General features: G+C 65.2%; 101 protein-coding genes, 2 tRNA genes and 1 pseudogene (1 of these 104 cut by a window edge). 74 read left to right on the top strand and 30 right to left on the bottom strand.

Features of this window, described 5'->3' with window-relative positions; genetic code table 11:
• Nucleotides 1-90: 90 nt before the first annotated feature.
• The 4 genes from BRADO_RS19585 (at nt 91) to BRADO_RS19570 (ending at nt 5442) form a co-directional block, all read left to right on the top strand.
• A complete protein-coding gene (locus BRADO_RS19585) occupies nt 91-723 on the top strand; it encodes an ATP-dependent Clp protease proteolytic subunit (RefSeq protein ID WP_006611023.1) in 633 nt (210 codons plus the stop codon).
• A gap of 443 nt (nt 724-1166) precedes the next feature.
• Nucleotides 1167-2441: an ATP-dependent Clp protease ATP-binding subunit ClpX gene (gene clpX / locus BRADO_RS19580; RefSeq protein ID WP_011927074.1), complete on the top strand. Its 1275-nt coding sequence runs from the start codon at nt 1167-1169 to the stop codon at nt 2439-2441.
• Nucleotides 2442-2768: 327 nt separating this feature from the next.
• A complete protein-coding gene (lon, locus tag BRADO_RS19575; RefSeq protein ID WP_011927073.1) occupies nt 2769-5192 on the top strand; it encodes an endopeptidase La in 2424 nt (807 codons plus the stop codon).
• Between the two features lie 173 nt (nt 5193-5365).
• Nucleotides 5366-5442 (top strand) — tRNA-Val (locus BRADO_RS19570).
• A gap of 35 nt (nt 5443-5477) precedes the next feature.
• Here the strand turns inward: BRADO_RS19570 and BRADO_RS19565 are convergent.
• Entirely contained in the window at nt 5478-5687 is a 210-nt protein-coding gene (locus tag BRADO_RS19565) for a hypothetical protein (RefSeq protein WP_011927072.1), read from the bottom strand.
• A gap of 142 nt (nt 5688-5829) precedes the next feature.
• Here BRADO_RS19565 and BRADO_RS19560 point away from each other — a divergent pair, with 142 nt between their 5' ends.
• On the top strand, nt 5830-6315 hold the full coding sequence (locus tag BRADO_RS19560) for a Crp/Fnr family transcriptional regulator (protein WP_011927071.1): 486 nt from the start codon (nt 5830-5832) through the stop codon (nt 6313-6315).
• On the opposite strand, the gene BRADO_RS19555 is transcribed toward BRADO_RS19560, so the two are convergent.
• Nucleotides 6254-7081, bottom strand: coding sequence for a metallophosphoesterase (locus tag BRADO_RS19555; RefSeq protein ID WP_011927070.1), 828 nt, complete (start codon nt 7079-7081; stop codon nt 6254-6256). The two genes, BRADO_RS19560 and BRADO_RS19555, sit on opposite strands and share 62 nt — an antisense overlap.
• Before the next feature lie 97 nt (nt 7082-7178).
• Entirely contained in the window at nt 7179-7484 is a 306-nt protein-coding gene (locus BRADO_RS19550; RefSeq protein ID WP_244422849.1) for a hypothetical protein, read from the bottom strand.
• Between the two features lie 26 nt (nt 7485-7510).
• Between BRADO_RS19550 and BRADO_RS19545 the strand changes: the two genes are divergently transcribed.
• Together BRADO_RS19545 and BRADO_RS19540 are read left to right on the top strand one after the other, a co-directional pair.
• Nucleotides 7511-8188: a hypothetical protein gene (locus tag BRADO_RS19545; RefSeq protein ID WP_244422848.1), complete on the top strand. Its 678-nt coding sequence runs from the start codon at nt 7511-7513 to the stop codon at nt 8186-8188.
• An 85-nt stretch (nt 8189-8273) separates the two neighbouring features.
• Nucleotides 8274-9131, top strand: a complete 858-nt coding sequence (locus BRADO_RS19540) for a class I SAM-dependent methyltransferase (protein WP_011927067.1) — start codon at nt 8274-8276, stop codon at nt 9129-9131.
• A gap of 19 nt (nt 9132-9150) precedes the next feature.
• Here the strand turns inward: BRADO_RS19540 and pepT are convergent, their stop codons facing one another.
• A complete protein-coding gene (pepT, locus tag BRADO_RS19535; RefSeq protein WP_011927066.1) occupies nt 9151-10407 on the bottom strand; it encodes a peptidase T in 1257 nt (418 codons plus the stop codon).
• Nucleotides 10408-10886: 479 nt separating this feature from the next.
• Between pepT and BRADO_RS19530 the strand changes: the two genes are divergently transcribed.
• A tRNA-Asp gene (locus BRADO_RS19530) sits at nt 10887-10963 on the top strand.
• Nucleotides 10964-11149: 186 nt separating this feature from the next.
• Here BRADO_RS19530 and BRADO_RS19525 read toward each other — a convergent pair.
• Nucleotides 11150-11350 (bottom strand): hypothetical protein, encoded by a 201-nt coding sequence (locus BRADO_RS19525; RefSeq protein ID WP_011927065.1) that lies wholly within the window; start codon nt 11348-11350, stop codon nt 11150-11152.
• Nucleotides 11351-11964: 614 nt separating this feature from the next.
• On the opposite strand from BRADO_RS19525, the gene BRADO_RS19520 reads away from it, so the two are divergent.
• From BRADO_RS19520 to mtnK, 21 genes are all read left to right on the top strand, one after another.
• Nucleotides 11965-12330: an NADH-quinone oxidoreductase subunit A gene (locus tag BRADO_RS19520; protein ID WP_008964559.1), complete on the top strand. Its 366-nt coding sequence runs from the start codon at nt 11965-11967 to the stop codon at nt 12328-12330.
• Nucleotides 12327-12908 (top strand): NADH-quinone oxidoreductase subunit B family protein, encoded by a 582-nt coding sequence (locus BRADO_RS19515; protein ID WP_011927063.1) that lies wholly within the window; start codon nt 12327-12329, stop codon nt 12906-12908. The genes BRADO_RS19520 and BRADO_RS19515 overlap by 4 nt, the downstream gene beginning before the upstream one ends.
• 11 nt (nt 12909-12919) lie before the next feature.
• Nucleotides 12920-13525 carry an NADH-quinone oxidoreductase subunit C gene (locus tag BRADO_RS19510; protein ID WP_011927062.1) on the top strand — a complete coding sequence of 202 codons (606 nt, stop codon included), beginning with the start codon at nt 12920-12922 and terminating at the stop codon, nt 13523-13525.
• Between the two features lie 14 nt (nt 13526-13539).
• Complete coding sequence (locus BRADO_RS19505) at nt 13540-14736, top strand: NADH-quinone oxidoreductase subunit D (protein ID WP_011927061.1); 1197 nt, start codon at nt 13540-13542, stop codon at nt 14734-14736.
• Nucleotides 14736-15695, top strand: a complete 960-nt coding sequence (locus BRADO_RS19500; RefSeq protein WP_011927060.1) for an FkbM family methyltransferase — start codon at nt 14736-14738, stop codon at nt 15693-15695. Before BRADO_RS19505 ends, BRADO_RS19500 begins: the two co-directional genes overlap by 1 nt.
• 14 nt (nt 15696-15709) lie before the next feature.
• On the top strand, nt 15710-16321 hold the full coding sequence (gene nuoE / locus BRADO_RS19495) for an NADH-quinone oxidoreductase subunit NuoE (protein WP_011927059.1): 612 nt from the start codon (nt 15710-15712) through the stop codon (nt 16319-16321).
• Nucleotides 16318-16533 (top strand): hypothetical protein, encoded by a 216-nt coding sequence (locus BRADO_RS19490; protein WP_011927058.1) that lies wholly within the window; start codon nt 16318-16320, stop codon nt 16531-16533. The genes nuoE and BRADO_RS19490 overlap by 4 nt, the downstream gene beginning before the upstream one ends.
• Before the next feature lie 19 nt (nt 16534-16552).
• Entirely contained in the window at nt 16553-17878 is a 1326-nt protein-coding gene (gene nuoF, locus BRADO_RS19485; RefSeq protein ID WP_011927057.1) for an NADH-quinone oxidoreductase subunit NuoF, read from the top strand.
• A 97-nt stretch (nt 17879-17975) separates the two neighbouring features.
• On the top strand, nt 17976-20045 hold the full coding sequence (nuoG, locus tag BRADO_RS19480; protein ID WP_011927056.1) for an NADH-quinone oxidoreductase subunit NuoG: 2070 nt from the start codon (nt 17976-17978) through the stop codon (nt 20043-20045).
• 10 nt (nt 20046-20055) lie between these two features.
• On the top strand, nt 20056-21126 hold the full coding sequence (gene nuoH, locus BRADO_RS19475; RefSeq protein WP_011927055.1) for an NADH-quinone oxidoreductase subunit NuoH: 1071 nt from the start codon (nt 20056-20058) through the stop codon (nt 21124-21126).
• A gap of 7 nt (nt 21127-21133) precedes the next feature.
• Nucleotides 21134-21622 (top strand): NADH-quinone oxidoreductase subunit NuoI, encoded by a 489-nt coding sequence (gene nuoI, locus BRADO_RS19470; protein ID WP_008964550.1) that lies wholly within the window; start codon nt 21134-21136, stop codon nt 21620-21622.
• A 9-nt stretch (nt 21623-21631) separates the two neighbouring features.
• Nucleotides 21632-22270, top strand: coding sequence for an NADH-quinone oxidoreductase subunit J (locus BRADO_RS19465; protein ID WP_011927054.1), 639 nt, complete (start codon nt 21632-21634; stop codon nt 22268-22270).
• Complete coding sequence (gene nuoK, locus BRADO_RS19460) at nt 22267-22575, top strand: NADH-quinone oxidoreductase subunit NuoK (protein WP_006611001.1); 309 nt, start codon at nt 22267-22269, stop codon at nt 22573-22575. The genes BRADO_RS19465 and nuoK overlap by 4 nt, the downstream gene beginning before the upstream one ends.
• 65 nt (nt 22576-22640) lie before the next feature.
• Nucleotides 22641-24734, top strand: a complete 2094-nt coding sequence (gene nuoL / locus BRADO_RS19455) for an NADH-quinone oxidoreductase subunit L (protein WP_011927053.1) — start codon at nt 22641-22643, stop codon at nt 24732-24734.
• The gene (locus tag BRADO_RS19450) at nt 24731-26239 is read left to right on the top strand and encodes an NADH-quinone oxidoreductase subunit M (protein WP_011927052.1); all 1509 of its coding nucleotides are present in this window, start codon (nt 24731-24733) and stop codon (nt 26237-26239) included. Before nuoL ends, BRADO_RS19450 begins: the two co-directional genes overlap by 4 nt.
• A gap of 29 nt (nt 26240-26268) precedes the next feature.
• A complete protein-coding gene (gene nuoN, locus BRADO_RS19445; protein WP_011927051.1) occupies nt 26269-27696 on the top strand; it encodes an NADH-quinone oxidoreductase subunit NuoN in 1428 nt (475 codons plus the stop codon).
• Nucleotides 27697-28506 (top strand): biotin--[acetyl-CoA-carboxylase] ligase, encoded by an 810-nt coding sequence (locus tag BRADO_RS19440; protein WP_011927050.1) that lies wholly within the window; start codon nt 27697-27699, stop codon nt 28504-28506. It begins immediately after the preceding gene.
• A complete protein-coding gene (locus BRADO_RS19435; RefSeq protein ID WP_011927049.1) occupies nt 28507-30177 on the top strand; it encodes a ribonuclease J in 1671 nt (556 codons plus the stop codon).
• Between the two features lie 47 nt (nt 30178-30224).
• Complete coding sequence (mce, locus tag BRADO_RS19430) at nt 30225-30629, top strand: methylmalonyl-CoA epimerase (protein WP_011927048.1); 405 nt, start codon at nt 30225-30227, stop codon at nt 30627-30629.
• 12 nt (nt 30630-30641) lie between these two features.
• Nucleotides 30642-30917, top strand: coding sequence for a DUF1467 family protein (locus BRADO_RS19425; RefSeq protein WP_011927047.1), 276 nt, complete (start codon nt 30642-30644; stop codon nt 30915-30917).
• Between the two features lie 199 nt (nt 30918-31116).
• Entirely contained in the window at nt 31117-32418 is a 1302-nt protein-coding gene (gene mtnK, locus BRADO_RS19420; RefSeq protein ID WP_011927046.1) for an S-methyl-5-thioribose kinase, read from the top strand.
• Nucleotides 32419-32721: 303 nt separating this feature from the next.
• Here mtnK and BRADO_RS19415 read toward each other — a convergent pair whose 3' ends face one another.
• The 3 genes from BRADO_RS19415 to BRADO_RS19405 are packed head-to-tail and all read right to left on the bottom strand — an operon-like array spanning nt 32722 to nt 36321.
• Complete coding sequence (locus tag BRADO_RS19415; protein ID WP_011927045.1) at nt 32722-33759, bottom strand: ABC transporter permease; 1038 nt, start codon at nt 33757-33759, stop codon at nt 32722-32724.
• Between the two features lie 10 nt (nt 33760-33769).
• Complete coding sequence (locus BRADO_RS19410) at nt 33770-35275, bottom strand: sugar ABC transporter ATP-binding protein (RefSeq protein WP_011927044.1); 1506 nt, start codon at nt 35273-35275, stop codon at nt 33770-33772.
• 11 nt (nt 35276-35286) lie between these two features.
• Entirely contained in the window at nt 35287-36321 is a 1035-nt protein-coding gene (locus BRADO_RS19405; RefSeq protein ID WP_011927043.1) for a sugar ABC transporter substrate-binding protein, read from the bottom strand.
• Between the two features lie 61 nt (nt 36322-36382).
• On the opposite strand from BRADO_RS19405, the gene BRADO_RS19400 reads away from it, so the two are divergent.
• The 11 genes from BRADO_RS19400 to BRADO_RS19350 all read left to right on the top strand — a co-directional run bounded on the left by BRADO_RS19400 (nt 36383) and on the right by BRADO_RS19350 (nt 48462).
• The gene (locus BRADO_RS19400) at nt 36383-37432 is read left to right on the top strand and encodes a metallophosphoesterase (RefSeq protein WP_244422847.1); all 1050 of its coding nucleotides are present in this window, start codon (nt 36383-36385) and stop codon (nt 37430-37432) included.
• Nucleotides 37433-37806: 374 nt separating this feature from the next.
• Nucleotides 37807-38280 (top strand): DUF2946 domain-containing protein, encoded by a 474-nt coding sequence (locus tag BRADO_RS19395; RefSeq protein WP_371259341.1) that lies wholly within the window; start codon nt 37807-37809, stop codon nt 38278-38280.
• Between the two features lie 133 nt (nt 38281-38413).
• Nucleotides 38414-38920, top strand: coding sequence for a copper chaperone PCu(A)C (locus tag BRADO_RS19390; RefSeq protein WP_011927040.1), 507 nt, complete (start codon nt 38414-38416; stop codon nt 38918-38920).
• A 15-nt stretch (nt 38921-38935) separates the two neighbouring features.
• On the top strand, nt 38936-39721 hold the full coding sequence (locus BRADO_RS19385) for a DJ-1/PfpI family protein (RefSeq protein WP_011927039.1): 786 nt from the start codon (nt 38936-38938) through the stop codon (nt 39719-39721).
• On the top strand, nt 39718-40161 hold the full coding sequence (locus BRADO_RS19380; RefSeq protein ID WP_011927038.1) for a DUF2946 family protein: 444 nt from the start codon (nt 39718-39720) through the stop codon (nt 40159-40161). The genes BRADO_RS19385 and BRADO_RS19380 overlap by 4 nt, the downstream gene beginning before the upstream one ends.
• Nucleotides 40162-40247: 86 nt before the next feature.
• Nucleotides 40248-42722 carry a TonB-dependent receptor gene (locus tag BRADO_RS19375; RefSeq protein WP_011927037.1) on the top strand — a complete coding sequence of 825 codons (2475 nt, stop codon included), beginning with the start codon at nt 40248-40250 and terminating at the stop codon, nt 42720-42722.
• Nucleotides 42723-42729: 7 nt separating this feature from the next.
• Nucleotides 42730-43263 (top strand): DUF1775 domain-containing protein, encoded by a 534-nt coding sequence (locus BRADO_RS19370; RefSeq protein WP_011927036.1) that lies wholly within the window; start codon nt 42730-42732, stop codon nt 43261-43263.
• 41 nt (nt 43264-43304) lie between these two features.
• Nucleotides 43305-44831, top strand: coding sequence for a copper resistance CopC/CopD family protein (locus tag BRADO_RS19365; protein ID WP_244422846.1), 1527 nt, complete (start codon nt 43305-43307; stop codon nt 44829-44831).
• A gap of 211 nt (nt 44832-45042) precedes the next feature.
• Nucleotides 45043-46377, top strand: a complete 1335-nt coding sequence (gene proS / locus BRADO_RS19360) for a proline--tRNA ligase (protein ID WP_011927034.1) — start codon at nt 45043-45045, stop codon at nt 46375-46377.
• 95 nt (nt 46378-46472) lie between these two features.
• On the top strand, nt 46473-47753 hold the full coding sequence (locus tag BRADO_RS19355) for a lipoprotein-releasing ABC transporter permease subunit (protein WP_011927033.1): 1281 nt from the start codon (nt 46473-46475) through the stop codon (nt 47751-47753).
• A gap of 7 nt (nt 47754-47760) precedes the next feature.
• Complete coding sequence (locus BRADO_RS19350; protein WP_011927032.1) at nt 47761-48462, top strand: ABC transporter ATP-binding protein; 702 nt, start codon at nt 47761-47763, stop codon at nt 48460-48462.
• A 12-nt stretch (nt 48463-48474) separates the two neighbouring features.
• Here the strand turns inward: BRADO_RS19350 and BRADO_RS19345 are convergent, their stop codons facing one another.
• Nucleotides 48475-49554 carry a zinc-binding alcohol dehydrogenase family protein gene (locus BRADO_RS19345; protein WP_041757607.1) on the bottom strand — a complete coding sequence of 360 codons (1080 nt, stop codon included), beginning with the start codon at nt 49552-49554 and terminating at the stop codon, nt 48475-48477.
• Between the two features lie 125 nt (nt 49555-49679).
• Between BRADO_RS19345 and BRADO_RS19340 the strand changes: the two genes are divergently transcribed.
• Both BRADO_RS19340 and BRADO_RS19335 read left to right on the top strand, forming a co-directional pair.
• Nucleotides 49680-50450, top strand: a complete 771-nt coding sequence (locus BRADO_RS19340) for a helix-turn-helix transcriptional regulator (protein WP_011927030.1) — start codon at nt 49680-49682, stop codon at nt 50448-50450.
• Nucleotides 50451-50903: 453 nt separating this feature from the next.
• On the top strand, nt 50904-51683 hold the full coding sequence (locus BRADO_RS19335; protein WP_011927029.1) for an outer membrane protein: 780 nt from the start codon (nt 50904-50906) through the stop codon (nt 51681-51683).
• 127 nt (nt 51684-51810) lie between these two features.
• Here BRADO_RS19335 and BRADO_RS19330 read toward each other — a convergent pair whose 3' ends face one another.
• Nucleotides 51811-52113 carry a DUF3551 domain-containing protein gene (locus BRADO_RS19330; RefSeq protein WP_011927028.1) on the bottom strand — a complete coding sequence of 101 codons (303 nt, stop codon included), beginning with the start codon at nt 52111-52113 and terminating at the stop codon, nt 51811-51813.
• A gap of 265 nt (nt 52114-52378) precedes the next feature.
• On the opposite strand from BRADO_RS19330, the gene BRADO_RS19325 reads away from it, so the two are divergent.
• From BRADO_RS19325 to lpxB, 20 genes are all read left to right on the top strand, one after another.
• Nucleotides 52379-53092: an outer membrane protein gene (locus tag BRADO_RS19325; protein WP_011927027.1), complete on the top strand. Its 714-nt coding sequence runs from the start codon at nt 52379-52381 to the stop codon at nt 53090-53092.
• Nucleotides 53093-53587: 495 nt separating this feature from the next.
• Nucleotides 53588-57112, top strand: a complete 3525-nt coding sequence (gene dnaE / locus BRADO_RS19320; RefSeq protein ID WP_011927025.1) for a DNA polymerase III subunit alpha — start codon at nt 53588-53590, stop codon at nt 57110-57112.
• Between the two features lie 179 nt (nt 57113-57291).
• Nucleotides 57292-59592, top strand: coding sequence for a caspase domain-containing protein (locus BRADO_RS19315; RefSeq protein ID WP_011927024.1), 2301 nt, complete (start codon nt 57292-57294; stop codon nt 59590-59592).
• A gap of 129 nt (nt 59593-59721) precedes the next feature.
• The gene (locus BRADO_RS19310; RefSeq protein WP_011927023.1) at nt 59722-61062 is read left to right on the top strand and encodes a S1C family serine protease; all 1341 of its coding nucleotides are present in this window, start codon (nt 59722-59724) and stop codon (nt 61060-61062) included.
• Entirely contained in the window at nt 61059-62018 is a 960-nt protein-coding gene (locus BRADO_RS19305) for an FHA domain-containing protein (RefSeq protein ID WP_011927022.1), read from the top strand. Before BRADO_RS19310 ends, BRADO_RS19305 begins: the two co-directional genes overlap by 4 nt.
• A gap of 237 nt (nt 62019-62255) precedes the next feature.
• Nucleotides 62256-62639: a hypothetical protein gene (locus BRADO_RS19300; protein ID WP_011927021.1), complete on the top strand. Its 384-nt coding sequence runs from the start codon at nt 62256-62258 to the stop codon at nt 62637-62639.
• A 155-nt stretch (nt 62640-62794) separates the two neighbouring features.
• On the top strand, nt 62795-63784 hold the full coding sequence (locus tag BRADO_RS19295) for a 30S ribosomal protein S2 (RefSeq protein ID WP_011927020.1): 990 nt from the start codon (nt 62795-62797) through the stop codon (nt 63782-63784).
• 123 nt (nt 63785-63907) lie between these two features.
• Nucleotides 63908-64831, top strand: coding sequence for a translation elongation factor Ts (tsf, locus tag BRADO_RS19290; RefSeq protein WP_011927019.1), 924 nt, complete (start codon nt 63908-63910; stop codon nt 64829-64831).
• 74 nt (nt 64832-64905) lie between these two features.
• On the top strand, nt 64906-65622 hold the full coding sequence (gene pyrH / locus BRADO_RS19285; protein WP_011927018.1) for a UMP kinase: 717 nt from the start codon (nt 64906-64908) through the stop codon (nt 65620-65622).
• Between the two features lie 163 nt (nt 65623-65785).
• Nucleotides 65786-66349 (top strand): ribosome recycling factor, encoded by a 564-nt coding sequence (gene frr, locus BRADO_RS19280; RefSeq protein WP_011927017.1) that lies wholly within the window; start codon nt 65786-65788, stop codon nt 66347-66349.
• 12 nt (nt 66350-66361) lie between these two features.
• Entirely contained in the window at nt 66362-67120 is a 759-nt protein-coding gene (locus BRADO_RS19275; RefSeq protein ID WP_011927016.1) for an isoprenyl transferase, read from the top strand.
• Nucleotides 67117-67974 carry a phosphatidate cytidylyltransferase gene (locus BRADO_RS19270; protein WP_011927015.1) on the top strand — a complete coding sequence of 286 codons (858 nt, stop codon included), beginning with the start codon at nt 67117-67119 and terminating at the stop codon, nt 67972-67974. Before BRADO_RS19275 ends, BRADO_RS19270 begins: the two co-directional genes overlap by 4 nt.
• A 40-nt stretch (nt 67975-68014) precedes the next feature.
• On the top strand, nt 68015-69238 hold the full coding sequence (gene dxr / locus BRADO_RS19265) for a 1-deoxy-D-xylulose-5-phosphate reductoisomerase (RefSeq protein ID WP_011927014.1): 1224 nt from the start codon (nt 68015-68017) through the stop codon (nt 69236-69238).
• A gap of 39 nt (nt 69239-69277) precedes the next feature.
• Nucleotides 69278-70429, top strand: coding sequence for an RIP metalloprotease RseP (gene rseP, locus BRADO_RS19260; RefSeq protein ID WP_011927013.1), 1152 nt, complete (start codon nt 69278-69280; stop codon nt 70427-70429).
• A gap of 172 nt (nt 70430-70601) precedes the next feature.
• Nucleotides 70602-73163 carry an outer membrane protein assembly factor BamA gene (gene bamA, locus BRADO_RS19255; protein ID WP_011927012.1) on the top strand — a complete coding sequence of 854 codons (2562 nt, stop codon included), beginning with the start codon at nt 70602-70604 and terminating at the stop codon, nt 73161-73163.
• 112 nt (nt 73164-73275) lie between these two features.
• On the top strand, nt 73276-74343 hold the full coding sequence (gene lpxD, locus BRADO_RS19250; RefSeq protein ID WP_011927011.1) for a UDP-3-O-(3-hydroxymyristoyl)glucosamine N-acyltransferase: 1068 nt from the start codon (nt 73276-73278) through the stop codon (nt 74341-74343).
• On the top strand, nt 74343-74801 hold the full coding sequence (gene fabZ, locus BRADO_RS19245) for a 3-hydroxyacyl-ACP dehydratase FabZ (protein ID WP_006611100.1): 459 nt from the start codon (nt 74343-74345) through the stop codon (nt 74799-74801). Before lpxD ends, fabZ begins: the two co-directional genes overlap by 1 nt.
• Before the next feature lie 29 nt (nt 74802-74830).
• On the top strand, nt 74831-75643 hold the full coding sequence (gene lpxA, locus BRADO_RS19240; protein WP_011927010.1) for an acyl-ACP--UDP-N-acetylglucosamine O-acyltransferase: 813 nt from the start codon (nt 74831-74833) through the stop codon (nt 75641-75643).
• 5 nt (nt 75644-75648) lie between these two features.
• The gene (locus tag BRADO_RS19235; protein ID WP_011927009.1) at nt 75649-76506 is read left to right on the top strand and encodes an LpxI family protein; all 858 of its coding nucleotides are present in this window, start codon (nt 75649-75651) and stop codon (nt 76504-76506) included.
• Entirely contained in the window at nt 76503-77699 is a 1197-nt protein-coding gene (gene lpxB, locus BRADO_RS19230; RefSeq protein ID WP_011927008.1) for a lipid-A-disaccharide synthase, read from the top strand. Before BRADO_RS19235 ends, lpxB begins: the two co-directional genes overlap by 4 nt.
• Before the next feature lie 357 nt (nt 77700-78056).
• Here lpxB and gltA read toward each other — a convergent pair whose 3' ends face one another.
• Nucleotides 78057-79361, bottom strand: coding sequence for a citrate synthase (gene gltA, locus BRADO_RS19225; RefSeq protein WP_011927007.1), 1305 nt, complete (start codon nt 79359-79361; stop codon nt 78057-78059).
• 332 nt (nt 79362-79693) lie between these two features.
• The gene (gene gltX / locus BRADO_RS19220; protein WP_011927006.1) at nt 79694-81130 is read right to left on the bottom strand and encodes a glutamate--tRNA ligase; all 1437 of its coding nucleotides are present in this window, start codon (nt 81128-81130) and stop codon (nt 79694-79696) included.
• A gap of 136 nt (nt 81131-81266) precedes the next feature.
• Between gltX and BRADO_RS19215 the strand changes: the two genes are divergently transcribed.
• Nucleotides 81267-82955: a glutamine--tRNA ligase/YqeY domain fusion protein gene (locus BRADO_RS19215; RefSeq protein WP_041756727.1), complete on the top strand. Its 1689-nt coding sequence runs from the start codon at nt 81267-81269 to the stop codon at nt 82953-82955.
• 16 nt (nt 82956-82971) lie between these two features.
• Here BRADO_RS19215 and BRADO_RS19210 read toward each other — a convergent pair whose 3' ends face one another.
• Nucleotides 82972-83184, bottom strand: a complete 213-nt coding sequence (locus BRADO_RS19210; RefSeq protein WP_011927004.1) for a hypothetical protein — start codon at nt 83182-83184, stop codon at nt 82972-82974.
• A 143-nt stretch (nt 83185-83327) separates the two neighbouring features.
• Between BRADO_RS19210 and BRADO_RS19205 the strand changes: the two genes are divergently transcribed.
• Nucleotides 83328-85619 (top strand): ComEC/Rec2 family competence protein, encoded by a 2292-nt coding sequence (locus BRADO_RS19205; RefSeq protein ID WP_041756726.1) that lies wholly within the window; start codon nt 83328-83330, stop codon nt 85617-85619.
• A gap of 171 nt (nt 85620-85790) precedes the next feature.
• Here the strand turns inward: BRADO_RS19205 and BRADO_RS19200 are convergent, their stop codons facing one another.
• The 8 genes and pseudogenes from BRADO_RS19200 to BRADO_RS19160 all read right to left on the bottom strand — a co-directional run bounded on the left by BRADO_RS19200 (nt 85791) and on the right by BRADO_RS19160 (nt 93518).
• Nucleotides 85791-86231 (bottom strand): hypothetical protein, encoded by a 441-nt coding sequence (locus tag BRADO_RS19200; RefSeq protein WP_011927002.1) that lies wholly within the window; start codon nt 86229-86231, stop codon nt 85791-85793.
• 300 nt (nt 86232-86531) lie between these two features.
• On the bottom strand, nt 86532-87230 hold the full coding sequence (gene lexA, locus BRADO_RS19195; RefSeq protein WP_008960206.1) for a transcriptional repressor LexA: 699 nt from the start codon (nt 87228-87230) through the stop codon (nt 86532-86534).
• Between the two features lie 220 nt (nt 87231-87450).
• The gene (gene glp, locus BRADO_RS19190) at nt 87451-88656 is read right to left on the bottom strand and encodes a gephyrin-like molybdotransferase Glp (protein WP_011927001.1); all 1206 of its coding nucleotides are present in this window, start codon (nt 88654-88656) and stop codon (nt 87451-87453) included.
• 128 nt (nt 88657-88784) lie between these two features.
• Nucleotides 88785-89597: an alpha/beta fold hydrolase gene (locus tag BRADO_RS19185; protein WP_011927000.1), complete on the bottom strand. Its 813-nt coding sequence runs from the start codon at nt 89595-89597 to the stop codon at nt 88785-88787.
• A pseudogene (locus BRADO_RS19180) lies at nt 89590-89897 on the bottom strand (TfoX/Sxy family protein). The gene BRADO_RS19185 and the pseudogene BRADO_RS19180 overlap by 8 nt, the downstream one beginning before the upstream one ends.
• Before the next feature lie 163 nt (nt 89898-90060).
• On the bottom strand, nt 90061-90729 hold the full coding sequence (locus tag BRADO_RS19175) for a hypothetical protein (RefSeq protein ID WP_011926998.1): 669 nt from the start codon (nt 90727-90729) through the stop codon (nt 90061-90063).
• 977 nt (nt 90730-91706) lie between these two features.
• Nucleotides 91707-92336: an HAD family phosphatase gene (locus BRADO_RS19165; RefSeq protein WP_011926997.1), complete on the bottom strand. Its 630-nt coding sequence runs from the start codon at nt 92334-92336 to the stop codon at nt 91707-91709.
• A gap of 45 nt (nt 92337-92381) precedes the next feature.
• Nucleotides 92382-93518 (bottom strand): alpha-hydroxy acid oxidase, encoded by a 1137-nt coding sequence (locus BRADO_RS19160; RefSeq protein WP_011926996.1) that lies wholly within the window; start codon nt 93516-93518, stop codon nt 92382-92384.
• A gap of 401 nt (nt 93519-93919) precedes the next feature.
• Here BRADO_RS19160 and BRADO_RS19155 point away from each other — a divergent pair, with 401 nt between their 5' ends.
• Nucleotides 93920-95254, top strand: coding sequence for a S41 family peptidase (locus BRADO_RS19155; RefSeq protein WP_011926995.1), 1335 nt, complete (start codon nt 93920-93922; stop codon nt 95252-95254).
• Between the two features lie 235 nt (nt 95255-95489).
• Here BRADO_RS19155 and BRADO_RS19150 read toward each other — a convergent pair whose 3' ends face one another.
• From BRADO_RS19150 to BRADO_RS19130, 5 genes are all read right to left on the bottom strand, one after another.
• A complete protein-coding gene (locus BRADO_RS19150) occupies nt 95490-98201 on the bottom strand; it encodes an EAL domain-containing protein (RefSeq protein WP_011926994.1) in 2712 nt (903 codons plus the stop codon).
• A 150-nt stretch (nt 98202-98351) separates the two neighbouring features.
• Nucleotides 98352-98843 (bottom strand): cyclic pyranopterin monophosphate synthase MoaC, encoded by a 492-nt coding sequence (moaC, locus tag BRADO_RS19145; RefSeq protein WP_041756724.1) that lies wholly within the window; start codon nt 98841-98843, stop codon nt 98352-98354.
• 2 nt (nt 98844-98845) lie between these two features.
• Nucleotides 98846-99664, bottom strand: coding sequence for an indole-3-glycerol phosphate synthase TrpC (gene trpC, locus BRADO_RS19140; protein ID WP_011926992.1), 819 nt, complete (start codon nt 99662-99664; stop codon nt 98846-98848).
• Nucleotides 99665-99679: 15 nt separating this feature from the next.
• Nucleotides 99680-100693: an anthranilate phosphoribosyltransferase gene (gene trpD / locus BRADO_RS19135; protein ID WP_041756722.1), complete on the bottom strand. Its 1014-nt coding sequence runs from the start codon at nt 100691-100693 to the stop codon at nt 99680-99682.
• A 21-nt stretch (nt 100694-100714) separates the two neighbouring features.
• Nucleotides 100715-102625 carry a peptidylprolyl isomerase gene (locus BRADO_RS19130; protein WP_011926990.1) on the bottom strand — a complete coding sequence of 637 codons (1911 nt, stop codon included), beginning with the start codon at nt 102623-102625 and terminating at the stop codon, nt 100715-100717.
• A gap of 223 nt (nt 102626-102848) precedes the next feature.
• Between BRADO_RS19130 and tpiA the strand changes: the two genes are divergently transcribed.
• A complete protein-coding gene (gene tpiA / locus BRADO_RS19125) occupies nt 102849-103604 on the top strand; it encodes a triose-phosphate isomerase (protein ID WP_011926989.1) in 756 nt (251 codons plus the stop codon).
• A gap of 31 nt (nt 103605-103635) precedes the next feature.
• Here the strand turns inward: tpiA and BRADO_RS19120 are convergent, their stop codons facing one another.
• On the bottom strand, nt 103636-104163 hold the full coding sequence (locus BRADO_RS19120; RefSeq protein WP_011926988.1) for a GNAT family N-acetyltransferase: 528 nt from the start codon (nt 104161-104163) through the stop codon (nt 103636-103638).
• 2 nt (nt 104164-104165) lie between these two features.
• Nucleotides 104166-104732, bottom strand: coding sequence for an XRE family transcriptional regulator (locus BRADO_RS19115; RefSeq protein ID WP_011926987.1), 567 nt, complete (start codon nt 104730-104732; stop codon nt 104166-104168).
• Nucleotides 104733-104940: 208 nt separating this feature from the next.
• Here BRADO_RS19115 and secG point away from each other — a divergent pair, with 208 nt between their 5' ends.
• From secG to BRADO_RS19085, 7 genes are all read left to right on the top strand, one after another.
• Nucleotides 104941-105324, top strand: coding sequence for a preprotein translocase subunit SecG (gene secG / locus BRADO_RS19110; protein ID WP_011926986.1), 384 nt, complete (start codon nt 104941-104943; stop codon nt 105322-105324).
• 167 nt (nt 105325-105491) lie between these two features.
• Complete coding sequence (locus BRADO_RS19105) at nt 105492-107123, top strand: CTP synthase (RefSeq protein WP_011926985.1); 1632 nt, start codon at nt 105492-105494, stop codon at nt 107121-107123.
• Between the two features lie 192 nt (nt 107124-107315).
• Entirely contained in the window at nt 107316-107642 is a 327-nt protein-coding gene (locus tag BRADO_RS19100; RefSeq protein ID WP_011926984.1) for an NIPSNAP family protein, read from the top strand.
• A gap of 120 nt (nt 107643-107762) precedes the next feature.
• On the top strand, nt 107763-108626 hold the full coding sequence (kdsA, locus tag BRADO_RS19095) for a 3-deoxy-8-phosphooctulonate synthase (RefSeq protein ID WP_011926983.1): 864 nt from the start codon (nt 107763-107765) through the stop codon (nt 108624-108626).
• Nucleotides 108626-109846, top strand: coding sequence for an MFS transporter (locus BRADO_RS19090; protein ID WP_011926982.1), 1221 nt, complete (start codon nt 108626-108628; stop codon nt 109844-109846). The genes kdsA and BRADO_RS19090 overlap by 1 nt, the downstream gene beginning before the upstream one ends.
• 2090 nt (nt 109847-111936) lie before the next feature.
• Nucleotides 111937-112338, top strand: coding sequence for a transposase (locus BRADO_RS34165; RefSeq protein ID WP_011927137.1), 402 nt, complete (start codon nt 111937-111939; stop codon nt 112336-112338).
• Nucleotides 112335-113192 carry an IS3 family transposase gene (locus tag BRADO_RS19085; protein ID WP_011926979.1) on the top strand — a complete coding sequence of 286 codons (858 nt, stop codon included), beginning with the start codon at nt 112335-112337 and terminating at the stop codon, nt 113190-113192. The genes BRADO_RS34165 and BRADO_RS19085 overlap by 4 nt, the downstream gene beginning before the upstream one ends.
• A gap of 104 nt (nt 113193-113296) precedes the next feature.
• Here BRADO_RS19085 and BRADO_RS35085 read toward each other — a convergent pair whose 3' ends face one another.
• Entirely contained in the window at nt 113297-113602 is a 306-nt protein-coding gene (locus BRADO_RS35085; protein WP_157872588.1) for a hypothetical protein, read from the bottom strand.
• A 28-nt stretch (nt 113603-113630) separates the two neighbouring features.
• Entirely contained in the window at nt 113631-114107 is a 477-nt protein-coding gene (queF, locus tag BRADO_RS19080) for a preQ(1) synthase (protein WP_011926977.1), read from the bottom strand.
• A gap of 181 nt (nt 114108-114288) precedes the next feature.
• Between queF and eno the strand changes: the two genes are divergently transcribed.
• Nucleotides 114289-115343: the 5' portion of a phosphopyruvate hydratase gene (eno, locus tag BRADO_RS19075; protein ID WP_011926976.1), read on the top strand. Its footprint extends 229 nt past the window's final position; the window shows 1055 of its 1284 coding nt (coding positions 1-1055); it begins with the start codon at nt 114289-114291; the stop codon falls past the right edge of the window.

Raw genomic sequence — 115343 nt, 5'->3', positions numbered from 1 at the left:
ACGGGGCCACTGTCCGTCGCTGCTCGCTGAACGAGCCTCACCTGCGGCGGCCAGTCGTCTTCAACTGCTGGTCCAACCCTTGGGTGATTCATGCGCGATCCCGTTGAAACCTATATGAACCTTGTGCCCATGGTGGTCGAACAGACCAACCGCGGTGAGCGCGCCTACGACATCTTCTCGCGCCTCCTGAAGGAGCGCATCATCTTCGTGACCGGCCCGGTCGAAGACGGCATGGCGACGCTGATCGTCGCGCAGCTGCTCTTCCTCGAGGCCGAGAACCCGAAGAAGGAGATCGCGATGTACATCAACTCGCCGGGCGGCGTGGTGACGTCGGGTCTCGCGATCTACGACACGATGCAGTTCATCCGTCCGGCGGTGTCGACGCTGTGCACCGGCCAAGCCGCCTCGATGGGCTCGCTGCTGCTCTGCGCCGGCCACAAGGACATGCGCTTCTCGCTGCCGAACTCGCGCATCATGGTGCATCAGCCGTCCGGCGGCTTCCAGGGCCAGGCGACCGATATCATGCTGCACGCCCAGGAGATCCTGAGCCTCAAGAAGCGGCTCAACGAGATCTACGTGAAGCATACCGGCCAGCCGTACAAGGCGATCGAGGATGCGCTGGAACGCGACAAATTCCTGACGGCGGAAGCCGCCCAGGAGTTCGGGCTCATCGACAAGGTGCTCGACAAGCGGCCGGAAGACCCGGCGGCGATGGGCAAGTGAGCCGTAGCTGAGTAAGGCGAGGTCCGTGCGACGGGCCTCGGTGCATCACGGCATCGCCTTTGCCGGCTCCGGCCGGCGAAGGTACTAAGGTGGGGTCCCAAAAGGGCCGCAACCCTGCCGTGCAACCGGCAAACAGGCGTGGCAAACTCGCAACGTCCAGCCGATTTCGCGTGTTCTTGCCGTGTCAAGCCCTAAAATCACGGTAATGTCACGGTCTAGGGTCTGTCCTCCGATTAGCGAATTCTTGATAGTCGGATGACAGCATGATTGGCTAGAGTGCCCAGTTATGGATCGTGGGGGATTCGCGTGAGCCGTGGGTGCACGGCGAGTCAAGAACAAGGTCTTAATTTTGGTACGAATTTTGCTCTTTCATCAATTCGGTCCGGCCCGAGCCGGGTCGGAACGAACGAGCGGACAAGAGCGAACCGCGGACGGAGATAGGAATGAGTAAGGTCGGAAACGGCGACGCGAAGAATACGCTTTATTGCTCGTTCTGCGGCAAGAGCCAGCACGAAGTCCGCAAACTGATCGCAGGTCCAACCGTCTTCATCTGCGACGAGTGCGTCGAACTCTGCATGGATATCATCCGCGAGGAGAACAAGTCCTCGCTGGTCAAGTCGCGCGACGGCATTCCGACGCCGAAGGAAATCTGCAAGGTCCTCGACGATTACGTGATCGGCCAGAACCATGCGAAGAAGGTGCTCTCGGTCGCCGTTCACAACCACTACAAGCGGCTCAATCACCAGACCAAGCACTCGGACGTCGAGCTCGCGAAGTCGAACATCCTGCTGATCGGTCCGACCGGTTCGGGCAAGACGCTGCTCGCGCAGACGCTCGCCCGCATCCTCGACGTGCCGTTCACGATGGCCGACGCCACGACCCTGACCGAGGCCGGCTATGTCGGTGAGGACGTCGAGAACATCATCCTGAAGCTGCTGCAGGCGGCCGACTACAATGTCGAGCGCGCGCAGCGTGGCATTGTCTACATCGACGAGATCGACAAGATCAGTCGGAAGTCCGACAATCCGTCGATCACGCGCGACGTCTCGGGCGAGGGCGTGCAGCAGGCGCTGCTGAAGATCATGGAAGGCACGGTTGCGTCGGTTCCGCCGCAGGGCGGCCGCAAGCATCCGCAGCAGGAGTTCCTGCAGGTCGACACCACCAACATCCTGTTCATCTGCGGTGGTGCGTTCTCCGGCCTCGAGAAGATCATCTCGGCGCGCGGCCGGTCGACCTCGATCGGCTTCGCCGCCCAAGTGCTGGCGCCGGAAGACCGCCGCACCGGCGAGATCTTCCGTCACGTCGAGCCTGAGGATCTGCTCAAGTACGGCCTGATCCCCGAGTTCGTCGGCCGTCTGCCGGTCGTGGCGACACTCGAGGACCTCGACGAGAACTCGCTGAAGAAGATCCTCACCGAGCCGAAGAACGCGTTGGTGAAGCAGTATCAGCGCCTGTTCGAGATGGAGAACATCGAGCTCACCTTCGCCGACGAGGCGCTGGGTGCGGTGTCGCGCAAGGCCATCGAGCGCAAGACCGGTGCCCGTGGTCTGCGGTCGATCCTCGAGAGCATCCTGCTCGAGACGATGTTCGACCTGCCGGGTCTCGAAGGCGTCGAGGAAGTGGTCATCTCGCGCGAGGTGGTCGAAGGCACGGCCCGTCCGCTCTACATCTACGCCGATCGCTCCGATCGCGCGGTGGAAAGCAGCGCCAGCGCGTGATCCGCGCTGGCACGATCGACAGACGACTCGATTTATCAGTTCAGCGACCGCTGCGGACGTTCAGTCCGCGGCGTCGCAGTGTTTCAGTATCCCGCCGCGTGAAGCCGTATTTGGCGGGCGTTTACCGATACTTGACACCCCCCGGGTCGATAGCCACCTAATGTCGCGTGGCGATACAAATCTCAATCCCGGGATTCGCCTCATCAAACGATCCGAAACAAGCGGGCGATATCGACGCGTCAGTGAAGTCCGGATCAGATCGCACCTTGTGGCGGTTGCGCACGATGGCGGACTGCGTGCAAGGGGGCTAAACAAAAGGAACAGGCCATGACGACCCCCAAACCCCGGCCGACCATCGTCTACGGCGAGAGCCACGCCTATCCGGTGCTGCCGCTCCGCGACATCGTCGTCTTCCCGCACAACATCGTTCCGCTGTTCGTCGGCCGCGAGAAATCGATCCGCGCCCTCGAAGAGGTGATGAAGAACGACGCGCTCGTGATGCTGGCGACGCAGAAGAACGCGTCCGATGATGATCCAGCTCCGGATGCGATCTACGAGACCGGGACGCTCGCCAGCGTGCTGCAACTCCTCAAGCTGCCCGACGGCACCGTGAAGGTGCTGGTCGAGGGCCTGGAGCGCGCGCGCGTCGAGAAGTACACCGATCGCGCCGACTACTACGAAGCGACTGCCGTTGCGCTCGAGGACACCGACGCCAAGTCGGTGGAAGCCGAGGCGCTGGGCCGCTCCGTCGTGTCGGACTTCGAGAGCTATGTGAAGCTGAACAAGAAGATCTCGGCGGAGGTCGTCGGCGTCGTTCAGTCGATCACCGATTTCGGCAAGCTGGCCGACACGGTCGCCTCGCATCTTGCCGTCAAGATCGCCGATCGCCAGGGCATCCTGGAGACGCTGTCCGTCACCACGCGCCTGGAGAAGGTGCTGGGCCTGATGGAGAGTGAGATCTCGGTCTTGCAGGTCGAGAAGCGCATCCGCTCGCGCGTGAAGCGCCAGATGGAGAAGACCCAGCGCGAGTACTACCTGAATGAGCAGATGAAGGCCATTCAGAAGGAGTTGGGCGACGAGGACGGCCGCGACGAGCTCGCCGATCTGGAAGAGCGCATCAACAAGACCAAGCTCTCCAAGGAAGCGCGCGAGAAGGCCCAGCACGAGCTGAAGAAGCTGCGCCAGATGTCGCCGATGTCCGCGGAAGCGACCGTCGTGCGCAACTACCTGGATTGGCTGCTGTCGATTCCGTGGAACAAGAAGTCCAAGGTGAAGAAGGATCTGGAGGCCGCGCAGGCGGTCCTGGATGCGGATCACTATGGTCTGGAGAAGGTCAAGGACCGCATCGTCGAGTATCTCGCGGTGCAGTCGCGCGCCAACAAGCTGACCGGCCCGATCCTGTGCCTGGTCGGACCTCCCGGCGTCGGCAAGACCTCGCTCGGCAAGTCGATCGCGAAGGCGACGGGGCGCGAATTCGTTCGCGTGTCGCTCGGCGGCGTGCGCGACGAGGCGGAGATCCGCGGCCATCGCCGGACCTATATCGGTTCGATGCCCGGCAAGATCATCCAGTCGATGCGCAAGGCCAAGACCTCGAACCCGCTCTTCCTGCTGGACGAGATCGACAAGATGGGCTCGGACTTCCGGGGTGACCCGTCGTCGGCGCTGCTGGAGGTCCTCGACCCCGAGCAGAACACGACGTTCAACGATCACTATCTGGAGGTCGACTACGATCTGTCGAACGTCATGTTCATCACGACCGCGAATACGTTGAATATTCCCGGACCGCTGATGGACCGCATGGAGATCATCCGCATCGCGGGCTACACCGAGACCGAGAAGGTCGAGATCGCCCGCAAGCACCTGATCCCCAGCGCGATCTCCAAGCACGGCCTGGACTCGAAAGAGTGGTCGATCGACGACGACGCGCTGCTGCTCGTGATCCGGCGCTACACCCGCGAGGCGGGCGTGCGTAACCTGGAGCGTGAGATTTCCACACTGGCCCGCAAGGCCGTGAAGGAGCTCATGATGTCCAAGAAGAAGTCGGTGAAGATCACCGAGAAGACCGTTGAGGAATTCTTGGGTGTTCCGAAGTACCGCTTCGGCGAGATCGAGAGCGACGACCAGGTTGGCATCGTGACGGGCTTGGCCTGGACCGATGTCGGCGGCGAGCTGCTGACGATCGAAGGCGTCATGATGCCTGGCAAGGGCAAGATGACGGTGACGGGCAATCTGCGCGACGTCATGAAGGAGTCGATCTCGGCGGCGGCCTCGTTCGTCCGCTCCAGGGCGATCAACTACGGCATCGAGCCGCCGTTGTTCGACCGGCGCGACATCCACGTCCACGTGCCGGAGGGGGCGACCCCGAAGGACGGCCCCTCGGCCGGCGTGGCCATGGCGACGACCATCATCTCGGTGATGACCGGCATTCCGGTTCGTCACGACGTCGCGATGACCGGCGAGATCACCTTGCGTGGTCGCGTGCTGCCGATCGGCGGTCTGAAGGAGAAGCTCTTGGCGGCCGCTCGCGGCGGCATCAAGACGGTGCTGATCCCCGAGGACAACGCCAAGGATCTCACGGAGATTTCCGATGCGATCAAGGGCGGCATGGAGATCATCCCGGTCTCCCGTCTCGACGACGTCGTCGCCCGGGCCCTGGTCCGCAAGCCCGTGCCGATCGTCTGGGAGGAGGACACCAAGGTGCCCGTGAAGGCCGATGGCGACGAAGCCGCCGGCGGCCTGACCGCCCACTGAAGGCTGAAGTGATCCAGGGAAGCGGCGCCCGAAAGGGCGCCGTTTTCGTTTGCGGGGTGACCCTCGCTTGCCCGGGCGCCCGAAGGTCGCGCCCGCCAGCTGGGTTTCCCATGCTGCCGTGCGGTTCCGGCGTTGATTGCGCGTCGGGCAGGGGGTAAAGAAGCGCGTCGTGAGGGCGGCTAGCTCAGCTGGTTAGAGCATCTCGTTTACACCGAGAGGGTCGGGAGTTCGAATCTCTCGCCGCCTACCATCCGGCAAGGCCGATGTCAGCCGCATGAACGGCGGCTATTCAGCCGCGCGTTTCTCCAGGCTGACCGCGATCCGCTCCAGCAGCGTGTTCATGCGCTGGGTTTCCGCGATCTGCCGCTCATAGTGATCGTGCAGTTGCGTCGACATCTTCGTGACGTTCATTCGTTTGCTGAAAGCGAACCAGATCGCGATCAGGATCAGAAACGGCAGCCACGAAATCAGCAGATCGACCCATTGGTTCTTCATGCTTGCTGTTCAACCCCACTTGTTGTCGATTCCTGCAGGCTGACGTTTTGCCTGCAGCATTGCTGCCAGCCGCCGCAAATTCGTGTGGCGATTGGCTGGGCTTCCGTTACCTTGCTGCGTGGACCGAGGTCGAGGCAAATACATGACCGACTTTCTGCGCCATTGTACCGGCGGCGCTGAGCAGACGATCGAGGCGGGTGTTGTCCTCCTGGAAGAGGGCGGCAATACCGGGCATCTGTACATCCTGATCGAGGGGCGGCTGGAGGTCATCAAGGCCGGCGCCACCGTGGCGATCGTCTCCGAGCCGGGCGCGCTGTTCGGCGAGATGTCGCTGCTGCTTGCGCAGCCGCATACAGCGACGGTGCGGGCGCTGGCCGACTGCCGGATCTACGATATTCCAGATGCGCCGCGCTTCCTGGCCGAAAATCCCGAGGCCACGCTGGCGATCGCGCGCATGCTGGCGCAACGGCTCAACGTCGCCAACACCTACCTCGCCGACCTCAAGCGGCAATATGCCGGCCACGGCACGCATCTTTCCATGGTCGGCGACGTGCTGCAAAGCATGATCAACCTGCCGCCGCAGCAGGTCGCGCCAGGAACGGATCTGGAATCCGATCCACGGCTCTGAGCCAATCCGGCGCTTCCCTCACCGGCTGCGCCGGGCGCTGCAGCGGTGCTGCCATATCGATCCATTCGCCTTGCCCGGCCGCCAACCAGAACGCGCGCTGCTCGTCGGTGTCGATCACCATGTAGGTCGGCGGCCGGCCGGGCTGCCGTCCGGTGTTGAACACCCAGGTTTCACCGACGCGATCGAACCAGGAGCCGCCCTTGATGAAGGGCGACTGGTGAACATGGCCTGATATCACCATCGCCGGCCGGTGCCGCGCGATGAAGCCTTCGAGTTCAGTGTCGCCGAAGAAGCGCTTGCCGCCCCAGCTCACAGGCGAATTTGCCGGCGGCGCATGGTGCACCCAGATCCAATGCGCCGGTCGTCGCGCCGCGGCGGCGTCGAGCTGGCGCTCGATCGCGGCCTTGACCTGCGGACCATCCCACCACGGGCAGACCGAGAACAGAGTCTCGCCGATCAGGATGTCATCGCCGTCGGCCGCAATGCCGAGCTCACGCACCGTTGTGATCCAGGCCGCGATCTTCTCGCCCTCGGCGTTGCGCTCCTCGAGATCATGGTTGCCGGAGCAGATCATCACGCGGGTCTTGGCGGCCAGCAGCGCGAGATATTTCTTCACCACGACGATCTGGGCGCGAATGTCCACGATCGAGGCGAGGTCGAGGGCGTCGCCGGCGAAGACGACGAGTTCGAACTGATCGGCCGCGGCGACCAGCCAGTCCAGCTGCGGCAGCGTGTAGTGAAGATCGGCGACAATGAGACAGCGCATGAAGACCCCGATGGTCTTGCATGCAAATCAGAGACGGTCGGGTCTTTCAAGACATGCCGGGCTTTCGCGCGACATCGCCTGCAGCAGGACGCCGCCGTTAACGCGGCTGCTGTCGCGTCGGATAGCGCGGCTGCGTCGGCCTGGTCTGGTAGGATGGGTAGCCGGGACTGTCGGGTTGCGTGATCGGCCGCGACGGCGCGGTCGGCTGGTTGAGCGGATCCGAGAACAGCGGGTTCTGCCGGGCCGGCACCGGCTTGCCTCTCTGTCCGCCGGCTGCCTCTGCGCTGCCGGTGACCGCGCAGGACAGCGCCGCCGCTGAGATCAACAGCCGGATATGACGTGACGCATGACGTGAATCCCTTGCCGTCGCGATGACCGGCCGCGTGAAGCGGGAATGCCGCATCCGAACGGTGGTTCCAGGTTGCTGATATGGAAGCGACGCCGCGCTCCGCAACGCGTGGTTTGACGCAGTTGGCGGTGGACCTTAAGTTGCCGCCGATCATCCCATCCACTGCAGCAGATCATGCCATGGTCCGCGAGGCCCCCACGTCCATGATGGTGTCGTTCGTTCGCACCGGACACCGGCGCTACGCGGTGCGCGCGGTTCTGGGCGACGGCCGCATCCTCGAGATGAATCCTGCGCCCGGCTTCGATCCGTGGATGCCGCATGATCTGCAGCATTTTCTGGTCGAGAAGCATCTGGGCATCGCGGGCGCCGTGTTCGGACGGCTGGCTGCAGGCGGCACCGCCGGCACTTTCCATGCCGTCGCACAAGCAGGCTCGTCGCGCGAAGCAAGACGGCTGCGCCGCAAGCATGCGGCCAAGGATGCGCGCCTGATGCCGGAGCAGACGGACGACTATCTCCGCTCGGAACGGGCGACCTATGTGTGCTGGCAGGACTGGCTTCAGCACGCCGACGATCCGCAACTGCGGGCCCGTGGGGCGGAGATGGCGGCGACGGCGCGAAGCATCCTGGACGGGATGCTGCCGGCGGAACGGGCGGCCTACACGCCCGCGCGCTGCGCCGCGATCCGGCAGGACTTTGCGCGGCTGAGCGCGCGCTGGGCTGCCCTTGCGGTCGGCGAGAGCCTGTCCGAACGGTGGTGAGCAGGCGTCGTCGCGCCTTCGTGCCTTGACAGGCGCGCCGCGTCCGGGCGCGATGCGGGCCCCGATTGAAATGGATCGATCCATCATGCAACTGCCCGCAGGCCACGACCGCAACGCCGATCAGATCGCCTATTGGAACGGGCCCGGTGGCCAGCGCTGGTCGGATCGCCAGGAGGCGCAGGACGTGCTGCTCGCGCCGGTGTCGCAGATCCTGATCGACCGCATCGCGGCCAGGCCGGGCGATCGCATCCTCGACATCGGCTGCGGCTGTGGCGGCCTGTCGATCGCGCTGGGCGGGCAGGTGGCGCCCAACGGAGCCGTGCTCGGCGTGGACATCTCGGCGCCGATGCTGGCGCGGGCTCGCGAGATGGCGCCGGCCGGGCTTCCGGTCGAGTTCGTGCTGGCCGATGCGACCGTGCATCCGTTTCCCAAGGCCAGCTTCGATCTGCTGGTCTCGCGCTTCGGCGTCATGTTCTTCGCCGATCCCGTGACGTCGTTCGCCAACATGCGCGGCGCGCTGAAGCCGGGGGGCCGTGTCGTGTTCGCCTGCTGGCGCGAGCCCAAGGCCAATTCCTGGATGATCGCGCCCTTGCAGGCGGTGTATCGCCACGTCCCGAAGCTGCCGGAGATGGGCCCGGAGGATCCCGGCCCGTTCGCCTTCGCGTCGGAAGCGCGGGTGACGCGCATCCTGACCGGGGCGGGCTTCACCGACGTCGCGCTGGAGGCTCACGCATTGTCGTTCGACATCGCGCGGGGGCAGGGGCTCGAGGCCGCCGTGCAATCCGCGTTCGAGATCGGTCCCGCCAGCCGCGCGTTGGAGGGCCATCCCGCCGAGACGCGTGAAGCCGCGCGGCAGTCGGTCCGCGAACTGCTGGCGCAATATCAGAATGGCGGCAGCGTCACGCTGCCCGGCTCGATCTGGCTGGTGACGGCGCGCGCCTGAGGCCCGCGCCGGACCGGTGTCAGGAGCGCTCCTCCCAGATCATCGCGAGATGCACGATGGTCTGCACCGCCTTCTCCATGTCACGGACGCTGACCCATTCCAGGCGCGAGTGGAAGGCGTGCTCGCCGGCGAAGATGTTGGGGCAGGGCAGCCCCATGAAGGACAGTCGCGAGCCGTCGGTGCCGCCGCGGATCGAGGTCCGCACCGGCGTCAGCCCCGCGCGGCGGATGGCGTCCTCGGCGTAGGTCACGATCTCCGGATGGTGGTCGATGACCTCCTTCATGTTGCGGTACTGCGTCTTGACCTGCATCTCGTAGCTGGAGCGCGGGTAGTCCTGCATCACCTCCTTGACGATGTCCTCGAGCAGCGCCTCCTTCTGGCGCAGGCCCTGCTCGCTGAAGTCGCGGACGATGAAGTCCAGCCGGGCCTCTTCGAGCGCGCCGGAGATGCCGACCGGATGCAGGAAGCCTTCCTTGCCCTCGGTCGTCTCCGGCGAGCAGGTGTCCTTCGGCAGGCGATCGATGATCGCCGAGGCGATCTTGATGGCGTGCTCCATCTTGCCCTTGGCAAAGCCGGGATGCGCGCTGACGCCATTGATGATGATCGTCGCGCCGTCCGCCGAGAAGGTCTCGTCCTCGATATTGCCCGCGGTCTCGCCGTCCATGGTGTAGCCGAAATCGGCGCCGAGCTTCTGCAGGTCGACCTTGTCGACGCCGCGCCCGATCTCCTCGTCGGGGGTGAACAGGATCTTGATCGTGCCGTGCTTGATTTCTGGATGATTCACGAGGAACTGCGCCGCGTCCATGATCTCGGCGATGCCGGCCTTGTTATCGGCGCCCAGCAGGGTGGTGCCGTCAGATGTGACGATGTCGCAGCCGATCTGGTCGGCCAGAGCCGGATGCTCGGCCGGGCGGATCACCTGGCTCGGATCACCAGGCAGCACGATGTCGCCGCCCTGATAGTTGCGCACGATCTGCGGCTTCACGTCGGTCCCGGAGCAGTCAGGCGAGGTGTCCATGTGCGAACAGAAGCAGATGACCGGAACGGCTTTCGCGGTCGTCGCTGGGATCGTCGCATAGACATAGCCGTGCTCGTCCATATGCGCGTCCGGCAAGCCCATGGCTTGCAGTTCGGCGGCAAGCAGCCGCCCTAGGTTCTTCTGCTTGAGGGTGGAGGGACAGGTGGGGGACGTCGGGTCAGACTGGGTATCGATCACGACGTAGCGAAGAAAGCGCTCAGTCACGGAGTGCGTATAGCTGGGCAGCAGGTCTGACATGAGCACCCCGAGGAGAATGGAGGATTATATTACCATACGTCTGACATATACTAGTATATCAGATTGGCATGCCACACGCCAAGGTTAGCGCAAGCCTTAGCGATCTTGCGATTGAACCGTCCAGGGAGCCTCTTTGCCCCCAAAAGCGCCGACGAGTTTGCAGCCTGGCTTCCGGTCTAGCATGGCTGCCTGATGTCGGCCCAGGCTGCCGACCGCTCCGAGCCGGCAAATATCAAGCTTGGCGATTCGGGCGGTCTCCTGCTCGGTACGATGCGAAACGGATGATGCTCTCGAAAAGAACGGTTGGCGCGGACTTTTGGCCCACCTGCCGCGTTTCAAGATTGCGAGCAGCGCCCGTGGGGCGGGCACCAATCCTCCATGGACGGCCGATCAAGACTTCTCACAAATCCGGTTTCATTGTCCTTGACTTCGAAACATCGCCCCTTTAAGTCGCACTCCTCCGCGGATTTCGCGATCACGCGGGAGTAGCTCAGTTGGTTAGAGCGCCGGCCTGTCACGCCGGAGGTCGCGGGTTCGAGCCCCGTCTCTCGCGCCATTTCGATGGCTCAGTACCCCCCAAAAACTCGCTCGCTTCCGAATGACCAGCGCCTTTCTGGCTTGGCTGATGGCTCTCGTCATGGAAGGAAGCCGAGGCTCGCGGTCCCGCGGAGCAGAACCCGCAAAGCAAAAGGCCGCCGAACCGGCGGCCTCAAACTGATGCAAGCCGTGGAACTCGCCTCGCTTAGCGAACCATGGGAGCGTTCGCGCTCGTTACGGCGACGGGGTTGCCGGCCTTGACGACAGCGCGCGAGGCCGTCTGGCTATAGTCGATATTGCTGCGAGCCGCGATGCCGAAGGCGGTGACGGCGATGCCTGCAATCAGAGCCACCACGACGATCTTCAGGTGTGTCGAGCGGTCCGCGGAATGGATCGAGTGGTTCATGTCAGCCTCCCGGCGTCTCAGAGCGCCACTTTGTTGCCCGTATATGTACCGCCGCTTTGTTTCGATCCGGTTTCTTGGCTTCCTCAAAATGGTTTCATTGGTTGCAGGATTGACGGTGGCAATCGGCGGTAAGCCGGCCGATCTTCCCGGGCGTCGGTCAGCGGCTCGGTCCATCGATCCAGCGCCTGTGGCCGCCGGGCTCTAAGCTTGCAACGTCTTGATTCGGCAGCCGCTCGTGACCATTTCATCAGTGAGCAAAGGCGCATCGAGCCCTTTTCCGCTCGCATCATTCGGCTGCTCGATCGCGCTCCGGCATTCCGTCTTCCGCAGCTCCGGCTTACGCACAACGTCGTGCGCGCGTGCGACGTCTCGGTCTCCAGGGCTCGCCGGTGTCGCATGTGACACCGTATTGCTGCGGGTCTGTAATACGAACGTAGCAGCCTTGCCGCGATCGCCGCGCTCAGCTGTGTGTCCGAGATTCCGCAATGTGGGGAGGGATGGCGGCCCTGAGACGGCTTGTCTTGCGCGGCTTGGTGCGCTGCGCTAAGGCTTCGACCAATTCCAATGCAGCGAGTCTGCGGTTTGCACCGAAACCGCAGAGGAAAGTGACGCCGATGACCGGCATCCTCCAGAACTATCTTCCCCTCGTCGTCTTCATAGGTGTCGCAGCCATCATCGGCGTGGTTCTGCTGATCGCGCCCTTCCTGGTCGCCTACCAGCAGCCCGATCCCGAGAAGCTCTCTGCCTACGAATGCGGCTTCAACGCGTTCGATGACGCACGCATGAAGTTCGACGTCCGCTTCTACCTGGTTGCTATCCTTTTCATCATCTTCGACCTCGAAGTCGCCTTCCTGTTCCCCTGGGCAGTCGCATTTGGCAAGCTCGGCGCCGCCGGCTTCTGGTCGATGCTGGTGTTCCTGGCCGTGCTGACGGTCGGGTTTGCCTACGAATGGAAGAAAGGCGCGCTTGAATGGGATTGAGCCCGACTCCGTCCTCCGGTCCGGTGATCGCACCGGCCCCGAAGGGCATTCTCGATCCCGCGACCGGCAGGCCTGTTGGTGCCCACGACCCGTATTTCCTCGAGGTCAAGCACGAGCTGTCGGACAAGGGATTCTTCGTTGCCACCGCTGACGACCTCATCACCTGGGCCCGCACGGGCTCGCTGATGTGGATGACGTTCGGCCTGGCCTGCTGCGCCGTCGAGATGATGCAGGTCTCGATGCCGCGCTACGACGTCGAGCGCTTCGGCTTCGCGCCGCGCGCCTCGCCGCGCCAGTCCGACGTGATGATCGTCGCGGGCACCCTGACCAACAAGATGGCGCCGGCGCTGCGCAAGGTCTACGACCAGATGCCGGAGCCGCGCTACGTCATCTCGATGGGCTCCTGCGCCAATGGCGGCGGCTACTACCACTATTCCTATTCGGTGGTCCGCGGCTGCGATCGCATCGTTCCCATTGACATCTATGTGCCCGGCTGTCCGCCGACCGCGGAAGCGCTGCTGTACGGTGTTCTGCTGCTGCAGAAGAAGATCCGTCGCACCGGCACCATTGAACGCTGAAGGTTTTCGCTATGGACGACGGCAGGCTCGACGCCCTTGGGCAGACGATCGTGAGCGCGCTTCCGGGCGCGGCGCTCGGCCACTCGGTCGCCTTCAATCAGCTCACCGTGACCGTGGATCCTGCCCGGATCGTCGAGGTCGTCAAACATCTTCGTGACGATCCCGGCTGCCGGTTCATCAACTTCACCGACATTACAGCGGTCGACTACCCGGAGCGCGCGAAGCGCTTCGAGGTGGTCTATCACTTCCTGTCGCCGACGCTGAATACCCGCATCCGTCTCAAAGCCGAAGCCGACGAGATGACGCAGGTGCCGTCGATCATCGATGTCTTTCCGGGCGCCGACTGGTTCGAGCGCGAGGCCTACGATCTCTATGGTGTGATCTTTGTCGGTCACCCCGACATGCGCCGGATCCTCACCGATTACGGCTTCGACGGCCATCCGCTGCGCAAGGACTTCCCGACGACCGGCTTCGTCGAGGTGCGCTACGACGACCAGGAGAAGCGGGTGATCTACGAGCCGGTGCGGCTCAACCAGGAATTCCGCAGGTTCGATTTCCTCTCGCCCTGGGAAGGCGCGGACTATCCGCTGCCGGGCGATGAGAAGGCGACGAAGTGAATGGGAGCGAAGGCATGAACGAGCAGAGCCCAGCACTCCGCAACTTCACGATCAATTTCGGTCCGCAGCATCCGGCGGCGCACGGCGTGCTTCGTCTCGTCCTTGAACTCGATGGCGAGGTCGTGGAGCGCGTCGATCCGCATATCGGCCTGTTGCATCGTGGCACCGAGAAGCTGATCGAGACCAAGACCTATCTGCAAGCCATGCCTTACTTCGATCGGCTCGACTATGTCGCGCCGATGAACCAGGAGCATGCGTTCTGCCTGGCTGCCGAGCGGCTGCTCGGCATCGAGGTGCCGCGCCGCGGCCAGTTGATCCGCGTGCTGTACTCCGAGATCGGCCGTCTGCTGTCGCATCTTCTGAACGTGACCACGCAGGCGATGGACGTCGGCGCGCTGACCCCGCCGCTGTGGGGATTCGAGGAGCGCGAGAAGCTGATGGTGTTCTATGAGCGGGCCTCCGGCTCGCGCATGCACGCCAACTACTTCCGCATCGGCGGCGTCCACCAGGACCTGCCGCCGAAGCTGGTCGACGACATCGACGCGTTCTGCGATCCCTTCCTCAAGGTGGTCGACGATCTCGACCAGCTCTTGACCGGCAACCGCATCTTCAAGCAGCGCAACGTCGACATCGGCGTCGTCACGCTCAAGCAGGCCTGGGAGTGGGGCTTCTCCGGCGTCATGGTGCGCGGCTCGGGCGCGGCCTGGGACCTGCGCAAGTCGCAGCCTTACGACGTCTATGCCGAGATGGAGTTCGACATTCCCATCGGCAAGAACGGCGACTGCTACGACCGCTATCTGATCCGCATGGAAGAGATGCGCCAGTCCGTGCGCATCATGAAGCAGTGCATCGCCAAGCTGCGCGCGCCGGACGGGCAGGGGCCGGTGCTGATCACCGACAACAAGATCGCGCCGCCGCGCCGTGGCGAGATGAAGCGCTCGATGGAAGCGCTGATCCATCACTTCAAGCTCTATACCGAGGGCGTTCACGTGCCGGCCGGCGAGATCTATGCCGCCGTCGAGGCGCCGAAGGGCGAGTTCGGCGTCTACCTCGTCGCCGACGGCACCAACAAGCCGTACAAGTGCAAGATCCGCGCGCCGGGCTTCGCCCATCTGCAGGCGATGGACTTCCTGTGCCGCGGCCATCTGCTGGCCGACGTCTCGGCCATCCTCGGCTCGCTCGACATCGTGTTCGGAGAGGTGGATCGCTGATGGGCCATGCGCCGATCCAGTTCGATCGTGCATCCGGAGCGCTCGAAGGAGCGAACCTCTGGGAGCGCACGGCTGCATTGGCGCTGTCCACCGGCTCGAAGATCTCCTCGCACTTCTCGCATCGCGGCTACAACCGCTGCGCCAATCTGCTTCGTCTGGCGCTGCCGGAGCGCAACCTCGCGGTGAAGCTGAATCCGGACGCCGTGTTCGAGTTCCCCTATGGCGACGGCTATTGGAGCAAGCTGCTCAACCGCGCCTATCACTATGAGGACGAGCTTGAGCTCTTGTTCCTCGGCACCGTCGATGTCGATTACACCTTCATCGATGGCGGCGCGAATTACGGCTACTGGTCGGTGCTGGTGTCGAGCGCGCCGTATGGCGCGCACAAGGCGATCGCAATAGAGCCGTCCTCGGCCAACTTCGCCAAGCTCGCCAACAATGCTGATATCAACGGCGGCCGCTTCGAAGTGATGAAGTGCGCGATCGGCGAGCGCCGCGGCGTGGCGCATTTGACCGGGACCAAGCACGAGGCCTTCAGCATCGCCGGCGACGGCGCCGGCGGCGAGCAGGTGCCGGTGATGGCGCTCGACGACCTCATCGACGATGGCAAGGTCGCAGCCTCCGGCAAGTATCTGATCAAGCTCGACGTCGAGGGCGTCGAGATCGAGGCGATCAAGGGTGGGGCGCGGTTGCTCGCGACCGACAGCATGATCCTGTGCGAGGAGCACGGCCAGGACCGCAATCACACGGTGTCGCGCTACATCCTCGACCAGACGCCGATGCAGCTGATGGTCTACGACCCCGCCAGCGGACGTTTCGAGACCGTGACCGAATTGTCGATCCTCGACCGTATCAAGGTGTCCGCGCACGTCGGCTATAACGTGTTCGGAACTGCAAGTGCCTTCTGGCAGAATCGCGTCGCTGCGCTCAATGCAGGTGCCGCGCGCCGCATGCAATGAAAGACTAGAGAGCCATGTCCGTCCGCCGTCTTGCCCCGAAGGAAGTCCAGCCCGCGAGCTTCGCGTTCACGGATGACAACCTTGCCTTCGCCAAGGCTCAGATCGCCAAATACCCGGAAGGCCGCCAGGCGTCGGCGGTGATCGCGATCCTGTGGCGCGCGCAGGAGCAGAACGAGGGCTGGGTCTCGGAAGCCGCGATCCGCGTCGTCGCCGACATGCTGGGCATGCCCTATATCCGCGTGCTGGAGATCGCGACTTTCTACACGATGTTCCAGCTGCAGCCGGTCGGCAAGAAGGCGCATGTCCAGGTCTGCGGAACCACGCCGTGCCGCCTGCGCGGTGCCGAGGAACTGATCGAGGTCTGCAAGCACCGCATCCATCACGATCCGTTCCACCTCTCCAAGGATGGCGACTTCAGCTGGGAAGAGGTGGAGTGCCTGGGCGCCTGTGTGAATGCGCCGATGGTGCAGGTGTGGAAGGATACCTATGAGGACCTGACGCCGGAAAGCTTCGGCAAGGTGCTCGACGGCTTCGCGACCGGCAACCTGCCGACGCCGGGTCCGCAGAACGGCCGCCAGTTCTCGGCGCCGGCGGGCGGACCGACCACGCTGAAGGAGAAGACATGAGCCGCCATCGCACCCGCGTTGCGGCCCTGAGCCAAGAGGGCGCCGCAATGAAGAACTGGCGCTACGTGGCCCTGCACACGGTTGCGGCGGCCGCTTTCATTTTCGTACTGCAGCGGTTCGCGCTGAACGCGACGCTGGAGTCCAGTCTGCTGTGGGCGCTGGTGTTCGGCGGCTGCGCCGCCTTCGTCGCCAACATGCAGTCGAACCGCTGATGTCAGAGGAAGCCGTCTGATGCTCGACGACAAGGACCGCATCTTCACCAATCTCTACGGCCTGCAGGATTGGGGCCTCGAGGGCGCGCGCCGGCGCGGCAGCTGGGATGGCACCAAGGGGCTGATCGACAAGGGCCGCGACTGGATCATCAACGAGATGAAGGCGTCGGGCCTGCGCGGCCGCGGCGGCGCCGGCTTCCCGACCGGCCTGAAATGGTCGTTCATGCCGAAAGAGTCGACCGACGGCCGTCCGAGCTATCTCGTGGTCAACGCCGACGAATCCGAGCCCGGCACCTGCAAGGATCGCGAGATCATGCGGCATGATCCGCATCATCTCGTCGAGGGCTGCCTGCTCGCCAGCTTCGCGATGAACGCGCACACCTGCTACATCTATGTGCGCGGCGAGTTCATCCGCGAGCGCGAGCGGCTGCAAGCGGCGATCGACCAGGCGTATGAAGCGAAGCTGGTCGGCAAGGACAACGTCCACGGCTGGCCGTTCGACATCTATGTCGCGCATGGTGCCGGCGCCTATATCTGCGGCGAAGAGACCGCGCTGCTCGAGAGCCTCGAGGGCAAGAAGGGCCAGCCGCGGCTGAAGCCGCCATTCCCGGCGAATGTTGGCCTCTATGGCTGCCCGACGACCGTCAACAATGTCGAGTCGATCGCGGTGGCGCCGACCATCCTGCGCCGCGGCGCGTCCTGGTTCGCCGGCATCGGCCGTCCGAACAATGTCGGCACCAAGCTGTTCTGCATCTCCGGTCACGTCGAGCGGCCCTGCAACGTCGAAGAGGCGATGGGCATCCCGTTCCGCGAGCTCATCGAGAAGCATTGCGGCGGCATTCGCGGCGGCTGGGACAATCTGAAGGCGGTGATCCCCGGCGGCTCGTCGGTGCGCATGGTGCCGGCCGAGCAGATCATCGACACGCCGATGGATTTCGACAGCCTGTCGAAGCTGCGCTCGGGCCTGGGCACGGCGGCCGTGATCGTGATGGACAAGTCGACCGACCTGATCCGGGCGATTGCGCGCATCTCGTATTTCTACAAGCATGAGAGCTGCGGCCAGTGCACGCCGTGCCGCGAGGGCACCGGCTGGATGTGGCGCGTGCTGACCCGCATGGCCGAGGGCCGCGCCCACAAGCGCGAGATCGACATGCTGCTGGAGGTCACCAAGCAGATCGAGGGACACACGATCTGTGCGCTGGGCGACGCCGCGGCCTGGCCGATCCAGGGCCTGATTACGCATTTCCGTCACGAGATCGAAGCGCGCATCGACCAATATTCGCACAAGGCCGATGTCGACGACGTCGGCGTGCGCGATCCCGCGCACATGGTGGCGGCGGAGTAGGTGGTGGCGGTCCTGTCCGCCAGCGAGGTTTTCCTCCGCGCTTGCGCCCTCACGGCGCGCAGCGCGGTGGTCCGTGGTTTGAGAGAGATGTGAGGCAATGACCAAGATCATCATCGATGGCAAAGAGATCGATGTGCCGCCGGAGTACACGCTGCTGCAGGCGTGCGAGGCGGCGGGCGCCGAGATTCCGCGCTTCTGCTATCACGAGCGGCTGTCGATCGCCGGCAACTGCCGGATGTGCCTCGTCGAGGTGAAGGGCGGACCGAAGCCGGTCGCGAGCTGCGCCTGGGGCGTGCGCGACTGCCGGCCGGGCCCGAAGGGCGAGCCGCCGGAGATCTCGACCCGGTCGCCGATGGTCAAGAAGGCACGCGAAGGCGTGATGGAATTCCTTCTGATCAACCATCCGCTGGACTGCCCGATCTGCGACCAGGGCGGCGAGTGCGACCTGCAGGACCAGGCGATGGGCTATGGTGTCGACACCAGCCGCTACGCCGAGAACAAGCGCGCCGTCGAGGACAAATATCTCGGCGCGCTGGTCAAGACCTCGATGACCCGCTGCATCCAGTGCACGCGTTGCGTCCGCTTCTCCGCGGAAGTGTGCGGCGTGCCGGAAATGGGCGCGACCGGTCGCGGCGAGGACATGGAGATCACGACCTATCTCGAGCAGGCGCTGAGCTCGGAGCTGCAGGGCAATCTGGTCGACATCTGCCCGGTCGGCGCGCTGACCTCAAAACCCTATGCGTTCTCGGCCCGTCCCTGGGAGCTCGGCAAGACGCAGTCGATCGACGTCATGGATGGCTTGGGCTCTGCGATCCGGGTCGACACCCGCGGCCGCGAGGTGATGCGCATCCTGCCGCGCATCAATGACGCCGTGAACGAGGAGTGGATCTCCGACAAGACCCGCCATGTCGTCGACGGCCTGCGCACGCAGCGGCTCGATCGCCCCTACGTCCGCGAGGACGGCAAGCTGCGCCCGGCGTCCTGGCCCGAGGCGTTCAAGGCGATCGCCGCAAAACTGTCGCGCATCGACGGCAAGCGCGTCGGCGCGATCGCCGGCGATCTTGCCGCCGTCGAGGAGATGTTCGCGCTCAAGGATCTGCTCGCCAAGCTCGGCTCGACCAACGTCGCGGTGCAGGGTGGCGACAGCTTCGATGCCAGGCTCGGCCGCGCGTCCTATCTGTTCAATCCGACCATCGCCGGCATCGAGCAGGCCGACGCGATCCTGATCATCGGCGCCAATCCGCGCAAGGAAGCCGCGGTGCTGAACGCCCGCATCCGCAAGCGCTGGCGTTCGGGCCAGCTCAAGGTCGGTCTGGTCGGTCCGAAGGTCGATCTCACTTATGCCTATGAGCACATCGGCGCCGGCACGGACTCGCTGAGCGACGTCGCTGCCGGCAAGCATTCCTTCGCGACCGCATTCCGCAACGCCAAGAACCCGATCGTGCTGGTCGGCGCCGGTGCGGCCGGCCGTCATGACGGCGGCGCAATCCTGGCGCTCGCCGCCAAGATCGCGATGGACGTCAACGCGGTGCGTGACGACTGGAACGGTTTTGCCGTGCTGCACGACACCGCCTCGCGGGTCGGCGCGCTCGACATCGGCTTCAACGGCACCGGGCTCACTGGCGCCCAGATGACCACCTTCGGCACCATGGACGTGATGTTCCTGCTCGGCGCCGACGAGGTCGAGGTGCCCGAAGGCGTGTTCACCGTCTACATCGGCACCCATGGCGACCGCGGCGCGCATCGCGCCGACGTCATCCTGCCCGGGGCGGCCTACACCGAGAAGTCCGGCCTCTACGTCAACACCGAGGGACGGGTGCAGATCGCGGCGCGGGCGTCGTTCCCGCCGGGCGAGGCGCGCGAGGACTGGGCGATCATCCGTGCACTGTCCGATGTGCTCGGCCGCAAGCTCGGCTACGACTCGCTGGCATCGCTGCGCGCCGAGATCGTCAAGGCGGTGCCGCATCTCGGCCGCATCGACCAGATCGAGGCCGGCACAATCGCCGACATCAAGACCCTGGCAGGCAAGGGCGGCAGCCTCGAAAAGGCGCCGTTCAAGCCTCTGATCGATGACTTCTATCTCACCAATCCGATCGCGCGCGCATCGGCGGTCATGGCGGAATGCTCCCGCTTGGCCTCCGGGCAGATGCTGACGGCAGCGGAGTGAGCGTGACCTGATGGCTGATTTCTTCGCAAGCTCGTTCTGGACCGGCTTCCTCTGGCCGCTGATCATCATGATCGCGCAGAGCGTGCTGCTCCTCGTCGTCCTCCTGATCGCGATCGCCTACATCCTGCTCGCCGACCGCAAGATCTGGGCGGCGGTGCAGATCCGCAGAGGCCCTAACGTGGTCGGGCCGTTCGGCCTATTCCAGTCGTTCGCCGACCTCCTGAAGTTCGTACTCAAGGAGCCGATCATTCCGGCCGGCGCCAACAAGGGCGTGTTCCTGTTGGCTCCGCTGGTGTCGTGCGTGCTCGCGCTGGCGGCTTGGGCTGTCATCCCGACGAATCTCGGCTGGGCGATCGCCGACATCAATGTCGGCATCCTCTTCATCTTCGCGATCTCGTCGCTGTCGATCTACGGCATCATCATGGCCGGCTGGTCGTCGAACTCGAAGTATCCGTTCCTGGCGGCGCTACGCTCGGCGGCCCAGATGGTGTCCTACGAGGTCTCGATCGGCTTCGTGATCATCACCGTGTTGCTCTGCGCCGGCACCCTGAACCTCTCGGCTGTCGTCGAGGCGCAGCATGCGCGCGGCCTCGCCAGCCTGATCGGCCTGCCGCAGCTGACGATCCTGAACTGGTATGTCTGGCCGCTGTTCCCGATGTTCGTGGTGTTCTACGTCTCGGCGCTCGCCGAGACCAACCGCCCGCCGTTCGATCTGGTTGAGGCGGAATCGGAGCTCGTCGCCGGCTTCATGGTCGAGTACGGCTCCACGCCGTATCTCCTGTTCATGCTCGGCGAATATGTCGCGATCACCACGATGTGCGCGCTGGCGACGATCCTGTTCTTGGGGGGCTGGCTGCCGCCGATCGACGTGGCGCCGTTTAACTGGGTGCCGGGCGTGATCTGGTTCGCGCTCAAGCTGTTCTTCATGTTCTTCCTGATCGCGATGGCGAAAGCGATCGTGCCGCGCTACCGCTATGACCAGTTGATGCGACTCGGCTGGAAGGTGTTCCTGCCGCTGTCGCTGGTCATGGTGGTCGTTGTCGCGGGCGTGCTGCACTTCGCCGGCATCGCGCCGAAATGAGGCTGTCATGAACATTTCCGCCACTGCACGGTCGCTGCTGCTGCAGGAGTTCGTCTCCGCGTTCTTCCTCGCGATGCGCTACTTCTTCAAGCCCAAGCCGACCCTGAACTACCCGTTCGAGAAGGGCCCGATCTCGCCGCGCTTCCGCGGCGAGCATGCGTTGCGCCGCTATCCCAACGGGGAAGAGCGCTGCATCGCCTGCAAGCTCTGCGAGGCCGTCTGCCCGGCGCAGGCGATCACCATCGAGGCCGGTCCGCGCCGCAACGACGGCACCCGCCGCACGGTGCGCTACGACATCGACATGGTGAAGTGCATCTATTGCGGCCTGTGCCAGGAAGCCTGTCCGGTCGACGCCATCGTCGAGGGCCCGAACTTCGAGTTCGCGACCGAGACCCGCGAGGAGCTCTACTATGACAAGGCCAAGCTGCTCGCGAACGGCGACCGCTGGGAGCGCGAGATCTCCAAAGCCATCGCGCTCGACGCGCCGTACCGCTGAGGCCGTCCGATGATCCTTCCTGCGCTCTTCTTTTATCTCTTCGCGGCGGTCTGCGTGGCCTCCGCCGTGATGGTGATCGTCTCGAAGAACCCCGTTCACTCGGTGCTCTATCTGATCCTCGCCTTCGTCAACGCCTCCGGCCTGTTCGTGCTGATGGGCGCGGAGTTCCTGGCGATGATCCTGATCGTCGTCTATGTCGGCGCGGTCGCGGTGTTGTTCCTGTTCGTGATCATGATGCTCGACGTGGACTTCACCGAGCTGCGCGAGGGCTTCCTGCAGTACATGCCGATCGGTCTCGTGATCGGCGGCATCTTCCTGTTCGAGCTGTTGCTGACCGTGTCCTACTGGGTCATCAACCCGTCGACGCCGAAGGCGATCACGGCGGCGATCCCGACCAACGTCACCAACACCGAGGCGCTCGGCCTCGTGCTCTATACGAAGTACGTCCATTACTTCCAGCTGTCGGGCATGATCCTGCTGGTGGCGATGATCGGCGCGATCGTGCTGACCTTGCGCCACAAGGCGAGCGTCAAGCGCCAGGACATCAACGTCCAGAACGCGCGCACGCCTGACATGGCGATGGCGGTTCGCAAGGTCGCGGTCGGGCAGGGCCTGCAGGACACGGATGCCGCGGAGTGGGTGAAATGACCATCGGACTGGGACATTACCTCGCGGTCGCCGCGATGCTGTTCACGCTCGGCATCCTCGGCATCTTCCTGAACCGCAAGAACATCATCGTCATCCTGATGTCGGTCGAGCTGATCCTGCTCGCGGTCAACATCAACCTGGTGGCGTTCTCGACCTTCCTCGGCGACATCGTCGGGCAGGTGTTCGCGCTGCTGGTGCTGACGGTCGCCGCGGCCGAGGCCGCGATCGGCCTTGCCGTGCTGGTGGTCTACTTCCGCAACCGCGGCTCGATCGCGGTCGAAGACGTCAATCTGATGAAGGGCTAAGGGCGCATGATCCGCAAGAGTGGGGGCCGGTTCGCCGGCAAGGTCATGCGTAAGGGAACGGGCGAATGATCCAGGCCATTGTGTTTCTGCCGCTGCTGGGCGCGATCCTGGCCGGCCTGATCGCGCTGCTTGGCGCCCATGGGCGCCATCCGAGTGGCGACGAGGTCGAGCATCACGACGACGGGCATGGTCACGGCGCCGCCGACGCGCATGCCCATGCGCATGACGACCACGGCCACGATGATCATGGCCACGGCCACGACGATCACCATGTCGCCGAGCCGCCGGCCTCCGGTACCTGGGCCGCGCAGGCGATCACGACCGCGCTGCTGTTCGTCTCGGCCGCGCTGTCCTGGGCGACCTTGGTCAGCGTCGGCTTCATGCACCACGAAGCCGGCGTGAAGGAGCTGCTGCCCTGGATCAATTCCGGCGAGCTGCAGGTCGCCTGGTCGCTGCGTGTCGATACGCTGACGGCCGTGATGCTGGTCGTGGTGACGAGCGTCTCCTCGCTCGTGCATCTCTATTCGATCGGCTACATGGACGAGGATCCGAACCGTCCGCGCTTCTTTGCCTATCTCTCGCTGTTCACCTTCGCGATGCTGATGCTGGTGACCGCGAACAACCTCGTGCAGCTGTTCTTCGGCTGGGAGGGCGTGGGTCTCGCCAGCTACCTGCTGATCGGCTTCTGGTTCCAGAAGCCCTCGGCCAATGCCGCCGCGATCAAGGCCTTCGTCGTCAACCGCGTCGGCGATTTCGGCTTCGCGCTCGGCATCTTCGCGATCTTCCTGCTGACGAAGTCGACCGACTTCGAGACCATCTTCGCCGCCGCGCCGAGCATCGCCGGCAAGACGACGATCAACTTCCTCGGCTGGCACGCCGACGCGCTGACCTTGACCTGTTTGCTGCTGTTCATGGGCGCCATGGGCAAGTCGGCGCAGTTCCTGCTGCACACCTGGCTGCCGGACGCGATGGAAGGTCCGACCCCGGTCTCGGCGCTGATCCATGCGGCGACCATGGTCACCGCCGGCGTCTTCATGGTGGCGCGCCTGTCGCCGCTGTTCGAGCTCGCGCCGAACGCGCAGGCCGTCGTGATGTTCTTCGGCGCCACCACGGCGTTCTTCGCGGCGACCATCGGCCTTGTGCAGAACGACATCAAGCGCATCGTCGCCTATTCGACCTGTTCGCAGCTCGGCTACATGTTCGTGGCAATGGGAGCAGGGGCCTACTCGGTCGGCATGTTCCACCTGTTCACGCACGCCTTCTTCAAGGCGTTGCTGTTCTTGGGTGCGGGCTCGGTGATCTACGCGATGCACCACGAGCAGGACATCCGCAACATGGGCGGCCTGTGGCGCAAGATCCCGTACACCTTCGCGATGATGACGGTCGGCACTCTGGCGCTGACCGGGTTCCCGGGGTTCGCCGGCTTCTTTTCCAAGGACGCGATCATCGAGACCGCCTATGCCGCGCACAATCCTTTCGCGACCTATGCCTACTTCCTGACGATCGTCGCCGCCGGCCTGACCTCGTTCTACTCCTGGCGCCTGGTGTTCAAGACCTTCTTCGGCACGCCGCACGACCAGCATCATTACGACGCGGCTCATGAAAGCCCGATCTGGATGCTGATCCCGCTCGGCGTGCTCGGGGCGGGCTCGGTCCTGGCGGGCGTCCTGTTCAAGGGCTTCTTCGTACATCCGCACGGCGTCGAGGAATTCTTCGGCGAGTCGCTGAAGATGAACCCGCACATCCTCGAAGACATGGAGCACATGCCGTTCTGGCTGGGCCAGTTGCCGCTCGCCATGATGGTCATCGGATTCTTCGTGTCCTTGTTGTTCTACGTCAAGCGTCCGGACATTCCGGAGGAGCTCGCCGCGCAGCAGCCGCTGCTCTACAACTTCCTGCTCAACAAGTGGTACTTCGACGAGCTGTATGATTTCATCTTCGTCCGTCCGGCGAAGTGGCTCGGCCGCTTCCTCTGGAAGAAGGGCGACGGGTTCGTCATCGACGGCTTCGGTCCGGACGGCGTCTCGGCGCGGGTGCTCGACGTCACGCGCAACGTCGTCAAGATCCAGACCGGTTATCTCTATCACTATGCCTTTGCCATGCTGATCGGCGTCGCCGGCCTGATCACCTGGTTCATGTTCATGGGGGGCCAGCAATGACCACCTGGCCAATTCTCTCTGTCGTCACCTTCCTGCCGCTCGTCGGCGCGCTGCTGATCTATCTGGTCCGTGGCGACGACGAGGCCGCCCAGCGCAATGCGCGCTGGATCGCGCTGTGGACCACGCTGATCACCTTCGCGGTGTCGGTGATCCTGGTGCTGCGCTTCGACCCCAACCTGACCGACTTCCAGTTCGTCGAGAAGAAGAACTGGCTGGCGGCCGGCATCAGCTACCACATGGGTGTCGACGGCATCTCGCTGCCATTCGTGATCCTGACCACCGCCTTGATGCCGTTTTGCATCATCGCTAGCTGGAAGTCGGTGAAGAACCGCCTGCGCGAATACATGATGGCGTTCCTGATCCTGGAAACGCTGATGGTCGGCACCTTCTCGGCGCTCGACCTCGTGCTGTTCTACCTGTTCTTCGAGGGCGGCCTGATCCCGATGTTCCTGATCATCGGCGTCTGGGGCGGCCCGCGCCGGGTCTACGCGTCGTTCAAGTTCTTCCTCTACACCTTGCTCGGCTCGGTGCTGATGCTGCTCGCCATCATGGCGCTGTACTGGAACGCCGGCACGACCGACATCCCGACCCTGATGCACACGGCGGTGCCGCGCAGCTTGCAGACCTGGGCCTGGCTTGCCTTCTTCGCCTCCTTCGCGGTGAAGATGCCGATGTGGCCGGTGCACACCTGGCTGCCGGATGCGCACGTCGAGGCGCCGACCGCCGGCTCGGTGATCCTGGCCGCGATCCTGCTGAAGATGGGCGGCTACGGCTTCCTGCGCTTCTCGCTGCCGATGTTCCCGCTGGCCTCGCACGACTTCGCGCCGCTGGTGTGGACGCTGTCGGCGATCGCGATCATCTACACCTCGCTGGTCGCGCTGATGCAGGAGGACATCAAGAAGCTCATCGCCTACTCGTCGGTGGCGCATATGGGCTTCGTGACGATGGGCATCTTCGCCGGCACCATGCAGGGTGTCGCCGGCGGCGTGTTCCAGATGATCTCGCACGGCATCGTCTCGGGCGCGCTGTTCCTTTGCGTCGGCGTCGTCTACGACCGCATGCACACCCGCGAGATCGCGGCCTATGGCGGCCTCGTCAACCGGATGCCGGTCTACGCGCTGGTGTTCATGGTGTTCACCATGGCCAATGTCGGTCTGCCCGGCACCTCCGGCTTCGTCGGCGAGTTCATGACCCTGCTCGGCACCTTCAAGGTGTCGATTCCGACCGCGTTCTTCGCAACCTTCGGCGTCATCCTGTCGGCCGCCTATGCGCTGTGGCTGTATCGCAAGGTGGTGTTCGGCGCGCTGACCAAGCCGTCGCTCGCGAGCATCAAGGATCTCACCTGGCGTGAAGGCATGATCCTGTTTCCGCTGGTGGCGCTGACCATCCTGTTCGGCGTCTATCCGAAGCCGATCCTGGACATGTCGGCGGCCTCGGTGCAGCAGCTCGTCACCAACTACAATACCGCCGTGACGGCCGTGAAGGCCGCCGCGCTGCTCCAATGATGAGACCTTAAGGGGTCGGGACAGAGACGATGATCGAGAATCTTGGGCCTCAGCTTTGGGTGGTGCTGCCGGAGCTGCTGCTGGCCTTGGGGGCCATGGCGCTGTTGATGCTGGGCGCGTTTCGCGGCCAGGGGACGACGGGGATCGTCACCGGCCTCGCGGTCGTGCTGCTGATCGTGGTCGGCATCCTGGTGCTGAGGCAGCCGGCCGGGCAGGCGTTCGGCGGCAGCTTCATCGCCGACAGCTATGCGCGCTTTCTGAAGATCCTGGCGATCATCGGCTCGATCGGCACGCTGGTGATGTCGGCGGAGTTTCTCTCCAAGCCGGACCGCCGCATCTTCGAATATGCGATCCTGGTGCTGCTCTCGACCTTGGGCATGCTGGTCCTGATCTCGGCCGGCGATCTGATCGCGCTCTATCTCGGCCTCGAGCTGATGTCGCTCGCGCTTTACGTCGTCGCCGCCAGCCATCGCGACAACGTCAAGTCGACCGAGGCCGGCCTGAAGTACTTCGTGCTCGGCGCGCTTTCGTCCGGCATGCTCCTCTACGGCGCCTCGCTGGTCTACGGCTTCACCGGCACGGTGAGCTTTGCCGGAATTGCCGCGGCGACCAAGACCGGCAGCGTCGGCGTGATCTTCGGCCTCGTCTTCCTGTTCGCCGGCATGTGCTTCAAGGTCTCGGCCGTGCCGTTCCACATGTGGACGCCGGACGTCTATGAAGGCGCGCCGACGCCGGTGACGGCGTTCTTCGCCTCGGCACCGAAGGTCGCCGCGATCGCCGTGTTCGCGCGCGTCGCGCTCACCGCGTTCCCGGGCATCACCTTCCAGTGGCAGCAGATCATCGTGTTCGTTTCGATCGCCTCGATGGCGCTCGGCTCGTTCGCCGCGATCGGCCAGACCAACATCAAGCGGCTGATGGCCTACTCGTCGATCGGCCACATGGGCTTCGCGCTGGTCGGCCTCGCCGCCGGCACGGTGGAAGGCGCGCAGGGCGTGCTGACCTATATCGCGATCTATGTCGCGATGACGCTGGGCTCATTCGCGGTGATCATGGCGATCAAGCGCAACGGCCAGTCGTTCGAGAAGATCAGCGACTTCGCCGGTCTGTCCCGCACCAACCCGCTGCTGGCCTTCTTCTTCGCAATGCTCTTGTTCTCGCTGGCCGGCGTCCCGCCACTCGCGGGCTTCTTCGCCAAATGGTACGTCTTCGTCGCCGCGATCAAGGGCGGTCTGTTCACGCTGTCGGTGATCGGCGTGCTGACCAGCGTCGTCGGCGCCTACTATTATCTGCTCATCGTCAAGACGATGTATTTCGACCAGCCGCTGCCGACGGTCGATCCGGTCCGGATCGAGCTGCGCACCGTGCTCGCGATCTCCGGCATCTTCAACATCCTGTTCTTCGCCTATCCCGGCCCGCTGGTCAGCGCCGCTGCGGCCGCGGCGAAGTCGCTGTTCTAGATGACGTTGGCGCTCGGAGCCCGTGCCGCTGCCGGCGGCTACGGGCTCGTCGTCTTCGATCAGGCCGGCTCGACCAATGTCGAGGCCTTGGTCGCGGCGCGGAACGGCGCGAAAGCGCCTTGCTGGTTCGTGACCACGGAGCAGACGGCGGGGCGCGGCCGCCGCCATCGACCCTGGATCGCCCCGCGCGGCAACCTGGCGTCCTCCGTGCTCGAAGTGCTCGACGTCATTCCGGCCGTCGCCGCGACGCTCGGATTTGCGGCCTGCCTTGCGATCGAAAACGCTCTGCGCCAGGTCAGCCTCGAGGCTGTGCTGCGGTCCGGTGGCAGCCCGGCACTGGATCTCGCGGTGAAATGGCCGAACGACGTGCTCGCGGGCGGACGCAAGATCGTCGGTATGCTGCTCGAGGCCGAGCAGGTAGCCTCCGGGCTGGCTGTCGTGGCCGGCATCGGCACCAATGTGGTGGCGGCGCCGACCGATACCCCGACACCGGCGGTCTCGCTGCGGGACCTCGGCGTCGAGGTCAGCGCCGAGGACCTGTTCACGGCGCTCTCCGACAATTGGGTCGAATATTTCGGCATCTGGAACGCGGGTCGCGGCTTCGGCGACATCCGAAAGCTGTGGCTTGAGCGGGCAGCAGGGCTCGGTCAGCCCGTCGCGATCAGGTCCGGACATGCTATCATCGAGGGGATTTTCGACACGATCGACGAACAGGGTTGTATGCTGGTGCGGACCGCGGAGGGACGATTGGAGCCGATCACGGCCGGTGATGTTCATTTCGGCTCGGTCGCATCCAAGGGAGCGGTCTAGATGGCACGTCCGGACGAACTGACCTTTGCGCCGCTCGGCGGCGTGGGCGAGATCGGCATGAACCTGTCGATCTACGGCCTCGGCAACCGCCACCAGCGCTCCTGGCTCGCGATCGATCTCGGCGTCTCCTTCGGCGACGAGGAGCATCTGCCGGGCATCGATCTGATCATGCCGGACGTGAGCTTCCTGGAGAAGGAGGGCAAGAACCTCGTCGGCCTGGTGCTGACCCACGCGCATGAAGACCATTTCGGCGCGATCATCGATCTCTGGCCGCGGCTGAAATGCCCGATCTACGCGACCAAGTTCAGCGCGGCGTTGTTCGAGGCGAAGTGCGAAGCCGAGCGGTTGCCGGCCAAGATTCCGGTCAAGGTGATCCCGTCGGGCGGCCGCGTCGATATCGGCCCGTTCAACGTCGAGTTCATCCCGGTCGCGCATTCGATTCCGGAATCGCATGCGCTCGCCATCCACACCGAGGTCGGCACTGTCCTGCACACCGGCGACTGGAAGATCGATCCGACGCCGGTGCTGGGCGCGCCGACCGACGAGAAGCGGCTGCGCGAGCTCGGCGATGCCGGGCTGCTCGCGCTCATCGGCGACTCGACCAACGCTGTGCGCGAGGGACGTTCGCCGTCCGAGGCCGAAGTCGCCAAGAGCATCGCCAAGCTGGTCAAGGAAGCGAAGGGGCGCGTCGCCGTCACTACCTTCGCCTCCAACGTGGCGCGTATTCGCGCCGTCGCCGATGCGGCACGCGAGGCCGAGCGCGAGGTCGTCATCGTCGGCCGCGCCATGGAGCGCGTTGTGCAGGTGGCGCGCGAGACCGGCTATCTCGACGGCGTGCAGAACTTCCGCGGCATGGATCTCTACGGCCACTTTCCGCCGGACAAGGTGCTGGCGCTTTGCACCGGCAGCCAGGGCGAGCCGCGCGCGGCGCTGGCGCGTATCGCCAATGACGATCATCCGCTGGTCACGCTCAACAAGGGCGACACGGTCATCTTCTCCTCGCGCACCATCCCCGGCAATGAGAAGGCCGTCGGCGCGGTGATCAATGGACTGGTGCAGCAGGGCATTGAGATCATCACCGATCGCGATCATCTGGTGCACGTTTCCGGCCATCCGCGCCGCGACGAGCTGCGCGACATGATCGCCTGGACGCGGCCTCAGCTCTTGATCCCCGTCCATGGCGAGGCGCTGCACCTCAACGAGCACGCCAAGCTGGCGCGCGCCTGCGGCGTGCCGAGGGTCATCACCTGCCGCAATGGCGATCTGGTCAAGCTTGGGCCAGGCGACCCCGGCATCATCGACGAACTGCCATCGGGCCGGCTCTACAAGGACGGTACCATCCTCGAGGACTCGAAGTCGCGCGCCGTTGTCGAGCGCCGCAAGATGAGTTTTGCCGGCTGCATCTTCGTGGCCATGGCCGTCACCGAGAAGGGCGAGCTCGCCGACGATCCCGAAGTCGACATGGTCGGCATTCCCGAGAAGACGACGGCGGGCGAGCCGATGGACGACATCGTGTTCGACGCCGTGGTCTCGACCTTCGAAGGCCTGCCGCGGGCGCGCCGGCGTGATCCGGACGCTGCGGCCGAGTCGGTGCGGCGCGCGGTGCGCTCCGCGGTCAACGAGCAGTGGGGCAAGAAACCGATCTGCCTCGTTCACGTATTGGAAGTCTGAGCAAGCAAGGCCGATCGAACGGCCGCGATACAAGAGTGGAGGATGTCATGCTGGGCCGGCTCAATCACGTCGCGATCGCGGTCAAGGACGCGGAGAAGGCTGCGAAGATCTACGGCGCGGCGTTCGGCGCCGAGATCTCCTCGGCGGTCCCGCTGCCGGAGCACGGCGTGATAACCGTGTTCGTCACCTTGCCGAACACCAAGATCGAGTTCATCCAGCCGCTCGGCGAGGCTTCGCCGATCTCCAAGTTTCTCGAGCGCAATGCCGATGGTGGCATCCACCACGTCTGCTACGAGGTGGCCGATATCATCGCCTCGCGCGATACGCTGATCAAGGAAGGCGCCCGCGTGCTCGGCGACGGCCAGCCGAAGATCGGCGCGCATGGCAAGCCCGTGCTGTTCCTGCACCCGAAGGATTTTTCGGGCGCGCTTGTCGAGATCGAGCAGGCCTGAGGCAGCGCGATCATGGCCTATACGATCTCAACCTGGCTCGCGATCTACTTCGTGATGTGGTGGGTGACCTTGTTCGTCACCCTGCCGTTCGGCGTGCGTAGCCAGCACGAGACTGGCGGCGCGTCGCCCGGCACCGATCCCGGCGCGCCGACCATCAGCCTGATGGGCCGCCGCCTGATTTGGACCACGCTGCTCTCGGCCGTGGTTTTCGGCCTTGGGCTTGCGGCCTATCAGGCCGGTTATCTCAACATCGAGCGGCTTTCGAAGCTGATGGGCATGCCGTTCTAGACGACCGTTAATGGATGCCCCGCTTTCGCGGAGCATGCAGCGGTGGAGATGGCGAGAACGCGACACGGGAACAACCGGTTCTAAGGAAACGCTCGTCCCGTCCGCTTGCGTCGCACAACATCCTCTCCGGCCGATGCGCGGACGCGCGTCGGCTTTTTTGCTATAGGAGATGACAACAAGATCGACAGGGAGGTCGCGCGTGACGACATCGGGCGCAGCCGGGCAGGGGACGCCGTCAGGCTATCGCATTCTCAATGAACCCGATTTGCGCGGCACCCTCGCAGCCGTGCCGGCGGTCGCAGCTCAACTCGGCGGGCCGGCCGAGCACTGGTCGATCACCGAGGTCGGCGACGGCAATCTCAATCTCGTTTTCATCGTCAAGGGCACGGCTGGCGGCCTCGCCGTGAAGCAGGCTCTGCCTTATGTGCGCCTGGTCGGCGAAAGCTGGCCGCTGCCGCTGTCACGCGCCCACTACGAGCATCTGGCGCTGGCGCATCAGAACCGTCTCGCGCCCGGCCTCGTACCGGCGATCGTGCATCATGACCCGGCGCTGGCGCTCACGGCGATGGAGCTGCTCGAGCCGCACATCATCATGCGCAAGGGGCTGGTCGCAGGTACGATCTATCCGGCCTTCGTCGATCACATCACGACGTTCATGGCGCGGACGCTGTTCTTCTCGTCGGACCTCGCGCTCTCGGCGGCAGCCAAGAAGGAAGCGATCGCCAGCTTTGCCGGCAATCACGCGCTGTGCAAGATCACCGAGGATCTGATCTTCACCGATCCCTATCGCATCGCCGAGCAGAACCGCTGGACCGCGCCGTGGCTCGACGCGACCGCCGCCGACATCCGCGCCGATCTCGATCTGCATGTCGCGATCTCCCGGCTGAAGCTGAAATTCCTGTCGAGCGCCGAGGCGCTGATCCATGGTGATCTGCACACCGGCTCGATCATGGTCACGGAGCGAGAGACCAAGGTGATCGATCCCGAATTCGCCTTCTATGGCCCGATGGGATTCGATGTCGGCGCGGTGCTGGCCAATCTGCTGATGGCGTATTTCGCGTCCGCCGGTCATGAGCGATCGCACGGCGACAGAGAGGCCTTCGAGAGCTGGGTGCTTGGTACGGCCGGCCAGGTCTGGAGTGGATTCGCGGACAAGTTCCTGGAGTTGTGGCGCAGCGGAGCGACTGGCGATGCCTATCCGCTTTCGCTGTTTCCCGACGAGTCGGGCGCAGCACGGCTAGAGGCGGAGCGACAGGCCTACATGGCCAGGGTGTTTCACGACGCCGTCGGTTTCACGGCAGCCAAGATCATCCGTCGCATTCTGGGGCTCGCGCATAACATCGATTTCGAATTGATCGAGGATCCAAGGCGGCGCGCGATAAGCGAGGCGCGGGCGCTACGACTCGCGCGAAGGCTGATGGTGGAGACAGCGTCCTTCGCGTCGGTCGAAGCGGTGACGACGGCTGCGCGCGACTTGCGCCACTGGCAGCCAGCCTTCTAGGCCGCGTCATTGCGAGGAGCGATCTGGTAGCCCGGATGAGCGGAGCGACATCCGGGTTCTCAGATCATGCGCGTGAGACCCCCCATGTCGCTCCGCTCATGCGGGCTACGGGGTCCGAGCGGATGACTTCATCTCGCTTGGAATGGAAAGCGCTGCGTAGGGTGGGCAAAGGCGCGCCTCAAACGATCGATTGTGCCTCGATCTGTCCTGCGCCGTGCCCACCATCGCGCACCGGGCTCGCGGTTGGACGGTGGGCACGCTGCCGCCTTCGGCGGCTGCTTTGCCCATCCTACGGCATTACGCTCAATCCGCCGCCTTTGCGCGCAGGCGTTGGGCGTAGACGTTGATCACCAATGCCGCCAGCAGGATCAGACCGCGGATCAGGATCTTCAGGAAGCTATCAATGTTGACGTGGTCGAGGCCGTTGTTGAGCACGCCGAGCACGAACAGGCCGACGATGGTATTTCCGATGCCGCCGCGGCCGCCGAACAGGCTGGTGCCGCCGACCACGACCGCGGCGATCGAGTCGAGCAGATAGGTGTCGAACTCGTTCTGCTGCGCGCTGCCGAAATGCGCCACGCCGAGCATGCCGCCGATGCCCGAGCAGACCGCCGAGATCACCATCACGCTGCCTAGGATGAGCTTGACGTTCAGGCCGGAATATTCCGCCGCTTCGCGGTTGCCGCCGACCATGTAGACGTAGCGGCCGAAGCGCGTGTAGGTCAGCACGAGGTGGCCGAGCAGAAGCATCAGCGCGGCGACGACCACGATCCAGGGGATACCGGCGATCGAGCCGGAGCCCAGCGTCGTGATCAAGGGCGGTACCTTGTAGGCGATCTGGCCGCGCACCAGCATGGCCGAGATGCCCGCAGCGATCTGCATCATCGCCAAGGTCATGATGAAGGAGGGGATGCCGATGACGGTCAGGCCAAAGGCGTTGACCACACCGAGCAGTGCGCACAGCGCCAGCGCCAGCAAAATCGCGGCAACGCCCGGCAGCGGGACATTGGCGATATTGACGTAGGACTCCTGCAAGGTGAAGTAGGCGACCGCGATGCCGGTGACGTTGGCGATGGCCGCGATCGACAGGTCGATCTCGGCGCAGAGGATGACGAAGGTCAGGCCGACGGCGATGATGCCGGTGACGGACACCTGCGTCAGGATGTTGCCGACATTGTCGAGCGTCGCGAAGGACGGGCTGGCTATCGCGAAGAACGCCGTAAGGAAGATCAAGGTCAGGAACGGCGCGATGTTGCGCATCTGCGACCGCAGCAGCGACGCGATGCCGCCGGCGCGGCGCGCTTGCGCCTCCGGCATCGGAACTGTGTCGCCATGCGCCATGGACGTCTCCCTACGCCGCCTCGAGCAGACGGTCTTTGCTGATGGTTTCGCCGGCGAATTCGCGCACGACCTCGCCGCGCTTGAGCACGATGACGCGGTCGGCCAGCGACAGCACCGTCTCGGGCTCGGTCGACAACACGATCACGGCGATGCCCTGGTCGCGCAGTTGGCGTACGATCTGGATCACGTCGCTCTTGGCGCCGACATCCATGCCGCGGGTCGGCTCGCACAACACGAGAAGGCGCGGCGGATGGCTGAGCCATTTCGCCAGCGCGACCTTCTGCTGGTTGCCGCCCGAGAGCAGGCCAAGTTCGATCTCCACATCGGCTGGGCGGATCTGCAGCTGCTCGACCTGGCGCTGCGCCAGCGCGCGCTCGCGCGCGGGCTTGAGCAGCAGCGCATCGATCCGGTCGAGGATGCTGATCGAGACGTTCTTGTAGACCGGCTCCTGCAGGAACAGCATGTCGCGCCGGCTCTCCGGCACGAAGGCGATGCCGGCGCGGCGCGCATCGGCCGTGCTCTTGAAGCGGTTTCGTTCGCCTGAAATCCGCAGCTCGCCAGCATCGGGCGCAAGCTTGCCGAACAGGATGCGCGCCAGCTCGAGCTGGCCGCACCCCATGAAGCCGTAGACGCCGAGCACCTCGCCGGCGTGGACGGAGAACGACACGCGCTTCAGATTGCGGGCCAGCGACAGGCCGTCGGCTTCGACCACGACAGGCTTGTCGGCCGCAGGCGCGGGCAGGCTGATGTCATGGGTGTAGCTGTCCTCCAACGCGTCGCGGCCCTTGCCGATCATGGCCTCGATCAGCGCCGCCTTGCTGGTGTCGGCCGCACGCGTCTCCATGATCTTGCGGCCGTTGCGGAACACTGTGACCTCGTCCGAGATCAGCAGGATGTCCTCGATGAAGTGCGAGATGAAGATGATCCCGGTGCCTTGCGCGCGCAGCCGGCGCAGCGCCGCGAACAGCCGCTCGACCTCAGGCGGCGACAGCGCCGAGGTCGGCTCGTCCAGGATGATGATGCGGGCGCCGGAGAACAGCACGCGCGCGATCTCGATCAGCTGCTGCACGCCGATCGGCAGGTCGCCGAGCCGGCTCATGGGATCAGCGTCGATGCCAAGGCGCTTGAGCTGCTCGGCGGCCTCGCGCGCCATGCGGCGCCATTGCACGATGCCGAGCGCGTTGGTCGGCTGATTGCCGAGAAACACGTTCTCGGCCACCGTGAGATCAGGCGCGACGCTGAGCTCCTGATGCACCATCGCGATGCCGGCGGCGCGGGCATCGCGGGCGGAATGGAAATGCACCTCGCGGCCGTCGAGCAGGAAACGTCCGGAAAACCCGGTGTGCACGCCGGCGATGATTTTCATCAGCGTGCTCTTGCCGGCGCCGTTCTCCCCGACGAGACCATGGATCTCGCCGGGACGAAGGGTGAAATCGACGCCGCGCAAGGCGGTGACGCCGCCGAACGACTTGGTGATGTCCTGCAGTTCCAGAAGCGGTGGGCGGCTGTCCAGCATGGGAGGAGACTTCAGATCAGGAAGTGATCCTCCATCCATTGCATGCCCGGAGCATTGGCCTTGGTCACGACCGGACCATCGGTGATCACCTGCTTCGGAATGCCCTGGCCGCTCTTCTCGCCGGCGGTGACTGCAGCGACACCGGCCACGATGGCGCCGCCATGGATGCGGCAGGACGGATTGCGCACGGTCGCGAACATGCGACCTTCGCTGACCGCCTGGATCGCGGGCGGCATGGCGTCGACGCCGCCGATCAGGATGTTGGTGCGGTTGCGCGCCTTCATGATGTTGTAGGCGGCGAGCGCCATGTCGTCATTGTGGAAGAATGCCGCGTCGATCTGCGGATATTTCGTCAGATAGGTCTCCCACAGGCGCGCCGCCTTCGACACGTCCCAATCGGCCGGCTGGGTATCGAGCACCTCGATGTTCGGGAACTGCTTGATGACCGAGTTGAAGCCCTTGGCGCGGCCCTGTGCGCCGGTGTGGCCGAGCGCGCCCTGGGTCATGATGATCTTGCCCTTGCCGCCCATCGCATTCGCGAGCGCCTGGGTGACGGAGGCACCCATGAACTCATTGTCGGGCGCGAGGAAGGAGTGGACGTTGATCTGATCGAGCGGCGCGATCAGCGTGTCCATGTCGATGACAGGGATGCCGGCATCGATCATCTTCTGCACCGGCTGCGTCAGGGTTCCGATGCCGAATGCCTGGATCGCGACGAAATCCCACTTTTGCGACGCCATGTTGTCGATCGCGGCGCGCTGCTTCACCGCATCGAGCTGGCCGTCGAACCAGGTGACCTCGACATTGAGCAGCTTGCCCCACCATTCCGCGGCCTGCTTGCCCTGCGCGCACCATGTCGCCTGCAGGCCGGCATTGGAGAACGCCGCCTTGAGCGGCTTTTCGGAGCGGCCCATTTCGGCGGCGAGCGCCGGATTGATGCCGAAGCCGGCGAGCAGGGCCGCGGCAGAGCCTGCGGCGGTCGCTGCCTGGAGAATGTCGCGCCGGTTCTTGAAGGTTTTGTTGGACGTTTCGTCAGTGCCGGACATGCCGTGCTCCCTGTCCCATTGTTGTCCGGCGGCGTCATTGATCGCGCCGCCAAGAGCTGCAGTGTTTCACAACCTTTTTGATCTCGCTACAGCCGGATGTTGTGCGCTGCATCTGCCGTTTGTCGCGCTGCACGCGGCTTGTCAGAAAACGGTGATGCGCCCGTGTTACGCGGCAGCTGCAAGGCAGCTGTCCTGGATTCGGAGACGAGCTTTGACAAGAACGCGCATCGCCGTCATCGGCGACATCCATCACGGCCGGGACACGCCAACGAAGCGCGGATCGCGCGCGCTCCCGCTGCTGCAGCAGTTTGTCGCAAAGGTCAACGCAGAGAACATCGACACTGTGATCGATCTCGGGGACAGGATCTCCGATGAGGATCCGGAACGCGATCGGCTGCTGCAGAGTGACGTTGCGATGAGCTTTGCCGAACTGCGCGCGAGTCACCACCATGTGAGCGGCAATCATGACGTTGCCATGCTGACGCTCGATGACAACGAAGCGATCTTCGACCTGCCGAGCGGGTCGCGTCAGCGGATCATCGGTCACGTCAGGTGCGTGTTCTGGCAACCGGACGTGCGACTCGCTCCGACGCGCGGCTTTCGCCTGTCTGCGGGCGATCTCGATGCGCTCGCGGATCTGCTTGGGCAGGATGATCGTCCGACCCTGCTCGTCAGTCACGTGCCGCTGTCAGGCCACGCTCAGCACGGCAATTATTATTTCGAAGCCAACCCGGGGCATGCGACCTATGCCGAGCTCGATCAGATTCGCGCCACCATGGCCCATGCGCCGTGTCCGATCGTTGCGCTGGCGGGCCATGTTCATTGGAACACGTTGACGACGGTCGACGGCACGCCGCACATCACGCTACAGTCGCTGACCGAAACCTTCATTTCCGGGGACGCGGCCGAGGCCTTCGGCGTGCTCGACATCGAGGGTGACGAACTGCGCTGGGTGGTGCGGGGTCGCGAGCCGGTGTCGATCGTGCTCCCATGGCCCAAGACGAAATCTCGCTGGCGGTCGCCGTTGCCGCGATTCGTGGACGCCGCTCCGACCGCGCCTGGGCAGGCACGTTCAGCCGGCGTTCATGAGGATGCAGCTACGGTGCGATGAGCTTGAAAGCTCGACAAACAACCTGCCCAGCAAAAAAATAGAGCAGGGCAGCGGGCCCTGCTCGGAAATTGTGTCGACCCTTTGGTATCCCGCAAGTTCAGATTTGATCTTGTTAAGCGGGTTGACGCTGCTTTTTGCGCGCCAGGGCTCCTCCCGAGACTTGGACCACCAGACTTCCGCAAGCGTTAGCCTGAGGCCGAATTCGTAGACGATCTTTTTGCGTTTGTCATCCTTTTCGGCAACGATTGTTCAAATTTCGCGCACTCCAGGAAATGATCGGTAAGTGCTTGCAATTGAGGGGTTTCAGTTTCGATTTTTCCCGCAAAAGGTGCTGAAATACCCTGCGTTTCTGAGCCTGTCGTGATCTCCCGGGATTGTTCTTCATCAAACACCGCTGGCTAAATGTGCTGACTGTGCCCCGCGCGACCTCGACTCGGCGCTTCGGCTCGGGCACAAGTTTCATGTTCATTTGGCGGATCTCCATGCGGCAGCAGCTGCAAGCCTTTATCCCGATCGTGCTGATCGCACTGATGGTGCAGATCCTGGCGCCGATCGGCATTGCCCGGGCCGCAGCAGCCGCCGCAGCCGACCCATTCCGCAGCCTGGAAATCTGCCACAGCCAGTCCGGCTCAGAGCCGTCCGATGACGACTCCCGGGCCAAGCTGGACCAGGGCGTCTGTGCGCTCTGCTGTCTGGCGCAGCCGATGGCGCTCGATGGACCTGAGCTTACGGCCGACGCCGTTCCTCGGCGCGACGCGCGCGACCTGGTCTGGCGCGCATACATCTCTGACGTCCGCGGCAACCGGGCGTCGTCGAACGCGCAGGCGAGAGCCCCGCCTGCATCGTGACGACTCCGCCGTTACGACCTTTGTTTCCCGACGCGTAACACTGCATCCGCTCCGTTTTCGGCCGACGTCGCATCGGCTGAGCCGCGCTGGCCTCACGCCAGTGCGGCACGATCAACATCGAAAGGAATCACCCATGACGCTGTTCAAGCGCTCACTGCTCGCTCTCGCTTTTCTGCTGGCCGGCTCTGCCGCGGCATTCGCTGCCGACATCAAGGCCGGTGACCTCGTCATCTCCCAGCCGTGGAGCCGCGCCACGCCTGGCAGCGCCAAGACCGGGGCAGGCTATCTCACCATCCAGAACACCGGCAGCGCGCCGGACCGGCTCGTCGCCGTGGCCGGAGACATCGCGGGCCGCATCGAGGTGCACGAGATGGCCGTCAACAACGGCGTCATGACGATGCGTCCGCTGGAGAAGGGACTCGAGATCGAGCCGGGCAAGACCGTCGCGTTGGCGCCCGGCGGCTATCATCTGATGCTGATGGAGCTGAAGAGCCCGCTGAAGCAGGGCGACAAGCTGCCGCTCACGCTGGAATTCGAGAAGGCCGGCAAGGTTGCCGTGACGCTCGACGTCCAGGCCGTCGGCGCCAAGGGGCCGGGCGGCGAGGGCGGCGGCATGATGAAGCACGATCACAAGATGTAGGGCAGAGGCACGCGAATGGACCGACGTGTCTTCAACAGCTCGGTTCTGGCAGGCTCGCTCGCGGGCCTGCTGCTGCCGGGCGCGCAGGCCGAGCAGGCGCCGCGTTCCCTGGGCAAGCCCGTCATCGGCCTGCTGGTCTATCCGGGCATGATCCTGCTCGATCTGACGGGGCCGCTCACCGTCTTCAACATCATGCAGGCGGATGTCCGCCTCATCGCTGCGTCGATGACCCCCGTCGCGACGGACGTCGGAATCGCAGTCGCTCCGACCCACAGCTTCGACGCGGCGCCGGCGGAGCTCGACGTACTGTTCGTGCCGGGCGGGCTGAAGGGCACCGTCGACGGCATGAACGATGCCCGGACGCTCGACTTCGTCGCCTCGCGCGGCGAGTTGGCGCGCTTCGTCACCAGCGTCTGCACCGGCTCGCTGCTGCTCGGTGCCGCCGGTCTGCTGAAGGGCTTCAACGCGACCTCGCATTGGTACGTGCGCGATCTCCTGCCGCTGATGGGTGCCAAGATGGTGGCCGATCGCGTCGTGACGGACCGCAACCGCGTCACCGCCGGAGGCGTGACCGCGGGCATCGATTTCGGCCTTGCGCTGGCCGCGAAGCTCACCGGCGAGGACAATGCCAAACGTATTCAGCTGCTGATCGAATATGATCCGCAGCCGCCGTTTGCTGCGGGATCGCCGGAGCGCGCCGGAGCAGACTCGGCCAATGCCGTGCTGACGCAGCGCGGTCCGTTGATCCGGCAGGCCGAGCAGGCTGCGCGGGCCGCCGGCCAGAGGCTCGGCGTGCCATGACCATGGGCGTCGCGATCCCAGCTCATCCACGCACTGGCGCTTGCCGGACGAACGGCAGCGCGGGGCGTCCCTGGATCGCGCGCCTGTTGCCGCTGGCCCTGCTGGCGTTGCTGATCCAGACGCTGGCGCCGGTGGCGGCGTCGGCCCTCACGGCGTCAGCGATCGCACTCGTCGATCCGCTCGACGGCGCCGTGATCTGCCACGCCGAGCCGGATACAGCGCCATCCAACCGCGATGCCGACCGCGCCGCCTGCGGTCTCGACTGCGTGATGTGCTGCGTGCTCCACGCCGCCGCGGCACTCGACGCGCCGCCCGTCACGGCCCATGCCGCCCCGCTGCGCCAGGGGGCGCGCATCGCCTGGAGCGGGCGCGCGTTCGATCTCTTTCACATCCTCACTTACTCGCAGACCCAACCGCGCGGACCTCCCGCGCACGCCTGACGGACACGTCGCCAGCGGCGCAGCCGCGTCGCTTTGCATCTGATCAGGAAGACCGGCCATGGGAGCCGGCATTGGGGAAGTCTCATATGTTTCGTCATCACGCCCTCGGCGGCGTCAGCGTGGTCGCTTTGCAGCTCGCGCTGCTGCAGCCGGCCACGATCGCGCACGCCCAGCCCGCAGGGGAACTGCCATCCGTCACCGTCGACGCCCCGCGCGCCGCGCCCCAACGCCCTGCGCGCAAGCCGGCGGGACAGGCGCGTCGGGCCACGGCGGCCCGCGCATCAAAACCGGCCGCGACGCCGCAGCCGGCAGCGTCACCGGCCTCGACCGCCAACATCGACGGCGGCGGGGTCAAGGGCTCGTTCGAGACGCCCGCGGCCAAGCAGCGCTTCGCGCTGCCGCAGGAGAGCTTCAGCATCACCGCCAAGCAGATCGACGAGACGATCAACCTCAAGGATCCGGAGGACGCGGTCAAATACATGCCGAGCCTGTTCGTCCGCAAACGCAATGACGGCGACAATCAGGCGGTGCTGGCGACGCGGACGTGGGGCCTGAACTCCAGCGCCCGCACGCTGATCTACTATGACGACCTGCTGGTCTCGACGCTGCTCGGCAACAACAACAGCGCAGCCTCGCCGAAATGGAACCTGATCTCGCCAGAGGCGATCGCGCGGGTCGATTTTCTCAACGGTCCGTTCTCGGCCGCCTATCCCGGCAACTCGATCGGCGGCGTCTTGCTGATCACCTCGAAGATGCCGGACAAGCCGTTCGCGACGGTCAAAGAGACCGTCTCGGTGATGCCGTGGAGCCAGTACGGCACCAAGGACACCTATGTCACCAGCCAGACCAGCGCGTCGGCCGGGAATCGTGATGGCAAGCTGTCCTGGCTGGTGAGTGCCAATTACCTCGACAGCTACCAGCAGCCGCTGACTTATACGACGATTTCATCGCTGACTTCGATTCCTACGACGACAACTGGCGCCTTCCCGGCCAGGAGCAAGACTGGGACCGAAGCCGACGTAGTGGGTACCGGTGTACTCGCGCACTCGCAGCAGACCTCCGGCAATCTGCGGCTCGCCTACGATGTTAGCCCGCTGGTGCAGGCAACATATTCGCTCGGCATCTGGAACAATCACCAAGTCTCGACGCCACAGACCTATCTGCGTGATGCCAATGGGCAGCTGACCTTCAACAATATCAGTACATTCGCCAGCGGGCGCTATATCTGGGATCAAACCCAGATGTCGAACGCCATCGCGCTCAAGAGCGACACCAGGGGCACCTTCGACTTCGATCTATCGGCGTCGAGCTACAACTACCTGCAGGATGCCCAGCTCAATCCTTATACGGTGACCGCCACTGGGACCGGGTACTCGCAGAAGGGCAAGATCGCGCGCCTTGATGGCACGAACTGGCAGAACGCCGACGCCAAAGGCATCTGGCGGCCATTCGGCTATGACGGGCCACACGAAGTCTCCTTCGGCCTGCACGGCGACCGGTACCGTTTGGAGAACCCGACCTATGCAACGACAGTCTGGGACCAGGCGACGTCGACCGGCACGGGCCAGCTGTATGCAACCGGTGTCGGCGAGACCCGCACCGGCGCGCTCTGGGTTCAGGATGCCTGGAAGATCCTGCCCGATCTGAAGCTGACGCTAGGCGGACGCCTGGAGACGTGGCGCGCATTGGACGGCTTCAACGTGAACACCATTCAAAGCGCTGCTGGAGCAATCACCCAGTCGCTGGTGACAACCCAGCCGCAGCTTTCTGCGACCAAGTTTTCGCCGAAGGCATCACTCTCTTACGACCTTAACCGCGACTGGAACGTGACCGCCAATTTCGGTGAGGCTTACCGTTTCCCCACCGTGGGAGAGTTGTACCAGAACCTCGCGGTGGGGACTAATATCTTTCTGCCGAACCCGCTACTGAAACCCGAGCATGACTACACCGGGGAGCTGAACCTCGAGCGTCACTGGAGCGACGGCCGCGTTCGGCTCACGCTGTTCCAGGAAAAGACTTTCGATGCGCTGATTTCCCAGTCGACCCTGGTGACCAATAATACAAACGGTCAGCAGGTCACTCAGACGGCTGTGAGTAACGTCGACGCGATCCGCATGCGCGGCGTCGAACTGTCCGCCGACAAGGACAACGTCCTGGTTAATGGCCTCCAGCTATTCGGCAGTGTCACGTATGTCGACTCCAAGATCCTGGCCGATGCGAAATGGAGTGCCGCAACCACCGTGGTCGGCAAGCGCGTGCCCTACGTGCCGGACTGGCGCGCCAAGTTCGGCGCAACCTACCGGCCGAACGAGAGCTGGGCCTATACGGTCGCGGCACGCTACAGTGGCAAGCAATATTCGACGCTGGACAACACCGACATCATTCCGCACGTCTACGGCGCCTTCGACAGCTTCTTCCTCGTCGACATGAAGATCCACTACAATGCGACGAAGAATTTCGCCTTCGATTTCGGCATCGATAACCTTTTCAATCAGCAATACACGCTGTTCCATCCCTTCCCGGGGCGCACCTTCGTGCTCGCGGCCAAATACACGTTCTGAGGTGATCATGAGCATTCCCAGCAGGAAGATGTCGTGGCTCGTATCGGTCGCAGTCCTGGCGACGGCAAACGCGTCAGCCGACGCGCATGTGATCCTGGAGACCAAGGAGGCTGCGATCGGCTCACGCGTTCAGGCCGTTTTCGTCGTGCCGCATGGCTGCGGCGAGGCCGACACGATCAAGCTGCGCGTGCGGATTCCGGAGGGCGTCGTCGCAGTCGTGCCGGAGGCCAAGGCGGGTTGGACGATCGACACCAAGACGGGGGCTTACGCCGCCACCTATGAGGACGACGGGCGAAAACTGTCCGAAGGCGTTCAGGAGATCGTCTGGTCCGGCGGCCGCGTGCCAGCCAAGACCCGCGAGCCGTTCGCGGTCGACGTGACGCTGACGACCGCGCTCAAGCCCGACACCACCTTGTATTTCCCCGTCGTGCAGGAGTGCGAGGCTGATGTGAGGCGGTGGATCGAGATTCCGGCCGAAGGGGCTGATCCGCACAGCTACAAGCAACCGGCGCCGGGCATCCGGCTGCTGCCGAAACCGTGAGGGGCGTGCTCCGGGCGGTTCTCCTCATCCTGGCTCTGGCCGTGGGCCTCACGACCAGAGCCGGCGCGCATGCGGCGCTGGTTTCGTCCGAGCCCGCCGATGGCAGCGTTGCCGAGACTGTGCCGCCGGTGCTCACGCTCCGCTTCGATGAAGCGGTCTCGGTCGGCGCCCTGGTCCTGATCGACGCACGCGGGCAGCGCTGGGACCAGCTTCGCGCCGATGTTACGGGCCCGGCGGTCGTCGTCAGATTGCCGCCCGATCTGCCGCGCGGCAGCCAACTCGTCAGCTATCGAGTGATCTCGGCTGACGGTCATCCTGTCGCTGGAGTTGTGAGCTTTGCGGTGGGCGCGCCCACCCCTGCGAATGCGTTCCTGGAACGGGACCATTGGCGCGACGGGCTGATCTGGTCGGCGCGCCTGGCGCTATACGCTGGTCTGTTCTTTGGCGTCGGCGGCGTGTTCTTTCTCAAATGGGTGGGGCCTGTCGCTTCGGTCCAGCGTATCCTGATCGTCGTGCTCGGAGCCGGACTTGTGGGAGCTGTGCTGTCGGTCGGCGGGCAGGGGCTCGACCTTCTCGACCTTCCGCTCCGCGGCCTGCTCACGCCAAGCCCCTGGGCATCTGCGGCCAACACGAGCCTGATTTTCACCGTGCTGTTCACCGCCTTCGCAATGGCCGCCGCTTTGGCCGCGGCGTGGTTGCGAGAACAGCCGTGGGGCAGGCCGCTCGCGGCCGCCGCCCTGGCGGGGGCCGGCGCGGCCCTGGCGATGAGCGGTCATGCGGCGACGGCGCCGCCGGCATGGCTGAGCCGGACGGCGGTCGGCCTCCATGGCATGGCGGTGACGTTCTGGCTCGGCGCGCTCGTGCCGCTTGCGGCGCTGACGATGACGGCCGATGCCGGTGCGGCAGCGGCGCTGCGCAGGTTTTCCGTGATCGCGATGCCCGTCGTGGGCGTGCTTCTGGTCACCGGTGTGTGGCTTGCCATGGTCGAGCTCGAGTCGCTTCGCGCCCTCGTGGAGACGACCTATGGGCTCTTGCTGTCGAGCAAGCTGGCGCTCGTCGTGCTGCTGCTCGCGCTCGCGGCTTTGAACCGCTACCGCCTCGTCCCCGCCTTCGCATCCGATCCAAAATCTCTGGCGCTCAGCCGCTCGATCCTGCTCGAATGCGCCCTTGGCGTGGCCATCCTCGGCGTCGTGGCGGGCTGGCGGTTCACGCCGCCGCCGCGCAGCCTCGCGCGGGAGGCGCCACTCGGCCTCCATACCCACGGCGATCGCGCCATGTTTCAGGTCCTGATGTTTCCCGGGCGGGTCGGGCCGAACCATGTCCTGCTCCAACTGATGAACCCGGACGGCAGCCGGCTTCAGGCCAAAGAGGTCACGCTGACGCTCCAGATACCGGCCAAGGGCATCGGGCCGATCGAGCGCAAGGCGGTTCGAGAGCCGGATCGTGACTGGCACGCACGAGATGTGCCGCTGCCGTTGTCCGGCCGCTGGCATGTTCGGGTCGACGCGCTGGTAGACGATTTCGACCAGATCAGTCTGGAGGATGAATTCGAGCTCAGGCCACGTTGAGGCCATCCCTGGACAATCCTTGGATCATCGTTTGATGGTCCCCAGTCCGCCGACAGGCTGTTGGCCGGCGTTCATCCTCCGCTTCAGCGAAACCAGTAAAATGATCGGGAATACGGTGGCTTAGCCGCTTTTTCTCAATCCCAGTCTTGTGTTTTGCCGCCTGATCCGGTTTGACTGCGCCAGCCCGAACCGAATCTCGAAGGCCCAACCCATGCGTTTGTCGCGGTTTTTCCTGCCCATTCTGAAAGAAAATCCGAAGGAAGCCGAGATCGTCTCGCACCGGTTGATGCTGCGCGCCGGCATGCTGCGGCAGGAGGCGGCCGGCATCTACGCCTGGCTGCCCCTCGGCTTCAAGGTCCTGAAGAAGATCGAGCAGATCGTGCGCGAGGAGCAGAACCGCGCCGGCGCGCTGGAATTGCTGATGCCGACCCTGCAACTCGCCGACCTCTGGCGCGAGAGCGGCCGCTACGACGCCTATGGTCCTGAGATGCTGCGCATCAGCGACCGTCACAAGCGTGAGTTGCTGTACGGGCCGACCAACGAGGAGATGATCACGGAGATCTTCCGGGCCTACGTGAAGTCTTACCGCAACCTGCCGCTCAATCTCTATCATATCCAATGGAAATTTCGCGACGAGCAGCGTCCGCGCTTCGGCGTGATGCGCGGCCGGGAATTCCTGATGAAGGACGCCTATTCGTTCGATCTCGACGAGGCGGGCGCGCGGCGCGCCTACAACAAGATGTTCGTCGCTTACCTGCGCACGTTTGCGCGGATGGGCCTGAAGGGCATCCCCATGCGTGCCGAGACCGGCCCGATCGGCGGTGATCTCAGTCATGAGTTCATCGTGCTCGCCGAAACCGGCGAGTCCGGTGTGTATTGCGACCGTAACGTGCTCGATCTGCCGATCCCGTCGGCCTCCGTCGATTATGACGGCGACCTCACGCCGATCATCAAGGAATGGACCTCCCTCTACGCGGCGACCGAGGACGTGCACGACGGCGCCCGCTTCGAGGCCGAGGTGCCGGCGGAGCGGCGCGTCCACACCCGCGGCATCGAGGTCGGGCAGATCTTCTACTTCGGCACCAAATATTCCGAGCCCATGAAGGCGCTGGTGGCCGGTCCTGATGGAGCCGAGGTCACTATCCACGGCGGCTCCTACGGCGTGGGCGTGTCGCGTCTTGCCGGCGCCATCATCGAGGCCTGCCATGACGATGCCGGCATCAAATGGCCCGAGGAGGTCGCGCCGTTCCGCGCCGTGATCCTCAATTTGAAACAGGGCGGCTCGGACACCGATGCCGCCTGTGAGCAGCTCTATCGCGATCTGCTCGCCAAGGGCGTCGACGTGCTCTACGACGACACCGAGCAGCGCGCGGGGGGCAAGTTCGCCACCGCCGATCTGATCGGCATTCCCTGGCAAATCATGGTCGGTCCGAAGAGCCTTGCCGAAGGCAAGGTCGAGGTGAAGACCCGCAGCGACGGGGCACGCGAGATGATGTCGCCGGCCGACATCGTGGCGCGGCTTGGCGCTGGAACCGCGGCGAGCTGAGCCGTTCGTTCGATCATCGTATTATCCACCGGGGCAGCCAGCCGGCCGACGGCCAATCCGGCCACAATCGGCCCGAATCATGGGATGATCGCGCAATGGATGACGCCATGACCGAACCCGTGCAGACCGCGCCCTTCGCGCCCTTCGAGTGGATGCTGTCCGGGCGCTATCTGCGTGCCCGGCGCCGCGAGGGTTTCATCTCCGTGATTGCGGGTTTCTCCTTCCTCGGCATCATGCTCGGCGTCGCGACGCTGATCATCGTGATGGCCGTCATGAACGGCTTCCGCAAGGAGCTGCTCGACAAGATCCTCGGCCTCAACGGCCACCTCCTGGTGCAGCCGCTGGAATCGCCGCTGACCGATTGGAAGGATGTTTCCGAGCGGATCTCGCAGGTGCAGGGCATCCGGCTCGCGGCGCCCGTGGTCGACGGCCAGGGCCTGGGCTCGTCGCCGTTCAACGCCTCGGGCGTCTTCATCCGCGGCATCCGCTCGCAGGATCTGACGAACCTGACGTCGATCGCCAAGAACATCAAGCAGGGCACCCTCGAAGGTTTCGACGAGGGCCAGGGCGTCGCCATCGGTCGACGTCTCGCGGATCTGCTCTCGCTGCATGCCGGCGACAGCATCACGCTGGTTGCGCCGAAGGGCGCGGTGACGCCGATGGGCACGACACCGCGCATCAAGCCCTACAAGGTGGCCGCGGTGTTCGAGATCGGCATGTCGGAATATGACTCCAGCTTCGTGTTCATGCCGCTGGCGGAAGCCCAGGCCTATTTCAACCGTAACAACGACGTGACCGCGATCGAAATCTTCACCAGCAATCCCGACAAGGTGGAGCAGTTTCGCAAGACGGTGACGGAGGCGGCCGGCCGGCCGGTGTTCCTGGTCGACTGGCGCCAGCGCAACTCCACCTTCTTCAACGCGCTCCAGGTCGAGCGCAATGTGATGTTCCTGATCCTGACCCTGATCGTGCTGGTGGCGGCGCTGAACATCGTTTCGGGACTGATCATGCTGGTCAAGGACAAGGGCCAGGACATCGCGGTGCTCCGGACGATGGGTGCCTCGCAGGGGGCGATCATGCGAATCTTCCTGATCACCGGGGCCTCGATCGGCGTGGTGGGCACGCTCACCGGCTTCTTCGTTGGCCTCCTGATCTGCCTGAACATCGAGACCATCCGGCTGTTCCTGTCGTGGCTGACCAACACCGACCTGTTCGATCCGACGCTGTACTTCCTGTCGAAGCTGCCGGCCGAGATCGATGCCGGCGAGACCAGCGCGGTCGTCATCATGGCCCTGACCCTGTCCTTTCTGGCCACGCTCTATCCCTCCTGGCGCGCGGCCCGATTAGACCCGGTCGAAGCGCTTCGCTACGAGTGAGGCGCTGATGGAAGAGCAGGGGGCAGAAGACGTCCCGGTCGTTTATCTCCACGAGATCAAGCGCCGGTACATGCAGGGCGAGAAGCAGCTGACCATCCTCGACGGCGCCAAGCTTGCCCTGTGGGCGGGGCAGTCGGTGGCACTGGTCGCGCCCTCGGGCTCTGGCAAGTCGACTTTGCTGCACATCGCGGGCCTGCTGGAGAGCCCCGACGAGGGCGAGGTCTATGTCGGGGGCACCCCGACATCGCAACTCACCGACATCGAGCGCACCCAGATGCGCCGCACCGATATCGGTTTCGTCTACCAGTCGCACCGGCTGCTGCCGGAGTTCACGGCGCTGGAGAACGTGATGCTGCCGCAGATGATCCGTGGCCTCAAGCGCTCGGAGACCGTGAAGCGGGCGAGCGAGATCCTGGCCTATCTCGGGCTCGGCGAGCGCATCAAGCACCGCCCCTCCGAACTCTCCGGCGGCGAGCAGCAGCGCGTTGCGATCGCGCGCGCGGTCGCCAACGCGCCGCGGGCGCTGCTGGCCGACGAGCCGACCGGAAATCTCGATCCAACCACCGCCGACCATGTCTTTCACGCGCTGATGCAGCTCGTGAAAGCAACGCGAGTCGCGATGCTGATCGCGACCCACAACATGGAGCTGGCCGGTCGCATGGACCGCCGCGTCTCCATCGTCGGCGGCAAGGTCGTCGAGCTGGATTGAGCTCGGCCGCAATCAGGGCCTGATCACCGTCATCTTGAAGGGCTCGCGATGCGCAGCAGCGTGAGCCACGGCCTCGTTGGCATGGTCGAGGTCGAAGCAGGTCGGCTCGAACTGCGCGAGGTCGAGTAATCCGCCCCGGATCAGTCCCAGCATCGTCGCCATGGCGGTGGGCGGACACATCCAGACGCCGTGGATCGTGATGCAATCGCGCATGATCCAGGGATAGGGCAGATCGAGCCCGGGGCCGCCGAGCATGCCGACGCCGCCCATCAGCGCCACGCGCCCATAGGGGCGCACGGTCATGATGGCGGATCTGACGACATCGGTCGTGACCGAGGGCGGCATGATGTCGAGCACGCAGTCGATCGGGCCGGGGGCGGCGCGCTTCATGCGCTCGGTGTCCTCGCTCGCGACACCGGATAGCCTGACGGGATGAACGCGTGCGCCGAACCTGCGCGTGAGCTCGGCCAGCATCGCCTCGTTGCGGCCGGGCGCGACGACCGCAGCGGCGCCCATGGCCAGCGCCACGGCGACCGCGGCGCTGCCGAACCGGCCGGTGGCGCCGCTGACCAGCACGGTCTCGCCCGGCTGCAGACGGGCGGCGAGAAAGCCGCCATAGGGCACGAGCAGGGTGCCGAGCGCACACCACCGCGCCGCGTCGTCAGCATCGATCATGCCGATCGGCTTGGCGTTCTCCGTTGGCAGTCGCATGCGCTGCGCAAACGAGCCGTGCCGGAAATACTGCTGAAGCTGCAGCCCACCTGGTCCACGCGCGCTCAGGCCTTGCAGGGTGATGTCGGGAGCAAGCGCGTTGTCACGGGAGCGTACCGTGGGATCGCAGAACACCCAGTCGCCGATCGCGAGATGTGTCGCGTCGGGGCCAACGGCGCTGACCCGGCCGATGCCGCTGGTTCCGGGAATGACTGGCAGCTCGAGCAGATATTTGCGCTCGCCGCTGAACACTTCATTGGCATAGGACAGCACGCCGGCCGCGACGATGTCGACGATGACCTCGCCTGTGCCAAGCACGGGCTCGGCAACCTCTTCTATCTCCAGTGGCGATCCAAAACGCTTCAGCACGGCAGCTTTCATCATCTCTCTCCATTCCGCGGGTAGCGGAAGATGAAAATGCAGAGCTATGCTACGCGCAGGAAGGCCTGGTATTATCCTAGGACTGTCCAGGCCCAGCCTGGAACGTCTGTTGACGAGACTCCATCATGATCGACCCAAGACACGAAGCGCTCGGAAATTTCCTGCGCTCGCGGCGTGAAAAGCTGACGCCGCAAGCGGTCGGTCTCCCGGCCGGCCGGCGGCGTCGCGCCACGGGGCTGCGCCGCGAGGAAGTGGCCGAGCTCGCCGGCATCGGCGTCGACTGGTACATCCGGCTCGAGCAGGGCCGTGCGGTGAAGCCGTCGTCATCGACGATCGACTCTCTGGCGCGCGCCCTGCGCCTCAGCCGAACCGAGCATGCTCATCTGAAGGCGCTGGTGCGCGGACCCGCGCGCAAGCCGTTCGTGCGCGAGCAGGTGCCGGTTGGACTTCGCGATCTCGTGAAAAGCCTGAACCAGCCGGCCTACATCTCGGGACGGCGATGGGATGTGCTGGCCTGGAACGATCAGGCGGATGAGATCTTCGGTTTCTCACGGCTTGCCGACGAGGATCGCAACACGCTGCTGCTGATGCTGTGCACGCCCGGCGTACGCAAGTTGTTTGGCGCGCAATGGAAGGAGCTGGCCCGGCGGATGGTGGCGCAGTTTCGCGCGACCTACGATCTCTGGGCGGGCGATCCCGCCTTTGCCGAGTTGCTCGCGCGGCTGCGGCAGGGCAGCCGCGAGTTCGACGAGTTGTGGGCGGCTCACGACGTCAACGCGCTCGCGGCGGGCGAGAAGCTGCTCGAGCATCCGAAGAAAGGCCGCCTTCGGTTGCGCTACGCGACGTTTCAGGCCAACGACGACCCTGCGCTGAAGCTCGCGATCTACTACACGTGACGAATCGCGCGCGCGGACAATGGTGCGAACAGCGGCTTCGGCGAATAATTAGCAGAGACCATACATTCGTCAGTTTTGCGGATGATGATGCTAGGCATTCGCAAAACAGGATGTCGCGCCCCGAGGATTCCACGACTGAGGCTTTATCGCGCGGGTTCCGTGACCGAGAGCGTTCTCCGCCGCGCTCTCGCCGCCGTTCCATTGTGGCGGACCGTGGACGCAGGTCACGACTCCTCCACATATCTTGTTAGTTGTTAGTTCGTCGCGCCGCGAAGTGCTTCGAAAACAGGCGTTTTCGTCCAATCCCATAAAAGCCGAAAAGAACCGGTTGAGTCCGGCCAAGACCTGATGTCGACGACGCAGATGCAAAGGGCATGAGCACTGCGTCGCGCTGCATGTTTTGGCTACCGAACAGAGGGTTTGGGGACCTTGGGACAGAAGCTACGGAGTTCGATGATGAAAACGCTTTTCGGGGCAGCGGCGGGGCTCGGCGCAATGGCTGCCGCGACGTCTACCTTTGCGGCTGATCTTCCGGTCAAGAAGGGCCCTTACACCAAGGCTCCGCCTGCCGTCATGGCGACCGTGTATGATTGGGGCGGCTTCTATGTCGGCTTCAACGCCGGCGGCGGATCCAGCCGGGATTGCTGGAATCTCGTCTCGAACGCCGGTGTCGCGGTGAATCCGGCGGCGAACCGCGAGGGCTGTTCGGGTGGCGGAGGCGCCGCGGTCGGTGGTCAGATCGGCTACCGTTACCAGATGGCCAACTGGGTGTTCGGCGTCGAAGCGCAGGGCGACTGGGCCAATTTCAAGGGCACCAACCGAAACCTGATCCTTCCCAATGTCAGCGACCGCTCGCGCACCAACGGCTTCGGCCTGTTCACCGGTCAGGTCGGCTACGCCTTCGACAACATTCTCGTCTATTTCAAGGGCGGTGCCGCGGTTGTCGGCGATCGCTACGATACCTTTACCACAGGCACCAATGTCATGCTCGACCGCGCCAACACGACGCGCTGGGGCGGCACTGTCGGCGCCGGTCTCGAATACGGCTTCGCTCCCAACTGGTCGGTCGGCATCGAGTACGACCACATCTTCCTCGGCAACAAGAACCTGAATTTCGTCGCCGCTGCAGGCCAGCCCGCGATGACTCATCGCATCAAGCAGGATGTCGATATCGGCCTCGTCAAGCTGAACTACAAGTTTGGTCCGGGCTTCGGACTCGGCATGATGCACTGACGTTCGCGGGGCAGGGTTCGTCGAGGCTCTGCCTCGACGAACGATCTGCAACCGCATGCTGCCATTTTGTTCAACGAGGCGCATCGAAAAGACCGGACGGCGTCCTGCCGTCCGGTATCAACTCCACTCAATCCTCCTCGAAGACGAACGGCGGACGTGGCTTGATCCGCTGCCGATGCGAATAGGGATAGGGTGTCGCGCGCGGATCATTGCTGACGCCCGCAAAATAAGGGTTGGCGATGCAGGTCAGCAGCCGTCCCGAAGCCGTCGCCTGGCACTGCGCATAGCTGTCGAACGTGCAGTTGCTCAATGCCGGGTACTCATCACCCTGCAGACAGAACGGATGCCTGACGCCGACGGCCTGCGCCGGCGCATGCGCGGTGATCACCATGCCCGCCGCGGCCAGCGCCGCAAAGAAAACGTCACGCATCTACGATCTCCCCTCATCACGTGATGACTACTTCGCTGCATGGCTGGCAAAGGCGTCACGATCGCACGTCGTGTGTAGTCCCTCGTCCCCCCGCATGCAAATCTCCTAAGTTCCATCAACACACTGTGATTGCAGATTAATTTCCGGACATGTCCGGGGCGCCTTCAGAAGCGCTCTGTGACCATGCCGCTACAGCAATTGCGCGAGGGATCGTTAAGAGGTGCGGCTGGCCTGGGGGCCAAATGAGACGAGACTGGACTTTCAGATGAAGAAACTTCTGTTGATGACGACGGCGCTCGTGGTGCTGGCTTCTCCGACGCTGGCCGCGGATCTCGCCGCGCGTCCCTACACGAAGGCGCCGGCACCGATGATGGCCGCGATCTATGATTGGAGCGGCTTCTACATCGGTGCGAACGGTGGCGGCGGCTGGAGCCACAACACCTGGGATCTCGTCGGCGGCGGCCGCGAGGGCTCGCATGATTCGTCGGGGGGCACGATCGGCGGCCAGTTCGGCTATCGCTGGCAGATGGGGCCGGTCGTGTTCGGCGTCGAGGCGCAGGGCAACTGGGCCGACTTCACCGGCGACAATGTCAGCGCGCTGTTCGCGACCCGCAACCGCACCAAGACCGATGCATTCGGCCTGTTCACCGGCCAGGTCGGCTATGCTTTCAACAACGTGCTGCTCTACGCCAAGGGCGGTGCGGCCGTGACCAGCAACAAGTACACGATCACCAATGCGGTCACCGGCGCGTTCCTCGCCTCCAACACCGACAGCCGCTGGGGCGGCGTGGTCGGCGCCGGCCTCGAATACGGCTTCGCGCCGAACTGGTCGGTGGGCGTCGAATACGACCATCTGTTCATGGACCGGCAGACCGTGAGCTTCGGCGCGCTCGGCTCCGACAGCATCAAGCAGGACGTCGATTTGTTCACGGCGCGTCTGAACTATCGCTTCGGCGGCCCGACGATCGCCAAATACTGATCGTCCTATACTGACGTCATGTCCTGATCGCCTGTTCTTCGGATCGGCGAATCGATCAGCCCCGGTGTTCGCGCCGGGGCTTTTTCGTGGATCGACTGGCGCCGATTAACCACGTGCGGAACGGTTCGCCGGATATTCCCAACAGCGTGCTTGACCAGAGAACGAAAAAGGAACATTGTTCTTCATATGTTCTAGCTCAGGGAGGTCCCATGCTGAAGGTTTTCGTCGAAGAAGCCGCCGCACTGGCGTCGATCACGCTGTTTGTCGGGATGATCGCGCTCTGGGCGCAAATCATTCCGCAGCTTTGACTTTTCACAAGGGCGGCCCGGCTGGGGAAAAGCCGGACAGCCGACCGGGGCGCCGGACTCGCGGGCGGCTGATCCGGTATCATGGCGGAGCGAGTCGGTCGGGAACGCAGACCCTGACTTTGGTCATCTCCTCCGCCGGACCGGCGCGCTGCTTTCAAAAAGCCCTCAGGGAAGTTGCAAGGCGAGCATGTCCAGCGCCGGATTCGTCCATCTTCACGTTCACTCCGCCTATTCGCTGCTGAAGGGCTCGATCAAGATCGCCAAGCTCGGCGAACTCGCCAAGGCCGACCGCCAGCCGGCGCTGGCGCTGACCGACACCGACAACATGTTCGGTGCGCTCGAATTCTCCGACAAGATGGCGGGCTACGGCATCCAGCCGATCGCGGGCTGCGAGCTCGCCATCGATTTCGGCGACATGGATCCGAACGCCCGCAATGCCGGCGCGGTCGCGCAGCCCTCGCGTATCGTCCTGCTGGCGGCAAACGAGGAGGGTTATCGGCACCTGATGCGGCTGAACTCGCGGGCGTTCCTCGAGACGCCGACGCATCAGGCGCCGCACATCAAGTTCGACTGGCTGACGGAAGGCGTCGACGGTCTGATCGCGCTGACGGGCGGACCGGACGGGCCGATCTCGCTCGCGCTCCAGCACGACATGGCCGCCTTGGCCGCGCAGCGCTGCGAGCGCTTGGCGGGCCAGTTCGGCGACCGGCTCTACATCGAGCTGCAGCGCCATGGAACGGAGCGCGAGCGCCGCGTCGAGGGTGGGCTGATCGACATCGCCTACGACAAGGGGCTGCCGCTGGTCGCGACCAACGAGCCGTATTTCGCCAGTACCGACGACTACGAGGCGCATGATGCGCTGTTGTGCATCGCCGGCGGCCATCTCATCGCCGACACCGATCGCGTGCAGCTGACGCCGGATCATCGCTTCAAGACCCGCGCCGAGATGGCGGTGCTGTTCGCCGACCTTCCCGAGGCGCTGGCCTCGACGGTCGAGATCGCCGAGCGCTGCTCGTACCGGCCGCGGACGCGAAAGCCGATCCTGCCGTTCTTCACCGTCGGTGCAGGCACCGGTGATACAGTGGATGCGGCCAGCGCCGAGGCCGCCGAGCTGAAGCGGCAGGCCGAGGAGGGTCTGGAGCGGCGCCTCAAGGTGCACGGCATGGCGCCGGGCATGACCGAGGAGGACTATCAGAAGCGGCTCGCCTTCGAGCTCGACGTCATCATGCGCATGAAGTACGCGGGTTACTTCCTGATCGTGTCGGACTTCATCAAATGGGCCAAGGCGCACGGCATTCCCGTGGGTCCGGGCCGCGGCTCGGGTGCCGGCTCGCTGGTCGCCTGGGTGCTGACCATCACCGACCTCGACCCGATGCGCTTCGCGCTGCTGTTCGAGCGCTTCCTCAATCCCGAGCGCGTGTCGATGCCGGACTTCGACATCGACTTCTGCCAGGACCGCCGCGGCGAGGTGATCTCCTACGTCCAGCAGCGCTACGGCCGCGACCAGGTGGCGCAGATCATCACCTTCGGTACGTTGCAGGCGCGCGGCGTGCTGCGCGACGTCGGCCGCGTGCTGCAGATGCCCTATGGCCAGGTCGACAAGCTCACCAAGCTGGTGCCGCAGAATCCGGCCGCACCCGTGACGCTCGCCGCCGCCATCGAGGGCGAGCCGAAGCTGCAGGCGTTCCGCGACGAGGATCCGGTCGTGGCGCGCGCCTTCGATATCGCGATGCGTCTCGAAGGCCTGACGCGCCACGCGTCGACCCACGCCGCGGGCATCGTCATCGGCGACCGGCCGCTCAGCGAGCTCGTGCCGATGTATCGCGATCCGAAATCGGACATGCCGGTCACCCAGTTCAACATGAAGTGGGTCGAGCCGGCCGGCCTCGTCAAGTTCGACTTCCTCGGCCTGAAGACGCTGACCGTGCTCGACGTCGCCGTGAAGCTGTTGAAGCAGCGCGACGTTCATGTCGATCTCGCGACCTTGCCGATCGACGACGCCGCGAGCTACCAGATGCTGGCGCGCGGCGATGTGGTCGGCGTGTTCCAGGTTGAAAGCCAGGGCATGCGGCGGGCGCTGATCGACATGCGCCCTGACCGTTTCGAGGACATCATCGCACTGGTCGCGCTGTATCGCCCCGGCCCGATGGCCAACATCCCGACCTACTGCGCCCGCAAGCATGGCGAGGAGGAGCCGGAATATCTGCATCCGATCCTGGAGCCGATCCTCAAAGAAACGTTCGGCGTCATCATCTACCAGGAGCAGGTGATGCAGGTCGCGCAGCAGATGTCGGGCTATTCGCTCGGCGAAGCCGACCTGCTGCGCCGCGCCATGGGCAAGAAGATCCGCGCCGAGATGGACAAGCAGCGTGTCCGTTTCGTCGAGGGCGCGGTCAAGAACGGCGTGCCGAAGGACCAGGCCGACACCATCTTCGATCTCTTGGCGAAGTTCGCCGACTACGGCTTCAACAAGTCGCACGCCGCCGCCTACGCGCTCGTGTCCTATCACACCGCCTACATGAAGGCGCACTATCCGGTGGAGTTCATCGCGGCGTCGATGACGCTCGATCTCAACAACACGGACAAGCTCTCCGAATTCCGCGCCGAGGCGCAGCGCCTGGGGATCAAGGTCGAGCCGCCCTCGATCAACCGCTCGGGGCCGACCTTCGAGGTCAGCGGCAACACCATCTTCTACGCGCTCGCCGCGCTCAAGGGCGTCGGCCCGCAGGCGATCGAGATGATCGTCGAGGCCCGCAACAAGGGCGGCCCTTTCACCTCGCTCGCCGACTTCGCCTCCCGCGTCAGTCCGCGCGCCATCAACAAGCGCATCATCGAGACCTTGGCCGCGGCCGGCGCCTTCGACTGCCTGGACAAGAACCGCGCCCGCGTGTTCGCCGGCGCCGACGCGATCGTCGCCGCCTGCCAGCGTGCCAACGAGGCGGCGACATCAGGCCAGAACGACATGTTCGGCAACGCCGCCGACGCGCCGGCGATCATCCTGCCGAACATCGAGAACTGGCTGCCGGCCGAGCGCCTCCGCCGCGAATACGATGCGATCGGCTTCTTCCTGTCCGGCCATCCGCTCGACGACTACGCGGCGGCGCTGAAGCGGCTGCGGGTGCAGAGCTGGGCCGAGTTCTCGCGCGCGGTGAAGACCGGCGCGACTGCGGGGAAGGTCGCGGCCACGGTGGTGTCGCGCATGGAGCGCCGCACCAAGACCGGCAACAAGATGGGCATCATGGGCCTGTCGGACCCGACCGGCCATTTCGAAGCCGTGCTGTTCTCCGAAGGCCTCGCGCAATATCGCGACGTGCTCGAGCCCGGTGCCGCGGTGCTGTTGCAGCTCGGTGCCGAGCTGCAGGGCGAGGACGTCCGCGCCCGCGTGCTGCACGCCGAGCCGCTCGACGATGCCGCGGCCAAGACCCAGCGCGGCCTGCGCATCTTCCTGCGCGACACCAAGCCGCTCGACTCCATCGTCAAGCGGCTGCAGGGCGACGGGGCCGCAGCTAACGGCAATGGCGCGGTGGCGAAGGGCCCCGCAACGGCGCCGCCGCCACGGGCTGCGGCTGGCGAGGGCGAGGTGTCACTGGTGATGATGCTCGACCTGGAAACCGAGGTGGAGATGAAGCTGCCCGGCCGCTTCAAGGTTTCGCCACAAATCGCTGGCGCCATCAAGGCAGTGACCGGCGTGGTCGAGGTGCAGCAGCTCTGATCCGGGCCGCCAGTTCCGACGAGGCGGCCTTGGCTTGGCCGTTCGAGAGGAGAAAAGGCGGACGAGGAGGGAACCAAAAAGCTGCGTCCTCGCTGTTCCGGCATGCCTCCGTTCAACCGCGGTTCAGCCTCCCGCGTGCTGTATCCGGGGCAGGTGCCTCGAGAAGGGCTCGAACCGTCATGCGCTTGGCCAATAACAACTCACGATTCATCGTCCGTATCGCGCTCTGCCTGCTCGCGCTGGCCGCTCTCTCGCGTCCTGTCGCGGCGCAGCAGCCCGCAGCTGAGAAGCGCATTGCGCTGGTCATCGGCAACGGTGCCTACGCCAAGGGTGCGCTGGCCACGGCGGCCAACGACGCCGGCCTGATCGCGCAGACCTTGCAGGCCGCCGGCTTCGACGTCGTCGGCGCCCGCGATCTCGATGCCGACACGCTGCGCAAGAGTTTTCGCGATTTCATTCACAAGGCTCAATCGTCCGACGGCAACACGGTGGCGATGGTCTACCTGGCCGGCTATGGCATGCAGCTCGCCGGCGAGAACTACTTCATCCCGGTCGATGCCAATATCGCCGGCGATGTCGACATTCCCACCGAAGGCCTGCGCCTCAGCGACTACGTACGCCAGCTGGCCGCGACGCAGCTGAAGGCCGGCGTTGTCGTGCTCGACGCGGCGCGGCAGCAGCCCTTCCTGACCAACGGTCCGACGATCGCGGGCGGGCTCGCGCTGGTCGAGCCCGACAACAACATGTTGATCGCCTTCAACGCCGCGCCCGGCACGATCGCTCCGAACGAGACCGGCAATTACGGCGTCTATGCGCGCTCTTTGGCCGAGATGATCCGCACCGGCGGACTGTCGCTGCCGGAGGTGTTCGACCGGCTGCGGCTGCGCGTCAACGAGGAGACCAAGGGCGCCCAGGTGCCGTGGGATGCGCAGAAGATCCAGGCCGCCTTCACCTTCTTCGAGCGCGCGCCGGATGCGCCGGCGCCGCAGGCCTCGCCGGAGCAGACCGCGGCGCTGCGCGCGCGGCCGATCCGCGAGCTGCCAGTGCAGGAGGCCTATACGGCCGCGCTCGAGCGCGACACGCTGCAAGGCTATGAGGACTTCATCGCCGCCTATCCCGGTGATCCGCTTGCCAGGCGCGTGCGGGCCATCGTAGCTGCCCGGCGCGAGGCCTTGACCTGGCGGCGTACCTACCGCACCGACAGTCCGGAAGCCTACTGGTCGTATCTGAAGCGCTATCCTTACGGGGCGCACGCAGCGGACGCGCGCCGCCGTCTCGCCATCCTGTCGGCCCCTCCCGAGCCGCCGCCGACCTTTGCGATGATCGAGTATGACGTGCCGCCGCCGCCGCTCGACGAAGTCACTTATGTCGAGCGGCCGGTACTGATGTTCTCCGATCCCGATTTCGGTTTCGTGCCGCCGCCGCCGCCGCCGGTCTACATCCTGCCGCCGCCACCCCCGGAGTTCGTGGAGCTGCCGCCGCCCTACGCGCCGGTCGGGCTGTTCATCCTGCCGCGCCCGGTCTTCGTGCCGATCCCGGTCTATGTCAGTCCGCCAGCCTTCGTCGCGCCGCCGCCGAACAACATCATCTACCAGAACATCCACAACACCACGGTCATCAACACCGTGATCAACCGTCCGGCGCCGCCGGCCGGACCGGTCACGGCTGGACCTGCCGCCGCGACGCCGCCGGCAGCCGCGGTTGCGCCGGCGTTGCCGCCGGCCGTCGTGCAGCGCGCGAACCTGATCCAGCAGGGCAAGGTGCCGCCGCCCCCGACGGGTCCGGGTGCCATCCCGGCCGGCCGGCCGGGCGCACCGCCCCCCATCCAGGCCAATGCTCCTTCTGGCCGGCCCCTGCCGCCCGCCGGCGGACCAGGGCAGGGAGCCGCCCCCGGGCAAGGACCCGCCAATGTCAATGCGCTTCCGGTGCCGGGCCGCGGCGGCCCGCCGATTCCGCCGGCGGCGCAGGCGCCGAATGCCCGTTTGCCAGCGACGGCGTCTCCATCCCCCGCACAGCCGCTCGGAGCGCGTCCCGACCTGCGCGCGAACCGGACCCCGCCCGGCGCATCAGTGTCGCCCTCCCGTCCGATACCTCCACCGCCGGTCGCCTCCCGCGGTCCCGAGGGGCGTCCACGCATCCAGCAGGCCGCACCACCAACGGTTGAGCGCCGTGCCCCGCCGCCGGCAACCGCCCGCCTCAGCCCTCCGCCCGCGCCGCCCCGGCCGCCGGTCGCGCCCGTCGTGCGCGCTGCCCCGCCCCGGCCTGCACCGCCGCCGCCACAAGCGATGCGCCCGGCCGCTCCGCCGCCGATGGCACGTCCAGCTCCGCCGCCGCAGATGGCGCGGCCGGCTCCGCCTCCGATGGCCATGGCACGTCCAGCGCCGTCACCGCAGATGGCGAGGCCAGCGGCGCCCCCGCCCCGGCCGGCGCCTCCGCCGGCCCAGGGCAAGCGGTGTCCGCCGAACGTCCCGCATTGCTGAGCAATCCTGCGCCGCTTCGACGGCGTAGCGGTTGCAACGCAGGCCTGTTTTCGATATTGGCCGAACCGCCGGATTGATCGATCGTGGGCGCAGGACGTCGGCAGCCGACGACGTGTTGCGGGGGCGTCATTGATTTCAGCGTTGGTTCGATCCGTGCGCGCGCTGTGGCACAGCGCTATCATCATCGCCCTGTGCGGTGCCTGCGCTGGCCTTGCATCACCGGCCGCGGCTCAGGGCGTTCCCGGTGCCGAAACCGTCTACGCGTCCGCGCCGCCGCGCCTGCTGCAGATCCGTACCTTGCTGGCCGATGCCGGCCGTCAGACCTCGACCGGGTCCGGCTTCCTGGTTTCCGCCGACGGGCTCGCGATCACCAACTACCACGTCGTCTCCGACGCGGCGTTGGAGCCGAAGACCTATCGTCTCGAATATACGGGCGCCGACGGCACACAGGGGAATGTGACTCTGCTCGCGGTCGATCTGCCCAACGACCTCGCATTGATCCGCGTGGACAAGCAGGAGGCGCCGTTCTTCACCTTCGACAAGGCGGCGCTCGACGGCACGCTGGCGAAGGGCGAGCGGCTCTATTCCCTGGGCAATCCGCTCGATCTCGGCTTCACCATCATCGAGGGCACGTATAACGGCCTTGTCGAGCACAGCTACAACGACCACATCCACTTCACCGGCGCGCTCAATCCCGGAATGAGCGGCGGCCCCGCGGTCAACGCGCAGGGGCAGGTGGTCGGCATCAACGTCGCCACGCGCCGCGGTGGTCAGCTGATCAGCTTCCTGGTGCCGGCGCGATTCGCCGCCGCGCTGCTGGCGCGCGGCCGCGAGGCAAGCCCTGCGGCCGGCGACCTGCGCAAGGACGTGATCGCCCAGCTCGCGAGCTGGCGCGGCGCGCTCTACAAATCGCTGGGGGACGAGGGGTTTCGTGATCGCGTGTTCGGCTCCTATCAAGCCCCCGAAACGCGCTCGGCATGGTTCGAATGCTGGGCGAGCACCAACGCCAGCGCATCGCCCAAGCCGCGCGCCAGCATCAACTCGACGAGCTGCAAGGCGGATGCGAGCGTCTATGTCGCCTCCGACCTCAACACCGGCACGGTGGAGGTCAATCACTCCTATGCGAAGTCGATCGACCTCAATCAATTCCAGTTCGCGACGGTGCTGACGCAGCTGGCGCAGCCGCGACTGACCATGGGCGGCTCGTTCCGCAAATGGTACACGCCGCAGCATTGCCACGAGGATTTCGTCGGCGTCACGCCGGCGGCCGAGCATCCGTCCTTGCGCGTCATGTGGTGCGCCCAGGGCTATCGCGAGTTCGACGGCCTGTACGACGTCGCCGTGGTGGCGGTGACGCAGGACCGCGCCGACGAGGCGCTGGTGTCGCGGCTCAATCTGCAGGCGATCGCCTATAACGATGCGCTGCGGATCGGCGCGAGCTTCCTCCAACGGCTGCAGGTCGTCCGATGATCTGGATCGAGATCCTCTCCAGGCATCGCGACGTCACCGGCCGCTTCCGCGTCGATGCCGCCGAGATCCATGTCGGCCGCGGCTACGACAACCACGTCATTCTCGATGACCCCTATGTCGCCGCGCGGCATGTCCGCATCTTCCGCGACGAGGAGGGCCGCCTCGTCGCCGAAGATCTCGGCAGCGCCAACGGGCTCTATCTCGGCAGCAGCAAGAGCCGCAAGCCGCAGCTCGTGCTCGACGGCACAGAGCCGATCCGGATCGGCCAGACGCTGCTCCGCGTGCGCGACGCGGCTCACGCCGTCGAGCCGGAGCGCCTCGCCGGATCGGAGCGCGGCGCGCTTCCGGTCATCGCCGCGATCGTGCTTGGCGCCGTGCTGCTGGCCATCAATGCGCTGCTGGTCTGGTTCGCCCAGGTTTCCGAACCGCATGCGTCCGACTATCTTGTGCCGACGCTTACCATGATCGGCGTGGTGGTCGCGTGGGTCGGCGTCTGGGCGCTGCTGTCGCGGCTGTTTTCGGGACGAGCGCATTTTCTGCGGCATCTTCTGATCGCCGAGGCCGGGCTGGTGGCGTTCTGGATCTACAGCGAGCTCGCGCAGGTCGCCTCGTTCGCGCTGACCTGGACCACGATCTTCACCTATGGCTATGCGGTCGCCTGGATCGTGCTGGCCACGATCTGCTTCCTGCATCTGCGCGAGGTCGGGCGGACCCATATGATCGTCAAAGGCGTCGTCGTCGGCATCCTGCTCGTCGTCGCGATCGCGGTGCAGACGCTGCAGCGTTCGGAAGCTTTTGCGAATTCCGGCCGGCCCAATGTCACTCACGTGCTGCTGCCACCCTCCTTGCGCCTGGTTCCGCTGCGCAGCCAACAGGCGTTCATCGGCGACGTCGCCAGGCTGAAGGCCAAGCTCGACGCCGATCGTATCGAGCTCACTCCGGGTGTGGAGCGCTGAGCACAGTTCCGCTGTCTTTGTTTCCGGAGAGTTCCCGGAGATTGCAAGTTCCCAGCGTCCCGGCATAGCGTTGATCCCGGGGATTTACGGGGGCTTCAAATGAAACGACGGACGATTGTGGGACTGGCTCTGGCGTTGCTGGTAGCGGGGTGCGTCACGGGCAGGGAAGGAACGGAATACGCGGTCATCTCACAAAAGATCGGTGCGCCGCGGCCTGGTCATTCCCGGATCGTCATCATGAGCCTGAAGGATTCCTGGCTCGACCGGACCAATTGTGACGCCAAGGTCGATGGCATTGCCTTGAATCGTCTGATGCCCGGCACTTACGCCTATGTCGACCGCCCGGCAGGGCCGCACCACGTTACGGCAACCCAGATCCTGTTCCCCGGCGAGACGGTGCTCGATTTCAACACCGAGCCTGGGAAGACCTATTTCTTCTCGATCAAGCCCAGTGAGCGCTCCCGGGCGATGCAGGGCGGCGCGATCATGTTCGGGCTGGTCGGGGCGGGCGTGATGGCTGCAGCCTCCGCCGGCGCAGACAACAAGGGGCCCGTCGACCTCGTGCCGCTCCAGGAAAGCCAGGCCCGGACCGCCATGGTGGAACTCCTCCAGGCCGAATAGCCCCCATTTTCCTTGCGTTGCGCCAAAATCCGGCTATATAGCGCGCCATCTCACACGGAAACTTGGCTCTCCTAGAGGGCGTCCGGTGGCAAGCCGGGCCGTAACGGCCCGTTTTTGCTCACGCGTTTCCGGAGGAATCAACCGGAGAATATCCAATGGCGCTGCCTGAATTCACCATGCGCCAGCTGCTCGAAGCTGGCGTTCACTTTGGCCACCAGTCTCACCGCTGGAATCCGAAAATGGCCGATTACATTTTCGGGGCTCGCAACAACATCCACATCATCGACCTCGCTCAGACCGTGCCGCTGCTGCACACGGCGCTGCAGGCGGTGAGCGACACCGTCGCCAAGGGCGGCCGCATCCTGTTCGTCGGCACCAAGCGCCAGGCGCAGGACAACGTTGCCGACGCGGCCAAGCGCTGCGCGCAGTATTTCGTCAATTCGCGCTGGCTCGGCGGCACGCTGACCAACTGGAAGACGATCTCGGCGTCGATCAAGCGTCTGCGTCACCTCGATGAAGTGCTGTCCTCGGGCGAGGCCAACTCCTACACCAAGAAGGAGCGCCTGACGCTGCAGCGCGAGCGCGACAAGCTCGACCGCTCGCTCGGCGGCATCAAGGACATGGGCGGTCTGCCCGACATGATCTTCGTGATCGACACCAACAAGGAAGACATCGCGATCCAGGAGGCCCAGCGCCTCAACATCCCGGTCGCCGCGATCGTCGACACCAATTGCGATCCGAAGGGCATCACCTACGTGGTCCCCGGCAATGACGACGCCGGCCGCGCCATCTCGCTGTATTGCGACCTGATCGCGCGCGCTGCCATCGACGGCATCTCGCGCGCCCAGGGCGAGCTCGGCATCGACGTCGGCGCCTCCGCCGCGCCGCTGGAGGAGGATCTCCCGGCTGCTTCTGCCTCGACCTTCCAGGGGCTGCCGGGCCCGCGCGGCACTGCCGACGACCTGAAGAAGCTCACCGGCGTGTCCGGTGCGATCGAGAAGAAGCTGAACGACCTCGGCATCTTCCACTTCTGGCAGCTTGCCGAGCTCAACCACGACACGGCGCATCAGATCGGCGAAGAAGTCGGTCTGCCGAGCCGCGCCGACGCCTGGGTCGCCCAGGCCAAGTCGCTCGCCGACGCCTAAGACGACACGAATCTGGCCGGCGTCGCACGCCGGCCATCGCGACTGAGATAGGGTTTCCTGGCAGCGGACGGCGATGAGCCATCCGCTGCGTCGCGCTTTGGACAGGCAAAAGGACGTTCAACAATGGCGAATATCACCGCAGCGATGGTGAAAGACCTGCGCGAGTCGACCGGCGCGGGCATGATGGATTGCAAGGCTGCGCTCACCGAGACCGGCGGCGACATGCAGGCGGCCCAGGATTGGCTGCGCAAAAAGGGCCTGTCGAAGGCCGCCAAGAAGGCCGGCCGCGTCGCGGCCGAGGGCCTGATCGGCGCGCTGACCTCGGGCAAGAAGGGCGTGGTCGTCGAGGTCAACTCCGAGACCGACTTCGTCGCGCGCAACGAGCACTTCCAGGGCCTGGTCAAGATGATCGCCCAGGTCGCGCTCGACGTCGGCGCCGATGTCGAGAAGATCAAGGCCGCCAAGGTCGGCAGCATCACGGTCGAGGCCGCGATCGCCGATTCGATCGCGACCATCGGTGAGAACCAGTCGCTGCGCCGCGCGGCCGCGCTCGAAGTGAGCGAGGGCGTGGTGGCGAGCTACGTCCACGGCGCGGTCATCGAGGGCGCCGGCAAGCTCGGCGTCATCGTTGCGCTGGAGTCGCCGGGCAAGACCGACGAACTCGCGGCGCTCGGCCGTCAGCTCGCGATGCATGTCGCCGCCGCCAACCCGCAGGCGATCGATGCCGCCGGTCTCGATCCGGAGGTCGTCAAGCGCGAGAAGGACGTGCTCTCCGACAAATATCGGCAGCAGGGCAAGCCGGAAAACGTGATCGAGAAGATCGTCGAGTCCGGCCTGAAGACCTATTACAAGGAAGTCACCCTGCTCGAGCAGGCCTTTATCCACGACAGCGGCAAGTCCGTTGCCCAGGCGCTGAAGGAGGCCGAAGGCAAGGTCGGCGGTCCGATCAAGGTGGCCGGTTTCGTCCGCTATGCGCTCGGTGAGGGCATCGAGAAGGAAGAGACCGACTTCGCCGCCGAAGTCGCCGCCGCCAGCGGCAAGAAGTAACGACTGACATCAGTCACGATCCGGCGCGGACGTCGCGCCGGATCTCAACGCGCGAGATTGGGACATATTGGCACATGGCTGAGCCGGTCTATCGTCGCGTCGTGGTCAAGCTGTCCGGTGAGTATCTGGCAGGGCCCCATTCCTTCGGCATCGACCAGCCGACCGTGGACCGCATCGCGGACGATCTCATCGCAGTCCAGAAACTCGGCATCGAGATCGCCGTCGTCGTCGGCGGCGGCAACATGGTGCGTGGCGTCGAGGTCTCGTCGCAGGGCGTCTCGCGTGCGACCGGCGACACCATGGGCATGCTGGCGACCGTCATGAACAGCCTGGCGCTGGAGGCGGCCTTGCAGCGCAAGGGAGCGCCGGCGGTCGCGTTGTCAGCCTTCGTGATGCCGCAGGTCTGCGAGCTGTTCACGCGTGCCGCGGCGCACAGGGCCCTCGCCGAGGGACGCATCGTCGTGCTCGGGGGCGGCACCGGCAATCCCTACTTCACCACCGACACCACCGCCGTGCTGCGGGCCGCCGAGATCGGTGCGCAGGCCGTGCTGAAAGCCACCAATGTCGATGGCGTCTACAGCGCGGATCCGAAGAAGGATCCGGCCGCCAAGCGCTTCGACCGGCTGACGCATTCGCAGGCCATCGAGGGCGGCTACAAGGTGATGGATGCGACGGCGTTTGCGCTTGCCCGCGAAACGTCGCTGCCTATCATCGTGTTCTCCATCGCCGAGCCCGGCGCCATCGGCGCGATGTTGCGGGGCGAAGGGCGGGGCACCATCGTCGCGGGGTGAGCCGCGGGACCGTCGGCGGCCGGTCTTGGACCGTTTCAACGGCTGCGGTAGAAGCGTAAGCGACACAGGAATTCGTCCGGGCGCAATCAGGTCCAGCCGTCAGCCTCACATGGCCCGGCCAAACGGGCCGCGGAGCGCCGGGGTTGCAGGAAAGGAAAGCGTGATGAGCACGGGCAATTTCGACCTCAACGAACTGAAGCGCCGCATGCAGGGCGCGACCCAGGCGCTGAAGCACGAGCTCGGCGGCCTGCGCACCGGCCGCGCCTCGGCCTCGATGGTCGAGCCGGTGCAGGTCGAAGCGTATGGCTCGCACATGCCGCTCAACCAGCTCGCCACCGTCTCGGTGCCGGAGCCGCGCCTGCTCTCGGTGCAGGTGTGGGACCGCTCGATGGTCAAGGCCGTCGAGAAGGCGATCGTCGATTCCAACCTCGGCCTGTCGCCGGCGACCGAAGGCCAGGTAATCCGGCTGCGCATTCCCGAGCTCAACCAGGAGCGGCGCAAGGAGCTGGTCAAGGTCGCGCACAAATATGCCGAGCAGGCCCGCGTCGCCGTCCGTCACGTCCGCCGCGACGGTCTCGATACGCTCAAGAAGCTCGAGAAGAATCACGAGATGTCCGAGGACGATCAGGAGCGGCTCGCCGGCGACGTGCAGAAGGCGACCGACAGCGTGATCTCGGAGATCGACCAGCTGCTGGCGGCGAAGGAAAAGGAAATCCTCACCGTCTGAAGGATGCGCCTGATGTCCAAAGCCGCGGCCCCGGTGAAGGAAGCGCCGGACCGGTCCGACGCACCGGCCCATGTTGCCATTATCATGGATGGCAACGGCCGCTGGGCTGCGGCCCGTGGCTTGCCGCGCGCGGAGGGACATCGCCGCGGCGTCGAGGCGCTGCGTCGCGTGGTGCGCGCCTCTGATGAGCTCGGCATTCGTTATCTCACCATCTTCTCGTTCTCGTCGGAGAACTGGTCGCGGCCCGCCAGCGAGATCGGCGATCTCTTCGGCCTGTTGCGTCGCTTCATCCGCAACGATCTGGCCACGCTGCATCGCGATGGCGTCCGCGTCCGGGTGATCGGCGAGCGCGCGGGCCTCGAGCCCGACATCTGCGCGCTGCTCAGCGAGGCCGAGGAGCTCACGCGGGCCAACACCAAGCTGACACTGGTGGTGGCGTTCAACTACGGCTCGCGCCAGGAGATCGCGCGCGCCGCTCAGAATCTCGCGCGCGAAGTCGCCGAGGGAAGGCGCGATCCCGCTTCGATCGATGCGGACGCCATCGGCGCGCATCTCGATGTGCCCGACATTCCCGATCCCGATCTGATCATCCGGACCAGCGGCGAGCAGCGGCTGTCGAACTTCCTGATGTGGCAGGCCGCCTATAGCGAGCTGGTGTTCGTGCCCCAGCATTGGCCTGACTTCGACAAGGCGGCGCTGGAAGGCGCGATCGCCGAGTTCGGCCGGCGTGAACGCCGCTTCGGCGGCCTCGTGGCGAAAACCGCCTCGTGAGCAAACCGGACACCGCAGCCGTGGCGGACGCGCAGCCGAAAAAGGCGGCGCCGAGCAATCTTCTGCTGCGCATCGCGGCGGCGCTCGTGCTGGTGCCCCTGGCGCTGGGGGTGGCCTATGCCGGCGGCGTGTTCTGGACCACGCTGGTCACCGTTGTCGCCGTCGGCCTCTATCTCGAATGGCTGATGGTCGTGGGCGAGGTCCGTGCCGTCGGCGTCAGTGTCGCGGGCGCCGTGGCCATCGCGCTATCCGGCGTCTGTCTCGCCTTCGGCCTGGTCGATTTCGCCGTGGGCGTGCTCGGTCTCGGTCTTGCGCTCGTCACCGCGCTCGCGGCCGGCCATCGCAGCTGGGCCGCCAGCGGCTTCATCTACGCCGCGGCGGCCGAGCTCGCCTCGGTGATCGTGCGGCTCGATGCGTCGCAGGGATGGTACGCCCTGGTGCTGGTCTTCCTGGTGGTGTGGTCGAGCGACATCGGCGGCTATGTGGCGGGGCGCGGCATCGGCGGGCCGAAGCTCGCGCCGCGGATCAGCCCGAACAAGACCTGGGCCGGCGCGATCGGCGGCTTCGCGGCGAGCCTCGTCGCGGCCGCCTGCTGGTCGCTGGCCGGCGCCGGCGGCGTGGCGAGCATGGTGGCGCTGGCGGCGGTGCTGTCGGTTGTGTCGCAGCTCGGCGACCTCGCGGAGTCCGCGGTCAAGCGGCACTTCGGCGTCAAGGATTCAAGTCACATCATCCCGGGGCATGGCGGCCTATTGGACCGCCTGGATGGCTACGTCGCCGCGATCGTGTTCGCGGCTGTGGTGGGTTTGCTCCGCGGCGGCCTCGACGGCGTCGGCCGCGGTCTTCTGGTTTGGTGACCGGTGCCTTGGCGACCGGTCGAGATTGTTTGGTGAGAACATGAGCGCAGTGCCATTGCGAAACAACAAGGCGATCGCGGCTGATGTGCGCAGCATCACCGTGCTCGGCGCCACCGGCTCGATCGGCGATTCGACCATGGACCTCCTGCGCGGCGCGCCCGAGCGCTACCGGGTCGAGGCGCTGACCGGCAACAGCAACATCGAGGGCCTCGCCAAGCTCGCCCGCGAGTTCAATTCCCGCTTCGTGGCGGTCGCAGATCCGGCCCGGCTCGGCGAGTTGCGCGAGGCACTCGCCGGCACCGGGATCGCCTGCGGGGCCGGGGAGAGCGCGATCATCGAGGCCGCTGCGCGGCCGGCCGACTGGGTCATGGCCGCCGTGTCCGGCGCCGCCGGCCTGAAGCCGGCGCTTGCCGCCGTCGACCGCGGGGCCACCGTCGCCCTCGCCAACAAGGAATGCCTGGTCTGTGCCGGCGATTTCTTCATGCAGCGCGCGGCACAGGCCGGCGCCTGCATCCTGCCGGCCGATTCGGAGCACAACGCACTGTTCCAGGCGCTGTCCTCGGGCAACCGCGAGGAGCTGGTCCGGGTCATCATCACCGCGTCAGGCGGTCCGTTCCGGACCTGGGCACCCCAGGACATCGAGCAGGCGACGCTCGAGCAGGCGCTCAAGCATCCGAACTGGAGCATGGGCCAGAAGATCACGATCGATTCGGCTTCGATGATGAACAAGGGTCTCGAGGTGATCGAGGCGTCGTACCTGTTCGCGCTGTCGCCGGACGAGATCGACGTGCTGGTGCATCCGCAGTCGATCGTCCACGGCATGGTCGAGTTCTCCGACCGTTCGGTGGTCGCCCAGCTCGGCGCGCCCGACATGCGGATCCCAATCGCGCACTGCCTGGGCTGGCCGGAGCGCATCAAGGGACCGTCGGCGCGGCTCGACCTGGCCAAAATCGGCACGCTGACCTTTGAGGCGCCGGACTTCGAGCGGTTCCCCGGCCTGCGGCTGGCCTACGATTCGCTGCGCGCGGGGCGCGGCGCCACGACCGTCTTCAATGCGGCCAACGAAGTTGCGGTGGCGGCGTTCATCGGTGGCCATATCCGCTTCGGCGCGATTGCCCGGCTGGTCGAGGCGACGCTCAACGACTGGACGCGATCCGGTAATCAGGCACCTCTGTCATCGGCGGACGACGCGATCGCCATTGACCATGATGCCCGAAAAAGGGCCGCGGGGCTCTTGCCTCAAATCGCCGCAAAAGCATCTTAAAGGGTTGGACGGGCCGCCGGCCCATCGGGAAGGTTATCGATGTCCGAAATTTTCCACCATATTTTCAATACGTTGAGCCACGGCCTGCTCGGCACCATCATCCCCTTCCTGTTCGTGCTCACGATCGTCGTGTTCTTCCACGAGCTCGGCCATTTCTTGATCGCCCGCTGGGCGGGCGTGAAGGTCTTAACGTTTTCGCTCGGATTTGGTCCTGAGTTGATCGGTTTCAACGACCGCCACAACACGCGCTGGAAGATCTCCGCGATCCCGCTCGGCGGCTACGTCAAGTTCTTCGGCGATGAATCCGAGGCGTCCACGCCCTCGACCGAGGCGCTTGCCAAGATGACCGAGCAGGAGCGCGCCGACAGCTTCCACCACAAGACCGTCGGACAGCGCGCCGCGATTGTCGCGGCCGGCCCGATCGCCAATTTCATCCTCGCCGTCGTCATCTTCGCCGGCATGGCTCTCTACTTCGGCAAGCCGAACACGACACCGCGGGTCGACGCCGTACAGCCGGACAGTGTCGCAGCGGCGGCCGGGTTCAAGACCGGCGACGTCATTGCCGCCATTGATGGCCGGGCCATCGAGACCTTCGCCGACATGCAGCGCGTGGTGTCGGTGAATGCCGGCTCGGAGCTGAGCTTTTTGATCAAGCGGGACGGCACCGAGCTGACGTTGAAGGCCACCCCGGCGCTGAAGGAGGTCAAGGACACGTTCGGCAACAGTCACCGCATCGGGGTGCTCGGCATCCAGTACAACGCCAAGCCGGACGAATCACGGGCCATCCCGGTCGGGTTCCTCGAATCGATCAAGTTCGGCTTCGAGCAGGTCTGGTTCATCATCACCACAACCTTCAAGTTCATCGGCTCGTTGTTCGCGGGAAGCGGCAATGCCGGCGATCTCGGCGGACCGATCCGAATCGCCCAGCTGTCGGGGCAGGCGGCGAGCCTCGGGTTCCAGGTCCTGGTCAACTGGTGCGCGATGATCTCCGTCTCGATCGGGCTGTTGAACCTGTTCCCGGTTCCGCTGCTGGATGGTGGACACCTGCTGTTTTACGGGGTTGAGGCGGTTCGCGGCCGTCCTTTGTCGGAAAGAGCCCAGGAGATGGGGTTCCGAATCGGCCTCGGACTGGTGCTCATGCTGATGGTCTTTGCGACCTATAACGACATCCTCCACCTCGCGGGGTCCTGAAGTCGGCTTTTTTACGACGTGGCGGATAGGCAACGTTTTGAAACGAACTTGAAAATTCGGAGAAATCCGGCGTTTGCCGTCCAAGGCAAATTGGTTACAAGCGAACGACAAATGGGAATCTGTCGGCTCGGTAGGGGTACTGAACCGGCATCGGAATAAGGGCGCGTAGCGCATGAAGTTCGGATTGCGGGTGCGGGGGGGCTTGGCGGCCGCCTTTATCATGTTCGCCGTTCCGGTGGCCTTGCCGCTGGCGAGCGTGGTGATGTCGTCGCCGGTCGCGGCTCAGACGGTCAACTCGATCGAGGTGGTGGGTAACCGCCGCGTCGAACTGGAGACCATCCGCTCCTACTTCAAGCCCGGTCCGGGCGGCACGCTGGACGCCGGCCGGATCGACGACGGCCTCAAGGCCCTGATCGAAACCGGCCTGTTCTCGGACGTGAAGATCAACCGCCAGGGTGGCCGGCTGATCGTTTCCGTGGTCGAAAATCCGGTCATTGGACGCGTCGCGTTCGAGGGCAACAAGAAGGTCAAGGACGAGCAGCTCCAGGCGGAGGTGCAGTCCAAGCCGCGCGGGACGCTGTCGAAGCCGATGGTGCAGTCCGACGCGCAGCGCATCGCCGAGATCTATCGCCGCTCCGGCCGCTATGACGTGCGCGTCACGCCCGAGATGATCGAGCAGCCGAACAACCGCGTCGACCTCATCTTCACGATCCAGGAAGGCCCGAAGACCGGCGTGAAGTCGATCGAGTTCGTCGGCAACAACGCTTTCTCGTCCTATCGCCTCAAGGACGTCATCAAGACCCGCGAGACCAACCTCCTGAGCTTCCTTGGCTCCGGCGACGTCTATGATCCGGACCGCGTCGAGGCCGACCGCGACCTGATCCGCCGCTTCTACCTCAAGAACGGCTATGCCGACGTGCAGGTGGTCGCCGCGCTCAGCGAGTATGATCCCGAGCGCAAGGGCTTCATGGTGACCTTCAAGATCGAGGAAGGTCAGCAGTACCGCGTCGGTTCGGTCGACTTCCAGTCGTCGATCGCGACGCTCGACCCCAACGCGTTGCGCAATTACTCGCGCGTCAGCGTCGGATCGCTGTACAACGTCGAAAACATCGAGAAGTCGGTCGAGGAGATGCAGATCGAGGCCTCGCGGCGCGGTTATGCGTTCGCGGTGGTCCGTCCGCGCGGTGACCGCAACTTCGAGGCCCACACCGTGTCGGTGGTGTTCGCCGTCGACGAGGGCCCGCGCACCTACATCGAGCGCATCAACATCCGCGGCAACACCCGCACCCGCGATTACGTCATTCGCCGCGAGTTCGACATCTCCGAGGGCGACGCCTACAACCGCGCCCTGGTGGACCGTGCCGAGCGCCGCCTGAAGAACCTCGACTTCTTCAAGGACGTGAAGATCTCGACCGAGCCCGGCTCGTCGAGCGACCGCGTCATCCTGGTCGTCAATCTCGAGGAGAAGTCGACCGGCGACTTCTCTATCTCGGGCGGCTATTCGACCACCGACGGCGCGCTGGCCGAGGTTTCGATCTCGGAGCGCAACTTCCTGGGCCGTGGCCTGTTCGCCAAGGCTTCGGTGACCTACGGCCAGTTCGCTCGCGGCTACTCGCTGTCCTTCGTGGAGCCCTATCTGCTCGACTACCGTGTCGCGCTGGGTCTCGACCTCTATCAGCGCCAGCAGTTGGCCAACAACTTCATCTCCTACGGCACCAAGACGCTCGGTTTTAGCCCGCGGCTCGGCTTCCAGCTGCGTGAGGACCTGTCCCTGCAGCTGCGCTACTCGATCTACCGCCAGGAGATCACGCTGCCGACGACGCTGTCAGACTGTAACAACATTGCCGCCGGCAGCATGGTCGGTAACCGGTTCGTGCCGTTCAGTCCGACGCCCGCCTTCATCAACGGCAACCTCGGCGGTGTCGATCCGACCGGCAACAACGGCCTTGGCTGCTTCGCCAATGGCGAGGCCTCGCTGCCGGTCCGCCAGGAGCTGGCGAATGGCGCGACGCTGACCTCGGCGCTCGGCTACACGCTGAACTACAACACGCTCGACAATAACAAGAACCCGACCGATGGCCTGCTGGTCGATTTCAAGCAGGACTTCGCGGGCGTCGGCGGCGACGTCTCCTACCTGAAGACGGCGTTCGATGCGAAGTACTTCACCCCGCTGGTGTCGGACATCGTCAGCATCGTCCATCTGCAAGGCGGTATCCTGAACAAGATCGGCAACACGCAGCTGCGCATGCTCGACCACTTCCAGATGGGTCCGAACCTGGTGCGCGGCTTTGCTCCGAACGGCATCGGTCCGCGCGACATCAACCCCTTCGGCACACAGGACGCGCTGGGCGGCACCAAGTACTGGGGCGCTTCGCTCGAATTGCAGATGCCGTTCTGGTTCCTGCCCAAGGAGACGGGCCTGAAGGGCGCGGTCTATGCTGATGCGGGCGGCCTGTGGGGATATCAGGGTCCGACGTCCTGGGCGGCGACGGGCGAGGTCAACGTGGCGGGCTGCCGGGCGCCGACCCGTGCCACAGCGACGGTCCCGGCCAATGCCGGCACCTGCCTCGGCCTGCAGTTCGACGACCAGAACAAGGTCCGCAGCTCTGTCGGTGTCGGTCTGGTGTGGGCGTCGCCGTTCGGTCCGCTGCGCTTCGACTACGCGATCCCGCTCACCAAGGGTCAGTTCGACCGGACCCAGGAGTTCCGGTTCGGCGGCGGTACCTCCTTCTGAGCCTGAGCCGATCGAATCCGGGTTGGCGTGGACCAACCCAGCCGGTGTAAGAGATGAGAGCTCGGTTCCGGGAGACTGGAGCCGGGCTCTGACGTTTTGAGAGTGTGACGGGATGGCCCAGCCGACCTTTTTCCAATCTCCACCTCCGATGACGCTGGCGGCAATCGCAGCGAAGGCCAAGGCGGAGCTCGCCGATGTCTCGCAGGGCGACAAGGTGATCAAGGGACTGGCCGCGCTCGACGAAGCCGGTCCGATGCACCTGGCGTTCTTCGACAACCTCAAATACGCCGACCAGCTGGCCCGGACCAATGCCGGGGCCTGCCTCGTGAGCCCGCGCTTCGAGGCGCGCGTGCCCGGCCATGTCGTGGTGGTGAGGGCCAACCAGCCTTTCCGCGCCTTCGTGCAACTGGCCCGCGAGTTCCATGCCGACGCGCTGCGTCCACAGCCCTGGTTCGGCGATGACGGTATCTCGCCTCAGGCGATCATCGATCCCACTGCACGGCTGGAGGACGGCGTGATCGTCGAGCCGCTGGCGGTGATCGGCGCCCATGTCGAGATCGGCGCAGGGACCATCGTCGGCGCCGGCGCGGTGATCGGTCCACACGTCAAGGTCGGCCGCGACTGCAATGTCGGCGCCCGCACGGTCATCCAATGTTCGCTGATCGGCAACGACGTGCTGATCCATCCCGGCTGCAGCATCGGCCAGGACGGCTATGGCTTCATCTTCTTCGGGGCCAACGGGCACACCAAGGTGCCGCAGACCGGCCGGGTGATCATCCAGAACCATGTCGAGGTCGGCGCCGGCACGACGATCGACCGCGGCAGCCTGCGTGACACCGTGATCGGCGAGGGCACCAAAATCGACAACCAGGTGCAGATCGGCCACAATGTCACAATCGGCCGGCATTGCCTGCTGGCGGCCCAGATCGGGCTGGCAGGAAGCCTCACGATCGGCGACAACGTCGCGCTTGGGGCGAAGGTCGGCATCAACAATCACCTGACGATCGGCGATGGGGCGCAGGTCACCGCGATGAGCGGTGTCAAGGACGATATCCCGCCGAACGGCCGGTGGGGCGGCTTCTTCGCCAAGCCGACCAAGCAGTGGTTCCGCGAGATCGTTGCGGTGGAACGGCTGGTACGCGATCAGACGGCGACGAGCAGGGACGAAGGACGGGAGTGATGGAGGAGTCACCCATCAAGTTTGCGGACATCGACATCAACGAGATTCTGAAGACGCTGCCGCACCGCAACCCGTTTCTCCTGATCGACCGCGTGAAGAACATCCGGGCCGATTACAGCGGCATCGGCGTCAAGAACGTCTCGTTCAATGAGCCGTGCTTCCAGGGCCATTTCCCGGAACGGCCGGTCTATCCGGGTGTGCTGATGATCGAGGGCATGGCGCAGACAGCAGGCGTCATCGGCATCAAATCGGTCGAGGGCACGGAAAAGCCGCGCGCGGTGTATTTCCTGACCATCGACAAGTGCAAGTTCCGCAAGCCGGTGCTGCCGGGCCAGACCATCGAGTACCACATGCGCTCGATCGGCCGCCGCAAGACGATGTGGTGGTTCCACGGCGATGCTAAGGTCGACGGCGTGGTCGTCGCCGAGGCCGATGTCGGCGCGATGCTGACCGACTGACGTGCTGAAAAAGAGTTGGTTGCGTTGAGATGAGCAAGATTGATCCCACCGCCCGTGTCGAGGCCGGCGCCGTGATCGGCGAGGGCACCGTGATCGGTCCCTATTGCATCATCGGCCCGAACGTCGTGATCGGCGCGAACTGCAAGCTGATCAGCCACGTCCAGATCATGGGTCACACCACGATCGGCGACGACAATGTGATCTCGCCCTTCGTCGTGCTCGGCGGCGCCCCGCAGGACCTCAGTTATCGCGGCGAGCCGCACCGGCTCGAGATCGGCTCCGGCTGCACCTTCCGCGAGGGCGTGACGATGAACATCGGCACCACCAAGGGCGGCGGCCTGACCAAGGTCGGCAATGGCGGGTTCTTCATGAACAACGCCCACGTCGCCCATGATTGCGTCGTCGGCAACAACGTGATCTTCGCAACCTCGGCGACGCTTGGCGGCCATGTGGAGGTCGGCGATGCCGTCTACATCGGCGGGCTCTCCGCCGTGCATCAGTTCACCCGGATCGGGCATGGCGTGATGGTCGGCGGCGTCTGCGGCGTGCGCGGTGACGTCATCCCCTATGGTCTCGTCAACGGCCAGTACGCCGCGCTCGAAGGCCTCAACGTGATCGGAATGAAGCGCCGCAAGTTCACCCGCGAGCGGCTCGCGACCGTTCGCGCCTTCTATCAGAAGCTGTTCCACGGCCCCGGCGTGTTCGCCGATCGCCTCGCGGCCGTGCGCCCGATGGCCGGTGACGATCCGGCCATCGACGAAATCCTCGCCTTTATCGAAGGCGGCCGCCACCGCGCGCTGTGTCTGCCGGAGATCGGCAGATCGGCGCCCGCCGAGGCCTGATCGTCATGGGTGGGCCGGACAGCGAGACCACGGCGCCTGTCGGCCTGATTGCCGCCGGCGGCGTGCTGCCGTTCGCGGTCGCTGACGCCATCGTTGCGCGCGGCCAGACTCCGGTGCTGTTTGCCTTGAAGGGCATCTGCGATCCAAAGCCGCTGGCGCGCTTCCGCCATCACTGGATCGGCCTCGGCCAGCTCGGCAATGCTCTGAAGCTGCTGAAGGCCGAGGGCGTGCGCGACCTGATGTTCATCGGCAATCTCGTGCGTCCCGCGGTTTCGGAGATCCGCTTCGACTGGGGCACGCTGCGCGAGCTGCCCTACATCTGGTCCGCGTTTCGTGGCGGCGATGATCATCTGCTGTCCGGCGTCGGCCGCATCTTCGAGCGGCACGGCTTCCACATGATCGGCGTCAAGGACGTCGCGCCCAATTTGCTCGTGCCCGAGGGGCCTCTGACCCGAAGCCGGCCGACCGATCTGGTCACCGGCGACATCGCCAAGGGAATGTCCGTGCTGCGCGCGATGGCGCCATTCGACGTCGGGCAGGCCGTGGTCGTTATCGACGGTCACGTCGTCGCCCTGGAAGACATCGAGGGCACGGACGGCCTGCTGGCGCGCGTGGCGCGCCTGCGCGCCGACCGCCGCATCCGCTCGGCCGTCGGACGGGGCGTGCTGGTGAAGGCGCCGAAGGCCGGCCAGGATCTCCGCTACGATCTGCCGACCATCGGCCCGCGCACCGTCCAGGGGCTGTCGGCGGCAGGTCTTGCAGGCGTCGCCGTGGCCTCTGCGTACACGCTGCTCGCCGATCCGCAGGAGACCGTGACCGCCGCCGACCGCGCCGGCGTGTTCATCACGGGCGTGACGGCGTGACGCCGCAGCCGTCCGCCAGCCCGGTCGTCCGCAGGATCTGCCTCGTCGCCACCGAAGAGTCGGGTGATCGCCTCGGCGCCCCGCTGATGAAAGCGCTCCGCCAGCGCCTCGGTGACGGCGTCGTATTCTCCGGCGTCGGCGGCCGCGGCATGATCGGCGAGGGTCTCGTCTCGCTGTTTCCGATCGAGGAGCTCTCGATCGTCGGCTTCACCGCGGTGATCAAGCAGCTGCCAAAGATTCTCGGACTGATCCGGCGCACCGTGGATGCGGTCGTGGCGGCGCAGCCCGACGTGCTCGTGATCATCGACAGCCCCGATTTCACCCAGCGCGTGGCGAAGCGCGTTCACGCGCGCGACGCGACGATCCCGATCGTCAACTACGCAGCGCCGACGGTGTGGGCCTGGCGTCCCGGCCGCGCGCGCGTGATGCGCGGCTATCTCGATCACGTGCTCGGCCTGTTGCCCTTTGAGCCCGACGCGTATCGCAGGCTCGGTGGTCCGCCCTGCACCTATGTCGGCCATCCCCTCACGGAGCAGCTTGCGACGTTGCGGCCCGACACGGCCGAGCAGGCGCGCCGCGATGCCAAGCCGCCGGTTCTGCTGGTGCTGCCCGGCAGCCGCCGCAGCGAGGTCGCGCGCCACATCGCGGTGTTCGGCGAGACGCTGGCGCGGCTGCAGGCGCAAGGCGTTGTGTTCGAGGCGGTGCTGCCGACCACGCCGCATCTGGAAGCCGCGGTCAGGGCAGGGGTTGCGAGCTGGCCGGTGAAGCCCGCTATCATCATGGGGGACGCCGAGAAGCGTGCCGCCTTTCGCAGTGCCCGCGCCGCGCTCGCCAAGTCCGGCACGGTGACGCTCGAGCTGGCGCTGTCGGGCGTGCCGATGGTGACCGCCTATCGCGTCGGCGATGTCGAAGCCTTCATCCTGCGCCGTCTCATCAAGGTGCAGTCTGTCATTCTCGCCAATCTCGTGATCGGCGACAACGTCATCCCGGAATTCCTGCAGGAAGCCTGCACGGCCGACAATCTCGCCCCCGTGCTGGTCGATCTTTTGAACGACGGCCCGATCCGCATGCGGCAGGTCGAAGCCTTTAATGGTCTCGATGACATCATGGCCACCGGTGCGGATTCACCAAGTGTCCGCGCGGCCGACATCGTGCTCGCGACAATGCGCGGCGGCCGACACGAACCGGCCTGATCACACGGAGCGTAGGGTGGGCAAAGGCGCTGCCGTGCTCTTTGCCCCACGAACATTCGTTGCGGCGCCGGGCCCACCATCTCGCTGTTCGGCTCCGACGGTGGGCACACTGCCGCCTTGCGGCGCCGCTTTGCCCACCCGACGGCGCCTCGCGGCTCAAGATCGTGGCCGGATGAGCGTAGCGACATCCGGGTTCATCACGGCTGCCGCTTGAGACCCCGGGTGTCGCTGCGCTCACCCGGACTACGCGACGGCCTAAGTCGCATCCGATCTGAGATGACCGACATGCCAGCGCAAAGAAAAAAGGCCCGTTCAGCGTGCTGAACGGGCCTTTCATCATTGATCGCTTCGCCGCGATCAGCTGCGCTTGTCGATATCGATGTACTGGCGCGTGGTGACGCCGGTGTAGAGCTGGCGTGGACGGCCGATCTTCTGCTGCGGGTCCTCGATCATCTCGCTCCATTGGCTGATCCAGCCGACGGTGCGGGCGACCGCGAACAGCACGGTGAACATCGAGACCGGGAAGCCCATCGCCTTCAAGGTGATGCCCGAGTAGAAGTCGACGTTCGGGTAGAGCTTGCGGTCGATGAAGTACTGATCGCTGAGCGCGATCTTCTCGAGCTCCATCGCGACCTTGAGCATCTGATCGTCGGCGTGGCCCGTCTCCTTGAGCACCGCGTGACACATCTTCTGCATGATCTTGGCGCGCGGGTCATAGTTCTTGTAGACGCGATGGCCGAAGCCCATCAGGCGCACGTCGCTGTTCTTGTCCTTCACCTTGGCGATGAACTCGGGAATCTTGTCGACGGTGCCGATCTCGGCCAGCATGTTCAGCGCCGCCTCGTTGGCGCCGCCATGCGCCGGTCCCCACAGGCAGGCGATGCCGGCGGCGATGCAGGCGAACGGGTTGGCGCCCGAGGAGCCGGCGATGCGCACCGTGGAGGTCGAGGCGTTCTGCTCGTGGTCGGCGTGCAGGATGAAGATCTTGTCGAGCGCGTTGGCGAGCACCGGGTTTGGCTTGTACTCCTCGCACGGCACCGCGAAGCACATGTTGAGGAAGTTCTCGGAGAAGGACAGCGCGTTCTTCGGATAAACGAAAGGCTGGCCGATCGAATATTTGTAGGCCATCGCAGCCAGGGTCGGGATCTTCGCGATCATCCGGATCGAGGCGATCATCCGCTGCTTGGGATCGTTGATGTCGGTCGAGTCGTGATAGAACGCGGCGAGCGCGCCGACCGAGGCGACCATGACGGCCATCGGATGGGCGTCGCGGCGGAAGCCCTGGAAGAAGCGGGCCATCTGCTCGTGCACCATCGTATGATGGGTCACGCGATAGTCGAAATCCTTCTTCTGCGCCGGCGTCGGGAGTTCCCCGTACAGCAGCAGATAGCAGGTCTCGAGGAAGTCGCCCTTTTCGGCGAGCTGCTCGATCGGATAGCCGCGGTATTCCAGGACGCCGGCGTCGCCGTCGATATAGGTGATCTTGGACTGGCAGCTGCCGGTCGAGGTGAAGCCGGGGTCATAGGTGAACATCCCGGCCTGGGCGTAGAGCTTGCCGATGTCGATGACGTCGGGACCCACGGTGCCGCTCAGGATCGGAAGATCGTAGTTCTTGTTGCCGACGGTGAGCGTCGCGGTCTTGCTTTCGGATTTTGCGTCCATCGTTAGTCCCCGATGAGATCGTTAGGCGTGATCGTTAGGCTTCGGCCCTTGTCATGTGCGAGAGATCGCAGGGCGGGTGGACCTTATCTAGTGCGGTGGCTCTGACTTTGCCGTCAGCGTGGTCCGCGGCACTGTTGCCGTGAACATCTTAAGCGAAGGTCAAATCCGAAACCGTACTGGAATCTTATACTTACTAGTGTCCTTCGGGTTTCACATCAGCAAACGAGCCCGCCGCACCGTGTGACGATTGTCAAAGCCCGGGACACCAATTCGTGCCGCACAAATGCGTACCGTATTGCCATGTGCGCTGCAAGATGGCGGTTAATGAGACCTTATGCGATGGCCTGGTCCTTCAGGCGGCCCAGGGATTCATCACGTCCCAAAATGGCCAGGACGTCGAAAATGCCGGGCGAGGTCGTGCGCCCGGTCAGCGCGGCGCGCAGCGGCTGGGCCACTGCGCCCAGCTTGAGATTGTTGGCCTCGGCAAACGCACGCAGCGCGGCCTCGGTGGCCGGCCCACTCCAGGGCTCGACGGCGGAAAGTGCCGCGTGCAGCCGGCCGATCAAAGCGCGGCTCTCCGGTGTCAGCAGGGCGGCCGCCTTGGCGTCGATCGGCAGCGGCCGATCGGCGAAGATGAAGGCGGCGCCGTCGATCAGCTCGAGCAGCGTCTTGGCGCGCTCCTTGAGGCTCGGCATCGCCTGCGTAAGCTGCGCGCGGGTGGCATCATTCAGCTTGGCCTTCAGAGCCGCGCCGTTTGGCACGTAGTTCAGCACATCCTCGAACTGGCGTACCAGTTCGGCATCGTCGCTGTGGCGGATGTAATGGCCGTTGAGGTTCTCGAGCTTGGCGAAATCGAAACGCGCCGCCGAGCGGCCGATCGCCGGCAGGTCAAAGGCTTTGATCATCTCCTCGGTCGAGAAGATCTCCTGATCGCCATGGCTCCAGCCGAGCCGCACCAGATAATTGCGCAGCGCGGACGGCAAATATCCCATCGCGCGGTACGCATCGACGCCGAGCGCGCCGTGACGCTTCGACAGCTTCGAGCCGTCAGGCCCGTGAATCAACGGGATGTGCGACATCGACGGCACCGTCCAGCCCAGCGCATCGTAGATCTGCTTCTGGCGCGCGGCGTTGATCAAATGATCGTCACCGCGGATGACGTGGGTGACGCCCATGTCGTGGTCGTCGACGACCACCGCCAGCATGTAGGTCGGATTGCCATCGCCTCGCAGCAGCACAAGGTCGTCGAGGTTCTCGTTCTGCCAGACCACGCGGCCCTGCACCTGGTCCTCGACCATGGTCTCGCCGGTCAGCGGCGCGCGCAGGCGGATGGTCGGCTTCACGCCCTCGGGCGCCTCCTTGGGATCGCGGTCGCGCCACATGCCGTCGTACAGGCGTGTACGGCCCTCGGCGCGCGCCTTCTCGCGCATGGCGACCAGCTCCTCGGCGGTGGCATAACAGCGATACGCCATGCCGGTCGCGAGCAACTGCTCGGCGACCTCGCGATGCCGCGCCGCGCGGCTATATTGATAGATGACCTCGCCGTCCCAATCGAGCTCGAGCCATTTCAGCCCATCAAGGATGGCGTCGATCGCCGCGGTCGTCGAGCGCTCGCGGTCGGTATCCTCGATCCGGAGCAGCATCTTGCCGCCCCGGCCGCGCGCATAAAGCCAGTTGAACAGGGCCGTCCGGGCGCCTCCGATGTGGAGAAAGCCGGTCGGGGAGGGGGCAAAGCGCGTGACGATCGATGAGGTGGTCGATGAGGTCATGGGCGGCAGCACGAAATCCAGGCAGGGGCTGTAAAGGGCGGGGGGTGTATAGCAGGCCTATTGCATAACTAAAGCCTTCCTTGGGGGAGGCGGATTTGGCAGATAGGCTGGAAGATTCCGGAGCAGGACATTCTTGATGACCACGACGACAGACACGGCAGCGACGGCAGAGGCAGGGCGCGACTTCATCCGCGACATCGTCCAGGCCGATCTCGACAGCGGCAGGCACAAGACCGTCGTCACCCGGTTCCCGCCGGAGCCGAACGGCTACCTGCATATCGGCCATGCCAAGTCGATCGGTCTCAACTTCGGCATCGCCCGGGAGTTCGGCGGCCGCTGCAATCTGCGCTTCGACGACACCAATCCGACCAAGGAAGAGCAGGAATATATCGATTCCATCCAGGCCGACGTGCGCTGGCTCGGCTACGACTGGGGCGACAATCTGTTCTACGCCTCGGATTATTTCGAGCGGCTTTACGACTGGGCCGAGGGCCTGATCAAGGCCGGCCTCGCTTATGTCGACGACCAGACCCAGGAGGAGATCCGGGCGTCGCGCGGCACCTTGACCGAGCCAGGCAAGAACAGCCCGTTCCGCGATCGTTCGGTCGAGGAGAATCTCGACCTGTTCCGGCGCATGAAGGCCGGTGAATTCCCGAACGGCGCGCGCGTGCTGCGCGCCAAGATCGACATGGCGGCCGGCAACATCAATCTGCGCGACCCCGTGCTGTACCGGATCCTGCACGCGCACCATCCGCGCACCGGCGACACCTGGAAGATCTATCCGAGCTACGACTATGCACACGGTCAGTCGGACGCGATCGAGGGCGTGACGCATTCGATCTGCACGCTCGAATTCGAGGATCACCGGCCGCTGTACGAATGGCTGCTCGACAAGCTGCCGGTGCCGTCGCATCCGCGCCAGTACGAGTTCGCGCGCCTCAACCTGACCTACACGCTGCTGTCGAAGCGCGTGCTGACGCGGCTGGTGCAGGACGGGCATGTCTCCGGCTGGGACGATCCGCGCATGCCGACCATTGCCGGGCTGAAGCGGCGTGGCGTGCCGCCGGCGGCGGTGCGCGAATTCACCAAGCGCATCGGCATTGCAAAAGCCAACAGCGTCGTCGACGTCGGCATGCTGGAATTCTGCATCCGCGAGGAGCTCAACCGAACGGCGCAGCGCCGCATGGCGGTGCTGCGTCCCTTGAAGGTCTTGATCGAGAACTATCCGGAAGGCCAGGTCGAGGAGCTCGAGGCGATCAATCATCCCGATGATCCCTCCGCCGGCACGCGCAAGATCGCCTTCGGCCGCGAGCTCTATATCGAGCAGGATGACTTCATGGAGAACCCGCCGAAGAAGTTCTTCCGCCTGTCGCCCGGCAATGAGGTGCGCCTGCGCTACGCGTATTTCATCAAGTGCCGCGAGGTCATCAAGAACGATGCCGGCGAGATCGTCGAGCTGCGCTGCACCTATGATCCCGAGACCAAGGGCGGCAACGCGCCGGACGGACGCAAGGTCAAGGCGACGATGCACTGGCTGCCGGCCGCGCAGTCGCTGACTGCCGAGATCCGCCTCTACAACCAGCTGTTCGCCAATCCAAGCCCGAACGCGGCCGATTTCACCGCCGACCTCAATCCGGACTCGCTGGAGGTGCTGGCCGACGCGCGCATCGAGCCTTCGATCGCCGCCAGCAATTCGGATGCGCCTGTTCAGTTCGAGCGCCAGGGCTACTTCGTGCGCGATCCGGACTCGACGCCCGACAGGCTGGTGTTCAACCGCACCATCGGCCTGCGCGACACCTTCGCGAAGGAGGTCGCGAAAGGGTAGTCCGGCGGATCCGGCCTCAGCCGATCGCGTCCTGTCCGGCATCCGTAAGCGTCGGCACGCCGTCGCTGAGCGCGACGAGGCCGCGCTCGGTCAGCAGCGCGAGATCGTCATCCGACACGGGTGACAGGGTGAGCCGGTTCGCCTTGATATCCCGCAGCGTCCAGCGCAGGTGGATGGCCTTTTCGAGAGCCAGGTCGGCGAGCGGGTCGTCAATGTTGTGGGCGTCCATACCCCGATAATCCTTTGCAATGCGAAAAGTTCCAGCGGAGCTGCGTGTGCAGAATGCCAGGATTCGCGTTCCGTTCTGCTAGGCGGGCCCGCGCAGCCTCAGGTAGCCTCCACGGTCAGTGCGGATAGCGGGTGGTGTGGGCGATGGCGGGGCCGGAGCAGCCGCCGGGGTGGCGTCACGGGATCGCGGGCGTGATGGCCGAGGTCTGGCCGCCGCGCGGCGCGCTGGCCGGCGGCTGGCCCGCAATCGGCTCCGGCATCGGATCGTCCCTTGGTGTCAGGCTTAAGAGCTGGGCGCGCGACGAGGCCGGGGCAGGGCGGCTGCTGCCCTGGGTTCCCGTCGCGTTCGGCGCCGGCATCGCGCTGTATTTCTCTGCCGATCACGAGCCGTTGCTGTGGGTGAGCGTGGCCCTGGCGCTCGCGCTGGGCGCGGCCGCTGTGCTCATGCGCCGGCACCCGTTGTTTCCGGCGGCGGTGATGATCGCAGCCACGGCGTCCGGCTTTGCCGTCGCCACCGTGAAGACGGCACTGGTGGCGCATCCGCTGCTGGCGCGACCGCTGTATTCCGTCTCGCTCTCCGGCTTCGTCGAGGCGCGCGATATCCGCGAGCGCAGCGACCGCATCGTTTTGCGCGTGACGTCAATGGAGAGTCAGCGCAGCAGCGTGGCTCTTGCGCGCGTCCGGCTCGCGGTGCGCAAGGGCGCCGCGCCCGATGTCGGCAGCTTCGTGCAGCTGAAGGCACGCCTGTTGCCGCCGCTCGCGCCGGTGCGTCCCGGGTCCTACGACTTTGCCCGCGACATGTTCTTCCAGGGCATCGGCGCCTCCGGCTTCGTGATGGGCGCCATCACCGTCGTGACGCCGCCGCAGGCGGCCGGCGTCGGCCTGCGCTATGCGGCGGCGATGCAGGACCTGCGCGATGTGATCGACGCCCGCATCCGCGCGCGCCTTGCGGGCGACGAGCGCGCGATTGCGACTGCGCTTCTGACTGGCCGACGCGACGCCGTCACGCCCGACGTCAACGACGCGATGTTCATCTCCGGCCTCGGCCATGTGCTGTCGATCTCCGGTTATCACATGGCCGTCGTCGCCGGCGTCGTGTTCTTCGCCGTGCGCGCGCTGCTCGCGCTGATCCCGGGCCTGACCGTCAGCCATCCGATCAAGAAATGGGCGGCCGCCGCGGCTTTGGCGGCCGCCGCGTTCTATCTGTTGCTGTCGGGCGCCGAGGTCGCGACGCAGAGATCCTTCTTCATGACGGCGGTGGTGCTCATCGCCGTCATGGTCGACCGCCGCGCCGTCACCTTCCGCACGCTCGCTGTGGCCGCCATGATCGTGCTGATCGCCGCTCCGGAGGCGCTGGTGCATCCGAGCTTTCAGATGTCGTTCGCGGCCACCCTCGGCCTCGTCGCGCTGGTACAGTTCGGCCTGCCCAAACTGTTCGCGACGCCGGATTCCTCGACCGCGCAGCGCGTCGCGCTGTGGGGCGGCCGCGAGCTCTCGATGCTGCTCCTGGCCTCGCTGATCGCCGGCCTCGCCACCACGCCCTATGCCGCATTCCACTTTCATCGCATCACGCCCTACGGCCTGCTCGCCAACCTCGCGGCGATGCCGGTGGTCTCGGCGGTGGTGATGCCCGCCGGGCTGCTCGGCCTGCTGTTTGCGCCGTTCGGGCTCGATGGCTTGTGGTGGACCGTGATGGGCTGGGGCATCGACTGGATGATCGCCGTGACGCGCTGGGTCGCCGCGCTGCCGGGCGCGGTCGGGCGCATCACGGCCTTCGGCATCGGCCCGCTGATCGTGTCGAGTTTCGGCCTCGTCCTGATCGGCCTGCTCAGGACGCCGCTGCGCTGGTCCGGCGCGGCGGTGCTCGCCATCGCGGCCGCATGGGCCGCCGCGACGCCGCAGCCCGACATTCTCGTCTCCGGCGATGGCCGCGCGGTCGCGGTGCGCGGCCGCGACGGGCTTCTGCATGTGATGCGCAACGGCAAGGACGTGTTCGTCACCCGCGAGTGGCTCGCCGCCGATGCCGATGCGCGGCTGCCGGCCGATTCCTCGCTCGGCCATGGCGTGTCCTGCGACGATTCGGGCTGCGTCCTGGCGCTGGCCGATGGCCGCCTCGTTGCGCTCACCCTGCGCGCGGATGCGCTCGCCGATGATTGCGCCCGTGCGGCGCTGGTGGTGACGGCGCGCGCCGCGCCATCATCCTGCGCGGCCGCTGTCGTCGACCGCCCGCGCCTGCAGCAGCAGGGCGCGTTGATGCTGGTCGCGCGCGACAAGGGATTCGCCGTCGTGCCCGTGCGGGCCGACGGCACCGACCGCCCGTGGTGGCCGGCGCCCGCTGAGGCCGGGGAGTTCGAGACCACGTTGACTCCGCGCACGCCGGGACCGCGAGCGCAGGATGCGACACCGCCGGAGACGGAGCAGGGCGGAGACGACTAATTAGTCCGGACGAGCCGGTTCAGATCGGTCGCTTCAAGCCGATACGCATGGCATCCAACTGGCATCTGGAACAGCGGAGACGCTGCAATCCGCAGGCCGGCCTTGGCTGGTCCGGGATTGCAGCGCCTGGAGGCGATCCGATGCGAGGACGCGAGGGCTCGATCCGATGCGTCAGGTAATGCTGATGCGGCGGATCGGTGTCGGCTGTTGCGCCGGCGTCTCCGTTGCGATCTCGGGGCGGCGCTCGCCGGGCTGCTTGCTGACCGGCAGTTGCAGCACGGTAACCCGCTGGCCTTCGCAGAGCTGCGTCACCAGCACATGACGGCCGTCGGCGAACTCGATCGCGTCGTGATGACGATCAGGGATGTGCTTCTCGATGGTGTTGAACTTGGCGACGCGCTCCCGAATGGTCCGCGTCCACAGCCAGCGGCTGTCGTAGCGGACGTCCTCGGCGAAGGCGAGCTCGGTGCCAGGGAGCATGCACACCGCAACGGTCGGCTCGCTTTCGAGCGCGAAGCCGCGGGTCGCGGTGCCGCGGAACGTCGTCGAGATCAGCGTCTCGCCGACTTTGGCGGGACGGGAGGCAACGGCATGGAGGCTGTAGTCACACATCGGATCGCTCCTCGTTCAGAGATAGCCGACCCGCGCTCCCCCCGGACAGGCGCAGGCCTCTATCAGAGTGGACATCGGAGAGATGTTAGCGCGCGCTTCGCGGCATTTCTGCGCTGATCTTCGCCGCGTGCAGCCGCTGACGATCACAAGCGTTTGAGCGTGCCGCGCTGCACATCATGAGGTGCGCTCGCGCGTGACTTGTTTTTGAGCGGCGCACGCAGCGTGTCGTCGCGCCGCCGATCGATTGAGCAGCCCGTGCTGCGATCGCGATGCATCACCGCGACCGCGGAGCACGCGCAATCAGTACTTGCGATAGAGTCCGACCAGCTTGCCCTGGATCTTGACCCGGTTGGGCGGCAGGATGCGCACCTCATAGGCGGTGTTGGCCGGCTCCAGCGCGATCGAGGCGCCGCGGCGGCGGAAGCGCTTCAAGGTCGCCTCCTCGTCGTCGATCAGCGCCACGACGATGTCGCCGGTGTCCGCGGTCTCGTTGCGCTGGATCAGCGCCATGTCGCCATCGAGGATGCCGGCATCGACCATCGAATCGCCGCGCACCTCGAGCGCGTAGTGATCGCCATTGCCGAGCATGTCGGCCGGCACGCTGATGGTGTGGCTGCGGGTCTGCAGCGCCTCGATCGGCGTGCCCGCGGCAATTCGGCCCATCACCGGCACCGCTACCGGACGCTCGCCATCCTCCAGCGCCGGCGTCGAGGTGCGGACCTTGCCGAGATTGCCTTCGATCACCGACGGCGTGAAGCCGCGGCGATTGCCGGCCGCCTGAGACAGCTCAGGCAGCTTGATCACCTCGATGGCGCGGGCGCGGTTCGGCAGCCGGCGGATGAAGCCGCGCTCCTCCAGCGCCGTGATCAGACGATGGATGCCGGACTTCGAACGCAGGTCGAGCGCATCCTTCATCTCGTCGAAGGACGGCGGCACGCCGGCTTCCTTCAGCCGCTCGTTGATGAACCGCAGAAGTTCGTACTGTTTGCGCGTCAGCATCTCGACCTTGTCCCCGGTTTGATGTCGTTCGAGTCCCGCACGATGCTCCCAAGACCAGTGATGCTCCCAAGACCAGTGTCGAAGAGCGAACGGGACTCGGACGATCGCATTCGCCCGCAACATACTAAAAACAAATCATGAACGAACACTATATGTTCGATGTGTGTTCCGCAATCCTAAAAATAGGGTGAACAGACCGGGCTTTGCCGGGGAAATTGGCTCAAAGCGGCAGGCGGAGGATCTCGCAGGGGCTTCCGGCTGCAGCCTTCGGCGCGAACGCCGGACGGATGACCAGCGCCTGCGACAGCGCGAGATTCCCGAGCAGCGACGAGTCCTGCTGCGTCACCGGCGTCGCGACCAGCACGCCGTCCGCGCGGATGTCGAGCTGTGCGCGCAAATAATCCTCGCGCGAATCATTGGCCCCGAGCTCGCGGCCGAGCAGGGCGGTCTCGCGCGGCAGCTGCGCCTCGCGACCGAGCAGGCTGCGAATCAGTGGCACCAGAAACAGCACGGCGCAGACGTAGGATGACACCGGATTGCCCGGCAGGCCGATCACGCGCATGCCGCCGAGACGGCCATGCATCATCGGCTTGCCCGGCCGCATCGCGATCTTCCAGAACGCCATTTCGACGCCCTCGGCGTCGAGCGCCTGCTTGACCAGGTCGTGATCGCCGACCGAGGCGCCCCCGGTCGTCACCAGGATATCGGCCTCCGCATCGCGCGACCGGCGGATCCCGGCGACCGTGGCCTCCAGCGTATCTGCGGCGATGCCGAGGTCGATCGGCTGGGCGCCCTCGCTGCGCATCAGCGCGCGCAGGCCGTAGCCGTTCGAATAGACGATCTGGCCAGGGCCGGGCGTCGAGCCCGGCATCACCAGCTCGTCGCCGGTCGCGAGCAGAGCAACCTTGGGCCGGCGCCGTACCGGCAACGTCGGATAATTCATGCTGGCCGCGAGCGACAGGTCGCGGTCGCTGAGCCGGCGGCCGGCCTTCAGCAGCACCATGCCCTCATGGAAGTCGACGCCCGCGGGCCGGATGTGGCGGCCCTTGATCGCCGGCTCATTGATCACGACGTGGCTGCCGTCCGCCGTCGTGTCCTCCTGGATCACGACCGCGTCGGCGCCCTCGGGCACCACGCCGCCGGTGAAGATGCGCGCTGCCTCGCCGGGGCCGACGAGTCGATCGAACGGCCGCCCCGCCGCGACCTCGCCGATCACCTTCAGCCGCGCCTTGGCCGTGGCATCGGCTGCGCGCAGCGCGTAACCGTCCATGGCCGACATCGCCTCCGGAGGCTGCGTCCGCAGCGCCGCGAGATCCCGCGCCAGAACCCGGTGAAACGCGTCGTCCAGCGCCACAAATTCCTCGGCGAGCGGCTCGGCGCCGGCGAGCACCGCGGACAATGCATCGGAGACCGGCATCAGCGCCATGAGAGTTCCTTCGAACAGCAGGACGAAAACAGGAATCGCCTTCTAGCCGAACGCGCATGGCGTGGCCAAGGGCCCAGGCCGCCGCGCGCTTTTCGGCAGCGGCTGATCGTGCCCCGTGGTCCGCGAGCTCACAATCCAGCGAGAAACGCCGTTATACGGTCGGTGACCTCCGCAGGCCGCTCAAGGCTCGGCAGATGCGCGACGCCGCTCATCGCATGGCTCGATCCGTTCGGCAGAGTCGCCGCCAGCCACCGGCTCCGCTCCTGGATGTGCGGAAAGTCGAGATCGCCCCAGACGACCAGGGAAGGTGCCGATATCTCCGCGAGCCGCGGGAAGGCCGGTGTCGTATCGCGGCTTGCACCGAGAGGCGCGTTGCGCAACGCAGCTGCGTTCTTCTCCAAGAACATGCTCCGCAGCGCGCCCGAGATGCGTCCCTCCTGCTGCAGCGGACCATCGATCCACAGTCGCGCCTTGATGGCGCTCACGCGGTCCCAGTCCGCCGCGGCTTCGGCCGCTGCGAGCTCGTGCACCAGCTGGGCGATCTCCGACGGGAAGACCGGCTCCGGCGCACCGCTGATCGAGGGCGCTATCAAGATCAGCGCCCGGATCCGCAACGGATGCGACAGGGCGAAATCCAGCGCGATGCGGCCGCCTTGCGAGCAGGCGACGAGCGTCGCCGGCCGGCTTGGCGCGAGCGCATCGAGTACGGCGAGCAGGTCGGCGACCGGCGAATGCTCCTCCGGCTCGGCCACGGTCTCGCCGAAGCCGCGCCTGTCATAGGCGATCGCCATGTGCGTCGCCGCGACGCCATCGACCTGCGCGCGCCACATCGCGCGGTCGAACACCGCGGCATGCAGGAAGATCACGGGCTCGCCCCGGCCCTTTACCTCGGCCGCGAGGCGTGCGCGGCCTGAAATGATCTGATGCGTGGCCTCAGTCATGTTGCTTCCTTGATGGAGCCGTTCTGGGGATTTTGTTTCTCCTCGTTGCCACGCGCTGCGCTGCGGCCAGCGCCAGCCGAGCCCAGACGACGAAGTCTTCGGGATCGTCGAACAGGCGATCCGGCGCGCGCCAGAACGCCAGATCGATCGCGACGCCCTGTTTGACGTAGCTCAGCGGAGGATGGGACTGCGCTTCGGCGAACGCCGATCGATGTCGTCATCGACGCGGAAATAGAGCGTGTTGTCAGCCACCATGCCCAGCATTGCGCCGTCGATGAAGATCCCGGTCTTGCCGAACATCCGCCGCGTCTCGATCGGCCCGAGTGGCGCGAACTGCTCGCGCAGGAAATCGATGTAGTCCGGTGTTGCGACCATGGCGAGCGCCTGAGAGCGGAAGAGGCGCACCCTCACGGTCGCCGATCCAAGCCTAGTCCGATCGCGGCAACGCCGCCAACGCGATCTATCAGCGAGCTTCGACCGGGTGGCGAATCCACACGTTGGGCTCGACATACACCGCATGGTCGTTGTCGCGCGAGACGAGCACGGGCACCAGCGCGCCCGGAATCTCCACCTCGCCTGGATGATCGAACGGCAGGCTTGTCCATCGCGACCACTCCGCGAGCGTGCCGACAATGGTCATCGAGCACGGCGCAATCTTGACGATCTGCCCGCCGATTCCGAGATGAGTGCGCAGCCAGGAATCGGCGATCTGGCCGTCGGCGCGCCGCTGTTCAAAATAGGCGTGCATCGGCATCCGCGGCACCAGATGCTTCTGGTTCGGCCGCACCGGCGCGAACAACTCGGCAAAGCCCTTTGCGCGCGCGCAGCCCGTGAGCGCATTGAGCATCGCGCGCGAGGCGCCGGGCACGCGCGCCGTCGGCAGAAGCGCAATCTCCAGCGCGCTCATCGTCGTCGGCCGCCGCCCCAGCACACGGTCCTCGTGCCCCCAGCGGATCACCTCGTCCCAGCCGCCATCCGGCAGCTCCATGCGGCCATCGATGCCGAAGGCAAACGGAACGGCAAAGCCGCGCCCGACCACCTCTTCGCCGTCGAGCGCGGCAATGGCGTAGTCGGCATAGTGCTCGAAGGCAGCCTCGCCATAGTACAGCATCGCCGTGCGATCCTGCCGCATGAATTCCGGCCAGCAATCGTCAAGCTCGGGCGAGAAGACGCGTGGGACGAGATCGGGTCGGTCGCGGAGAGAGATGATCTCGAGGGCCATGCGACGTTTCGGGCGGCGGTGATGGGACAGGTTCGGTCAACCTTAGACGCTCGGAGCCTGTGCTGCCAGTCCGGCAGCGACCGCACCCCGGAGACAGGGAGAGATTTTCGGATACCGAAATTTATGTTCTTCTTTTCGGAATAATCTGCTATGTTGATGGGGTCCCGTGCTCGACAGGAGGGGCGCTTCGCGATCGTCACGGACCGTGGAGCGCGGGATGCGGTGGCCGCTTGCGTGTCGCAGCGTGTCTTTTGGCGCGCGGACGAACGGCAGCTTGCGGACGCGAAGTCGCGTGGTCCTGGCATCCCGAAGCCGATGCCAAGCCGGCGGGGCATGATGATCCCGAGGGCGACGGTGGCCAACAAGCCGGGCACCGGGGAGAGCGCGAAGTAAGCGTGAAGACCATCGCGCAGGGAATGCCGGATGTCGGCTGGACCTGTGGTGACTGCCGCCTGCTTTTTTGTTGCAGGCGGGCCATGGGATGCGGCCAGCAGCCCGGCATTCCCTGCGCCCTCCGTTCGGAGGAGGGTGACAACGAGATGCAAGCCTCGGGCGCGACAGGCCGCGAGAACCAGAGCGCATGCCGTCGGAGCTTTCGTAGCCCGGATGAGCGCAGCGATATCCGGGTTATCCAAGCCGGCGCGTGGGACTACGCGATGCAAGACCCCACACTTTGCCACCTCCGCGGTGTCGTCCCGGCGAACGCCGGGACCCATACCGCGAGATGTGAGTTGGCGAAAATTGCTCTGGATTATCGTCCTTCGTGCAACGGACGCCGGTGGTTATGGGCCCCGGCGTTCGCCGGGACGACGGCGGAGCTTTCGGCTCCGCCGGGGGCTGCTCGGCGATTTCGCCTGTCAGCGATGATCCGTCCAGGCCAGACGCGTTCAGATCCCCAGCGCAGCCATCGCCTCCGCGATATCGTCGGTCGAGCGCACCAGCACCGCCTTGAGCCCGCTGGCACGCGCGCCCTCGATGTTTTCCGCGAGATCATCGAAGAACACGATCCGCTCGGCTGGCACGCCGATCGCCTTCACGACGTGATCGTAGGCCTCGGCGTCAGGCTTGCGCAGGCCGATCGACGACGACAGGAAGATCTTGCTGAAGTGACCGAGCAGATCGGCGTAGAGTGGCGAGAAGTGATCAATGTGCGGCTGATTGGTGTTGGAGAAGGCGTACAGCGGCAGCATTTGTGCCGCACGCGCGAGCAGGGGAGCGATGCCGGGCATCGGACCCACGAAGATCGCGTTCCAGCCCTCCAGGAACTGCGCGTCGCTGATGTCGATGCCGAGCTGTCGGCGCAGATTGGCGAAGAAGGCGGCGTCGGAGACGGTGCCGCGCTCATGCCGGTGATAGATCTCGTCGCGCACGAAGCGCGGCGCGATGTCGTCCGGCGAGCAGCCGGCGTGAGCCGCCCAGCACGCCATGACCTGACCGAAATCGATGTCGATCACGACGCGGCCGAGATCGAACAGCAGCGCGTCGGCCACGCCGGGACGGAGATCGGAAAGGAGCATCGCGACGCGGGTCTTTGCCAGATGAGGAGCCGGTGGAGCGCTCCCTCAATAGCGGTACGGCTCGATGTCGGCCAGCGGAAACGCGCTGAACACACTGGGCATGTTGGTGGTGGTTGCGGCGTGCAGGTAGGACGCGTTCAGCTCGGCGAAGGAGGTGACGCCGAGCAGGCCTAGGGCGCGGATCACCTCGTCCTCGAGCAGCTCCAGCATGCGCAGGATGCCGTTCTCGCCGGCGGCCGCGAGCGCCCAGCATTGCAGCCGGCCGATGCCGACCATGTCGGCGCCGGAGGCGATCGCCTTGACGATGTCGGTGCCGCGGCAGAAGCCGCCATCGACGAGAATTTTTGCCCGGCCCTTCACCGCCGCGACGATCTCCGGCAGCACGTGCATCGCGCCGCGGCCATGGTCGAGCTGGCGGCCGCCATGGTTGGAGACATAGATCCAGTCGACGCCGTGATCGAGAGCGATCGCCGCATCCTCGGCGGTGGCGATGCCCTTGATGATCAGCGGCAGCCTGAACTTGTCCTTGATCAGTTTCACCGTGTGCCAGCTCAGCGCCTTCTGGTGGTCGCCACCGGTGGCGCGCAGCCGGCTCTCGCGCACATAGCGCTTGGCGATGTCGCGCTCGCGGCGGCTGTAATGGGCGGTGTCGACCGTCAGGCAGAATGCGGTGTAGTTGTTGGCGACGGCACGGCCGACATAGTCCTCCACGAAGGCATCGTCGCCGCGTACATAGAGCTGAAAGATGCGCAGCGCGTCGGGAGCGGCCTCGGCGGTTTTCTCCAAGCCGGGCTCGGAGACCGAGCTCAGCATGTGCGCCGCCCCGAAGCGGCCGGCGCCGCGCGCGACGCTGGCCGCGCCCGCGGGGTCGAAGATCTCGAGCGCGCCGACTGGCGCCATCACGACCGGGAGGCGCAGCCTGCGCCCGAACAGCTCGACCGAGGCATCGACGCGGGAGACGTCGCGCAGCACCCGCGGCCGGAACGCGATTTCGTCGAGCGCCATCCGGTTCCGGCGCAACGTGGTCTCGGTTTCAGTCCCGCCGATGATGTAGTCCCAGGCGTTCTGGTTGAGCTGCGCTCTCGCCTTGCGGATGAACTCGTGCAGGTTCTGGAACTTTTCGTCACTTGCGCCGAGCTCGACGTTGCGCCACCCGGCCTCGATCGGGGTCTGTTGATTCATTCCTGCCTCCCAGCGCATATTATCATTTGTTATCCAGCATCGCTCATCCCACCGGCGATGTGCAAGCCATTCCGACCTGCGTATCTGTCGACGTGGTGCCCGCCGATTCGCCGTGTCGCACACGGCTCTTTGAGTTGTGATCGTCCGGCGACCGTGAAACACCGGATGCGGGCACTCCGGTTCGCCCCTGGCGCGGCTCTGACCTTGTTTTCGGTCGGCGAACGTCCATTTCGGTCGAGTCCGCCGGAAGGGATGGCCGGTCCGCTGCTCCGGCAGGCCGGACGGCATATCGGCCTTGAAGAAACCGGAAATGTGGTGTGAGTTCGCAGAATAATCCGTCGGCATCGCATTCGGATCTTGCGAACAGCCGGCCACCCAACAAACGCTCGGGAAGCAAAGCAATGCGGAAAAACTGGCTGTTCTTGGCGGGCACGATGACCGGCGTCTGTCTGACCCTGATGGTGTCGGGACCCGAGGGGGCGCACCTGATCGCCCGGGCCAAGGCCGCAGCCGGAATGGGCGATACCTATTCGCAACTCAATTTGTTCGGCGCGGTATTCGAGCGTGTGCGCGCCGACTATGTCGAGAAGCCCAGCGATCCCGCGCTGATCGAAGGCGCCATCAACGGCATGGTGTCGTCGCTCGATCCGCATTCGCGCTACATGAACGACAAGTCCTGGCGTGACATGCAGGAGACGACGTCGGGCGAGTTTGGCGGTCTCGGCATCGAAGTCACGATGGAGGATGGGCTCGTCAAGGTTGTCGCGCCGATCGACGATACGCCGGCGTCGAAGGCCGGTATCCTCTCGGGCGACTTCATCGCCAAGATTGACGGCGACAGCGTGCAAGGGCTGACGCTCGAGCAGGCGGTCGCCAAGATGAAGGGCGGGGTCAACACCAAGACCAAGCTGACGATCATGCGCAAGGGTAAGGATGCCCCGATGGATATCACGCTGACGCGCGAGATCATCCGGGTGCGTCCGGTGCGCTATCACACCGAAGGCGGCGATATCGGCTATATCCGCATCACCTCGTTCAACGAGCAGACCACCGAGACGCTGCGCAAGGCGATTTCCAGCATCTCCCGGGACATCCCGCAGGAGAAGCTCGCGGGATATGTCATCGACCTGCGCAACAATCCGGGCGGACTGCTCGACCAGGCGGTCTCGGTGTCCAGCACGTTCCTGCCACGTGGCGAGGTGGTCTCGACCCGCGGCCGCAATCCCGAGGAGACGCAGCGCTTCACCGCGCGCGGCGGCGACCTCACCAAGGGCAAGCCGATCGTCGTGCTGATCAATGGCGGCTCGGCCTCGGCGTCGGAGATCGTGGCGGGCGCGCTGCATGATCACAAGCGGGCGACGCTGGTCGGCACGCGCTCGTTCGGCAAGGGCTCGGTGCAGACCATCATCCCGCTCGGCGCCGGCAACGGCGCGCTGGCGCTGACCACGGCGCGCTACTACACGCCGTCTGGCCGTTCAATCCAGGCCCAGGGCATCGCGCCGGATATCGAGGTCAAGCAGGACGTGCCGGACGATCTGAAGGATCGTACTGAGCTGAAGGGCGAGGCGGGGATGCGCGGCCATCTGTCGGCGGCCGACGGGACCGAGCAGACCGGCTCGCAGTCCTATGTTCCGCCGGACGAGAAGGACGACAAGGCGCTCCACGCGGCGTTCAACGTGCTGCGTGGCGTCACCGTGAACGCGGACGTTCGGGCCAAGGCGGCGGTTCCGAACTGAACGCCGGGGCGCAGCACCCGTGGTGATCACACCCGGCGGGGCGACCTTGCGGTCGTCACGCCGTGGTTTTCGACCAGCGTGTGCGGGCGGACATGGAGCGTGCCCGTCCGTGTCTGATAGCTCGGATGCTGGCGACGTTCGAGCGGCGTCGACAGCGTTTGGAGGACAAGGTTTGGGCCGCGTGACCGAGATTGGTCAAATTGCTGCCGTCCGACCCGTTCGATGATGCGCGACGTCAGGCGGCATCCGAGCGCGAACGGGGTTTGGACGACCCATTGGCGCTGTGCGCGGCAAACAGGCTGCGTACCTCGGCGGCAGGTTTCGGAGGGCTGAACAGATAGCCCTGCATCTCCGAGCAGCCGAGCCGCTGCAGCACCTGGCGTTGCGCCTCGGTCTCGACTCCTTCCGCTGTCGTCGACATCTTGCGGATCTCGGCGATGTTGACGACGGCCTGGACGATCGCGGCCGAGCCTTCGCTCTCGGTGATGTCCTTGACGAAGCAGCGGTCGATCTTGATCTTGTCGAAGGGAATCCGCTGCAAGTAACTGAGGCTGGAATAGCCGGTGCCGAAATCGTCGAGCGCGATGCGCACGCCGAGCGCGCGCAACTCGTACAGCGTGTCGAGCGCGTCGTCGTCGCGGATCAGCACCGCTTCGGTGATCTCGAGCTCGAGCCGGCGCGGCGACAGGCCGGAGGCCGCGAGCGCTTTGGCCACCTTGAGCGCGAGTGTGCCGCTCTTGAACTGCACCGGCGAGACGTTCACCGCCAAGCGGATGTCCTCCGGCCAGGTCGCAGCCTCGGCGCAGGCGACGTTGAGGACACGCTCACCGAGCTGGTTGATGAGGCCGGTGTCCTCGGCGATCGGAATGAACTCGGCCGGGGAAACGTTGCCGCGGGTCGGATGCCGCCAGCGTACGAGCGCCTCGCAGCCGACGATGCGGTCGTCCTGCAGGCTGACGCAAGGCTGGTAATAGACCTCGAGCTGGTCGTCGACCATGGCCTGACGCAGATCGACCTCGAGCTGATGACGGGCCTTGACCTGGGCGTCCATCTCCGGCTCGAAGAAGCGCCAGGTCCGTCGTCCCGCCGCCTTGGCGGCGTACATCGCCAGATCGGCATTCTTCATGATCTGGTCGAGATCGGTGCCGTGCTGCGGAATCAGCGCCACGCCGATCGAGGCGTCCGCCGTCAATTGATGGCCGAGGCAGTCGCGCGGGGCGCGAATGGCGGCGAGCATGTCGTCGATCAGGCAGCTGACGTCCTCGCGGCTCTTGATCGTGGTCTGCACCACCGCGAACTCGTCACCGCCGAGCCGGGCGACGAAGCCGGCGGTGCCGACACAGGCTTGCAGGCTGCGCCCGACGGATTTGAGCAACTCGTCGCCGATCAGATGACCGAGCGTGTCGTTCACGCCCTTGAACTCGTCGATGTCGATGTAGTGCAGTGCGAGCTGCCGTCCCTGCGCCACACCCAGCATCTCCTGCTTCAGGCGCTCGTGGAACAGGGTACGGTTCGGCAGTTCGGTCAGCGCGTCATAATGCGCCAGATGGGTGATCTGTTGCTCCGCGCGCCGGCGCTCGGTGATATCCTCATGGGTAGCAAGCCAGCCGCCGCCAGCGATGGGCTCGTTGACGATCTGAATCCAGCGGCCGTCCGGCGTCTCGATGATCTGAGACGTCTTGCGGCTGACCTCACGCAACACGGCATTCGCGTAGTCGCTGTCGTTGCCGGCGAGCGAGCCACGCGCTTTGCGATGAGCGATCAGCTCGCGGAAGGTGCAGCCGGGCTTCACGACCTCGGCGGACAGGCCGTACATGTCGATATAGCGCTGGTTGCTGATGACGAGGCGCTCCGATGCGTCGAACAGCAGCAGGCCCTGGGTCATGTTGTTGACGGCCTTGTCGAGACGTTCCTTCTCGAGCGTCAGGCGCCGGTTCGACGCCTCATGGTCGCTCAGCAGCCGCCGCACGACGACCGTCAGCATGCCGGCAATCAGCAGCACCGACGTCACCCCGACGCCGATCAGAAAGCGCATCTGCTCGTGCCAATCGGCAAGCGCGGCCGACACCGTCGTGGTGGCTGTCACGATCAAGGGATAGCTCGTCAGCCGGTGCGATGCGCCGAGGCGGTGCACGCCATCGACCGGGCTGGTGAAGATGCCTGTCGTGTTGCCGTCGCCAGCGAGGATCTGGCGGAAGATCGGCGCGTCCTTGTAGTTCTGGCCGACCATCCCGTCATGGCGCGGATAGCGGGCGAGAAGGGTACCGTTGAAGTGCATCATCGAGATCGCCGCCTCGGGGCCGAGGGCGACGGAGGCGAAGAACCGTTCGACGTTGACCGGTTCGAGGCTGCGGCTGATTACGCCGAGGAACTCGCCTTTGGGGCTGGTCAGTTTCAGCGCGATGACCGCGACATAGCTGCCGGTGATCCGGCCCATGATGGGCTCGATCAGCAATTGCGGGGCGGTGGGATCGAACTTCAAGCGCTGGAAGAACGAGCGGTCGGCGATGTTGACGGTCGGCAGCGGCCAGGAGGCTGCGGAATTGATCAGATTCCCATCAGAGTCGAAGATGCTGAGGCCGCCGACATAGGACATCGCGCTCAATTTGCCCTTCAGCATGGCATTGACGGCGGCGCTTCCCATCTCCTCGCGGAACCGCGCGCTCGTATCGATGCGATTCTGGCGAACATAGCTGGCGAGATCGCGCTGGATCGCGCCCAAATCCTCCATCTGCTGGTCGAAATGGCGCGACAGCAGCAGCACGGTGTTTTCCAATTCGCGTGTCGCGCTGTCCAACGCGCGCTGTCGGAAGCTGTCGGCCATGATGGTCGCGCCGATCGCGATCGCCGCGATCAGCACGAGGCCTGCCCCGACCAGCCAGCGGATCGGTCCGCTGCTGTCGGCCGAAGCTTTGAGAGAACTTCCTGGACTGCTGTTCGTCGTCATCGGTCCCGAATACGCGTGCGAGGGCGTTTGAGGATGGACCGCTACAACGTCCCTCCCATGGGCCATAGCTACAGGCCTGCAATGGAAGTGAGGTTAGCAAGATCAGTTAGCGAACACTTAATTCAAGGTTGTGGTGGGCTCAAGATACCATCAAACGCGATAGTGTCCGGATTTGCCGCCGATTTTCTCGGTCAGATGAATGCCTTCGATACGAACTCCGCGCTCGGCGGCCTTGATCATGTCGTAGATCGTGAGGCAGGCGACGGACACGGCGGTGAGCGCCTCCATCTCGACGCCGGTCGGCCCCGTGACCTTGACCGTGGCGCTGACGATGCAGCCGGGCAGGGCGGCGTCAGTCGTGATGTCGACCGTGACCTTCGACAGCGCCAACGGGTGGCACAGCGGAATGAGCTCGGAGGTGCGCTTTGCGGCCATGATGCCGGCGATGCGCGCGGTGCCGAGCACGTCGCCCTTCTTGGCGTTGCCGGACACGATCAGGTCCAGCGTCGCCGGGCTCATCACGACACGGCCCTCGGCAGTTGCCGTGCGCTCGGTGGCGGCCTTGTCGGACACGTCGACCATGCGCGCCTCGCCGCGCGCGTCGATATGAGTAAGAGACGATGTGTCGGAGGTGTCGGCCATGGTCACTCAGCCGCGCTTGCCGAGGCGGCGTTGCGCGCGAGCAGGGCGCGCGTCGCCGCGGTGACGTCGGCTTGGCGCATCAGGCTCTCGCCGACCAGGAAGGTCTGGATGTCGACTTGCGCCAGGCGCGACAGATCCGCCGGGGTGAAGATGCCGCTCTCGCCGACCAGCAGACGCTCCTTCGGCACCAACGGCGCCAAAGACTCGGACGTGGCGAGGGTGGTCTCGAACGTGCGCAGGTTGCGGTTGTTGATGCCGATCATCGGCGAGCGCAGCTTCAGCGCGCGGTCGAGTTCGGCGCGGTCGTGAATCTCGATCAGCACGTCCATCCCGCTATCGAGCGCCGCCATCTCGATGTCAGCAGCAGCCGCGTCGTCGAGCGCCGCCATGATGATGAGAATGCAATCGGCGCCATGCGCCCGCGCCTCGATGACCTGGTAGGTGTCGAACATGAAGTCCTTGCGCAGCACGGGCAGGGCGGTCGCGGCGCGCGCGGCGACCATGAAGTCGAGATGGCCCTGGAACGAGGGCGTATCGGTCAGCACCGACAGACAGGCGGCGCCGCCGGCCTCATAAGCCCTGGCAAGAACGGGCGGATCGAAATCGGCGCGGATCAGGCCCTTCGACGGCGACGCCTTCTTCACCTCGGCGATCAAAGCATAGTCGCCGCTGGCATGCTTGCTGCGGAGGGCCTTGACGAAGCCGCGCGGCGCCGACGCCTCGCGTGCGCGTGCCTCGAGTTCCGACAGCGGACAAGCCTGCTTGGCAGCCGCGATCTCCTCGCGCTTATAGGCTTCGATCTTGGCCAGGATGTCCGACATGGCGCGCTCCTGATGTCAGCTGTTGGAGACGGCGATCAGCTGCTTCAGACGCCCGGCAGCGGCACCGCTGTCGAGCGAGTCCTTGCCGATTGCGACGCCTTCCTTCAGCGACTTGGCGCGGCCGGCGACGACAAGGGCCGCAGCCGCGTTCAACAGGGCGACGTCGCGGTAGGGGCTTGGCAGGCCGTCGAGCACGCTCTGCAGCGCCACGGCATTTGCGGCGGCGTCACCGCCCTTAAGCCCTTCGCTGTCGCACAGGCCAAGCCCGGCCTCTTCCGGCGAGATCTCGAAGGTTCTGATATGGCCGTTCTCGAGCGCCGCTACGAAGGTCGGCCCTGTCAGCGTGATCTCGTCGAGACCGTCGGAGCCGTGAACGACCCAGGCGGCGCCCGATCCGAGATTTTTCAGCACCTGCGCCAGCGGCTCGACCCACTGCCTGGAGAAAACGCCGACCATCTGGCGCTTGACGCCAGCGGGGTTGGACAACGGTCCGAGCAGGTTGAAGATGGTGCGGGTGGCAAGCTCGACCCGGGTCGGGCCGACGTTCTTCATCGCCGGGTGATGGGCGGGCGCGAACATGAAGCCGATCCCGGCCTCGCGGATGCAGCGTCCGACCTGGTCCGGCTTGAGATCGATCTTGACGCCGAGAGCGGCGAGCACGTCGGCCGCGCCTGAGCGCGACGACAGCGCGCGGTTGCCGTGCTTGGCGACCGGCACGCCGGCACCGGCCACGATGAAGGAGGCGCAGGTCGAGACGTTGACCGAGCCGGAGCCGTCACCGCCGGTGCCGACGATGTCGACGGCGTTCGCCGGTGCGTCGACGCGCAGCATCTTGGCGCGCATCACGCTGACGGCGCCGGTGATCTCCTCCACGGTCTCGCCGCGCACGCGCAGCGCCATCAGCAACGCGCCCATCTGCGACGGCGTCGCCTCGCCCGACATCATGCTGTCGAAGGCGGACGCAGCCTGCTCGCGGGACAGCGGCGCGCCGGTCGCGACCTTGCCAATGATCGACTTCAGATCGTCCATCACGCGTCCCCTCGCGAGCCGTCACTGATTGCTGCCGCCGCCGACCACCTGGGCCACGGCCGCTTCGTTGATCGTGGTCCCGATGTCCTTCTCGAGCTTCAGGACATACGACGTGCCCTGCTCGTCGGCGAGCGCGCGTTGCAGCTGGTCCTTGAGCTTCTTGACGTCCTCGGACGCCAAATCGACCTTTGGATCGACGATGTCGGTCACGCGGAACACGATCCACTGCCGGCCGCCATCCGCTTCGGTCTGGCCGACGCCGTCCTTGGCGGTGCGGAAAGTCGCGGTGATTGCGCCGGTGGGCACGCCGGGGAGGCTTGCATCGCGCTTGAAGGCGCTGGCGGTCTCGACCTTGACGCCGAGCGCGGCTGCCTCGTCGGCAAGCTTGCCGCCCTCGTTGAGCTTCTTGACGAGCTCCGTGGCCCTGTCGCGCAGCCGCTTTGCGATCTCGTCGTCGCGCCATTTGGCGGCGACCTGGTCCTTGACCTCGTCGAGGGTGCGCTCGCGCGGCGGCGTGATGCCGAGCACTTCGAACCAGACGTAGCCGCCGCGGAACGAGATGGGCTCATTGTCGACGCCGACATCGCTGGCGAAGGCCTGGGCGACGACGTCGAGGCCGAGCGGAATGTTCGGCACCGGCTGGCCGTCGGGCTGCTTGCCGGAGCGGTCGACCGCCTCGACCGTCACCGCATTGAGGCCGAGCTTTTTGGCGGCTTCGGCGACGCTCGCACCGCCGCCGCGCTCGTCCTCCATCTTGTCGCGCAAGGTGGCGACCTCCGACTTGGCGCGCTCGGCGGCGATCTCCTTCTTGATGTCGGCAGCGACGCTCTCATACGCCGGCTCCTGGCCCGGCTGGATCGCGCTCACCTTCACCAGCGCCACGTTGAAGGCGCCCTTGACCGGCTGGCTCACCTCGCCGGTCGGCAGCGAGAACGCGGTATCGGCAACGGCGGGATCGAGAATGGCGGACTTCGTCACCAGCCCAAGGTCGAGATCGGCCGGGTTCAGGTTGCGCTCCTTGGCGAGCTCGTCGAACGTCACCTCGCCAGAGGCGATGCGCGCGCGTGCCGCCTGCGCCTCCTCCATGGTCGGGAACGTCATCTGCTGGACCTGACGTTTCTCGGGCGTGCCCATCAGCGCCTTGCGCTGATCGAAGACCTTCCTGGCATCCTCGTCGGACACGGTGGTCCATTTGCCAATCTCTTCCGGCGTCACCAGGACGAACGAGATCTTGCGATATTCCGGCGCCTTGAACTGCGCCTTGTGCTCGTCGAAATAGGTCGCGAGCACCTCGGGCGCCGGCGTCTCGATCGTGCCGGCCTGTGCGGCGTCGAGCTTGACGTAGTCGATCGAGCGCTGCTCGTTCTGGAAGCGGCTGAGTGCGTCGAGCAAGGTGTTGGAAGGCTCCAGCCCGGCTGCGATCGTGCCGGTGATCTGCCGCCGCAGCGACTGGCGGCGCTGGTCGGCCAGATAGCGCTGCTCCGTGAAGCCGAAATTGCGGATGATGGCCTGGAAGCGCTGCGGATCGAAGGCGCCGTTCGGGCCCTTGAAGTTGGGATCGCTCAGGATCACCCGCATGGTCTCGGCGTCGGACTGGCCGAGGCCGATGCGGCGGGCCTGTTCGTCGAGCGCGGCTTCCGCGATCGTCTGCTGCAGCACGGAACGGTCGAGCCCGAACATGCGGGCCTGGTCGGTGGTCAGCGGACGGCCGATCTGGCGGCCGATCTGCTGCAGCCGGTCGGTGTAGATCTGACGGAACTCGTTGATCGAGATCTCGGTGCGGCCGACGGTCGCCGCTGTCGACTGCCCGAAGCCACGGAAGATGTCGGCGATGCCCCAGATGCCGAAACTGACGATCAAAACGCCCATGACCACCGCCATGATGGTCTTGCCGAGCCAGTTTGATGAGGCCTTGCGTAATCCTCGAAGCATGGGTCCAGTCTGTCTGCAGGAAATGGGATGAAGGGGCCGCGCCTTGGAGCGGAGTTCGCGGAAGGGCGTCACCGAGTTGAACCGGCTTATAAAGAGGCAGCCGCCCGGTCGCAACCTCGCGCCTGGGACGGATTGAAGCGGTGGGAAGACGGCTCGCGCTCTGGTACTCCTGCAGGGGCTCTGCTAGCCGATTTCCTGTCGTAACATTTGCTGGAATCCTGCCATGACCGACCGCATCCGGCCCCTGATCGCCGGCAATTGGAAAATGAATGGCCTCAAGGCGTCGGCCGCGGAGTTCGAGGCCATGCTCGCGGGGGCGGCCGAGGTCACCGGCAAGGCCGACCTCTTGGTATGCCCCCCGGCCACGCTGCTGGCGGCGTTTGCCGAGAAGACGCGCGGCGGCAAGGCGGTCGCGGTCGGGGCGCAGGATTGCCACGCCAAGGCGTCGGGCGCCCATACGGGCGACATCTCGGCCGAGATGCTGGCGGATGCCGGGGCCAGCGCCGTCATCGTGGGCCATTCGGAGCGGCGGGCCGACCATGGCGAGAGCGATGTCGTCGTGCACCAGAAGGCCGAGGCGGCGTGGCGCGCCGGGCTGGTCGCGATCGTCTGCGTCGGCGAGACCCAGCAGCAGCGCGACGCCGGGCTGACCCTGGAGATCTTGCGCGGGCAGCTCACCCTCAGCCTGCCGGAGGGTTCGCGGGCCGACAATCTGATCGTGGCCTATGAGCCGGTCTGGGCGATCGGCACCGGGCTGACGCCGACCGCCGGGGATGTCGAGCAGATTCATTCCTTTATCCGGCAATTGCTGATCGTTCGGTTCAAGGAGCAGGGGGCGCGGATGCGGATCCTCTATGGTGGCTCGGTCAAGCCGTCCAATGCGGCCGAGCTGATGGCGGTGGCCAACGTCAATGGTGCGCTGGTCGGCGGCGCGAGCCTGAAAGCAGCAGACTTTCTCGCAATTGCGAAAGGCTGTTGAGAGCCAATGTGAGTGGAGCAGACGGTGCACCTCACGCGGCTGCTCCAATCCGCTTCCAATAAATCTTCGTGCCGGTGAGGCCGCCATGCGGCTTGAAGGCATAGTCCGGGATGATGCCGCTCAGCTTGAAGCCGACGCCTTCATAGAGAGATGAGGCGCCGCCATCTTCGGCGGTGTCGAGCACGAGGATGGTGCGGTGATGCGCTCGCGCAAGGGCTTCGGCCGCATCCAGCAGGGCGCGCGCGACGCCGCGCTTGCGGTGGCTGACGCGGGTCATCATCTTGGCGATCTCGGCGCGATGCGGCTGGTTCGGCGGCAGCTTGAGCTGAAGCGTCACCGTCCCGATGAGGTCATGCTCATCAAAGGCGCCGAGCACGATTCGCTCGCCGCGATCAGCAGACGCGAGCGAATCCTTCCAGAATGCGTCTGCATCGGTCTCGCTGAGCGGATGCATGAAGCTGACCGAGCCGCCATGCGCGACCGTTTCGATCAGCATCGCACTCAGCGCGCCGCGACTCTCCGGCGTGTCGGTCAGGGGTTCGATTCGGATCGGGCTCATTCTCAACTCCGGGCAAGGGCGACGACGTAGACGCAAGCCGCGTCCGTCTCGTTGGCGAAGGTGGTGTCGATCGGCGGGCCGAAGCCGAGGCAGTCGCCGGGGCCGAGCTCGTGGCGCTCCGCGCCCTCGGTGATCGTCAGGCGGCCGCTCTGCACCCAGACGAGCTGGCGGATGTGGATGTAGGAGGAGGCCGGCAGCGTCACGCTGCGGCGGGCCGGCATCTCGACCGTCACCAGCTCGATCGGATGGTCCGGCCGGAGGTAGACTTGGCGCCTGAGGTAGTCGGTGTCGGGATCGCGCCAGACCGGCTGCTCCTCGGCCTTCGACAGCCGCTCCGATTGGGCTTCGGCGCGCAGCATCAGGCCGGCGAGGGTGAGATCGAAGGCGCTGGCGAGCTTAACCAGCACCACCGCCGTGGGGCTGACCTCGGCGCGCTCGATCTTGCTGATGGTGGCTTTGGAGACGCCGGAGCGCTCGGCAAGGTCGGCCAGCGACCAGCCGCGGCTGTCACGCTCGAGCTGCAGCCGCCGGGCAAGACGTTGGCTGAAATCTTCTATTGTTTGATCCATACGTCTCTAATAATAGAAATTGGACGCGCCAGCAAGGCGCCTCGGGGCTCTGCCACAGCGCTTGTGCGAAGCGCGCGTGCGATTATCTGCGGGGTGGCGTTGCCCGACATGATCGTGTAACACCGCGCAAATTTCCGAATAGCCCGCGAAGCTCTCGCGATCCCGGCCTCCGGTCGGGGCCTGCGAGGGCTTGTGACGGAAGGTCACCATGCAGACTGTCTTGATCGTCATCCACCTCATGATCGTCGCCGTCCTGATCGGCGCGGTGCTCCTGCAGAAGTCCGAAGGCGGCGGCCTCGGCATGGGCGGTGGCGCCGGCTTCATGTCGAGCCGCGGCACCGCGAACCTGCTGACCCGGACCACGGCGGTGCTGGCGGTCGGCTTCTTCGTCACCAGCCTGCTGCTGACCTGGTTGGCGGGATACGATCGCAAGCCGAGCTCGATCCTCGGCAACATGCCCGGCCAGACGCAGTCCGGCGGTGCGACGCCGGTGGCGCCGGGCTCCGGCGGCGTGCTCGACCAGCTGAAGAAGGCCGACGAGCAGCAGGCGCCTGCGGCGCCGAGCGCGCCGTCCGCCCCGCAGTCGCAATAACGCGGGGAAGCCATGCAGGAACGCAGTTGGCGTCCTGCATCAGGATGCGGTCTCAACTCTCTGAGGCCATTCATGTTTTGACGTAACCCACAGGCCCCCGACATCGTTGCGGGCTGGTCACGATTCGTTTTGGCGAATCGAGCGCGCGGCATTAAAGGTAGGGTCCCATGGCGCGGTACATCTTCATCACCGGCGGCGTGGTTTCCTCGCTCGGAAAGGGTCTGGCTTCAGCCGCGTTAGGCGCGCTGCTGCAGGCCCGCGGCTACAAGGTCCGGCTTCGCAAGCTCGACCCCTATCTCAACCTCGATCCAGGCACGATGTCGCCGTATCAGCACGGCGAAGTGTTCGTGACCGATGACGGCGCGGAGACCGATCTCGATCTCGGCCATTACGAACGCTTCACCGGGCGGCCCGCGACCAAGGCCGACAACATCACCACGGGGCGCATCTACCAGGACATCCTGACCAAGGAGCGCCGCGGCGATTATCTCGGAGCGACCATCCAGGTCGTCCCGCATGTGACCAATGCGATCAAGGATTTCGTGCTGTCGGGCAATGACGAGTACGACTTCGTGCTGGTCGAGATCGGCGGCACCGTCGGCGACATCGAGGGCCTGCCGTTCTTCGAGGCGATCCGCCAACTCGGCAACGAGCTGCCGCGCCACCACGCGATCTACATTCATCTCACGCTGCTGCCGTACATCCCGAGCGCCGGCGAATTGAAGACCAAGCCGACACAGCATTCGGTCAAGGAGCTGCGCTCGATCGGCATCCAGCCGGACATCCTGCTGTGCCGCACCGATCGCGAGATCCCGAAGGAGGAGCGGCGCAAGCTCGGCCTGTTCTGCAACGTGCGCGAGAGCGCCGTGATCGAGGCGCGCGACGTCGACAACATCTACGCCGTGCCGGAGGCCTATCACGCCGCCGGCCTCGACGACGAGGTGCTGGCCGCGTTCGGGATCGAGCCGCGGATTCCGCCGGCGCTTGCGAGCTGGCACACGATCAACGAGCGCGTCCGTAATCCGGAAGGCGACGTGACGATCGCGATCGTCGGCAAGTACACGGGCATGAAGGATGCCTACAAGTCGCTGATCGAAGCGCTGTCCCATGGCGGCATCGCCAACAAGGTCCGCGTCAAGCTCGACTGGATCGAGAGCGAGGTGTTCGAGAACGAGGACCCCGCGCCGTTCCTGGAGCACGTCAACGGCATCCTGGTGCCCGGCGGCTTCGGCCAGCGCGGCGCGGAAGGCAAGATCCGCGCGGCGCAGTTCGCCAGGGAGCGCGACGTGCCGTATTTCGGCATCTGTTTCGGCATGCAGATGGCGGTGATCGAAGCAGCGCGCAATCTCGTCGGAATCACCGAGGCAAACTCGACCGAGTTCGGCCCGACCAAGGAGCCGCTGGTCGGTCTGATGACCGAGTGGCTGCGCGGCAACGAACTGGAGAAGCGCTCGCAGAGCGGCGATCTCGGCGGCACGATGCGGCTCGGCGCCTATCCCGCGACGCTCAAGCGCGGCAGCCGCGTGTCCGAGGTCTATGGCGGCGCCACCGAGATCTCGGAGCGGCACCGCCATCGCTACGAGGTCAACACCGCCTACAAGGACCGGCTCGAGCAGCATGGCTTGAAGTTCTCCGGCCTGTCGCCCGACGGCGTGCTGCCGGAGATCGTGGAGTACGAGGACCATCCCTGGTTCATCGGCGTCCAGTTCCACCCCGAGCTGAAGTCGCGCCCGTTCGAGCCGCACCCGCTGTTCGCATCGTTCATCCAGGCGGCGATGGTGCAGAGCCGGCTGGTGTGATCGGTTGCTGCCCCCGGGCAAGCCGTCATTGCGAGCGAAGCGAAGCAATCCAGAGTGCTTGCGCAGCCCTGGATTGCTTCGTCGCTGACGCTCCTCGCAATGACGGTCCAGGCTGACAACTCGGCCTTTGACGGCTACCGCGATTGTTGCGACAACGCGCCTTGATCGAAAGAACAGATCAGGGAGGATCGCATGATCTACGAGAGCCGCATCTATCGCTGCATTCCCGGCCGGCTGCCGGCGCTGCTCAAGCGCTTCGAAAACACCACGCTGAAGCTGTGGGAGGCGCATGGCATCCGCCCGGTGGGCTTCTTCACCACCCTGATCGGCGAATCCAACCAGGACTTGACCTATTTCCTCGCCTGGGAATCGCTCGCCGAGCGCGAGACCAAATGGACCGCGTTCATGACCAATCCGGAGTGGATCGCGGCGCGCGCCAAGAGCGAGGAGGACGGCCAGATCGTCGCCAACATCACGAGCCAGTTCCTGGTGCCGACGGCCTTTTCGGCGCTGAAATAGGGCGGCGTACGGGGATGCGGGGATGACCGTCCCCGCAACCCTGATATTCGCGGGGTTCTGCCGGGTTGATCCCACGGGCCGGATTGGCCATGGTCGCGCGCTCACAACGAGGATGATGCCGTGAACGCTCCGATCTCCGCCGCACCGGTCGTGACTGCCGGCTCCGTCCGCTTCGGCAATCAACTGCCGCTGGCGGTGATCGCAGGTCCCTGCCAGCTCGAAAGCCGCGGCCACGCGCTCGAGGTCGCCTCGGCGCTGAAGGAGATCGCGACGCGGCTGAACATCAGCCTCGTCTACAAGACCTCGTTCGACAAGGCCAACCGCACCTCTGGCTCCGCCGCGCGTGGGCTCGGGCTTGCGCAATCGCTGCCGATCTTCGCCGAGATCCGGTCGTCGCTCGGTCTTCCCGTGCTGACCGACGTGCATGATGCCAGCCAATGCGCCGAGGTGGCGCAGGCGGTCGACATCCTGCAGATCCCGGCCTTCCTGTGCCGGCAGACGGATCTGCTGCTCGCAGCGGCCGCGACCGGCAAGGTCGTCAACGTCAAGAAGGGCCAGTTCCTGGCGCCCTGGGACATGGCGAACGTCGTCGCCAAGATCACCGGCGCCGGCAATCCCAACGTGCTGGCGACCGAGCGCGGCGTCTCGTTCGGCTACAACACGCTCATCTCGGACATGCGGTCGCTGCCGATCATGGCGAAGACGACCGGCGCGCCGGTCATCTTCGATGCGACGCATTCGGTGCAGCAGCCGGGCGGGCAGGGCACCTCGTCGGGCGGCCAGCGCGAATTCGTCCCCGTGCTCGCACGCGCGGCCGTGGCGGTCGGCGTGGCCGGCGTGTTCATCGAGACCCATCCCGATCCCGATCATGCGCCCTCCGACGGGCCGAACATGGTGCCGCTGGCGCAGTTCGAGGGACTGTTGCGGACGCTGATGGCGTTCGATGCGCTCGCCAAGGGGCAGGCTGCGGACGCCATCCGCTGATGCACCAGCCCGTCGCCAAGCCGTCTGATCAAAAGTCCGCTGACAACAAGTTTCCGCCGGCCGTCAACATCATCGCCTTGGCTGGCTTCTCCGCGGCGCTGTCGACGCGCGCGCTCGATCCGGTGCTGCCGCATGTCGCCGAGGATTTTGCGATCAGCATCGCGACCGCCGCCGGCATCGCCGCCGGCTATGCGTTGATCTACGCGCTGATCCAGCCAGCGATCGGCGCCGCGGCCGACCTGTTCGGCAAGGCGCGGCTGATGACCTTGTGCCTGGCGCTGCTCGGCGTCGCCAGCGTGCTCGGCGCGCTCGCGACCTCGTTTCCGCTGCTGTTCGCGACCCGCATCCTTGCCGGCATCGCCTCGGGCGGCGTGTTTCCGGTGGCGCTGGGTCTGACGGCCGATCTCGTCGCGCCCGACAAGCGCCAGGTCGCGATCGGCCGCACGCTCGCGGGCTCGATGGCCGGCAATCTGCTCGGCGCCACGGCGTCCGGCATCATCGGCGATTTCATCGGCTGGCGCGGCGTGCTCGCGATCCTCGGCGCGCTCGGGCTGATCGCCTCCTTCGCGGTCGCCGCCGGCTTCCGCGGCGCCAAGGTCACGCATGCCGCGACCACCGATCTCGCCACCCTGAAGAAGGGATACGGCATCATCTTCAGGAACCCCAACACGCGCTTCTGCTACTCGGCGGTGTTCGTCGAAGGCTGCTGCGTGTTCGGGCTGTTTCCGTTCATCGCCGCGTTCCTGTTCGATCTCGGCGAGACCTCGCTGTCGATCGCCGGCATCGTCATCGCGGGATTTGCGGTCGGCGGGCTGTTCTACACGGCCACGGTGTCGAGCTTCCTGCCGCGGCTCGGCGTCAAGGGCATGATGATCGTGGGTGCTGCCCTGGTGGCCCTGCAACTCGCCGCGCTCGCCTTCGGTCCCGGCTGGAAGCTGCAATTCGCCTGCATGCTGATGATGGGCTGGGGCTTCTACATGATCCATGGCTGCCTGCAGGTGTTCGCCAGCGAGTTGTCGATCGGCGCCCGCGCCACCGCGATGTCGCTGCACTCGTTCTTTTTCTTCCTCGGCCAGACCGTCGGCCCGATCGCCTACGGCTTCGGCGTCGTCCATGGCGGCAAGCAGCCGACACTGCTCGCCGCCGCCGTCCTGATGGTCGCGCTCGGCTTCGCCTGCGCCGCGCTGCTGCGGCAACGCCCGCCGGCGGATGCGGCGTAGCATGTCCGATCGAGCCCCGATCTGAGCGGCGCAGTTGGTCGTCGTCCGCGGTGCTGGGTCTGCGCTGAAACATGACCCGGGGGCACTTTCGTTGCTGGCCGACCCGATGCCGTCTCGCGGCGCATGTGCATCGAAGTTTGCTCCGGCGTCATTGCGAGCGAAGCGAAGCAATCCAGAGTCCCACCCGAGCCCCTGGATTGCTTCCGCCGTCGCCCTTCGGGCTATGGCGGACACGTCGCTTCGCTCGCAATGACGGCTGTGAGACATGTGCTCACCATCTCGCGGCGCATCTGCGTCCGAGCTTTGCCATCTGGACATGCCCTCTTTGAGAAGAGGGCACGGGGAATGCCGGGAGCTGGCCGCCCCCATGGCCCGCCTGCAGAAAAAAATGCAGGCGGCAGTCACCACAGGTTCAGCCGAGACATCCCGGCATTCCCCGCGCGATGGTTGGGCGGCTTATACGTACTCTCCCCGGGGACCGGGCTGTCTTGCCCCCGTCACGGCTGGATCATCATCACCATCCGCTTGGCCTCAGCGTCGGGAGACCAGGACCATACGATTTCGCCGGCGCATCAGGCCCGTTCGTCCGCATGATGGAACACGCTGCGAACCCGACACACCCACCGCATCCCGCCTCAACGTCCGTGACGACCGCGAAGCGCCCCTCTGATCGAGACGGGATGTCAGCAGTCAATCATGGATTCTGATAAAGCGAAAGCAAGATTTTTCGCGTGTGAGATATGATCGCAGTGATTGGCTTGAAAGCGCGGCAGAAATCGGTTTCCGGGAGCAGCGGTTTGATGATTGCCTGGAATGAGAACGTCGAGCGGGGGCGTGCCCGTCGGGCGAATCAGGGCCATAGGACGGCTGCCGGAAGATCTAGTGCGGTGCAGGCCTGAGACCCAGCAAGATCTGCTCGACTGAATAGTACCAAGCCAAGTAGATCAGTATCAGTGAAGCCGCACAGGCACAGCCTACCTGAATGTGCCCCGAAAGATCGAGCGTTTTGTTTCTCATGCCGAGAAGAAAACCACATAGACCGCTGACGACTACAACGCCCCATGTTGCCCAAGGTCCGTAGACGTGGGTCAGGTATTCGACGTAAGTGACATAAACAGTGTCTCTACTATGGTCGACGTGGATCAAATGTGTGAACCCGAACTCTGGTTCAGGAAATGTTGGTCGATGGTACCGGGTCAACTCAAAAGCTAAGACGAAGCAGAATAGGAATCCTCCCATGCCAATTCCGTAACAAAAATGAACCAACCTCTGGTACCAACGCCAGCTCACGACGTCGCTCTTTGTCGTTGCCTTCTTATTTGACATTGGTCCTTCAGAGATCAACGCTGGCCAATCGCAACTCGGATATTGCTGGATACAATCACCTCCTCCAGTCTTGATCGTATACGCGCCGCCTTATTCTTCGGTACATATAGCTCTTCCCGTTGGAGCTGGTGGAATTGCCTAGGGCCTCTGACTACCATGCTTCGGTTTTGCATTGGCAGTGCCTAGTTCCCGGTTGTTTTAGTCCGTCCACCGCCGCCATTCTGTGACAGTCTCAATGACGCAATCGCAACCATCGATCGAAAGCGAGGAGCGCCGGTACGCCGCGGCGTGGCAAGATCTGCGCTGGAGAAACCGAGCCGTCGGACTCTCCCTTGTTCTCGCGCTGTCGAGTCTTGGTTGGATCGCTTGGCTCGGCAATGGGAAATTTGCCGGCTACGTGCAAATCACGCTGTTCGGCGCGGTCGTGGCTTCAGCGCTGTGGTTCGCACTTTTCCGATGTCCGAGGTGTACAAGGCGGGTCTTTTCTCGCCGCGCAAGCAGCCGGTGCCCTTACTGTGGGCTTCGCCTAGAGGCGAGTTTTCAGGAGTCCCTTGCGGATTCAGACGAAGCGGGAGAGCGAACATGACCCGCGTCGGGTAAGGGCGAAGCCGTCGATGAAGTGGTCGCTTTCGGGGAATTACGGGGGAATTACGGTGACAGTGCATTAAATTCCTCGGAGCGGCGGATTGTAAATCAAGTGTGCTGGACTGCACCCCTCAAGTGAGACACGATAATCTCAGTGACAGGCATTCCGAGGATGACCTGTGGCAGCAAGAGGGAAGACCCGTCGGTTTCCGACGGCTTACAAATTGAAGGCGATCAAGCGTGTCGAGCGAGGCGAAGGCGTTCTGCCTGTGGCTCGGGACCTTGGGATATCGCGTAAGATCCTGCATGACTGGATCAAGGCCTGGAAGGCGCAAGGTCCGGACGGATTGAACCGCAAGCCGGGACCGAAGCCCGGTCCCCGGAAGCTCAAATCTCTGGCGACCTATGACGATAAGCGGTCAGCACTGGCACGGGCCAATGCCCGCATTGCCGAACTCGAACGGCTTGTCGGCCGTCAGCAGATGGACCTCGATTTTTTTCGGCAAGCCTTGCGCGCACTGGAGCGGCCGGCAGCGCAAGGCAAACCCGTATCCGCATCATCGAAGTCATCAAAAGCATGACCGCGCAGACAGCCGACTCCAGCGCTCATGTGCAGCGCCTCTGCGCTTTGGCAGGGTTGCCTCGAGCGACTTATTACCGGCATCTCAATCGACGCAGCCGCGCCGAGGCCGAGTGCGAGTTGCGCGACCAGCTCCAGCGCATCTGCCTGAAGCATCCGTTCTACGGCTATCGACGGGTGACCGCCGCTCTTCGGCGTCTGGGGATGGCCGTCAATGCCAAGAAAGTCCTGCGGCTCATGCGGCAGGATAATCTTCTCGCGCAGCGCAAGACGCCGTTCCTGAAGCCGCCGACTGAGAGGCCGACTGACGTGATCGTCGTCCCCAACCTGATCCGTGGCCTGGCGCCATCGGCTCCGGATCAGATCTGGGTCGCTGACATCACCTACGTCCATCTCGCCAAGACGTTCGCCTATCTCGCCGTCATTCTCGACGGCTTCTCCCGCAAGGCGGTCGGCTGGGCATTTGACAACACCCTCGACGCCTCGCTCGCCATCGCGGCGCTCGACAAAGCGCTCAAATCCCGGAATCCCAAGCCGGGCAGCCTGATCCACCACTCCGACCGCGGCGTGCAATACGCCTCGATCGCTTATCGCCAGCGCCTCGCCGATCGCGAGATCAAGATCAGCATGAGCAGTCCAGGCAACCCCTTCGACAACGCCAAGGCCGAAAGCTTCATGAAGACGCTCAAGGCCGAGGAGGTCAACGGCAAGACCTTTGCCGACGTCAACGACGCCCGGCGCCGGATCAACAGCTTCATCGCCGAGATCTACAACAAGGAGCGCTTGCATTCGGCCCTCGGCTATCGATCTCCCCTTGAGTTCGAAGCCGCGTTCAAGCAAAACACAATGCGATGACTTCACCCACTGTCACTGAGATTATCGTGTCTCACTTGAGGGGTGCAGTCCAGCACTGTCACCGTATTCTCAGTGATCTCGCGTTTAAAGGCGATAGCGCAATTCTACCAGTTGAGATTGGCTGAGCGGCACGTCTCGCAGACGCTCACATCGTCCTTCTGTGAAAGGGGACGGCGGCAGCGGTGACATAAGCCTGCCGTCAGAGTGACATGCAGCGTCAGAGCCTTGGCTTCCCTCATCGAGAAGCCGAACTGGGCGACGAGCAGTTTGTGGCCCTCAATCTGGCTGCGGCGGATTTCGGCTGCAATTCTCGCCTTGTCCGTTGCTGACAGCGAAGACGGCCACGTGATAGTTGTGGTGCACTTGGGACAGTACACCGACAGGCGGGCATATTCGACAGTGCCGGTCACGGCCGCACCTCCCGGTCCTCGATCAGCCTCACCCCCGCCCACGATACGGCGCTACCCCCTGGTCTGGCACCCATAGCCCCTTCGGCAGCCGGCCCGTCTGCCAGAACACATCGATCGGGATGCCGCCGCGGGGGTACCAGTAGCCGCCGATGCGCAACCATTTGGGCTTGATCTCGGCGGTCAGGCGCTTGCCGATGGCGACCGTGCAGTCCTCGTGGAAGGCGCCGTGGTTGCGGAAGCTCGCGAGGTACAGCTTCAGCGACTTGGACTCGACCAGCCACGGGCCGGGGGCGTAGTCGATGACCAGATGGGCGAAATCGGGCTGGCCCGTCACCGGGCACAGCGAGGTGAACTCCGGCACGGTGAAGCGGGCCAGGTAATCCGTGTCCCTCTGCGGGTTGGGAACGCGGTCGAGCTTCGCCGTCTCCGGGCTGTCGGGGGGCGCCACCTCGCGGCCGAGCTGAAGGCCGGCCGATGTCATGGTGGTGTTGGATCTTTTCGCCATCTGTCGTGTCACCTGTCGCAGCTGGCGCCCGTTTAGCCAATCGAGGCGCCTGCGTCATCCGGTTCGTGATCTCGACACGACTTCCAGGCGACTTCCGCGCGTCTTGGCCTTTTCGGACCCCCGGGGTTGCGGTAGAAGCGGCGCAGCAACGCCCACCCGACAAGCTCGCAAGAGGACCCCCATGACCGCCATCGTCGACATCATCGGCCGCGAAATCCTGGACAGCCGCGGCAATCCCACGGTCGAGGTCGACGTCGTGCTGGAGGACGGCTCGGTCGGTCGCGCCGCCGTGCCCTCGGGCGCCTCCACCGGCGCCCATGAGGCGGTCGAGCTGCGCGACGGCGACAAGCGCCGCTATCTCGGCAAGGGTGTGCAGAAGGCGGTCGAGGCAATCAACGACGAGATCTATGAGGCGCTCAGCGACATGTCGGTGCAGGACCAGGTCCAGATCGACCAGATCCTGATCGAGCTCGACGGCACCGAGAACAAGAGCCGGCTCGGCGCCAATGCCATCCTCGGCGTGTCGCTGGCCTGCGCCAAGGCGGCGGCGATCTCCTATGACATGCCGCTGTATCGCTATGTCGGCGGCACATCGGCGCGCACCCTGCCGGTGCCGATGATGAACATCGTCAATGGCGGCGTCCACGCCGACAACCCGATCGACTTCCAGGAATTCATGATCATGCCAGTGGGCGCGCCGAGCTTCGCGGAAGCGCTGCGCTGCGGCTCGGAGATCTTCCATACGCTCAAGGGCGAGCTGAAGAAGGCCGGCCACAACACCAATGTCGGCGATGAAGGCGGTTTCGCGCCGAACCTGCCGTCGGCGGACGCGGCCCTCGACTTCGTCATGGCCGCGATCGGCAAGGCCGGCTACACCGCGGGCGAAGACGTGATGCTGGCGCTCGACTGCGCCGCGACCGAGTTCTTCAAGGACGGCAAGTATGTCTACGAGGGCGAGAACAAGAGCCGCTCGCGCTCCGAGCAGGCGAAGTATCTCGCCGACCTCGTCGCGCGCTATCCGATCTGCTCGATCGAGGACGGCATGTCCGAGGACGACATGGACGGCTGGAAGGAACTCACCGACCTGATCGGCCACAAGTGCCAGCTGGTCGGCGACGATCTGTTCGTGACCAATGTGACCCGTCTCGAGGACGGCATCCGCAACGGTCGCGCCAACTCGATCCTGATCAAGGTCAACCAGATCGGCACGCTGACCGAGACCTTGGCCGCGGTCGA

The organism is Bradyrhizobium sp. ORS 278 (assembly GCF_000026145.1).
Taxonomy (GTDB): domain Bacteria; phylum Pseudomonadota; class Alphaproteobacteria; order Rhizobiales; family Xanthobacteraceae; genus Bradyrhizobium.
This window is presented reverse-complemented; position numbering and strand designations above follow the sequence as displayed.

What these genes read in the sequence shown, in the direction of transcription:
- BRADO_RS19350 (WP_011927032.1), top strand. Translation starts at nt 47,761, where the DNA reads ATGGAAGAGCAGGGGGCAGAAGACGTCCCGGTCGTTTATCTCCACGAG.
- BRADO_RS19295 (WP_011927020.1), top strand. Translation starts at nt 62,795, where the DNA reads ATGGCGCTGCCTGAATTCACCATGCGCCAGCTGCTCGAAGCTGGCGTT.
- BRADO_RS19160 (WP_011926996.1), bottom strand. Translation starts at nt 93,518, where the DNA reads ATGAATCAACAGACCCCGATCGAGGCCGGGTGGCGCAACGTCGAGCTC.
- BRADO_RS19345 (WP_041757607.1), bottom strand. Translation starts at nt 49,554, where the DNA reads ATGAAAGCTGCCGTGCTGAAGCGTTTTGGATCGCCACTGGAGATAGAA.
- moaC (WP_041756724.1), bottom strand. Translation starts at nt 98,843, where the DNA reads ATGGCCGACACCTCCGACACATCGTCTCTTACTCATATCGACGCGCGC.
- BRADO_RS19560 (WP_011927071.1), top strand. Translation starts at nt 5,830, where the DNA reads ATGACCGACTTTCTGCGCCATTGTACCGGCGGCGCTGAGCAGACGATC.
- BRADO_RS19330 (WP_011927028.1), bottom strand. Translation starts at nt 52,113, where the DNA reads ATGCGTGACGTTTTCTTTGCGGCGCTGGCCGCGGCGGGCATGGTGATC.
- nuoN (WP_011927051.1), top strand. Translation starts at nt 26,269, where the DNA reads ATGATCGAGAATCTTGGGCCTCAGCTTTGGGTGGTGCTGCCGGAGCTG.
- gltX (WP_011927006.1), bottom strand. Translation starts at nt 81,130, where the DNA reads ATGACCTCATCGACCACCTCATCGATCGTCACGCGCTTTGCCCCCTCC.
- BRADO_RS19105 (WP_011926985.1), top strand. Translation starts at nt 105,492, where the DNA reads ATGGCGCGGTACATCTTCATCACCGGCGGCGTGGTTTCCTCGCTCGGA.
- BRADO_RS19550 (WP_244422849.1), bottom strand. Translation starts at nt 7,484, where the DNA reads ATGCGGCATTCCCGCTTCACGCGGCCGGTCATCGCGACGGCAAGGGAT.
- trpD (WP_041756722.1), bottom strand. Translation starts at nt 100,693, where the DNA reads ATGGACGATCTGAAGTCGATCATTGGCAAGGTCGCGACCGGCGCGCCG.
- BRADO_RS19150 (WP_011926994.1), bottom strand. Translation starts at nt 98,201, where the DNA reads ATGACGACGAACAGCAGTCCAGGAAGTTCTCTCAAAGCTTCGGCCGAC.
- nuoH (WP_011927055.1), top strand. Translation starts at nt 20,056, where the DNA reads ATGGCTGATTTCTTCGCAAGCTCGTTCTGGACCGGCTTCCTCTGGCCG.
- BRADO_RS19405 (WP_011927043.1), bottom strand. Translation starts at nt 36,321, where the DNA reads ATGTCCGGCACTGACGAAACGTCCAACAAAACCTTCAAGAACCGGCGC.
- BRADO_RS19205 (WP_041756726.1), top strand. Translation starts at nt 83,328, where the DNA reads ATGGCGGGGCCGGAGCAGCCGCCGGGGTGGCGTCACGGGATCGCGGGC.
- glp (WP_011927001.1), bottom strand. Translation starts at nt 88,656, where the DNA reads ATGGCGCTGATGCCGGTCTCCGATGCATTGTCCGCGGTGCTCGCCGGC.
- BRADO_RS19525 (WP_011927065.1), bottom strand. Translation starts at nt 11,350, where the DNA reads ATGAACCACTCGATCCATTCCGCGGACCGCTCGACACACCTGAAGATC.
- nuoL (WP_011927053.1), top strand. Translation starts at nt 22,641, where the DNA reads ATGATCCAGGCCATTGTGTTTCTGCCGCTGCTGGGCGCGATCCTGGCC.
- BRADO_RS19585 (WP_006611023.1), top strand. Translation starts at nt 91, where the DNA reads ATGCGCGATCCCGTTGAAACCTATATGAACCTTGTGCCCATGGTGGTC.
- fabZ (WP_006611100.1), top strand. Translation starts at nt 74,343, where the DNA reads ATGGAGGAGTCACCCATCAAGTTTGCGGACATCGACATCAACGAGATT.
- BRADO_RS19355 (WP_011927033.1), top strand. Translation starts at nt 46,473, where the DNA reads ATGGATGACGCCATGACCGAACCCGTGCAGACCGCGCCCTTCGCGCCC.
- BRADO_RS19545 (WP_244422848.1), top strand. Translation starts at nt 7,511, where the DNA reads ATGGAAGCGACGCCGCGCTCCGCAACGCGTGGTTTGACGCAGTTGGCG.
- BRADO_RS19375 (WP_011927037.1), top strand. Translation starts at nt 40,248, where the DNA reads ATGTTTCGTCATCACGCCCTCGGCGGCGTCAGCGTGGTCGCTTTGCAG.
- gltA (WP_011927007.1), bottom strand. Translation starts at nt 79,361, where the DNA reads ATGGACGCAAAATCCGAAAGCAAGACCGCGACGCTCACCGTCGGCAAC.
- BRADO_RS19425 (WP_011927047.1), top strand. Translation starts at nt 30,642, where the DNA reads ATGGCCTATACGATCTCAACCTGGCTCGCGATCTACTTCGTGATGTGG.
- BRADO_RS19115 (WP_011926987.1), bottom strand. Translation starts at nt 104,732, where the DNA reads ATGGATCAAACAATAGAAGATTTCAGCCAACGTCTTGCCCGGCGGCTG.
- BRADO_RS19555 (WP_011927070.1), bottom strand. Translation starts at nt 7,081, where the DNA reads ATGCGCTGTCTCATTGTCGCCGATCTTCACTACACGCTGCCGCAGCTG.
- lpxA (WP_011927010.1), top strand. Translation starts at nt 74,831, where the DNA reads ATGAGCAAGATTGATCCCACCGCCCGTGTCGAGGCCGGCGCCGTGATC.
- BRADO_RS19510 (WP_011927062.1), top strand. Translation starts at nt 12,920, where the DNA reads ATGGACGACGGCAGGCTCGACGCCCTTGGGCAGACGATCGTGAGCGCG.
- BRADO_RS19300 (WP_011927021.1), top strand. Translation starts at nt 62,256, where the DNA reads ATGAGCCTGAAGGATTCCTGGCTCGACCGGACCAATTGTGACGCCAAG.
- BRADO_RS19235 (WP_011927009.1), top strand. Translation starts at nt 75,649, where the DNA reads ATGGGTGGGCCGGACAGCGAGACCACGGCGCCTGTCGGCCTGATTGCC.
- trpC (WP_011926992.1), bottom strand. Translation starts at nt 99,664, where the DNA reads ATGTCGGACATCCTGGCCAAGATCGAAGCCTATAAGCGCGAGGAGATC.
- BRADO_RS19500 (WP_011927060.1), top strand. Translation starts at nt 14,736, where the DNA reads ATGGGCCATGCGCCGATCCAGTTCGATCGTGCATCCGGAGCGCTCGAA.
- BRADO_RS19435 (WP_011927049.1), top strand. Translation starts at nt 28,507, where the DNA reads ATGGCACGTCCGGACGAACTGACCTTTGCGCCGCTCGGCGGCGTGGGC.
- BRADO_RS19090 (WP_011926982.1), top strand. Translation starts at nt 108,626, where the DNA reads ATGCACCAGCCCGTCGCCAAGCCGTCTGATCAAAAGTCCGCTGACAAC.
- clpX (WP_011927074.1), top strand. Translation starts at nt 1,167, where the DNA reads ATGAGTAAGGTCGGAAACGGCGACGCGAAGAATACGCTTTATTGCTCG.
- bamA (WP_011927012.1), top strand. Translation starts at nt 70,602, where the DNA reads ATGAAGTTCGGATTGCGGGTGCGGGGGGGCTTGGCGGCCGCCTTTATC.
- BRADO_RS19175 (WP_011926998.1), bottom strand. Translation starts at nt 90,729, where the DNA reads ATGCGGCAGGATCGCACGGCGATGCTGTACTATGGCGAGGCTGCCTTC.
- BRADO_RS19185 (WP_011927000.1), bottom strand. Translation starts at nt 89,597, where the DNA reads ATGACTGAGGCCACGCATCAGATCATTTCAGGCCGCGCACGCCTCGCG.
- BRADO_RS19085 (WP_011926979.1), top strand. Translation starts at nt 112,335, where the DNA reads ATGACCGCGCAGACAGCCGACTCCAGCGCTCATGTGCAGCGCCTCTGC.
- dnaE (WP_011927025.1), top strand. Translation starts at nt 53,588, where the DNA reads ATGTCCAGCGCCGGATTCGTCCATCTTCACGTTCACTCCGCCTATTCG.
- BRADO_RS19315 (WP_011927024.1), top strand. Translation starts at nt 57,292, where the DNA reads ATGCGCTTGGCCAATAACAACTCACGATTCATCGTCCGTATCGCGCTC.
- BRADO_RS19370 (WP_011927036.1), top strand. Translation starts at nt 42,730, where the DNA reads ATGAGCATTCCCAGCAGGAAGATGTCGTGGCTCGTATCGGTCGCAGTC.
- dxr (WP_011927014.1), top strand. Translation starts at nt 68,015, where the DNA reads ATGAGCGCAGTGCCATTGCGAAACAACAAGGCGATCGCGGCTGATGTG.
- BRADO_RS19275 (WP_011927016.1), top strand. Translation starts at nt 66,362, where the DNA reads ATGTCCAAAGCCGCGGCCCCGGTGAAGGAAGCGCCGGACCGGTCCGAC.
- BRADO_RS19565 (WP_011927072.1), bottom strand. Translation starts at nt 5,687, where the DNA reads ATGAAGAACCAATGGGTCGATCTGCTGATTTCGTGGCTGCCGTTTCTG.
- BRADO_RS19505 (WP_011927061.1), top strand. Translation starts at nt 13,540, where the DNA reads ATGAACGAGCAGAGCCCAGCACTCCGCAACTTCACGATCAATTTCGGT.
- lpxD (WP_011927011.1), top strand. Translation starts at nt 73,276, where the DNA reads ATGGCCCAGCCGACCTTTTTCCAATCTCCACCTCCGATGACGCTGGCG.
- BRADO_RS19490 (WP_011927058.1), top strand. Translation starts at nt 16,318, where the DNA reads ATGAGCCGCCATCGCACCCGCGTTGCGGCCCTGAGCCAAGAGGGCGCC.
- BRADO_RS19120 (WP_011926988.1), bottom strand. Translation starts at nt 104,163, where the DNA reads ATGAGCCCGATCCGAATCGAACCCCTGACCGACACGCCGGAGAGTCGC.
- BRADO_RS19130 (WP_011926990.1), bottom strand. Translation starts at nt 102,625, where the DNA reads ATGCTTCGAGGATTACGCAAGGCCTCATCAAACTGGCTCGGCAAGACC.
- BRADO_RS19100 (WP_011926984.1), top strand. Translation starts at nt 107,316, where the DNA reads ATGATCTACGAGAGCCGCATCTATCGCTGCATTCCCGGCCGGCTGCCG.
- BRADO_RS19305 (WP_011927022.1), top strand. Translation starts at nt 61,059, where the DNA reads ATGATCTGGATCGAGATCCTCTCCAGGCATCGCGACGTCACCGGCCGC.
- pyrH (WP_011927018.1), top strand. Translation starts at nt 64,906, where the DNA reads ATGGCTGAGCCGGTCTATCGTCGCGTCGTGGTCAAGCTGTCCGGTGAG.
- BRADO_RS19540 (WP_011927067.1), top strand. Translation starts at nt 8,274, where the DNA reads ATGCAACTGCCCGCAGGCCACGACCGCAACGCCGATCAGATCGCCTAT.
- lexA (WP_008960206.1), bottom strand. Translation starts at nt 87,230, where the DNA reads ATGCTGACGCGCAAACAGTACGAACTTCTGCGGTTCATCAACGAGCGG.
- lon (WP_011927073.1), top strand. Translation starts at nt 2,769, where the DNA reads ATGACGACCCCCAAACCCCGGCCGACCATCGTCTACGGCGAGAGCCAC.
- nuoE (WP_011927059.1), top strand. Translation starts at nt 15,710, where the DNA reads ATGTCCGTCCGCCGTCTTGCCCCGAAGGAAGTCCAGCCCGCGAGCTTC.
- BRADO_RS19440 (WP_011927050.1), top strand. Translation starts at nt 27,697, where the DNA reads ATGACGTTGGCGCTCGGAGCCCGTGCCGCTGCCGGCGGCTACGGGCTC.
- frr (WP_011927017.1), top strand. Translation starts at nt 65,786, where the DNA reads ATGAGCACGGGCAATTTCGACCTCAACGAACTGAAGCGCCGCATGCAG.
- BRADO_RS19335 (WP_011927029.1), top strand. Translation starts at nt 50,904, where the DNA reads ATGATGAAAACGCTTTTCGGGGCAGCGGCGGGGCTCGGCGCAATGGCT.
- BRADO_RS19380 (WP_011927038.1), top strand. Translation starts at nt 39,718, where the DNA reads ATGACCATGGGCGTCGCGATCCCAGCTCATCCACGCACTGGCGCTTGC.
- BRADO_RS19210 (WP_011927004.1), bottom strand. Translation starts at nt 83,184, where the DNA reads ATGGACGCCCACAACATTGACGACCCGCTCGCCGACCTGGCTCTCGAA.
- BRADO_RS19385 (WP_011927039.1), top strand. Translation starts at nt 38,936, where the DNA reads ATGGACCGACGTGTCTTCAACAGCTCGGTTCTGGCAGGCTCGCTCGCG.
- secG (WP_011926986.1), top strand. Translation starts at nt 104,941, where the DNA reads ATGCAGACTGTCTTGATCGTCATCCACCTCATGATCGTCGCCGTCCTG.
- nuoF (WP_011927057.1), top strand. Translation starts at nt 16,553, where the DNA reads ATGCTCGACGACAAGGACCGCATCTTCACCAATCTCTACGGCCTGCAG.
- pepT (WP_011927066.1), bottom strand. Translation starts at nt 10,407, where the DNA reads ATGTCAGACCTGCTGCCCAGCTATACGCACTCCGTGACTGAGCGCTTT.
- tpiA (WP_011926989.1), top strand. Translation starts at nt 102,849, where the DNA reads ATGACCGACCGCATCCGGCCCCTGATCGCCGGCAATTGGAAAATGAAT.
- BRADO_RS19520 (WP_008964559.1), top strand. Translation starts at nt 11,965, where the DNA reads ATGACCGGCATCCTCCAGAACTATCTTCCCCTCGTCGTCTTCATAGGT.
- BRADO_RS19325 (WP_011927027.1), top strand. Translation starts at nt 52,379, where the DNA reads ATGAAGAAACTTCTGTTGATGACGACGGCGCTCGTGGTGCTGGCTTCT.
- BRADO_RS19340 (WP_011927030.1), top strand. Translation starts at nt 49,680, where the DNA reads ATGATCGACCCAAGACACGAAGCGCTCGGAAATTTCCTGCGCTCGCGG.
- queF (WP_011926977.1), bottom strand. Translation starts at nt 114,107, where the DNA reads ATGGCGAAAAGATCCAACACCACCATGACATCGGCCGGCCTTCAGCTC.
- nuoG (WP_011927056.1), top strand. Translation starts at nt 17,976, where the DNA reads ATGACCAAGATCATCATCGATGGCAAAGAGATCGATGTGCCGCCGGAG.
- BRADO_RS19200 (WP_011927002.1), bottom strand. Translation starts at nt 86,231, where the DNA reads ATGTGTGACTACAGCCTCCATGCCGTTGCCTCCCGTCCCGCCAAAGTC.
- BRADO_RS19155 (WP_011926995.1), top strand. Translation starts at nt 93,920, where the DNA reads ATGCGGAAAAACTGGCTGTTCTTGGCGGGCACGATGACCGGCGTCTGT.
- BRADO_RS19410 (WP_011927044.1), bottom strand. Translation starts at nt 35,275, where the DNA reads ATGCTGGACAGCCGCCCACCGCTTCTGGAACTGCAGGACATCACCAAG.
- BRADO_RS19450 (WP_011927052.1), top strand. Translation starts at nt 24,731, where the DNA reads ATGACCACCTGGCCAATTCTCTCTGTCGTCACCTTCCTGCCGCTCGTC.
- BRADO_RS19215 (WP_041756727.1), top strand. Translation starts at nt 81,267, where the DNA reads ATGACCACGACGACAGACACGGCAGCGACGGCAGAGGCAGGGCGCGAC.
- proS (WP_011927034.1), top strand. Translation starts at nt 45,043, where the DNA reads ATGCGTTTGTCGCGGTTTTTCCTGCCCATTCTGAAAGAAAATCCGAAG.
- mce (WP_011927048.1), top strand. Translation starts at nt 30,225, where the DNA reads ATGCTGGGCCGGCTCAATCACGTCGCGATCGCGGTCAAGGACGCGGAG.
- nuoI (WP_008964550.1), top strand. Translation starts at nt 21,134, where the DNA reads ATGAACATTTCCGCCACTGCACGGTCGCTGCTGCTGCAGGAGTTCGTC.
- BRADO_RS19465 (WP_011927054.1), top strand. Translation starts at nt 21,632, where the DNA reads ATGATCCTTCCTGCGCTCTTCTTTTATCTCTTCGCGGCGGTCTGCGTG.
- BRADO_RS19165 (WP_011926997.1), bottom strand. Translation starts at nt 92,336, where the DNA reads ATGCTCCTTTCCGATCTCCGTCCCGGCGTGGCCGACGCGCTGCTGTTC.
- BRADO_RS19415 (WP_011927045.1), bottom strand. Translation starts at nt 33,759, where the DNA reads ATGGCGCATGGCGACACAGTTCCGATGCCGGAGGCGCAAGCGCGCCGC.
- tsf (WP_011927019.1), top strand. Translation starts at nt 63,908, where the DNA reads ATGGCGAATATCACCGCAGCGATGGTGAAAGACCTGCGCGAGTCGACC.
- nuoK (WP_006611001.1), top strand. Translation starts at nt 22,267, where the DNA reads ATGACCATCGGACTGGGACATTACCTCGCGGTCGCCGCGATGCTGTTC.
- rseP (WP_011927013.1), top strand. Translation starts at nt 69,278, where the DNA reads ATGTCCGAAATTTTCCACCATATTTTCAATACGTTGAGCCACGGCCTG.
- BRADO_RS19390 (WP_011927040.1), top strand. Translation starts at nt 38,414, where the DNA reads ATGACGCTGTTCAAGCGCTCACTGCTCGCTCTCGCTTTTCTGCTGGCC.